Source organism: Cyclobacterium roseum (assembly GCF_010119225.1).
GTDB lineage: Bacteria > Bacteroidota > Bacteroidia > Cytophagales > Cyclobacteriaceae > Cyclobacterium > Cyclobacterium roseum.
On the sequence record NZ_WNKF01000004.1, the window covers coordinates 288,358 to 403,700 of the forward strand.

General features: G+C 45.2%; 107 protein-coding genes and 1 riboswitch (2 of these 108 only partly in view). Of the genes, 50 read left to right on the top strand and 57 right to left on the bottom strand.

The window, feature by feature from the left end; translation table 11 throughout:
- Positions 1–1,537, top strand: partial view of an arylsulfatase gene (locus GJQ68_RS08045; protein WP_162416784.1) — the 3' portion only. The gene continues 332 nt to the left of window position 1, outside the view; the window shows 1,537 of its 1,869 coding nt (coding positions 333–1,869); its start codon lies off the left edge, out of view; the stop codon is at positions 1,535–1,537.
- A gap of 378 nt (positions 1,538–1,915) precedes the next feature.
- Positions 1,916–3,052, top strand: coding sequence for a DUF4221 family protein (locus GJQ68_RS08050; protein WP_162416785.1), 1,137 nt, complete (start codon positions 1,916–1,918; stop codon positions 3,050–3,052).
- Between the two features lie 212 nt (positions 3,053–3,264).
- On the opposite strand, the gene GJQ68_RS08055 is transcribed toward GJQ68_RS08050, so the two are convergent.
- Positions 3,265–3,771 carry a hypothetical protein gene (locus tag GJQ68_RS08055; RefSeq protein ID WP_162416786.1) on the bottom strand — a complete coding sequence of 169 codons (507 nt, stop codon included), beginning with the start codon at positions 3,769–3,771 and terminating at the stop codon, positions 3,265–3,267.
- 662 nt (positions 3,772–4,433) lie between these two features.
- Here GJQ68_RS08055 and GJQ68_RS08060 point away from each other — a divergent pair.
- Positions 4,434–5,186 carry a CPBP family intramembrane glutamic endopeptidase gene (locus GJQ68_RS08060; RefSeq protein WP_162416787.1) on the top strand — a complete coding sequence of 251 codons (753 nt, stop codon included), beginning with the start codon at positions 4,434–4,436 and terminating at the stop codon, positions 5,184–5,186.
- Positions 5,187–5,518: 332 nt separating this feature from the next.
- Here the strand turns inward: GJQ68_RS08060 and GJQ68_RS08065 are convergent, their stop codons facing one another.
- Positions 5,519–6,469, bottom strand: coding sequence for a two-component regulator propeller domain-containing protein (locus GJQ68_RS08065; protein WP_162416788.1), 951 nt, complete (start codon positions 6,467–6,469; stop codon positions 5,519–5,521).
- Between the two features lie 99 nt (positions 6,470–6,568).
- Here GJQ68_RS08065 and GJQ68_RS08070 point away from each other — a divergent pair, with 99 nt between their 5' ends.
- Both GJQ68_RS08070 and rluF read left to right on the top strand, forming a co-directional pair.
- The gene (locus GJQ68_RS08070; RefSeq protein WP_162416789.1) at positions 6,569–7,558 is read left to right on the top strand and encodes a D-alanine--D-alanine ligase; all 990 of its coding nucleotides are present in this window, start codon (positions 6,569–6,571) and stop codon (positions 7,556–7,558) included.
- Entirely contained in the window at positions 7,559–8,290 is a 732-nt protein-coding gene (gene rluF / locus GJQ68_RS08075) for a 23S rRNA pseudouridine(2604) synthase RluF (protein ID WP_162416790.1), read from the top strand.
- A gap of 1,082 nt (positions 8,291–9,372) precedes the next feature.
- Here rluF and GJQ68_RS08080 read toward each other — a convergent pair.
- Positions 9,373–10,188 carry an HAD-IIA family hydrolase gene (locus GJQ68_RS08080; protein ID WP_162416791.1) on the bottom strand — a complete coding sequence of 272 codons (816 nt, stop codon included), beginning with the start codon at positions 10,186–10,188 and terminating at the stop codon, positions 9,373–9,375.
- 1,143 nt (positions 10,189–11,331) lie between these two features.
- A complete protein-coding gene (gene pelA / locus GJQ68_RS08085) occupies positions 11,332–12,429 on the bottom strand; it encodes a pectate lyase (protein ID WP_162416792.1) in 1,098 nt (365 codons plus the stop codon).
- A gap of 423 nt (positions 12,430–12,852) precedes the next feature.
- Between pelA and GJQ68_RS08090 the strand changes: the two genes are divergently transcribed.
- Positions 12,853–13,617: an SDR family NAD(P)-dependent oxidoreductase gene (locus GJQ68_RS08090; protein ID WP_162416793.1), complete on the top strand. Its 765-nt coding sequence runs from the start codon at positions 12,853–12,855 to the stop codon at positions 13,615–13,617.
- Positions 13,618–13,637: 20 nt separating this feature from the next.
- On the opposite strand, the gene GJQ68_RS08095 is transcribed toward GJQ68_RS08090, so the two are convergent.
- Complete coding sequence (locus GJQ68_RS08095; protein ID WP_162416794.1) at positions 13,638–14,474, bottom strand: ion transporter; 837 nt, start codon at positions 14,472–14,474, stop codon at positions 13,638–13,640.
- 630 nt (positions 14,475–15,104) lie between these two features.
- Here GJQ68_RS08095 and GJQ68_RS08100 point away from each other — a divergent pair.
- Together GJQ68_RS08100 and GJQ68_RS08105 are read left to right on the top strand one after the other, a co-directional pair.
- Complete coding sequence (locus tag GJQ68_RS08100) at positions 15,105–24,002, top strand: non-ribosomal peptide synthetase (protein WP_162416795.1); 8,898 nt, start codon at positions 15,105–15,107, stop codon at positions 24,000–24,002.
- A 23-nt stretch (positions 24,003–24,025) separates the two neighbouring features.
- Complete coding sequence (locus GJQ68_RS08105) at positions 24,026–25,018, top strand: hypothetical protein (protein WP_162416796.1); 993 nt, start codon at positions 24,026–24,028, stop codon at positions 25,016–25,018.
- 144 nt (positions 25,019–25,162) lie between these two features.
- Here GJQ68_RS08105 and GJQ68_RS08110 read toward each other — a convergent pair whose 3' ends face one another.
- Entirely contained in the window at positions 25,163–27,091 is a 1,929-nt protein-coding gene (locus GJQ68_RS08110; protein ID WP_162416797.1) for a DUF2207 domain-containing protein, read from the bottom strand.
- Position 27,092: 1 nt separating this feature from the next.
- Positions 27,093–27,641, bottom strand: coding sequence for a LemA family protein (locus tag GJQ68_RS08115; protein WP_162416798.1), 549 nt, complete (start codon positions 27,639–27,641; stop codon positions 27,093–27,095).
- 323 nt (positions 27,642–27,964) lie between these two features.
- On the opposite strand from GJQ68_RS08115, the gene GJQ68_RS08120 reads away from it, so the two are divergent.
- Genes GJQ68_RS08120 through GJQ68_RS08135 form a run of 4 tightly spaced genes read left to right on the top strand, consistent with a single transcriptional unit; the run spans position 27,965 to position 30,427 of the window.
- Positions 27,965–28,312 (top strand): hypothetical protein, encoded by a 348-nt coding sequence (locus GJQ68_RS08120; protein ID WP_162416799.1) that lies wholly within the window; start codon positions 27,965–27,967, stop codon positions 28,310–28,312.
- Positions 28,313–28,343: 31 nt separating this feature from the next.
- On the top strand, positions 28,344–29,021 hold the full coding sequence (locus tag GJQ68_RS08125; protein ID WP_162416800.1) for a hypothetical protein: 678 nt from the start codon (positions 28,344–28,346) through the stop codon (positions 29,019–29,021).
- Complete coding sequence (locus GJQ68_RS08130) at positions 29,011–29,781, top strand: sensor histidine kinase (RefSeq protein ID WP_162416801.1); 771 nt, start codon at positions 29,011–29,013, stop codon at positions 29,779–29,781. Before GJQ68_RS08125 ends, GJQ68_RS08130 begins: the two co-directional genes overlap by 11 nt.
- 1 nt (position 29,782) lies before the next feature.
- Positions 29,783–30,427: a response regulator transcription factor gene (locus GJQ68_RS08135; protein ID WP_162416910.1), complete on the top strand. Its 645-nt coding sequence runs from the start codon at positions 29,783–29,785 to the stop codon at positions 30,425–30,427.
- Between the two features lie 6 nt (positions 30,428–30,433).
- Here GJQ68_RS08135 and GJQ68_RS08140 read toward each other — a convergent pair whose 3' ends face one another.
- From GJQ68_RS08140 to GJQ68_RS08155, 4 genes are all read right to left on the bottom strand, one after another.
- On the bottom strand, positions 30,434–31,096 hold the full coding sequence (locus GJQ68_RS08140; protein ID WP_162416802.1) for a phosphatidylserine decarboxylase family protein: 663 nt from the start codon (positions 31,094–31,096) through the stop codon (positions 30,434–30,436).
- Positions 31,097–31,213: 117 nt separating this feature from the next.
- A complete protein-coding gene (locus GJQ68_RS08145) occupies positions 31,214–32,053 on the bottom strand; it encodes a phosphatidate cytidylyltransferase (protein WP_162416803.1) in 840 nt (279 codons plus the stop codon).
- Positions 32,037–32,243, bottom strand: a complete 207-nt coding sequence (locus GJQ68_RS08150) for a putative signal transducing protein (RefSeq protein WP_162344110.1) — start codon at positions 32,241–32,243, stop codon at positions 32,037–32,039. Before GJQ68_RS08150 ends, GJQ68_RS08145 begins: the two co-directional genes overlap by 17 nt.
- Positions 32,236–33,174 (bottom strand): CPBP family intramembrane glutamic endopeptidase, encoded by a 939-nt coding sequence (locus GJQ68_RS08155; protein ID WP_162416804.1) that lies wholly within the window; start codon positions 33,172–33,174, stop codon positions 32,236–32,238. The genes GJQ68_RS08150 and GJQ68_RS08155 overlap by 8 nt, the downstream gene beginning before the upstream one ends.
- A 148-nt stretch (positions 33,175–33,322) precedes the next feature.
- Here GJQ68_RS08155 and dusB point away from each other — a divergent pair, with 148 nt between their 5' ends.
- The 3 genes from dusB (at position 33,323) to GJQ68_RS08170 (ending at position 36,270) form a co-directional block, all read left to right on the top strand.
- A complete protein-coding gene (gene dusB / locus GJQ68_RS08160; RefSeq protein ID WP_162416805.1) occupies positions 33,323–34,312 on the top strand; it encodes a tRNA dihydrouridine synthase DusB in 990 nt (329 codons plus the stop codon).
- A gap of 96 nt (positions 34,313–34,408) precedes the next feature.
- Positions 34,409–35,281 (top strand): DMT family transporter, encoded by an 873-nt coding sequence (locus GJQ68_RS08165; protein ID WP_162416911.1) that lies wholly within the window; start codon positions 34,409–34,411, stop codon positions 35,279–35,281.
- A gap of 65 nt (positions 35,282–35,346) precedes the next feature.
- Positions 35,347–36,270: a mechanosensitive ion channel family protein gene (locus GJQ68_RS08170; protein WP_162416806.1), complete on the top strand. Its 924-nt coding sequence runs from the start codon at positions 35,347–35,349 to the stop codon at positions 36,268–36,270.
- 5 nt (positions 36,271–36,275) lie between these two features.
- On the opposite strand, the gene GJQ68_RS08175 is transcribed toward GJQ68_RS08170, so the two are convergent.
- Complete coding sequence (locus GJQ68_RS08175; RefSeq protein ID WP_162416807.1) at positions 36,276–37,265, bottom strand: YpdA family putative bacillithiol disulfide reductase; 990 nt, start codon at positions 37,263–37,265, stop codon at positions 36,276–36,278.
- A gap of 43 nt (positions 37,266–37,308) precedes the next feature.
- On the bottom strand, positions 37,309–38,061 hold the full coding sequence (locus tag GJQ68_RS08180; protein WP_162416808.1) for an NRDE family protein: 753 nt from the start codon (positions 38,059–38,061) through the stop codon (positions 37,309–37,311).
- Between the two features lie 142 nt (positions 38,062–38,203).
- Between GJQ68_RS08180 and GJQ68_RS08185 the strand changes: the two genes are divergently transcribed.
- Positions 38,204–38,575 carry a BlaI/MecI/CopY family transcriptional regulator gene (locus GJQ68_RS08185; protein ID WP_162416809.1) on the top strand — a complete coding sequence of 124 codons (372 nt, stop codon included), beginning with the start codon at positions 38,204–38,206 and terminating at the stop codon, positions 38,573–38,575.
- Positions 38,576–38,748: 173 nt separating this feature from the next.
- Entirely contained in the window at positions 38,749–40,305 is a 1,557-nt protein-coding gene (locus GJQ68_RS08190; protein WP_162416810.1) for a M56 family metallopeptidase, read from the top strand.
- A 50-nt stretch (positions 40,306–40,355) separates the two neighbouring features.
- On the opposite strand, the gene GJQ68_RS08195 is transcribed toward GJQ68_RS08190, so the two are convergent.
- The 3 genes from GJQ68_RS08195 to GJQ68_RS08205 all read right to left on the bottom strand — a co-directional run bounded on the left by GJQ68_RS08195 (position 40,356) and on the right by GJQ68_RS08205 (position 45,551).
- Positions 40,356–40,970: a hypothetical protein gene (locus GJQ68_RS08195; RefSeq protein WP_162416811.1), complete on the bottom strand. Its 615-nt coding sequence runs from the start codon at positions 40,968–40,970 to the stop codon at positions 40,356–40,358.
- A gap of 71 nt (positions 40,971–41,041) precedes the next feature.
- A complete protein-coding gene (locus GJQ68_RS08200) occupies positions 41,042–44,476 on the bottom strand; it encodes a ThuA domain-containing protein (RefSeq protein WP_162416812.1) in 3,435 nt (1,144 codons plus the stop codon).
- Positions 44,477–44,666: 190 nt separating this feature from the next.
- On the bottom strand, positions 44,667–45,551 hold the full coding sequence (locus tag GJQ68_RS08205; protein WP_162416813.1) for a UbiA family prenyltransferase: 885 nt from the start codon (positions 45,549–45,551) through the stop codon (positions 44,667–44,669).
- 87 nt (positions 45,552–45,638) lie between these two features.
- On the opposite strand from GJQ68_RS08205, the gene GJQ68_RS08210 reads away from it, so the two are divergent.
- From GJQ68_RS08210 to GJQ68_RS08220, 3 genes are read left to right on the top strand one after another with little or no spacing between them, the layout of a single operon-like run.
- The gene (locus GJQ68_RS08210; protein ID WP_162416814.1) at positions 45,639–46,718 is read left to right on the top strand and encodes a type III polyketide synthase; all 1,080 of its coding nucleotides are present in this window, start codon (positions 45,639–45,641) and stop codon (positions 46,716–46,718) included.
- Positions 46,715–47,422: a methyltransferase domain-containing protein gene (locus GJQ68_RS08215; protein WP_162416815.1), complete on the top strand. Its 708-nt coding sequence runs from the start codon at positions 46,715–46,717 to the stop codon at positions 47,420–47,422. The genes GJQ68_RS08210 and GJQ68_RS08215 overlap by 4 nt, the downstream gene beginning before the upstream one ends.
- A gap of 46 nt (positions 47,423–47,468) precedes the next feature.
- On the top strand, positions 47,469–48,320 hold the full coding sequence (locus GJQ68_RS08220) for a mechanosensitive ion channel family protein (RefSeq protein WP_162416816.1): 852 nt from the start codon (positions 47,469–47,471) through the stop codon (positions 48,318–48,320).
- A 141-nt stretch (positions 48,321–48,461) separates the two neighbouring features.
- Here GJQ68_RS08220 and GJQ68_RS08225 read toward each other — a convergent pair whose 3' ends face one another.
- Complete coding sequence (locus GJQ68_RS08225; RefSeq protein WP_162416817.1) at positions 48,462–49,262, bottom strand: hypothetical protein; 801 nt, start codon at positions 49,260–49,262, stop codon at positions 48,462–48,464.
- A gap of 475 nt (positions 49,263–49,737) precedes the next feature.
- On the opposite strand from GJQ68_RS08225, the gene GJQ68_RS08230 reads away from it, so the two are divergent.
- The 4 genes from GJQ68_RS08230 (at position 49,738) to purE (ending at position 53,519) form a co-directional block, all read left to right on the top strand.
- Positions 49,738–51,519: a MutS-related protein gene (locus tag GJQ68_RS08230; RefSeq protein WP_162416818.1), complete on the top strand. Its 1,782-nt coding sequence runs from the start codon at positions 49,738–49,740 to the stop codon at positions 51,517–51,519.
- A 67-nt stretch (positions 51,520–51,586) separates the two neighbouring features.
- Complete coding sequence (locus GJQ68_RS08235; protein ID WP_162416819.1) at positions 51,587–51,739, top strand: lmo0937 family membrane protein; 153 nt, start codon at positions 51,587–51,589, stop codon at positions 51,737–51,739.
- A 119-nt stretch (positions 51,740–51,858) separates the two neighbouring features.
- A complete protein-coding gene (locus GJQ68_RS08240) occupies positions 51,859–52,998 on the top strand; it encodes a 5-(carboxyamino)imidazole ribonucleotide synthase (protein ID WP_162416820.1) in 1,140 nt (379 codons plus the stop codon).
- Positions 52,995–53,519: a 5-(carboxyamino)imidazole ribonucleotide mutase gene (gene purE, locus GJQ68_RS08245; RefSeq protein WP_162416821.1), complete on the top strand. Its 525-nt coding sequence runs from the start codon at positions 52,995–52,997 to the stop codon at positions 53,517–53,519. The genes GJQ68_RS08240 and purE overlap by 4 nt, the downstream gene beginning before the upstream one ends.
- A 30-nt stretch (positions 53,520–53,549) precedes the next feature.
- Here the strand turns inward: purE and GJQ68_RS08250 are convergent, their stop codons facing one another.
- Positions 53,550–54,515, bottom strand: a complete 966-nt coding sequence (locus GJQ68_RS08250; RefSeq protein WP_162416822.1) for a YihY/virulence factor BrkB family protein — start codon at positions 54,513–54,515, stop codon at positions 53,550–53,552.
- A gap of 449 nt (positions 54,516–54,964) precedes the next feature.
- Between GJQ68_RS08250 and GJQ68_RS08255 the strand changes: the two genes are divergently transcribed.
- The 4 genes from GJQ68_RS08255 (at position 54,965) to GJQ68_RS08270 (ending at position 56,762) form a co-directional block, all read left to right on the top strand.
- Positions 54,965–55,621: a porin family protein gene (locus tag GJQ68_RS08255; protein WP_162416823.1), complete on the top strand. Its 657-nt coding sequence runs from the start codon at positions 54,965–54,967 to the stop codon at positions 55,619–55,621.
- A gap of 60 nt (positions 55,622–55,681) precedes the next feature.
- Positions 55,682–56,149 (top strand): hypothetical protein, encoded by a 468-nt coding sequence (locus tag GJQ68_RS08260; protein ID WP_162416824.1) that lies wholly within the window; start codon positions 55,682–55,684, stop codon positions 56,147–56,149.
- An 18-nt stretch (positions 56,150–56,167) separates the two neighbouring features.
- The gene (locus GJQ68_RS08265; protein ID WP_162416825.1) at positions 56,168–56,377 is read left to right on the top strand and encodes a hypothetical protein; all 210 of its coding nucleotides are present in this window, start codon (positions 56,168–56,170) and stop codon (positions 56,375–56,377) included.
- Positions 56,378–56,498: 121 nt separating this feature from the next.
- Positions 56,499–56,762 carry a DUF4136 domain-containing protein gene (locus tag GJQ68_RS08270; RefSeq protein WP_162416826.1) on the top strand — a complete coding sequence of 88 codons (264 nt, stop codon included), beginning with the start codon at positions 56,499–56,501 and terminating at the stop codon, positions 56,760–56,762.
- A 299-nt stretch (positions 56,763–57,061) separates the two neighbouring features.
- On the opposite strand, the gene GJQ68_RS08275 is transcribed toward GJQ68_RS08270, so the two are convergent.
- The 4 genes from GJQ68_RS08275 to GJQ68_RS08290 form a co-directional block, all read right to left on the bottom strand.
- Complete coding sequence (locus GJQ68_RS08275) at positions 57,062–58,456, bottom strand: vWA domain-containing protein (RefSeq protein WP_162416827.1); 1,395 nt, start codon at positions 58,454–58,456, stop codon at positions 57,062–57,064.
- 66 nt (positions 58,457–58,522) lie between these two features.
- A complete protein-coding gene (locus tag GJQ68_RS08280; RefSeq protein WP_162416828.1) occupies positions 58,523–59,194 on the bottom strand; it encodes a DUF1961 family protein in 672 nt (223 codons plus the stop codon).
- Between the two features lie 215 nt (positions 59,195–59,409).
- Entirely contained in the window at positions 59,410–60,429 is a 1,020-nt protein-coding gene (locus GJQ68_RS08285) for a DUF481 domain-containing protein (RefSeq protein ID WP_162416829.1), read from the bottom strand.
- A 129-nt stretch (positions 60,430–60,558) separates the two neighbouring features.
- Positions 60,559–61,917: a metal-dependent hydrolase family protein gene (locus GJQ68_RS08290; protein ID WP_162416830.1), complete on the bottom strand. Its 1,359-nt coding sequence runs from the start codon at positions 61,915–61,917 to the stop codon at positions 60,559–60,561.
- A gap of 245 nt (positions 61,918–62,162) precedes the next feature.
- Here GJQ68_RS08290 and GJQ68_RS08295 point away from each other — a divergent pair, with 245 nt between their 5' ends.
- On the top strand, positions 62,163–62,660 hold the full coding sequence (locus GJQ68_RS08295) for a hypothetical protein (RefSeq protein ID WP_162416831.1): 498 nt from the start codon (positions 62,163–62,165) through the stop codon (positions 62,658–62,660).
- Positions 62,661–62,805: 145 nt separating this feature from the next.
- Here GJQ68_RS08295 and GJQ68_RS08300 read toward each other — a convergent pair whose 3' ends face one another.
- The 5 genes from GJQ68_RS08300 to GJQ68_RS08320 all read right to left on the bottom strand — a co-directional run bounded on the left by GJQ68_RS08300 (position 62,806) and on the right by GJQ68_RS08320 (position 68,336).
- Positions 62,806–64,842 carry a glycoside hydrolase family 3 protein gene (locus GJQ68_RS08300; protein ID WP_162416832.1) on the bottom strand — a complete coding sequence of 679 codons (2,037 nt, stop codon included), beginning with the start codon at positions 64,840–64,842 and terminating at the stop codon, positions 62,806–62,808.
- Positions 64,839–65,156 carry a hypothetical protein gene (locus tag GJQ68_RS08305; RefSeq protein WP_162416833.1) on the bottom strand — a complete coding sequence of 106 codons (318 nt, stop codon included), beginning with the start codon at positions 65,154–65,156 and terminating at the stop codon, positions 64,839–64,841. Before GJQ68_RS08305 ends, GJQ68_RS08300 begins: the two co-directional genes overlap by 4 nt.
- Positions 65,157–65,422: 266 nt before the next feature.
- Complete coding sequence (locus GJQ68_RS08310; protein WP_162416834.1) at positions 65,423–65,791, bottom strand: DUF3127 domain-containing protein; 369 nt, start codon at positions 65,789–65,791, stop codon at positions 65,423–65,425.
- 293 nt (positions 65,792–66,084) lie between these two features.
- The gene (locus tag GJQ68_RS08315; RefSeq protein ID WP_162416835.1) at positions 66,085–67,785 is read right to left on the bottom strand and encodes a GMC oxidoreductase; all 1,701 of its coding nucleotides are present in this window, start codon (positions 67,783–67,785) and stop codon (positions 66,085–66,087) included.
- Positions 67,786–67,799: 14 nt separating this feature from the next.
- Positions 67,800–68,336 carry a gluconate 2-dehydrogenase subunit 3 family protein gene (locus GJQ68_RS08320; RefSeq protein WP_162416836.1) on the bottom strand — a complete coding sequence of 179 codons (537 nt, stop codon included), beginning with the start codon at positions 68,334–68,336 and terminating at the stop codon, positions 67,800–67,802.
- A gap of 147 nt (positions 68,337–68,483) precedes the next feature.
- Here GJQ68_RS08320 and GJQ68_RS08325 point away from each other — a divergent pair, with 147 nt between their 5' ends.
- The 5 genes from GJQ68_RS08325 (at position 68,484) to GJQ68_RS08345 (ending at position 75,799) form a co-directional block, all read left to right on the top strand.
- Positions 68,484–70,736, top strand: coding sequence for a TonB-dependent receptor domain-containing protein (locus GJQ68_RS08325; RefSeq protein ID WP_162416837.1), 2,253 nt, complete (start codon positions 68,484–68,486; stop codon positions 70,734–70,736).
- Positions 70,737–70,752: 16 nt separating this feature from the next.
- Positions 70,753–71,361 carry a nitroreductase family protein gene (locus GJQ68_RS08330; RefSeq protein WP_162416838.1) on the top strand — a complete coding sequence of 203 codons (609 nt, stop codon included), beginning with the start codon at positions 70,753–70,755 and terminating at the stop codon, positions 71,359–71,361.
- A gap of 20 nt (positions 71,362–71,381) precedes the next feature.
- Positions 71,382–71,966, top strand: a complete 585-nt coding sequence (gene gldD, locus GJQ68_RS08335; protein WP_162416912.1) for a gliding motility lipoprotein GldD — start codon at positions 71,382–71,384, stop codon at positions 71,964–71,966.
- A 131-nt stretch (positions 71,967–72,097) separates the two neighbouring features.
- Positions 72,098–73,165 carry a fatty acid desaturase family protein gene (locus tag GJQ68_RS08340; RefSeq protein ID WP_162416839.1) on the top strand — a complete coding sequence of 356 codons (1,068 nt, stop codon included), beginning with the start codon at positions 72,098–72,100 and terminating at the stop codon, positions 73,163–73,165.
- Positions 73,166–73,214: 49 nt separating this feature from the next.
- A riboswitch (TPP riboswitch) is annotated at positions 73,215–73,311 on the top strand.
- Between the two features lie 82 nt (positions 73,312–73,393).
- A complete protein-coding gene (locus GJQ68_RS08345; RefSeq protein ID WP_162416840.1) occupies positions 73,394–75,799 on the top strand; it encodes a TonB-dependent receptor in 2,406 nt (801 codons plus the stop codon).
- Positions 75,800–75,852: 53 nt separating this feature from the next.
- Here the strand turns inward: GJQ68_RS08345 and GJQ68_RS08350 are convergent, their stop codons facing one another.
- The gene (locus tag GJQ68_RS08350; RefSeq protein WP_162416841.1) at positions 75,853–76,971 is read right to left on the bottom strand and encodes an NAD(P)/FAD-dependent oxidoreductase; all 1,119 of its coding nucleotides are present in this window, start codon (positions 76,969–76,971) and stop codon (positions 75,853–75,855) included.
- A gap of 136 nt (positions 76,972–77,107) precedes the next feature.
- Between GJQ68_RS08350 and GJQ68_RS08355 the strand changes: the two genes are divergently transcribed.
- The gene (locus tag GJQ68_RS08355; RefSeq protein WP_162416842.1) at positions 77,108–79,624 is read left to right on the top strand and encodes a zinc-dependent metalloprotease; all 2,517 of its coding nucleotides are present in this window, start codon (positions 77,108–77,110) and stop codon (positions 79,622–79,624) included.
- A 78-nt stretch (positions 79,625–79,702) separates the two neighbouring features.
- On the opposite strand, the gene GJQ68_RS08360 is transcribed toward GJQ68_RS08355, so the two are convergent.
- The 5 genes from GJQ68_RS08360 to GJQ68_RS08380 all read right to left on the bottom strand — a co-directional run bounded on the left by GJQ68_RS08360 (position 79,703) and on the right by GJQ68_RS08380 (position 83,065).
- The gene (locus GJQ68_RS08360) at positions 79,703–79,912 is read right to left on the bottom strand and encodes a YgaP family membrane protein (protein ID WP_162416843.1); all 210 of its coding nucleotides are present in this window, start codon (positions 79,910–79,912) and stop codon (positions 79,703–79,705) included.
- Between the two features lie 160 nt (positions 79,913–80,072).
- Positions 80,073–81,287 (bottom strand): bifunctional alpha/beta hydrolase/OsmC family protein, encoded by a 1,215-nt coding sequence (locus GJQ68_RS08365; RefSeq protein ID WP_162416844.1) that lies wholly within the window; start codon positions 81,285–81,287, stop codon positions 80,073–80,075.
- Between the two features lie 179 nt (positions 81,288–81,466).
- Complete coding sequence (locus GJQ68_RS08370) at positions 81,467–81,907, bottom strand: hypothetical protein (RefSeq protein ID WP_235941197.1); 441 nt, start codon at positions 81,905–81,907, stop codon at positions 81,467–81,469.
- Positions 81,908–81,941: 34 nt separating this feature from the next.
- Positions 81,942–82,484 (bottom strand): carboxymuconolactone decarboxylase family protein, encoded by a 543-nt coding sequence (locus tag GJQ68_RS08375; RefSeq protein ID WP_162416845.1) that lies wholly within the window; start codon positions 82,482–82,484, stop codon positions 81,942–81,944.
- Between the two features lie 152 nt (positions 82,485–82,636).
- Positions 82,637–83,065: an alpha/beta hydrolase gene (locus GJQ68_RS08380; protein ID WP_162416846.1), complete on the bottom strand. Its 429-nt coding sequence runs from the start codon at positions 83,063–83,065 to the stop codon at positions 82,637–82,639.
- 54 nt (positions 83,066–83,119) lie between these two features.
- Between GJQ68_RS08380 and GJQ68_RS08385 the strand changes: the two genes are divergently transcribed.
- Positions 83,120–83,635: a DinB family protein gene (locus tag GJQ68_RS08385; protein WP_162416847.1), complete on the top strand. Its 516-nt coding sequence runs from the start codon at positions 83,120–83,122 to the stop codon at positions 83,633–83,635.
- A gap of 171 nt (positions 83,636–83,806) precedes the next feature.
- Complete coding sequence (locus tag GJQ68_RS08390) at positions 83,807–84,217, top strand: rhodanese-like domain-containing protein (protein WP_317174418.1); 411 nt, start codon at positions 83,807–83,809, stop codon at positions 84,215–84,217.
- Between the two features lie 78 nt (positions 84,218–84,295).
- Here GJQ68_RS08390 and GJQ68_RS08395 read toward each other — a convergent pair whose 3' ends face one another.
- Positions 84,296–84,526, bottom strand: a complete 231-nt coding sequence (locus GJQ68_RS08395) for a hypothetical protein (RefSeq protein WP_162416849.1) — start codon at positions 84,524–84,526, stop codon at positions 84,296–84,298.
- A 102-nt stretch (positions 84,527–84,628) separates the two neighbouring features.
- Between GJQ68_RS08395 and GJQ68_RS08400 the strand changes: the two genes are divergently transcribed.
- The 4 genes from GJQ68_RS08400 to GJQ68_RS08415 all read left to right on the top strand — a co-directional run bounded on the left by GJQ68_RS08400 (position 84,629) and on the right by GJQ68_RS08415 (position 90,031).
- Positions 84,629–85,315 (top strand): haloacid dehalogenase type II, encoded by a 687-nt coding sequence (locus GJQ68_RS08400; RefSeq protein WP_162416850.1) that lies wholly within the window; start codon positions 84,629–84,631, stop codon positions 85,313–85,315.
- A 154-nt stretch (positions 85,316–85,469) separates the two neighbouring features.
- Positions 85,470–86,225 (top strand): DUF547 domain-containing protein, encoded by a 756-nt coding sequence (locus GJQ68_RS08405; protein WP_162416851.1) that lies wholly within the window; start codon positions 85,470–85,472, stop codon positions 86,223–86,225.
- A gap of 252 nt (positions 86,226–86,477) precedes the next feature.
- Positions 86,478–88,859, top strand: a complete 2,382-nt coding sequence (locus GJQ68_RS08410; protein WP_162416852.1) for a TonB-dependent receptor — start codon at positions 86,478–86,480, stop codon at positions 88,857–88,859.
- Positions 88,859–90,031: a PepSY-associated TM helix domain-containing protein gene (locus GJQ68_RS08415; protein WP_162416853.1), complete on the top strand. Its 1,173-nt coding sequence runs from the start codon at positions 88,859–88,861 to the stop codon at positions 90,029–90,031. Before GJQ68_RS08410 ends, GJQ68_RS08415 begins: the two co-directional genes overlap by 1 nt.
- A gap of 85 nt (positions 90,032–90,116) precedes the next feature.
- Here the strand turns inward: GJQ68_RS08415 and GJQ68_RS08420 are convergent, their stop codons facing one another.
- From GJQ68_RS08420 to GJQ68_RS08475, 12 genes are all read right to left on the bottom strand, one after another.
- Entirely contained in the window at positions 90,117–90,974 is an 858-nt protein-coding gene (locus GJQ68_RS08420) for an AraC family transcriptional regulator (RefSeq protein WP_162416854.1), read from the bottom strand.
- A 9-nt stretch (positions 90,975–90,983) separates the two neighbouring features.
- Positions 90,984–91,547 carry a DUF3575 domain-containing protein gene (locus GJQ68_RS08425; protein WP_162416855.1) on the bottom strand — a complete coding sequence of 188 codons (564 nt, stop codon included), beginning with the start codon at positions 91,545–91,547 and terminating at the stop codon, positions 90,984–90,986.
- Between the two features lie 14 nt (positions 91,548–91,561).
- Positions 91,562–92,077: a hypothetical protein gene (locus GJQ68_RS08430; RefSeq protein ID WP_162416856.1), complete on the bottom strand. Its 516-nt coding sequence runs from the start codon at positions 92,075–92,077 to the stop codon at positions 91,562–91,564.
- A 4-nt stretch (positions 92,078–92,081) separates the two neighbouring features.
- Positions 92,082–92,588: a DUF4833 domain-containing protein gene (locus tag GJQ68_RS08435; protein WP_162416857.1), complete on the bottom strand. Its 507-nt coding sequence runs from the start codon at positions 92,586–92,588 to the stop codon at positions 92,082–92,084.
- Between the two features lie 71 nt (positions 92,589–92,659).
- Positions 92,660–93,691 (bottom strand): ATP-grasp domain-containing protein, encoded by a 1,032-nt coding sequence (locus GJQ68_RS08440; protein WP_162416858.1) that lies wholly within the window; start codon positions 93,689–93,691, stop codon positions 92,660–92,662.
- Positions 93,692–93,699: 8 nt separating this feature from the next.
- Entirely contained in the window at positions 93,700–94,812 is a 1,113-nt protein-coding gene (locus GJQ68_RS08445; protein ID WP_162416859.1) for a BamA/TamA family outer membrane protein, read from the bottom strand.
- Positions 94,813–94,976: 164 nt separating this feature from the next.
- On the bottom strand, positions 94,977–95,516 hold the full coding sequence (locus tag GJQ68_RS08455) for a YceI family protein (RefSeq protein WP_162416861.1): 540 nt from the start codon (positions 95,514–95,516) through the stop codon (positions 94,977–94,979).
- 113 nt (positions 95,517–95,629) lie between these two features.
- Entirely contained in the window at positions 95,630–96,325 is a 696-nt protein-coding gene (locus GJQ68_RS08460) for a hypothetical protein (protein WP_162416862.1), read from the bottom strand.
- Positions 96,326–96,340: 15 nt separating this feature from the next.
- A complete protein-coding gene (locus GJQ68_RS23185) occupies positions 96,341–96,502 on the bottom strand; it encodes a hypothetical protein (RefSeq protein WP_202927899.1) in 162 nt (53 codons plus the stop codon).
- A 19-nt stretch (positions 96,503–96,521) separates the two neighbouring features.
- The gene (locus GJQ68_RS08465; RefSeq protein ID WP_162416863.1) at positions 96,522–97,265 is read right to left on the bottom strand and encodes a flavodoxin family protein; all 744 of its coding nucleotides are present in this window, start codon (positions 97,263–97,265) and stop codon (positions 96,522–96,524) included.
- A gap of 168 nt (positions 97,266–97,433) precedes the next feature.
- Positions 97,434–97,706: a hypothetical protein gene (locus GJQ68_RS08470; RefSeq protein ID WP_162416864.1), complete on the bottom strand. Its 273-nt coding sequence runs from the start codon at positions 97,704–97,706 to the stop codon at positions 97,434–97,436.
- A 10-nt stretch (positions 97,707–97,716) separates the two neighbouring features.
- A complete protein-coding gene (locus GJQ68_RS08475; protein WP_162344125.1) occupies positions 97,717–98,301 on the bottom strand; it encodes a sigma-70 family RNA polymerase sigma factor in 585 nt (194 codons plus the stop codon).
- Between the two features lie 270 nt (positions 98,302–98,571).
- Between GJQ68_RS08475 and GJQ68_RS08480 the strand changes: the two genes are divergently transcribed.
- Positions 98,572–99,333 carry an SDR family NAD(P)-dependent oxidoreductase gene (locus GJQ68_RS08480; RefSeq protein WP_162416865.1) on the top strand — a complete coding sequence of 254 codons (762 nt, stop codon included), beginning with the start codon at positions 98,572–98,574 and terminating at the stop codon, positions 99,331–99,333.
- Here GJQ68_RS08480 and GJQ68_RS08485 read toward each other — a convergent pair.
- The 7 genes from GJQ68_RS08485 to GJQ68_RS08515 all read right to left on the bottom strand — a co-directional run bounded on the left by GJQ68_RS08485 (position 99,323) and on the right by GJQ68_RS08515 (position 103,888).
- Positions 99,323–100,099 carry an alpha/beta fold hydrolase gene (locus GJQ68_RS08485; protein WP_162416866.1) on the bottom strand — a complete coding sequence of 259 codons (777 nt, stop codon included), beginning with the start codon at positions 100,097–100,099 and terminating at the stop codon, positions 99,323–99,325. The genes GJQ68_RS08480 and GJQ68_RS08485 overlap by 11 nt on opposite strands.
- 77 nt (positions 100,100–100,176) lie before the next feature.
- Complete coding sequence (locus GJQ68_RS08490; protein WP_162416867.1) at positions 100,177–101,331, bottom strand: cellulase family glycosylhydrolase; 1,155 nt, start codon at positions 101,329–101,331, stop codon at positions 100,177–100,179.
- A 664-nt stretch (positions 101,332–101,995) separates the two neighbouring features.
- The gene (locus tag GJQ68_RS08495; protein ID WP_162416868.1) at positions 101,996–102,304 is read right to left on the bottom strand and encodes a nucleotidyltransferase domain-containing protein; all 309 of its coding nucleotides are present in this window, start codon (positions 102,302–102,304) and stop codon (positions 101,996–101,998) included.
- A 132-nt stretch (positions 102,305–102,436) separates the two neighbouring features.
- Complete coding sequence (locus GJQ68_RS23650; RefSeq protein WP_162416869.1) at positions 102,437–102,664, bottom strand: HEPN domain-containing protein; 228 nt, start codon at positions 102,662–102,664, stop codon at positions 102,437–102,439.
- 229 nt (positions 102,665–102,893) lie between these two features.
- Positions 102,894–103,049 (bottom strand): T9SS type A sorting domain-containing protein, encoded by a 156-nt coding sequence (locus GJQ68_RS08505; RefSeq protein WP_162416870.1) that lies wholly within the window; start codon positions 103,047–103,049, stop codon positions 102,894–102,896.
- The gene (locus tag GJQ68_RS08510) at positions 103,042–103,299 is read right to left on the bottom strand and encodes a hypothetical protein (RefSeq protein ID WP_162416871.1); all 258 of its coding nucleotides are present in this window, start codon (positions 103,297–103,299) and stop codon (positions 103,042–103,044) included. Before GJQ68_RS08510 ends, GJQ68_RS08505 begins: the two co-directional genes overlap by 8 nt.
- Positions 103,300–103,330: 31 nt before the next feature.
- Positions 103,331–103,888: a hypothetical protein gene (locus GJQ68_RS08515; RefSeq protein ID WP_162416872.1), complete on the bottom strand. Its 558-nt coding sequence runs from the start codon at positions 103,886–103,888 to the stop codon at positions 103,331–103,333.
- Between the two features lie 768 nt (positions 103,889–104,656).
- Between GJQ68_RS08515 and GJQ68_RS08520 the strand changes: the two genes are divergently transcribed.
- Both GJQ68_RS08520 and GJQ68_RS23655 read left to right on the top strand, forming a co-directional pair.
- Complete coding sequence (locus GJQ68_RS08520; RefSeq protein WP_162416873.1) at positions 104,657–104,881, top strand: hypothetical protein; 225 nt, start codon at positions 104,657–104,659, stop codon at positions 104,879–104,881.
- Entirely contained in the window at positions 104,875–105,195 is a 321-nt protein-coding gene (locus GJQ68_RS23655; protein ID WP_162416874.1) for a type II toxin-antitoxin system RelE/ParE family toxin, read from the top strand. Before GJQ68_RS08520 ends, GJQ68_RS23655 begins: the two co-directional genes overlap by 7 nt.
- A 194-nt stretch (positions 105,196–105,389) precedes the next feature.
- Here GJQ68_RS23655 and GJQ68_RS08530 read toward each other — a convergent pair whose 3' ends face one another.
- Positions 105,390–105,887: an META domain-containing protein gene (locus GJQ68_RS08530; protein ID WP_162416567.1), complete on the bottom strand. Its 498-nt coding sequence runs from the start codon at positions 105,885–105,887 to the stop codon at positions 105,390–105,392.
- A 782-nt stretch (positions 105,888–106,669) separates the two neighbouring features.
- Between GJQ68_RS08530 and GJQ68_RS08535 the strand changes: the two genes are divergently transcribed.
- Positions 106,670–107,269, top strand: coding sequence for a Uma2 family endonuclease (locus tag GJQ68_RS08535; RefSeq protein WP_162416875.1), 600 nt, complete (start codon positions 106,670–106,672; stop codon positions 107,267–107,269).
- Between the two features lie 284 nt (positions 107,270–107,553).
- Here the strand turns inward: GJQ68_RS08535 and dxs are convergent, their stop codons facing one another.
- Entirely contained in the window at positions 107,554–109,479 is a 1,926-nt protein-coding gene (gene dxs, locus GJQ68_RS08540) for a 1-deoxy-D-xylulose-5-phosphate synthase (RefSeq protein WP_162416876.1), read from the bottom strand.
- Between the two features lie 182 nt (positions 109,480–109,661).
- Here dxs and GJQ68_RS08545 point away from each other — a divergent pair, with 182 nt between their 5' ends.
- From GJQ68_RS08545 to GJQ68_RS08555, 3 genes are all read left to right on the top strand, one after another.
- A complete protein-coding gene (locus GJQ68_RS08545) occupies positions 109,662–110,417 on the top strand; it encodes a segregation and condensation protein A (protein ID WP_162416877.1) in 756 nt (251 codons plus the stop codon).
- The gene (locus tag GJQ68_RS08550; protein ID WP_162343488.1) at positions 110,414–111,472 is read left to right on the top strand and encodes a lysylphosphatidylglycerol synthase transmembrane domain-containing protein; all 1,059 of its coding nucleotides are present in this window, start codon (positions 110,414–110,416) and stop codon (positions 111,470–111,472) included. The genes GJQ68_RS08545 and GJQ68_RS08550 overlap by 4 nt, the downstream gene beginning before the upstream one ends.
- A 74-nt stretch (positions 111,473–111,546) precedes the next feature.
- Positions 111,547–111,786: a Kazal-type serine protease inhibitor domain-containing protein gene (locus GJQ68_RS08555; RefSeq protein ID WP_317174419.1), complete on the top strand. Its 240-nt coding sequence runs from the start codon at positions 111,547–111,549 to the stop codon at positions 111,784–111,786.
- Between the two features lie 56 nt (positions 111,787–111,842).
- Here the strand turns inward: GJQ68_RS08555 and GJQ68_RS08560 are convergent, their stop codons facing one another.
- Together GJQ68_RS08560 and GJQ68_RS08565 are read right to left on the bottom strand one after the other, a co-directional pair.
- On the bottom strand, positions 111,843–113,216 hold the full coding sequence (locus tag GJQ68_RS08560) for a glycoside hydrolase family 140 protein (RefSeq protein ID WP_162416878.1): 1,374 nt from the start codon (positions 113,214–113,216) through the stop codon (positions 111,843–111,845).
- A gap of 143 nt (positions 113,217–113,359) precedes the next feature.
- Positions 113,360–113,782 carry a nucleoside-diphosphate kinase gene (locus tag GJQ68_RS08565; RefSeq protein WP_162416879.1) on the bottom strand — a complete coding sequence of 141 codons (423 nt, stop codon included), beginning with the start codon at positions 113,780–113,782 and terminating at the stop codon, positions 113,360–113,362.
- Between the two features lie 179 nt (positions 113,783–113,961).
- Here GJQ68_RS08565 and GJQ68_RS08570 point away from each other — a divergent pair, with 179 nt between their 5' ends.
- Positions 113,962–115,011 carry a DHH family phosphoesterase gene (locus GJQ68_RS08570; RefSeq protein ID WP_162416880.1) on the top strand — a complete coding sequence of 350 codons (1,050 nt, stop codon included), beginning with the start codon at positions 113,962–113,964 and terminating at the stop codon, positions 115,009–115,011.
- Positions 114,995–115,343: the beginning of an FKBP-type peptidyl-prolyl cis-trans isomerase gene (locus GJQ68_RS08575; RefSeq protein WP_162416881.1), read on the top strand. The gene runs 581 nt beyond the window's last position; 349 of the gene's 930 nt are visible here — the first part of the coding sequence; its start codon is at positions 114,995–114,997; the stop codon falls past the right edge of the window. The genes GJQ68_RS08570 and GJQ68_RS08575 overlap by 17 nt, the downstream gene beginning before the upstream one ends.

Genomic DNA, 115,343 nt, shown 5'->3' on the forward strand with positions numbered 1-115,343 from the left:
CCTATTCCGAAACGCCGGCTATCAAACCGGGTATTTTGGCAAATGGCATTTGGGTGAAAATTATCCCTATCGCCCGATGGACAGGGGCTTCCAGGAAACGCTGGTTCACGGGGGTGGGGCATCTGCCATCCATCCCGATTATTGGGGAAATGATTATTTTGATGATGTGTACCGGCATAACGGCATATTCAAACAATATGAAGGCTATGCAAATACCGTATGGTTTGAGGAAGCCCTGACATTTATTGAAAAAAACCAGGACGAGCCCTTTTTTACCTACATTTCTTCCAATATTCCCCATGCCCCTTTACTGGTAGATGAAACATACTCTGCCCCTTATAAATCGGACTTGTCAGACCGGATTGCCAATTATTACGGCATGCTCGCAAAATTCGATGAGGATCTGGGTAGGTTTCTAGGAGAGATAGATCAGATGAAGTTGCGGGAAAATACCATTGTGATATTCATGACGGACAATGGCCCCGGCCCCTGGTTTGGAGGAATTATCCTCGATGAGGACCTATTTGTAAAGGAGGGCTTTAATGCGGGCATGCGCGGAGGTAAAATAAGGGGATACGAAGGGGCGCACCGGGTGCCATTCTTTATTCGCTGGCCTTCGGGAGGTATTGGGGGAGGCAGGGATGTGGATCAACTTACCGCACATATTGATATACTGCCAACCCTCATTGACCTGGCCGGCCTGGATGCGCCTGAAGAATTGGATTTTGATGGGCGGAGCCTGCGACCCTTGTTGACTGATTCGCAGAAAGAATGGAAGGATCGCACGCTCTTTGTTCACAATCAACGGTTGCAATACCCGGAAAAATACAAGGATTTCCAGGTGTTGACCGAGAAATGGAGGTTGGAAGGACGCGATAAAAAGGAACTGTATGACATCCAATCAGATCCGGGACAAAGACAGGATATTGCAGCTCCAAACAAAGAGTTGGTGGATTCGCTGACCAAAAAATACGAAGCCTGGTGGCAGCACATATCCACTGATTTTGACCGGTACAATCATATAATAATCGGTAATGAGCATGAAAACTCGTCCACCATCTATGCCCATGATGCCCTCAGGTCTGAGGAAGGATTGGTCTGGGCGCTTGATGTGGATCAGGAAGGGCTGTATGAATTCCATCTCTATCGCTGGCCCATCGAATCCGGCAGGAGAATCGTAGAAAATGAAGGAGCCACTTTTCGGCACAACCTTTCCCCTACATCCACTTTGGAGGACGACCGCTTTCGTATTGAAACCAAAGCCAATCCCATTTCAGCAGAGATCCGTACTGCCCATTTGATAATTGGCAATCAGGAGCGGCAGGCGGAAGTGAATCCTGATATGAGAGCTGCCAGCTTCCTCGTGTATTTAAAGCCAGGCCAAACGGCCTTAAAGGCATGGTTTTCCGGAGACAAAAACTACAGGGCCAATTACGTGCATATCCGAAGGATTGGACCGGCCGTTAGGCAAGATACCACCGGATATCAGGCAGTCCATGCCGATCAAATTTTAAGAAGGGAATTAGTAGTTGAGTGAAAATTATGTGCTGGGTGAAATTTGCCATTTCATCCCTGATACCCGCTCCTCGGAATTTGCAATTCCGTGGACAGATAAAAGGGGATTTGTAATCCCCGGATAGACATGAAGATCCTCCTAGGAAAACCCTATGCCAACAGTCCATTTGAAATCGCCAGGAATTAAGAACGAGAAATTTCATCTTACAATCAAACCACCACAATCAGCACATCCTATCATCAAACCATCAACACTATTGCTGGTCAATGGCCTCCTGATGCGTTTGTTTTACCCGTTCCGCCAGGGATTTGGGTTCCAGTTATTCTCTTGACCTTAACTTTTTTTAACCTCGCTTTCCCATAAAGTATTTTTAATTTACACCGTCCTAAGTTTTAGATTATGAAACAAATACCACTGCTCTTTTTGACAATGATCGGCTTTTCCTGTGGAAACAAGCCGGAAACCAGCACTACCGATAGTTTGAAAATTAAAATGGATACCCTGATGGTGGATGCAGGAGAGGAAATACTGTATCTGGAAGGAGGCGATTTTGCCCTTGCCCCAGACAGGAAATACCTGTATAACTTCAATAAGTATGACCATACGCTGGAAAAAATAGACCTGGAGGAACTTCGGCTACTGGAAAAGCTGCCCTTTGAAAAGGAGGGCCTAAACGGAACCGTAAGTCCTATTTATCATTTGAATATGCTGGACAAAGACCATGTCTACCTGTCGGATAAATGGAACCTGGGAAAATTTAATTTAAATGGGACCAGAACAGCTACCTATGACTTGCTAAACAATGGCCTGGAAGGGGAGGTACTTACCGAATTCGAGCGTTTGCACAGCAATATCATTATTCCCGGGCAACCTGAAACCGTGTTTGTCCTGGTTTCCAACTGGAAAGACAAGACCTATAATTTAAGAAAAATGGATTTCAGTCAAAACCGGATTAGTCAATATGAAATTGATGCGGAGGGTAAACTTCCAACGTTCTCATTTAAGGTGCCCGGCCTTTCCAAAGACCCTATTTTTAGACCGTATGTTTTTTTATCTTCGGAAAACGGCAAGCTGATTATTTCCACTAATATCACCAATGAAATCCATCTTTACGACCCCATTGGGGATTCGCTGATTTCCAAAAAGAACCAACTCCAATTGACGGCCAATGAAAAGACGGGGAATTACCGGGGAGAATATGCCTCGATGGATGAACTGATGGTGGATTATCAAAAAGTATTGGAACAAGTTAGTTTTTCACCATCGGTTTGGGATGATGAAAATGAGCGGTATTACCGATTTTCCTATAGGATTGAGTTTGCGGAAGAAAAAGAAGCCGGTGAACTGTTTCCTGAAGCTATCGATAGGAATATACATCTTTCGGTTTACGACAAAAACTTTGCGTTAGTGGCAGAAGCCCCTGTACCCCAACTGGTAACTAATCCGGTGCGGTACTTTGTCCGGGAGGGCGATATCTGGATTATTGCCAATATAGCCGATGAATTGGGCTTTATTCGCTTGGCGGCCACTTTTTAAGGAATGGTATTTTATAATTCAGCAGACCGGTAGTTTTCAGCGCTGGTTTGGTATTACCAGCAGAAGAACAATGGTAAATTTCACCCGCTCTCCGGAATTTGCCATTCCCTGGTACAGAAAGGGGATTTGCAATCCCCGGATATTCCCAAAGCTTTCCATTTGAAAACGCCTTGCTACCCTACCATAGACAATGGCAAAAAGAAAGCGGCTTTTTAAAAATGAATTCCTGATTGGCATTCTTCGGTTGGAATTTCAAAGGTGCCGCTCACATTTAAAACCTGGCTAGGGTCATTCGAATGTGACAAATTAATGTTTAGGCTGCCGGAAAGAATCTGGCAAGCATCATTCTCAAAAATATCATTGATGGAAATGGTGCCGCTTTCTGTGTAATATGTATCTGTCTGATTTCTGGAATAAAAGGCTGTGTTTTGGCTAGGGCTACTACCCTCAACCATGGTGTAGGTGGTGGATTCCACAGGAAATGGCAAATAAAATCCAAAGAAATTCACCAACCCTTCATCACCCGCACTTATCGCAATCCGGTTGCTATTGAGAATATTTAGGGCCTTTCGATCAACTGCAATGCGCATATTTTCAAATTCCGCACCATCTAAGGTTAAATGAAAATGAGCCTCTTGTAATGGATCATCCGGGTTATTATCTGCTGAACAAGATACAAATACGATAACGAGGCAATAGGCAAAGAAAAGATTTTTCATGGTTTTTTATTTATTAGAACATCGGGAACGAAGTAAAATGTCATCAAAAAAAAATTAATTGGTTAGCTATTCAGCAGGTAATCAAATCACCAAACCATCCTATCCTCAAACCCGCTCCTCGGAATTTGCAATTCCGTGGACAGATAAAAGGGGATTTGTAATCCCCGGATTCCGTCAAAAAAATAAATCGGGAGACCAATTGGGATCGGGTTATTTGCAATGGCCAGGCATTAGGAACCAGAAATGTCAATCGGGCTGGGTGAAATTTGCAAGTTCATCCCTGATACCCGCTCCTCGGAATTTGTAATTCCGTGGACAGATAAAAGGGGATTTGTAATCCCCGGATGCCCTGCTGGGTGAAATTTGCAATTTCTCCCTGGTTTTTTCGGAAATGTCATTTGAAAAAACAATTTCCACCAGGCCATTTGCAATGGCCATCCGAAAATGAGATTCAGTTTTAACTTAATCGTACCATCAAACCATCACATGATCAGACACTTCCTAAACCAATCGTTGGTGAAACCCTCTTTTTCCACTACATTGAAAGCAGCTTTTTGCGGTAAAGCAGAATATATAGCCCAGAAAAGGTGCCTGGATGACAGGGACAGCAGGAGTTTTACCATTTTCGGAAATGATATATTGAGTAACAAAAATGGATAGCAATGAAAAAAAAGAAGTTTTACCTCGCCCTTATCCTATTTGTCCTTGGCATGTTGGGCATGCTATCCATTTTGACCATGGATATCCCATTGCCGGAGGAGGTATTATCTGTATTGGAGGATCAGTTTACGCCAACCCAGATTAAGCTGTTGATATTGATTAACCCAACCATTATTTTGATAGTGGCCGTACTTGTGGGAACTTTACTTTACCAAAAAGTAAACCTCAGCGTTCCCATAATTGAGAAGTTTTTGGACATCAAACAAGATTCCATCCAACTTAGGGAAATACTTTTATTTGGGATCTCAGGGGGAATTCTCACAGGAATTATATTGAGCCTACTCGGACTTTTCAGGTTAATCTCCCCTTCGGAGTTTGACCTCCTCAGCGGTCAACTGCAACTTACACTTCCGGCAAGGTTTTTATATGGTGGCATAACGGAAGAAATCTTCATGCGTTTTGGTTTGATGACGCTGTTGGTTTGGTTGGGAGCCAAACTTTCAAAGGGAATCAAGTCCCAAATATATTGGATGGGTATTATCATTTCCTCCCTTATTTTTGCTATAGGCCATTTCCCCGTTGTCTTTCAAACTGTAGGAAATCCCAGTATCATTATGATAACCTACGTGCTTTTGGGCAACACTATTGGAGGGCTTGTTTTCGGATGGCTCTATTGGAAAAAAGGATTGGAAAGTGCCTTCCTCGCACATATTTTTGCTCATGTCGTCATGGTGCTAACGGAAAAAATATTTTGATGGATTCAGAGAAATTTTGAATACTTGGGAATTCTGAATAGTAGACGGAAATCTCCATTGGAATGATTACTACCTAATTTTTCCGAGATGGGATTTATATAATGGAAAAATAGATTCATTATACGCCACGTAACCACATTCGAGTAGGCAAAGGGTATCTACGAAAACACCCGCTCCTCGGAATTTGCAATTCCGTGGACAGATAAAAGGGGATTTGTAATCCCCGGATTCCTTCAAAAATATAAATCGGGAGACCATTTGGCATCGGCTTACTTGCAAAGGCCAGGCATCAAGAACGAGAAATGTCATCTTACCATCAAACCATCAAATCATCACATCATCAATAGGTAAACCCCATCCCCCGTCCCAATCCAAATGGCGCCATCCGGGGCTTGGGCTATGGCAAATACGCTGATCTCTTTAAAGGTTTCTTCGTCGTAGGTCCAGTTTTGGTTTTGGTACAGGGCATATCCTCCCGATCCCGCACACCATACCCGGTCGGAACGGTCTACGAAAATTTGATTGACGGACAAGGGTCGGTCGGATTGGATCTGCCGGCCTTCGCTTTCATTGAAGTTAAATAAGGGGGGGCTTCCGGGATCATAGGTGCTGGATAGGGAATAGTCAATGCCGCCAATTAACTCCCCGCGGCTATTTGCCTCAAGGTTGGAGATGGAATAAGGACTGAAACCCAGGTTTTCGGAATCGAAAAGGGTCCAGTCCTCTTCCAGGATTTTTGCCAGGTGCAGGTTGCCGACGCTGCTTTGGGCCGCGATCCATACTTCGTCGTTGCTTCCTACCTTCACCCCACTTACCCAGTGGGCCGGTAAGGGTGAATTGTCCGGAGTGTAAAATGACAGGTCTTCTCCATCCAGCATGCCCAGCCCTCCATGGTTAAATCCTCCCACCGCAAACCACACCCGGTCTTGTGAATCGATGTCCAGGGCTGTAACATGGCCTTCCATATCGTCATAGCGGGTAAAATCCTGCCCGTCAAATTTTACCAGGCCATCAGCAGCCAGAAAAACCTGGTTTTTGCTGTCCACTTTTATGTTCCTTATCATACCGGTGACTTCGGGATATATGGTTTCGTTTTGGCCGTCGAATTTGATTAAGCCCTGGTTTAGGGTGCCCAACCAGGCATTACCCAATCCGTCAAAGGCCATGGCCGTAATGTGGTAGCCTTTCAGCAAAGGTTGGGCAGCTGGTTCTTCCCTTAATTCTTCGCAAGCCATCGAAAATAGGGAGAGGGCAAATAGAGATAAAAAACGGGATATCTTCATGAATAACTTGCCATTAGGCATAAATAATTTTCTTACAATTTAATAATTTTTTCGATTTTAACTTAAAAATCCGGTAATTCGCATGTATAAGCTTTATCCATGACTAAGAAAAAAATCGCCCTGATCATGGGCGGCTATACGGGGGAGGCCGTGGTCTCCGAAAAAAGTGCTGCCGTGGTGGCCCAACACCTGGATCGGGACCGCTATGAAGTGTATCCCCTGCACATCTATCCGGGAAATTGGTACCTGGAAGACGAAGATGGAACCCAATGGCCGGTGGACAAAAATGCGTTTACCGTAGAAATTAAAGGAGCGAAAGTTGCCTTTGATGGCATTTTTAATATCATTCACGGCTCACCGGGGGAGGATGGGAAACTGGCCGGATATTTTGACATGCTAGGCATCCCCTATACCACTTGCGATGCGCTGACTTCTTCCATTACCATGAACAAGGGCTATACCAAAGCCATCCTGGAGGGGATACCCGATCTGTACATGGCCCGCTCCCTGCAGCTTTTTGCCAATGGGCCGGAAGCCGCCTCGAAAGTGCTGGCACAGTTGAAACTGCCTTATTTTGTAAAACCCAATAATGGGGGCAGTAGCATCGGGATGAGCAAGGTGAAGACGGCGGAGGAGCTGGAAGAAGCCTTGAACAAAGCCTTTCAGGAGGACAAACAAGTCCTGGTAGAGGAATTTGTGACGGGCAGGGAGTTTTCCATAGGAATATATAAGACCGATGGGAAAGTTACCGTACTTCCTTCTACAGAGATTATCAGCTCCAAAGAGTTTTTCGACTTTGAAGCCAAATACATACCGGGTGTATCGGAGGAAATCACCCCGGGCCGGATGGAGGAACGGGAAGTGGAAAGGGTAAAACAAATAGCCGAAACGGTATACCTCAAACTCAATTGCAAGGGATCGGTGCGTATGGATTATTTCCTGGAAATGGAGACCGGCAACTTTTACTTTATTGAGATCAATACCGTACCCGGACAGACGGAAACCAGCCTGATTTCCCAGCAGGTAAGGGCAACGGGAAAAACACTGAAGGAATTTTATACCGAGTTGATAGAGGAAATGTGGGCCTAAATGGAGGATAAAAATCGGGTACGGATCAACAAGTATTTGAGCGAGGTGGGCTACTGCTCCCGGCGGGCGGCGGATAAACTCATCGATGCCGGTCGGGTCACCATCAATGGGAAGGTTCCGGAGATGGGAACCAAAATCAGTTCCGGGGATGAGGTTAGGGTGGATGGTGCGTTGATAGCAGCACCAAAAGAAGCGCATGTGTACATTGCTTTTAACAAACCGGTGGGCATCGTGTGCACCACAGATACGGAAGGAGAAAAGGACAATATCATTGATTATATCAATCATCCGAAAAGGATTTTTCACATTGGGCGACTGGATAAACCCAGTGAGGGCCTGATCCTGCTTACCAGCGACGGGGATATTGTCAATAAAATCCTGAGGGCTGGCAATCAGCACGAAAAGGAATACCTGGTTCGTGTCAACAAGCGCATTGAGCCGGATTTTATAGAGAAGATGAGCAGTGGGGTACCCATATTGGGGGTGATGACCCGAAAGTGTCAGGTAAGGCAGTTGGGAAAAAATACCTTTAAAATCATCTTAACCCAGGGACTCAACCGGCAAATCCGGCGCATGTGCGAATACCTGGGCTATCAGGTGGTTTCCCTAAAGCGCATCCGCATCATGAATATCCATCTGGATTTGCCCACGGGTAAATGGCGGGACCTAACCCAATCAGAATTACAAGAAATCCAGCAGCTAGTGGCCCATTCTTCCAAAACGCAGCCCTGAAAAGGCGATTTAAAGCCCGTATAGCCATTTTTTACGACTTTCTTTGAAAGATAGTCAATTCCCTGTTCGATTTTCAAGCCTCATTTATAAAAACACTAATAAAAATGGTGTTAAAATAAAAATACTGTAAAATTTAGCTTAATTTGTTGCAATAGTTTTATTTTATGATTCGATCTATTACCTTTAAAATATCAAACAAAGACAAACGGTCTTGATCTGGTTAAAAAAAGCATACCGCAAAGAGCCAGAAGTTTTGACACAATACTGTAGGATGATGAAACCTGCCTTCGGCAGGCAAGTAAAAAGTGATATTGCTTTTTAATTTTCATCTCTATACAAATTAAGATCACACAATGTAGGGTGATGAAACTGGCAGACATGCCCCCCTGTCTCGGGGGTGGGGAGTACAGTATAAAGCAAATATCGAGCTCGTGTTTTGCCTAACTGCCCCGTGGAGGTTCGAATCCTTCTCCTACAGCAGGTTATTTTGGGTTTATTGTTAATTGACTAAAGCTATGGAACAGTGTTTCATGGCTTTTTTCTTGCATTGAAAAACTAAAATTTTGGTCAAATTATCATCAAATCACCACATCATCAAATCATCTCTCCGTGTCCTCTGTGACAAAAAAAACCCTACCTCCGCACACCCGACAATCGTCCTCAAATCTCCCTCTCCCTACGTCTCACGGTCCCTTCGTCTCCAAGTCTCTCAGTCTTAATCTAATGGTTAAGGGTTAATTGGCTCGGTTCGGATTAAGTTGTAGTCATGGGTAAATAGGCAGGGTAGGCGGTTTTGAATTCAGTCGGGTTGGTTAAGGGTTAATCAATTGTACCATCAAATTATCACCACATCATCAAATCATCCCTTCGATCCCTTCGTGCCTCCTCCGTGTCCTTTGTGACCAAAACCCCTACCTCCCCACGTAAGACAATCGTCTCCAATTCCCTCAGTCCCTTCGTCTCCCAGTCTCTAAGTCTCCCGATCCCTCCGCCTCACCATCCCTAAGTCTCCAGGTCTCTTAGTCTCCCAGTCCCTTCGTCTCTTTGTCACCAAGTCCCATTCTGATGAATCATCGGGTGGATTAACTTACCGGCACTAATTCCTGATCCATTATCTGTTCAAACCTGTCTGTGTCCAACAGGTCCTGAATGCTGTTAATGACATGGTCAGGAGAATAGGCAAAATTTTCTATTTCTTCCCTGCGAGTAGAGCCCGTAAGGGTAAGGACGGTTTTAAAGCCCATTTGTACGCCTCCCAGGATATCGGTTTCCATGGTATCGCCAATCATAATGGTCTGTGCCGACCGGGTTCCCAGTTCTGATTTTGCAATCCGCATCATGACGGGGCTGGGTTTTCCGGCACTGAAAGCCTTTTTTCCAGTGGCCATTTCGATCATTGATACAAAGGCGCCACAGCCCGAGCGAATGGAGTTATTGGAGCTTGGGCAGTAGGCGTCAAGGTTGGTAGCGATCAATTTGGAACCGTTCATGACCATGTTGATGGCTTTGTCCACTGATTCAAGCATGATGGTCCGTCCTTCACCGATCACCACGTAATCGGGTTCATCATCCACGATGGAATAGCCGTTTTGGTGCAGAGCGGTGAGCAACCCTCCCTCGCCGATCACGTAGGCCGTTCCGCCAGGTTTTTGGGAGGCCAGGTACCTTGCCGTGGCAATGGCACAGGTGAAGATGTGTTTTTCCGCTACCTTAATGCCCATTCGGCTTAGCTTGGCTACCACGTCCCGGCAGTTTCGCTGACTATTATTCGTTAAAAACAGAAAAGGATAGTCTTCCCTTAGTAGTTTTTGAATGAATTCCTTCGCACCGGGGATCAATTCACCTCCACGATAAATCACCCCATCCATATCGATCAAAAATCCTAGGTCCTTTTTCATAGTGTATTCCGTTTACTTGTCTGATACAAAAATACGGGTTATTTAATAAATACTAAATAAAAATGATAATAAACTAAATTTAATTATTAATAAGTAAGAATAATGTAATTAAAATGGATAAATAGTATTAAAATGAAAAACGAAAAAACCATGATTTCCCGGTTTTAATAACCACTTCTATCTTTTTTTAAAACGGATTGTTGCTGGTGCATTTGATCCTGAAAGCCTGGTCGACGAAATCTGTTGAGAATTCATTAATTTTCAGCTAATAACGAGCGACTCGTTTGCGAATAAATGCCTAAAAAAGGTTAAATATTAAATATAATGTAAAAATTTGCCATTTTCATTGCTGGGTTTTTAATTTAATGTTGCTTTTATTACCTTTGACATATCAAACAAAGACAAAAGGTCTTAAAAAAGTTTGAAATATTGTAGGGTGATGAAACCTGCCTACGGCAGGCAAGTAAAAAGTGATATTGCTTTTTAATTTTCATCTCTATACAAATTAAGATCACACAATGTAGGGTGATGAAACTGGCAGACATGCCCCCCTGTCTCGGGGGTGGGGAGTACAGTATAAAGCAAATATCGAGCTCGTGTTTTGCCTAACTGCCCCGTGGAGGTTCGAATCCTTCTCCTACAGCAGGTTATTTTGGGTTTATTGTTAATTGACTAAAGCTATGGAACAGTGTTTCATGGCTTTTTTCTTGCATTGAAAAACTAAAATTTTGGTCAAATTATCATCAAATCACCATATCATCCCTTCGTCTGCAAGTCTCTCAGTCTCTAAATCTAGTGGGTAAATCAAGGGGGCCCGGGGGGTGGTCCTAAAGTGCCCGGGCATTGGCGGAAAGCCGGCTTCTTTGTTGAGCAGCTGGATAGCCAATGCAGGAAGGGTCAGTTCCCCTATCCCCGGGCTGCGCCTCCCTTGTCGGCTTACCCGGGGTTAGTATCTTTTCACCCTTTCAGGGTTAGTTCACCACATCATCAAATCACCATATCATCAAATCATCACATCATCCCATCATCACATCATCCCATCATCACATCACCATATCATCCCTTCGTGTGTCCTTTGCGACCAATAACCCCTACCTCCCCACGTAAGACAATCGTCCTCAAATCACCCTCTCCCTACGTCTCTCAGTTCCCCATCCTCCTCTTCCACTCGGGATAGTCGCTTTCCAGCAGCTTTTTTGCATAGGGTCCCAGATAGCTATAACCCACCCGCCTTTCGTGTTCGATCTCGTGTAAGGCATACCGTACCACACTGTCCCTGCCCACAAACATAGGGCGGTTGGTTCCGATTTCGTAAAACCGGGCCCAAAGGGGATCGGCATCCGAATCCGGAACCACAACGAGATCGTAGCCTTTGGGCAAGTCGGGCTTTTCCACCCGGTCTAGTCGGATGTTTTCCAATTTTACTTCCTGAAACCAACTTACAGCGCCTTCAATCGCCTCGATTACAGCTGCATCCGGCTGCTCCAGCTGCATCAGGTATTGGATGATTCCCACACTTTCGGACCCACTAATGGAGGGCAGCTCGTAGGCCCTGGCCTGTACCGGACTCAAATCTTGTGCATCTACCTGGGCACACCAGGCGGTGAGTCGCCCGTTTACCCGAATCTGTGAGGCCAGAACTATTTCCAGGCCCTTATCAATGGCTTCCTGGGCTTTTTTCCTCCTTGATTTACCGGCAAAAGCATAAAGAGGGGCTTCATTGGCCACCTCCCGGAGCAGGTTCATGGCCTGAATCATGGCCCCATCGTTAAAGGTAATATGAGAATAATATCCTTCCCGCAGCGGATAGTATTGCGGCCAGCCCCCATTTTCATATTGGGCTTCCAGCAGGTAATCCAAGCCGGCAAGGGCGGCATTTTTATATCGGGGTTTGCCGGTCTCACGGTACACCTTGGCCAGGTATTCCATTTGAATAAATCCTGCATCGTTGTCCAGGGTGGTACCCATGCTATTCGATTTTTCTGCCATCAGGCTTTCTTTTTCGGTATCCGTCAATGCCTCTGACATGTCTATATTCTTATACCAGCCACCGTTTTCTTTCTGGTAAAGGAGAATGTTTTCGGCAATTTGACTTGCCTGGTCTGTCCCATACCAGGAAGCCTGCTGATCCAAAATTTCGTTCCAGGAAATGCCAACCTGCGACAGGCCTTTATTAGCGGGCCCATGAAGAAATAGGCTGAGAAGGAAAAGGGTTTTTACAAATAGGCATTTTGGTTGCATGCTTTTGATGGGTTTAAGGTTAAGACTCAGGACACAAGTTACTAAAATCTTATAATATTAGCGGGTGATCGAAATGCTTGGTTATTATCTAGAAAAGTTTGGATGCAGTAGTAATATAATCCAGAACGGGCTACTTAATCTGGATGGTTGATTTTTACTGTTTTTGCTTTAAAGGCTGGGAAGCCGGTGCCCAAAAGTTGCAGGAGCAGGGAGGACAGGGATAAATTATACGTTCACCTACCGGCACTCCTTTTCCAGGTAAAGGAATGGGGATATACATGGGATAGCCTTCTGGAACTACTTAGGGAAATACCCTGATCTTTCTCATGTTTTTAGATGAGATTCCAAAGGCATTATGTCCTGTAATTACCTTAAATTTAAGATAGTAAATAAAATCAACGTAGACCTTAAATTTTCTGTATCATGATGTTAAAAAATAAAGTTGCATTGATCACCGGTGGAGCAGGCGGAATTGGCCTGGCCACAGCGAAGCTCTTCTTGGAGGAAGGAGCGAAAGGCGTAGCCATTGTTGATTTTAGTGAAGAAAACCTGAAAATGGCAGAAGAAACCCTGGGATCAGAAAAGGTGCTGTACATACAGGCCGACGTGAGCAAGGGAGAAGAGGTTAAAAACTATACCAATAAGGTAAAGGCCGAGTTGGGTGGGATAGACGTGTTATTTCTGAATGCAGGTATGGAAGGTGTGGTGAAGCCGATGGAGCATTATCCCGAGGAGACGTTTGATCAGGTGATGGGCGTAAATGTGAAAGGGGTTTGGCTGGGCATGAAATATGCCTTCCCCATCATGAAATCGGACGGTGGGGGTTCGGTTATCATAACTTCTTCCGTTGCCGGATTGAGAGGTACGGCCCAGGTAAGTGCCTACGTGGCCAGCAAGCATGCCACCATCGGTTTGATGCGCGTAGGGGCTTTGGAAGGTGCTCCGGACAAGGTTCGGGTAAATTCCATCCATCCCTCGCCTGTGGATAACCGAATGATGCGTTCTCTGGAGGACGGGTTTGCTCCGGGTATGGGGGATACGGTAAAAGAAAATTTCACCAAAATGATTCCACTGGGCAGGTATGCAGCTAACGAAGATATTGCCGACCTGGCGTTGTTTTTAGCCTCAGACAAAAGCAAGTTCATCACCGGTGCTACTTATGTAATCGATGGCGGATTTACCGTATAATTAAAAGTACCCCTGGGGCCTTAGGGATTCAGGGGTGCTAATTTTGTTCCGCATTTCCTGCAGTATTCCGCATCGGCATTCTGAACATGAAGACCGCAATTGGGACAGAAGAATAATTCCTTTTGCTGGGTTTTTATTTGATCAAACCTGGCAGCCGTCATTTCAGAACTAACGATTCCGGTAGGAATGGCAATGATGGCATAGCCCAGAAGCATGATAAGTGCTGCCACAAATTGACCAAAGTCGCTGGTGGGAGCAATGTCTCCGTATCCCACCGTCGTTAAGGTGACAATGGCCCAATACATGGAACGTGGAATCGAGGTGAAACCGCTTTCAGGCCCCTCGATGATGTACATAACCGAGCCCATCACCAACACAATGGTAAGCACGGATCCCACAAAAACCTGAATTTTTGGTTGGCTGTGTTTTAAAGCATTTTTTAATGCCGAGGCTTCACTGATATAATGAGGAAGTTTTAAGATCCGGAGAATTCGCAAAAACCGTAAGGCCCTGATGACCGTCAGGTACTGGGTTTGAAACAAAAACAGACTGAGGTAAGAAGGCAAAATGGCCAAAAAATCCACCAAGCCATAAAATCCAAAAAGGTATCCGGGTTTATCATTGCTAAGCCAGATCCTGATAAAATATTCCACGGTAAACACCAGGGTGAAAGTCCATTCGAGCCCATATAAAAATCGCCCATAGTCCCTATGAATTTCTTCCACAGAGTCTAAAATTACCACTGTGACACTCATCAAGATAAGGATGAGCAACACCAAATCAAAGTTTTTAGAAGCCCGGTCATCGGATTCGTAAACAATATGCGCCAGTCTTTTTTTGGAAGGGAATGGATTCATAACTTCTGGTTGTAGCTGAGATTACACAAAGAGAACATTATTTTAAATTTAAGCACACTTTTTGTTTCAAAAAACATTCTAATATTCAGGATTTCGCATGAGGGTTCGGATACGAAAAGCTTAATTTCCCTAGAAGCTAGGAAAGAGCGGAATAAATTGCATATATTTGCATTTCATATCTATAAAAATGAATTATAGATAAAAAACTTACCTATTAACCTAATTGCTGGATACTTTCCTTTCATATGATTAGTTCATCATTTCTTGAATCCATTCTTCAGAATGCCACTCTCAAATTACGAGAAGTTGGCTTTGGCTACCTGTCACTCTCTCCGAACGCAATGGCAAACACACTCATCTGGAATAGAAACGCAAATCTTCCGATCCACTGGAAAGAATTGAAAACGGGTTTTTGGGAAAAGGTAATTTTTTTTCTATTTTACGAAAGCACCTTTTAACTCATTATCAGGCCGGTAAGGAGGTGTCGATAGGTATTGTTTCAGTGGTTTCTTTTAGAAATCCTGCTGAGGCACTAGCAAAAAGGATTCAAACGAAATTTATAATAAGTGACCTGCCTGCAAGAAATGGTGCACAAGATTGGAGAAGGAGTAAATGAAAACAAGGAAATTTTTGAGCGAAACCAACAGTGACACGGAGGTAGGATCCCAGACAGTCCTTGATTTATTGCGAGCGCAAGTCAAGACTTCGCCTCAAAATCAGGTGTTGACAGATGAAAGAGGGGGGTATACGTACGCCCAACTGGACACTTTTTCCCAAAAAATCGCTTGCTTTTTACAAGATCCTGAATTTGCCCACCTGACCCTGATTCCGGTGAGTATGGGTCGCTCCTTCCGCTACATTGCTACCATTCTGGGAATCCTAAAATCCGGTAAGGCCTTCGTCCCCTTAAACCCTGATTGGCCGGAAAAAAGAAAACGAACGATCCTGGAGCAGCTGGGTTCGGAGGTACTGCTTACCGATGAGAAAGAAATTCACTTCAGGTCAGGAGCTGAACCCATTACCGTCTATACCTACGAACATATTCTGGAGGTTGAAAAGGAGGAAATATTTCCAACATTGAAGGTCAATCCCGAAAGCCTGGCCTACATTCTCTATACTTCCGGAAGTACCGGAGAGCCAAAGGGAGTCATGGTGCGCCACCGACAGCTGTTCGAGGCTACCCGAAGCAGAATCGATTATTACGACTGCGTTCCCCATTTATTGCTGATTCCGCCGCTAACTTTTGATGCTTCGCTGGCAGCCATTTTTTGGCCATTGTGCACGGGAGGAAGTCTTGTCATCAGCTCTATCCGTTCCATTCAGGATGTCGATGTCCTTCCTGGCTTGCTGCAAGGAACCGACACCTTACTTTGTGTTCCGGCCTATTATCGCTTTCTCCTGGATCAGGACCTATTACAAAACCAGCAATTGGAACGGGTAATTCTGGGTGGGGAAAATTTGCCGGAAGACCTGGCAGCCAACCATTTTGGCAGCATGAAGCGGGTACGGCTGTACAATGAATACGGTCCGACAGAGGCGACCATATGGTCAACGGTAGAAGAACTCAAGCCGGATCGGGGTCCGATTGCCATCGGTAGTCCGGTTTTGGGTGTCCGGTGCTATGTTTTGGACCAAGACGGCAACAGGCTTCCCGAGGGAGCGACAGGAGAGCTGTTTATTGGAGGAGGGCAGGTGTCTCTGGGATATTGGAAAGACCCGGGCTTGACAGCAGCCCGATTTCTTCCGGATCCATTCAGTGAGGAAAGAGGAGCAAAGATGTTTGCAACGGGGGACCAGGTTCGCATGCTTCCGGGGGGCTCCTTCGTGTTTGAGGGAAGGAAGGACAGGCAGATTAAGTTGCAGGGCAACCGAATAGATCTTTCAGAAATTGAAAAAGTACTTTATGACACCGGGGAGGTAAAAGAAGCCCTTGCCCTGCTATCCAAATCAATGGCGGGCCCGGAGCAGATGGTCCTTTTTGTGGTACCCAAAGGAAAATTGGATCCGGAAACCTGCAAACAACGGTTAGCTCAGCACCTTCCCGCTTACATGCTCCCGGGTGAAATTCAAATCAGGGATCACTTTCCACTCACAGAAAATGGGAAGGTAGACCAGGCTGCACTGCTGGCTGGGATACCAGCCGATAGGAATAGCACTGAGGGTGGCGTATTCGCACCGGAACTACAGTATCTGAAAGAGGCTTTTGAACATGTTCTAGGGGTGGACCGTATAGATCCCTCGCGCAATTTTTTGGAGCTGGGAGGAAATTCCCTGGCAGCCATGCGGCTAGCCGCCCATTTGAAAAAGGAACATGGCTATAAAATTAGTGTTGCGGCTATTTTTGAATCCCCCACGATCTCTGAACTACACGGATTACTCCAGAAACGCGAGGTTGAAGCACCGGAAGCATTGGATGCTCCTGGTACTTCCGTTAAAGAACCGGTTTCCCCCGTTTCTTCAGCCCAAAAATCCCTTTGGCTGGTGGATCAGATGGAAGGATCGCTTGCCTATCACCTTCCAGTCGCCTACCTTTTAAACGGGAAACTGGATCCAATGGTGCTGGAAGAATCCATTCGGGCGGTGCTGAAAAAGCACGAAGCCCTCCGAACCTGTATAACAGGAATCGATCAGGTAACACGTAAATCTGAAAAGGACTGGCACTTGCTCATCATTGAGGAACCAGGAAAACAATTTTCCACCGCTCATTACCAGGAAAAATTCGCTCCTTTTTTTCAACGCCCATTTGATCTCAAAAGTGACTTTATGATCCGTGGCATGTTGGTTACAGATGGGAAAAATACCCATGCCCTTGGGCTGGTTTTTCATCACATTGCTTTTGATGATTATTCCATGAAGGTATTTCTTCGTGAGGTATTTGATCATTATCGCCATCTACTCAGCGGAAAGAAAATGGATAGGCAGGTTGCTGTTACGGACTATTCGAGCCTAATTCGGCAACAGGAGGATTTGATAAAGCAGCCCGAATTTAAAATTGGCATGGCTTACTGGAAAGCAGCACTGGCGGGAAGTGATACGCTGAAATTGCCTACACAAAACCAACAAGCAAGCTCAGATTTTCGGGAAGCGGGGATCATTCGCTTTGAAATGGAAAACGATGAATTCGGCCCCCTTGCCAAACTGGGTGAAAGAAATCAGGCGACCCTTTTCATGACCTTTTTGGCCGTATTTAAAGTGTTGCTTTACAGGTATAGTAACCAGCGAGATATATCTGTGGGCAGCCCCATACTAAACCGCGATTTGCCTGGCTCCGAAGAGATGATTGGTTATTTTATCAATACACTGCCTCTAAGATCGCGGATAGACCCTGAAGATGCTTTTAGTACCTTTTTGCAGCAGGTCAGGAAAGAGGTGTTGATGGCACTGAAATTCAGTCAGGTTCCATTGATCAAACTGGTGGAAGCATTTGCTGGGGGCGATCGGGAAAGGAAGCCTTTTTTTAACACCCTTTTTGTCATGCATCAAGGCACTGCGGATGCCGGAAACCTTCAGGTTCCCGGTGTCGAAGCCAGGAATCTGGAAACGGATCCGCTTGCCGCCAAATACGACCTAACCTTAACCCTTTCCGGAGACACCAACCGGCTTAGCGGAATCTTGGAATACGATAAGGGGTTATTTGCCCCGGAGAGTATGCGCCGAATGCTTGCTCATTTCAGACGGTTGGTAAAAGTTATCCCCGAACAGCCCCAGCTATCAATCAACCGGCAGCGGTTGCTATCCGGAAAGGAGATGGAAGAGCTTTCAGGCACCCATAAAGTTGATCCGAAGCGAATATACAGGAGCTTTTTCGACCGGTTTGAGGAGCAGGTTCGGGAGTCAGGAAATGCCACCGCCCTCATGTTGGGAAAGGATCGGCTTCCTTTCCGGGACTTGGACCAGCAAGCAAATCAAATGGCGACCTGGTTAATTGGAGAAGGAGTCTGCAAAGGAGATCACGTGGTGCTCTTGGTGCAAAGAGGAAAAGAAATGGTAGCGGCCATGCTGGCCATTTGGAAAGTAGGAGCTGTATATGTACCAGTGGATCCGGCTTACCCGAAAGAAAGGATAAACTTTATATTGGCGGATTGTGAGGCCAAATTCCTGCTGGCGGACGAGAAATCCGTTGGAGTAGCCGGCCTGGCGGAAAATAATGGGAAATTACTACTACTAGAGCACGCAAATCTTGGAAATCCGGAAAGGGATTTGGAGCGGATACCGTTATTTCCTGAACAAAGGGCCTACGTAATCTACACTTCCGGCAGCACGGGAAAACCCAAAGGAGTCGCGCTTACGCATGGCAACCTGGCTGCATTTCTCGACTGGTGTGGAAGCGAATTCAAGCCCGAAAGTTTCGGATTAATGTACGCGGCTACCTCCATGTGTTTTGACCTTTCGATTTTCGAATTGTTTTTTCCCCTGGCTTACGGAAAGCCCATCCGGATCCTCCAAAATGGACTTCAGATTCCCGAATTCCTAGCCCAAGACCAAAATGTGTTGATCAACACCGTCCCAAGCCTGGTTCAGAAGTTGGTGGAAGAAAGGGTGGACCTGTCGGCGGTCAAACTCTTAAATATGGCGGGCGAGCCGATTCCACAAGGGCTTATCGATCGGTTGGATCTGGAAAGAATTTCAGTACGAAACCTTTACGGTCCCACGGAAGACACCACTTACTCCACCTGTGAAAAAATTCAGGTTGGCGGGGCGCTTTCTATCGGAAGGCCGATCGCAGGCAGTTATGCCTATATTTTGAATCAGGATCTTCAGCCTTGCCCCGTAGGGGTTCCCGGGGAAATTTACCTTGGCGGTAGCGGATTGGCACAAGGCTACCTAAACCGGCCTAAATTAACGGCTGAAAAATTCATTCCTGATCCCATGGATACGGTGAGCGGAGCCCTGGTTTACAAAACAGGTGATAGGGGCGTGTGGCAGCAGGATGGTAAAATTCAATTCCTGGGCAGGTTGGATAATCAGGTAAAATTCAATGGCTACCGGATCGAATTGGATGAAGTAGCTTCCGCCTTGCAATCCATTGAAGGAGTAAAAAATGCATCAGTTGTCCTTCAGAGCAGCTCTTCGGGGGAGAAGGTTTTAACCGGGTTTTTTACAGGCGATAAGCAACTCGACACAAAAGAGCTGATAGAAAAGCTGAAAAAAGTATTGCCTTCCTACATGGTTCCATCCCGGATGCAGTTTTTGGAGAATTTTCCGCTTAGCCCGAATGGAAAGGTGGACCGGAAGCAACTTGAAAGCACCCCTGTGCGCCAAATCAAGGAAGATGATTTTGAAGCACCGGCTACCTTGCTGGAAAGCGACTTGCTGGAGCTGTGGCGAAAAGTACTTCAATCAGATACTCCGGGCATCAAAGATGACTTTTTCATGTCCGGAGGAAATTCCTTGTTAGCCATTCGGCTGATCGGGAGGATTAAGGAATCCCTGGAATTTGAATTGAGTATCAGTGCGTTATTTGCCCATCCTACGGTATCCAAACTGGCGAAGTTTATAAAAGAAAAGGAACACCAGGAAGTAGAGAACACCCGGATAACGCCATTCAGGCCCCGTCCGGATATCGTTCCCCTCTCCTTTGGACAGGAAAGTCTCTGGTTGACGGATAAGCTGGAAGGCTCCAACCAGTACCATATTCCTGTCCTTTTAAAACTAACCGGGGAAACCCGAAGGGAGGTGCTTCAGGAAGCGATCAAAAGCATTCTGGAGCGCCATGAAGTCTTGCGAACGGTTATTAAGGAACAAGGCGAGCATACCTGGCAGCAGGTGTTACCCGTCTTGGGATGGGAGCTGCTTGCGTCTGGGCAAAATCCGCCTGAGAATGCTTTCCAAATTCCAAACGAGGATATGGCTGAATTTTTGGAAAGGCCCTTTGATCTTGGGAAGGATTTTATGATTCGTGCCAAAATGTATTCCCTGAGCCCGGATGAATGTTTATTGTTTGTGGTTGTACACCATATTGCCTTTGACGGCTGGTCCATACCCGTGTTTATCAAAGAGCTTTTTGCGCTGGTCAACGCAGAAAAAACGGGCGAAAGTTTGTTTTTGCCCCATTTGAAAATTCAATATGCAGATTATGCCTTGTGGCAGCGGAACCGACTTAGTGGGCCAGGGTTTGAGCAGAAATTGCGCTACTGGAAAGAAAAGTTGAAAGGCGTGCAAGCCCTTAACCTGCTCGGTGGAGCTAAGCAGGTTCATCAACGAACCCACCAGGGAGATATACTGGATTTTTTCATTGCTGAAAACCAGAGAAAAGACATGTTGCGATTGGGCCAGACGCTTGGCGTTTCGCCATTTATGATTTTGCTGACTGTTTTTAAATCGCTTTTGGAACGGAGCAGTGGGCAGCAAGACCTATGTGTCGGTACGGCAATGGGAGGAAGGAAACAGGTGGAAGCCGAGCCCCTTATAGGGTATTTTGTCAATCCCTTACCCATTCGAAGTCATATCCATCCCGAGGAATCGTTTAGACAGATTCTTTTGGAAGTAAAACAAAACGCGCTGGAAGCCTTCGATCACCAGGAGGTTCCTTTTGAGAAGATCGTAGCTGCCACAGCCCAGCGCAGGCAATTTGGTGTCAACCCACTTTTTCAAGTTATGTTTGTCATGGAATATGGCAACGAGGACCTGAACAGGGTAGAAGGGTTTTCCATGGAAGTGATTCCCTACGCTCAAAACACCTCTAAATTTGACCTTACGTTTCTGGTCAAGGAAGAATCCGATGGCATTCGAGTCCGTATCGAATATTCCAAAGACCTATTTGATGCCGAAACGGTTAAAACCCTAGCCGCTCAATACAAGCAGATTCTGGGAGCAGGATTGGCTAATCCGGATCAAAAATTATCCCAGCTACTGCCCGGCCAGAAATTTCAGGGCCTGGGCAAAATAGAACCCCTTTCCGAAATACGTGGGCGGTATACTCCCATACAGCACCTTATGGAGGCGATGGTAAGGCAGCAGGGCGATAGGACAGCTGTGTTTTTTGGGGAACAGGAAATGTCTTTTGATGAACTTAATACCCGTGCGAATCAATTGGCGGGATATTTACTGGAAAAAGGGCTTCAAAAAGGGCAAATCGTAGGAATAGTGTTGGAAAGATCCCCGGAATTTCTGGTAAGTATTTTAGGTATTCTCAAGGCAGGAGCGGCGTATTTGCCCGTAGATACCGGGTATCCGGACCACCGAATAGATTACATGCTGGACGATTCCTGCACGTATTATATTACCGGAACGAACGTAGTTCGAAAGGCTAAAACGAAGGTTCAAAGGATTATTTGGGAGGATTTTATGGATCGGTGCGGGGAATACTCAAGCGAGAATCCGGAGTTCGTTTCTTTGCCTGAAGATGCTGCCTATATAATTTATACCTCCGGCACTACCGGCAGACCGAAGGGAGTGGTATTGGATCACCTTAACCTTTTCAATTTTGTTTCTGTTGTAGCATCGCATCCAGGCATTTCTCCCAAGGATAAAATGCTTTCCGTTAGCTCGGTTTCCTTTGATATTGCACTGCTGGAAAGTCTGGTTTCACTGGCATTTGGTGCACAGGTAGTGCTGGTAGATAACCATCAGCGAAAGGATCCCCGTTTCATCATCAATGAGTTGGAGAAAAGGGAAATCACTGTCCTATTTGCTACCCCATCACACTGGAAAATATTGCTGGAGGGGGGCTGGATCCGGAGTTTCGAAAACCTACGGATCATCAGCGGGGGAGAGCCCCTTGAAAGAAAACTGGCGGATCGCTTGTTACCACTTTGTGCCGAGCTGTGGAATGTATACGGTCCTACTGAAACCACGGTATATGCTACCATTAAGCGCATTCATAGGTCAGAGGAGGAGGTCACCGTTGGAAAGCCGGTACTTAATACCCAGATCTTGATAATGGATACGCATGGAAATCCGGTTCAAAAGGGAAGAAAAGGGGAAATATACATTGCGGGGCATGGTGTAGGGAAAGGTTACCTGAATCAGCCGGAACTTACCAAAGAAAAGTTTGCAGAAATGCCGATCGGAGACGCAATGCCCGTTCGGGTCTATAAATCCGGAGATTTGGGTTGGATCAATGCATTCGACGAATTGGTTGTCAGTGGCCGTTTGGATCATCAGGTCAAAATCAGGGGATACCGAATTGAATTGGCTGAAGTGGAAAGCGGAATCAGACAGCTGGCGGGGGTCACAGAGGCCATCGTTAAAGTTAGAAAAGACGGTCAGGGACAAGCGTTTTTGACCGCCTACCTTACCCTGGACCAGAAAGTGCCCTTTCAAAATCAGGAATGGCAATATCCCGACACCGGGTGGGTACGTAGCTGGAAAGACCAACTGGCGCAAACACTTTCCGATTACATGATTCCGACAGACTTCATTTGGATGAGGGCCTTTCCGCTGCTGGAAAATGGCAAGGTAAACCGGAATGCGCTACCCGACCCAGACAGACGGATCGTAATCCCTTCCAAAAGGAGTGAGGCAGGACTGGAACCAGAAGAAAAATTGGTGGCGGATATTTGGAAAACCGCTCTAGGGCTGTCATCCATTCACAAAACGGATAATTTTTTCGAAATTGGAGGCCACTCCCTGACAGCTGTAAAGGTGATGGTTCAGTTGGAGAAAGTCTATGGTATCCGATTGCCCTTGTCGGTACTATTTAAGTATCCTACCATCCAGAAATTATCCCAGGCCATCAAAAGGGGTATTCTTGGGGATAGTGAATGGAAAAGTCTGGTGGCCATCAAAAAGACCGGATCAAAGCCGTCTTTGTACATTGTACATGGGGGCGGATTGAATATTTTGCCTTTTTATGCCGTGGCCAGAGAAATGGACCGGGAGCAACCGGTATTTGGCATTCAAGCCAAAGGACTGGACGGCATTGAGCAACCCTTACATACAGTGGAAGAGATTGCCTCCCAATACCTTACAGAAATTTTGCAGCAAAATCCGGACGGACCGTACTTTTTGGCAGGATATTCGTTAGGAGGAATAATAGCTTTTGAAATGGCTACGCAGTTGAAGAAAATGGGGAAAAGTGTGGAAAAGCTGGTGTTTTTTGACACCTATGCCATTCAAAGCGATCATCATGAACGTTTTCAGACCCGCTGTTGGAACATAATCCGGCATTTTATAGGAAAGCGAAAATTTGATGTGGAATTAATGATCCGGCATCCGGAGATTTTTAAACGCATCAAAAAAGCCTCGTTTGAAAGGAAAATGAAAAAAATGCGGAAATGGTTTCGACCGGAACCGGAAAATGCAGAATCCTCCTTGCTTAAAACCTATAAGCGAGTAGAATTCGTTTATAAAGAAGCATGCCGGGATTACGAAATCAAGTACTACGATGGAACAGTGGACCTGATAAAGGCCAAAATAGCATCGGGGTACCTACCGGACAAGGAAGGTTTTGGATGGAAACCCCATACCCGGGAGTTACGGGTCTGGGAAGCCGAAGGCGAGCATATTACCCTGCTTTCTCCTCCAAATGACGCCTCGTTTGCGAAATTGTTACAACATATATTAGATCAGGAAAATAAAAAATAATACTACCTATTAATTTAAATCAAATGAAAAAGTTACTTCTTTACCCATTCTTGTTGATGGCATTCTCCATCGCCTGTACCGTTGATGACCCAGATCCGGATCCGGAACCTGAGAATCCCAGGGATCCGGATATTGTGGTGCCCATTGACGAGAACACCACCATTGTCTTTACTCCACAGGATGAAGCGGCCGAAAGGTTGGGTACCTCTGATACCTACACCCAGGCTCTTAGTAAGTTTGACCTGACTTCTAGAACACAAAACAAGGAAAGCACGGAAGAACAGGACTATCTAACCTTTGCTTCGCAACAAGCACAGGCTTGGACAGATGAGGAAAAGACCGTTTTGGAAGAACGTATCCTTGGTATAAAAGACAAGATAGATGCACTTGGACTACAACTTGAGTTCCCGGAAGAAATTCTGTTGATAAAATCAACCATGAACGAAGAGGGCGGCGCAACGAGCTATACGCGTGAAAATTACATTGTGGTGCGGGGCCAGGTAAATGAAAGTTTTCTGATCCATGAGTTATTTCATATCCTGACCCGGTTCAAGCCGGAAATTAGAACGGAGCTTTTCGAAACCATCCATTTTACCGAAAGTAACCGAATTGCCTACCCTGAAGGTATCCGTGATTTTGTGATTACGAATCCGGATGCCCCTTTCTTAGAGCATACCATTACCGTGGAAATTGATGGAGAATCAGAAGAAGTGGTATTCATCCTTATCTCAGAGGAAGAATGGGATGGAGGATCGTTTTTCACTTATCTGAAGCAACGCCTGATGTTTGTGGACGGAGCAGCAGATGCCAAGCAAGCTACCTTGGTAGACGATATGCCGGTGTTGAGAAACTTTGGTGCGGCTACGGACCTGAAGCAAAAAATTGGGACCAACACCGAATACACTCTTCATCCCGAGGAAATTCTTGCGGAGCATTTTGTGATGCTGGTACAGGAACAGGAAGTACCCGAACCTTCTTATATTGATGCCATGAAAGTGATTTTGCAGCAGCCATAAATACCATTAAAGGTAATATCTCAAATCCACTACCTTATCCTATATTCAACTGATAAATAAAGGATTAAACCTGACAGGTTTACGGATTTCAGGTAATAAGTAAAAGCCCCAGGGTTGGTTCCCCGGGGCTTTTTTTGTGGGGCATTACCAGCCGCCTCCGCCGCCGCCGCCACCTCCGCCTCCGGAGCTGCCGCCGCCACCGCTTCCGGATTTAGAGCCTGGAGGGCTGGCAGAATTGCTTAAAGCAGAACCAAAAGAATTACCCAGACCGGAAGAGAATCCTGCCAGCGAACCAGCCGCAAAACCGGTGCCTGCATACCAGGCCGGATGGTATCGGGTGGAACTACTTTGCTCCGCAGACAGGGATTCCAATTTCTTTTCCATGGCTTTTCCCCAGGCCTCTCCCACGTCCAGCGCAATGGCATAGGGTAGGAATTTCTCGAAGATTTCAGGGGTAACGCCCGGAGGATTATAGGTTTCCAACAAGGGCTTTTCTGCGGCATTCAGGTACATGCGAAAGCCTTCGATTTCATCCATTAACGCCCTGCCCTTTTCGGTAGGAGCCTTGATTAGGAAAACAAAAGCAACATTTATAAGCCCCAATAGCAAGGCCATTAGCAGAAAACCGTACGGTAAATTGGCACCAAAGTAGTATACCAATAAAAAAGGAAACCCAATAAGAAAAACAAGACTAAACAGTTCTCCTACAATTGTACTGATCTTTACATAGCCGTAATCCAGGTACTGCATCACCGTCAAAAAAACCTTTCTGAGAAATGTTAGCAGGAAAATGGAAAAAATAAGGCCCATGATCAAAAAGATGTTTTCTTCTTCCAGAGACTGGTCAATGGTGTATTTTACCCCCGCAATTAAACTAATTATAGAAATGAGTATTCCCGGAATCAACCATTGGTAGTTATTTTTAAAGTGAGAACTATGGAATCGGCCGTACAAGTCTTTTTGTAGCCCTTTTAACGCTCCACCGATTTTTTTGTGCTCTTTCTGATTCAACGAGATCATTTGATTTCCACCGGTAAACAAACTGGACATGATCTTCTGATAACCGCTGTTGGTGTTTTCTGGAAAATCTAACTTTTCCAGAACGTATTTCTTCCTTTTTTCTTCAATTATTTTTAAATACCCTCCGGTTGCCAGTTCTACAATGGCCGCTACGTAAGCTTTGGTGTCGAATCCCATTTTATAAAGATACCTGACCGCTGCGGCATCCAATCCTTCGGGAATATCGAAAATGGGATAAATCCCCCCCTTATGGGGATCCTTGCCAACTTTAGTCCAGGCATAGTAATAATATCCGAAGCAGAGAAGGATTCCCAGTAACAGGGATAGCATACCAGCATTATCGCTTAGAAAACTTTGGGCCTTTTCTGCCGCGCCCGGAGGTTCTATCAGACCCTTTTGCCAGGAAACGGCAACAGTCAACGGCTCCCGCTGGTTGAGAGGTTCTGTAACGGCTACATATAATTTTCTATCGGATTCTTTCCGGATATCACAGGGACAGCTTTCGCTGCCAACCGGTCCTGCATAGGCCGCATACTGGCCTATTTCTCCCCCTTCCGGTAAGGTAATCCGGGCAGAAGCCTGTAGGATTCTGAAATCCCACTGATCTCCAATGGCATTCCAATAAAGCTCGTCGTAGGTTTCAAAAAAGCCAATTTGCCGGTTAGTGGTATATCGAATGGAATAGGTGTAAACTCCGGGGTCTAGAAAGGTTTTTTCATCTCCGATCCGAATCACCTCATAGTCTCCCTGTCGGATTACCTGATAGGGCTCCTCCTCACCATCTTTTGTTACCTCTAGGACATCAAAGCCGACCTTTACCTGATTATTATAGCGATCCCGGTAGCGGACAGGGAAGCTTCGGAAAATACCTCTTTTAATTACATCTCCGGTACTTCTTACTTGTATTTCTTCGGTGACATCCAGGGATCCATCCAGTTGGATCGTAATTTCACTGTGGTAGGAAAGGATTTCTTCTCGTTCCTGGGCCTGTAAGGAACAATTACCTGAAAAGAAAACAATCAGGTAAATGAGCCATCGTATTCGTTTTAGCATATCAACTTAGGTTAATTTCGGGGACCATCCGATCGGAGTCGTCAGTCAGCGCAAAGAATTCAAATTTTTCAAAGCTAAAAATGCCAGCGATTAGATTCGAGGGAAACGATTCTATTTTAATATTGAGTTCCCTCACGGTGCCGTTGTAGTACCTTCTTGATTTTTGTAGCGTGTTTTCAATTTCTGAAAGCTGTTCTTGCAACTTCAGGAAATTTTTATCCGCTTTTAAATCCGGGTAAGCTTCTGCTACCACCATCAATCGTTTCAAAGACCGCCCCAATTCATCGGCAGTTTTGGCTTGATCAGGAATGGACTGACCGGCAATGCTTTCGCTGCGAAGCTTGGTAATATCTTCCAGCAATTGTTTTTCGTGGTTGGCATAACCCTTTACCGTTGTCACTAGATTGGGAACCAGATCGGCTCTCCTTTTTAACTGTACATCGATGCCACTCCAGCCTTCCCGGGCGTTGTTTCTCAATCGAATGAGTTTGTTGTAAATCTGTATGGTCGTTAAAACAAGGAGACCAAGGACCACTAAGGTAATAATCATATCAGCAATTTATTAAATGTCTTTTCATAATGCAAAAAAGTAAAAGAGGTAAAATTGGTAACAAATGTGAAACCCTAACAAATGGTAGCGGAGGGCTTCCTGATAGATACTTTATTTTCGTTAGATAGGCCTCTAACACAGGACATTATTTTCTATTGAAAACAGTTCATTTCAGTGTAAATAGTACTGAAAAACAGAATAGAGGGACCAGTTTTCGGAAAGAGACAGAAATTAAATAAGGGGATTTTTTTTTCGACGGCGATTGATTAACCGGAAGATTTGTTAATTTTGATCAGATTCAAATCACCTAAAATGAACCATCAATGGATTTAAAGAAATTTAATACCCTGAAGCGTAATTACGATACGTTTATTAAGGAAGCGGAAGCGGCCATCAATCAAAAATCGGCCAAGGAGCAAACCCGCTCGGTTTGGTTTGACCGGCAGACAATTGAAAAGCTTTTGGATCAGACAGATGCTAAGACTGGGGGCATTAAAATTTATTTGGGCATGTACGATGAAGACACCTTGTCTGAAAGAGAAGATCCCGAAAGAGCGAAAGAATACATCGGAAAGTTGACGGTTATTCTTTCTGCCTCTAATGATAATCAGGATCCGGATCAGGAAAAGATGATTGTAAATGGAGGCAAGGTTTGCCCTCCGGATTGCTGATCTGCCCCGCAGACATAAAACCACCTGAATCATGACTCCTCCTGTTTACCTTTCCTGTATTGGGCTTGGGTTGCTGTGTTCCCTTGTTTATTTTTATCTAAGGAAGCCACAAAGAGAAGAGAAACGAGCGCATGAGTACATTTTTTTTCTCATTTTCTATGTGTTGGCCTTTGAGCTGTATGCCTTTTATCTCGTGCAGAACGGCCAAAAAAATGTACTGGTCTATAATATCTTCTTTGTCTGCGGAGAAACACTGCTGATTTTAATTTATTTGAAATCATTGGTTGACTTGGAAACGGTGAAAAAGCGAATAGACCAATTCATGCTGTTTTTCACTGTATGGGCTATCGTAAACAGCATCTTTTTTCAGAAGCCAACCGATCTATTCCAGCAATACACCCATCTGTTGGGTAGTTTTGGGATTGTGGTTGTAAGCTGCTACCTCCTATATCGGGTTTTTCTGGAAGAAGGGTTCTGGGATCAGCCTTTACTCAGAGTGCCCCACTTTTGGAATGTTGCGGCTATCTTGCTGTTTTACTGCCCTAATTTTATTTATTTTGGCGCATTAAATATTCTTTGGGATATAGACAAATGGTACCTGACGATATTGGCTTCTATGAACAGGGTTTTCGCAGCGCTTTTGTACCTTATTTTTGGGCTTTCTTTTTATTCTTCCTACATTTTTTCTACGGACAGGTATGGAAGGTAATTCATTACCTACGTTTCTCGCCATCCTCACGGGGGTGGTGTTAATGGTGATCATGGCCGTGTTTATAATTGCCATTGTGATCATCCACAAACAGCGACAAATAAAAAACCGGCATCGAATTCAACTTCTTAAAGCCGACTATGAAAATACGATTTTGAATGCGGAAAAGGAAATTCGCGAGCAAACGCTTCTTTTTGTAAGTCAGGAATTGCACGACAATATCGGCCAATTGCTTTCCTTGACCAAATTGGTTCTGAATAATCCGGATGGCTCCGGCGTGTACGAAGGAAAAAAACTGATTAATCAGATTATTAGGGAAGTGAGAAGTTTGTCCAGGTCTATCAACAAAGATTACCTCAATTCCCTGGCATTCGAAGATTTCCTGGCCGGGGAATTGGAAAAGATTGAAAAAAGTGGTTTTTGTGCCACGACTTTTGAAAAATCCGGGAACCCCTTTGAGGACTTGGAAGGGGACAAGAAATTGGTTTTGATCCGGATGGTTCAGGAATGCCTCAACAATGCCATCAAGCATGCCTCTCCCACGTTGATTTCAATAAATATGTATCAAGAAGCGGGGATTCCCACCTTGCTGATCCGGGATGATGGGGTGGGATTTGATCCTGAATCCGCGTCTTCCGGGTTAGGGATTAAAAATCTAAAGTCAAGAATCAAAGCCATCAATGGCCGGGTCGAGGTAGTTTCGGGTATTGATGAAGGAACGGAAATAAAAATTCAATTTGAAAACCCAGCTGGGAGTTAAAATGGCAGCGAAGACCCGGATTATCTTAGCAGACGACCACAAGCTTTTTGCTGCAGGCATCGAAAACCTGCTGTCAAGAGAAGCGGACTTTGAAGTAGGTGGAGTCTATCATAACGGCAAGGAAGCCTTAGAGGCCCTGGAAAACGAAAAAGCGGATCTGATTATTACAGATATGAACATGCCTGGCATAAACGGATTGGATATTCTGCAACACATCAAAAAGCGCCGATGGAAGATAAAGACCATCGTACTTTCCATGTATGATGAAGAGGCTATTTTTCATAAATGCATTCGGCAGGGTGTGGATGCTTACATTCTGAAGAACGCAGATCCGGATGAATTGATTTTTACCATCCGGGAAGTGATGGAGGACCGATACATTGCTAATTTTGAACAGGTGTTGAAACAGGCCGAAGAGGATGAATTTGACCAATACGACCACTTCAAAGCGGCCTTGAAATTATCCAAGAGAGAACTGGAAATCCTTAAGTGGATCGCGCAGGGCAAGAGCAATAAAGAGATCGCCGATGGGCTTCACCTAAGTGTCTTTACCGTAGAAACCCACCGAAAGCACCTGCATCGCAAACTGGAAGTTTCTTCTATGGCGGAGCTGGTAAAAAAAGCGCTGGACATGGGGCTGGGATGAGTACCATTAAGACTTCAACCGGGCAAGCGGGGTGATACCGGCTTTTGTGGTTTGATTCATTTCCACCAATATTTCAGCATCAAGGGGGATAAATACGTCCACCCGGGAACCAAATTTAATGAATCCAAATTCGTGTCCCTGGACCAGGGGGTCTCCCTCCTTTACATAGCATTTGATTCTCCTGGCCATGGCTCCTGCTATCTGGCGGACCATTAGTAATAATCCGCTGGGATGTTCCAGCACCAGGGAGGTGCGTTCATTTTCCGTGCTGGACTTTGGATGCCAGGCCACCAGGTATTTCCCGGGATGGTATTTGAAAAATTTCAATACACCAGTCATAGGGGAGCGGTTTACATGTACATTGATCGGGGACATAAAGACCGAAACCTGGATGCGCTCTTCCTGGAGGTATTCATCTTCCAGGGTTTTTTCAATGACGACTACTTTTCCATCTGCAGGAGCATAAATTATTTCCGGATCATCGGGAATAGGAATGGATGGATTTCTAAAAAACTGCAATACGGCCAGGTAGGCAATAATGCTTCCAATAAGTAACAGGTTTAGGAGCAGTTCTTTTTCCGGGCTTACCTGGTGCAGGACTATGTTAATGCCAGCTAGGATAAAAAGCATCCAAAATAACAACGACTTTCCTTCTTTATGAATGGTCATAAGGTTACAGCTTTAATTCAGGTTTCACGCTTTCGGTGAGGGATTTATTCCCTCTACCTGACCGGGAGTGAAACGATTGGTTCTGGATGACAAAATTAGTATTTTTTAAGGTATAAGTTAAAATATTTTTAAAAATGCGACGATAAAGGGTGTCGATAAAAGTAGACCATCAAACCGATCCATAAAACCTCCATGTCCCGGAAGGCCCTTACCGGAGTCTTTGATGGCAATGCTTCTTTTGAAGAGCGATTCGATTAAGTCCCCATAGGTTCCGGCGATAATTATAATGGTCATGATACAAAACCACTGCCATTCCGGCAATACCGTGAAATTTTTGGATATGAAATAGGTGACAACAATGGCGGTAAACGCTCCTCCCAGGCTACCTTCCCAGGATTTCTTAGGCGATACGCGTTCAAAAAGTTTGGTTTTACCAAACTTGGTTCCTGCGAAAAAGGCACCAGAATCGCTTGCCCACAAAATAAACAAGGACCCGATGACGATTTCATAATGAAAGGTATTGTCCACCGAAAAAGCTGCTACCGTCAAAAGGGAAAAGGGAATGGCCACATAAAATATGCCCAATATGGTATAAGCGATCCCGGTAAAGGGCTTCTTATCTGATTTTCGATAAAGCTTGATAAAGAAAATCATAGAGACGAGTGGGAACACCAGAAAATAATAGGCGATGGGCATGATTTTCATTTCTTCCAAAAAAGTAAAACTAAAGATCAGCAAGCCTACAAATGTTCCAAAGCTCTTTAAGGGCAACATACCATCCAATCCTGAAAGCTTGTAAAATTCCATTTGGGTGAATCCGAGGATGATCACGAAAATAACAAAGTAAGCCCACTCGCTGTAAAGCGCGCCCCCGATAATGACCAGGGCTCCAATGAGTGCCGTTATTACCCGCTGCGCAAGATTACTGTAATTACTTATACTAAAACGAGATTTCATTTTCTATTATATTAATAGCCCCGATGGCCTCTTCCCTGGAAACCATCACTTCGATGTTTCCATGAATCCGGTATACCGGATCTTTTTTATTCAAAATAACCGCGGTAATCCCTTTTTCTTCCAGGACACCCTTGACTATTTCCGCCCGAATGGGTGAATCGGATTCGAATACTTTCTGCCACTTACTCATTCGATAGGGGGTTATGTCGCATTAGAAACCATTTCCAGGAGATCAGAAAAACAACCAGTCCCATCAGGACGTATTCCCAGTGAAGATCGGTGGCATTTTCCATGTCATATTCGATCAATTCCAATTTGTTGAAATAGACCAAAAACAACGTAAAGGTATTGTTCAGTATATGGGCCAGAATGGGAAATATCAAAGTGCCGGAATAGAGGTAAAGGTAACCAAATAAAGCTCCCAGCATCAGCCTTGGTAAAAATCCATAAAATTGAAAGTGGATGGCGGAAAAAATAAATGCAGTGATCCACACCCCGGCATGGGCATTTTGGGTGTAATGATGCAATTTTGGCTGCAAGATTCCTCTGAAAAGATACTCTTCTCCTATGCCAGCCAGAACGCCAATGACAAGAATCCCCATCAGCAACTCTCCCGTACCGGAAAAATCCGTCAGGTATAAGGTCAATTCCATCAACTGATCTTCTTTTTCCCGGAGGAGGGTTTCCAATCCGCTCATGGATTCGGGAAACTCCAGGTTCATGTTCAGGTAGACCCACAAAGAGTTGAAAAGTACGAACCCAATTAGAATGGGGAGCACCAGCCAGACCCCATCTAGCTTTTCGGGGCTGAATTGACGGGAAAGTTGCAGGGACTTTTTGTCAACCAACCGGAGAAACATCCAGCCACCCAGCCAAAATGCCGATCCTCCTCCCAGCCCCTGAATGAACAGAAATGCCAATCTCCCGTTGGGATGATCCAGGCTTGCTGTTAACAGGGAGGGAAGCTGCTCAAAACTAATTCCAAATAAAATGGGGATCAGGCCTACGGCGATGGTTTGAAGAATGGCTAAGGTGCCAAACACGATTAAGACCAATACCGTTAAGGAAAGTAACCAATGTTGGTTTACCTGATGTCCGGGCCGATGTTCATAAATTTCCATATACGACCTAAATTTACATGAATTAGCCTGTACCACAAGCCAGTTTATTGAATAGGATTTAAATATCCGGGAAAGAAAATTTCCAGATTACCAGCAATGGCATTGATATTCAAGGAAAAACCTTCATTTTTGCTAAAAATTTTAAACAGTGATTAAAATCGGAGATTTGAGTTTGGGGGAATTCCCCTTGTTGCTAGCCCCAATGGAGGATGTGAGCGATCCACCCTTTCGAGCCGTATGCAAGGCTAATGGGGCTGATTTGATGTACACGGAGTTTATAAGCTCTGAAGGATTGATCAGGGATGCTGCCAAATCCGTTCAGAAGCTAGACATATACGAATACGAAAGGCCGGTTGGCATTCAGATTTTCGGGAATGAAATTGCTTCCATGAGGGAAGCCGCAGCCATAGCCGAAGCAGCTGGTCCCGACATCCTGGATATCAATTACGGGTGTCCGGTAAATAAAGTGGCCTGTAAGGGTGCAGGGGCGGGCATATTGTTAGATATTGATAAAATGGTTTCCATGACGGCAGAAATCGTAAAGGCCGTTTCCATTCCCGTTACCGTCAAAACCAGGCTCGGCTGGGATGAGCATACGATCCGCATAGAAGAAGTTACGGAGCGACTACAGGATGTGGGGATTCAGGCCATCAGCATTCACGCCCGTACCCGTAAGCAAATGTACAAGGGAGAGGCTAACTGGGACTACCTGGCAGCCGTCAAGAGAAATCCCCGGATTACCATTCCGGTTTTTGGCAATGGAGATGTGGATAGCCCTCAAAAAGCTAAACTTTACAAAGAAAAATATGGAGTGGATGGAATTATGATCGGAAGAGCGGCCATTGGCTATCCCTGGATTTTTAACGAGATCAACCATTTTCTGAAGACGGGGGAGTTGCTGGAGGGACCGGATCTGGAAGAACGGGTAAAAGTAGCCAAAAGGCATTTGGACTTTTCAGTAGAATGGAAAGGGGAAAAATTGGGGCTTCTGGAAATGAGAAGGCACTATACCAATTATTTCAGGGGGCTTCCTCATTTTAAGCCGTACCGAACCGCCCTGGTTACCACAGATGATTACCAATCTGTTTGTGAGATTCTGGACGAAGTTTCCAGGGTCTTTGCCGGTGCCGAATTTTAGAATCGTATCCTTTCCGAAATCTTTACCCAATTATGAACCCTATTTCGATCTCAAATGCCTGAATCACATCCGGATACATTTCCAAAACACTGGGGCATGTTGGTTTTGTTGGCGTTGATTTGGGGGAGTTCTTTCATTTTGATCAAAAAAGCCCTGCTGATTTTCTCAGCCGGAGAAGTGGGGGCCTTTCGGATTGTAACAGCAGGCATGGTTTTGCTTCCCCTCGCCATGCCCCAATTAAAACGGCTGCAAAATAAACAGCTAGGATACCTGTTGACGATTGGCTTTGTAGGTAGTTTTATTCCAGCCTTTCTTTTTGCCACTGCGCAGACTAATCTTTCCAGTTCCCTGGCAGGAGTGATCAATGCCCTTACCCCACTCATGGTAGTGACGGTGGGGGCCTTCTTTTTTGGATCGCGGATTACCAGCCGAAATGCCCTGGGATTGCTCATCGCATTTGTGGGCGTGGGGATTTTGGTAATGGCCGGCTCAGAGGGTAAGGGTTGGGCCGTTTTTTCAAGTATTAACCTCTATGGACTACTGGTAGTGGGGGCCACCATTTGTTACGGACTAAATGTAAATATCATCAAATTTCGGGTGCAGGAGATTGAAGCGAAAGTCATCACCTCGGTTTCCCTGATGATGGTGCTGCCATTGGCAGCCGTTTACCTTTGGGGATTTACCGATTTTTCGTTCAAACTCCTTCATATGGACGGTGCCTGGAGAGCGGCCGGATACATCACTGCATTGGGTGTGGTAGGTACGGCCGCTGCCTTGATACTCTTTAATGCGATGGTAAAGTTAGTGACACCTGTGTTTGCCAGTTCGGTTACTTACCTGGTGCCGATGGTTGCCCTGTTTTGGGGAGTTTTGGATGGAGAGTCGTTGTTTTTTTTCCATTATTTGGGAATTTTTGCAGTGATCCTGGGGGTATGGCTGGGAAACCGAAAAACCAAACTTCCAAAATAATTCCTTCCACAGCATTGAATTATTAAAATATATTTGCCTAGTTTAAATTTCCTTAGTGAAAAACCATGTTTGATAATTTCCTGAACTTTGACCTTGACATCGCATTAAGAAACAGGATCCTACAGACCCTCCTGATTATCTTTATCATGTGGCTGATCAATAAAATATCTGTAAGACTCATTTACAGGGGAGAGGCCGCGGAACTCAGGAAGCAGTATCACTGGAGAAAGGTGATTGAATACACATCCTTTATTGTGGGTATTCTGATCATCGGTAATCTTTGGATTAACAATTTCCAATCCGTTACCACTTTTTTAGGCTTGTTATCCGCAGGTATTGCCATCGCGTTGAAAGATATTTTTGTCAATATTGCCGGATGGGCGTTTATTTATTTACGTAAGCCTTTTGATGTGGGAGACCGGATTCAGATCGGCGAAGTTCAGGGAGATGTAATCGATTTGCGCCTTTTTCAGTTCTCCCTGCTGGAAATCGGAAATTGGGTGGAAGCAGACCAAAGTACCGGCAGGGTGGTTCACGTGCCCAACGGAAAGATTTTTATGGATGCTCAGGCCAATTACTCCATCGGCTTTAACTACATCTGGAACGAGCAAAAAATATACATCACGCTACGAAGCGACTTCAAAAGAGCCAAGGCCATTTTATTGGAAATACTGAATACACATCTGAAGGATGATCTTCGATTGGCTGAAAAAGTATTTAAGAAAGCCAAACAGGAACACCTTATCGTTTACAAGCAATTTACCCCTATGATTTTTACCAAAATCACCGAAAGGGGAATTCAACTATCCATGCGGTACCTCTGCGACCCCAAGAAACGAAGAATGTTCGAACATGCGATTACTGAAAGTATCCTCGAAAAACTGGGGCCCGAGGACAACATCCGGATCGCCTACCCTACTTCTACCGTTTTACTTCATCAGGACAAAGTACATCCCGACACCCATCCGGATTCGAAAAGAAAAGGGTGAGCGGATTATTTCTCCAAACCGGAGGGAACCGTTTTCTTTTTTACAATATCTTCGATAATGGAACGGGCATGGACGATGGTGTTTTCAATAAAAAACTCACGGGTATTTAATCCCCCGCAAACCACGCCGGCCAGATACAAGCCGGGTATGTTGGATTCCTGGCTTTGATCATCGTAGCAGGGCTGCCGTTTCTCATCCAGGCTAAGTTCTACTCCCAATTGGTCCAAAAGGGCAAAGTTGGGTTTGTATCCGGTCATGGCCAGCACAAAATCATTTTCCAGCGACACCACTCCCTCCGGTGTCTGTAAGAGAACTTCTTTATCCCTGATTTCTTTGATGGTCGTATTGAAATAGCCCTTGATAGAGCCCTCTTTGATGCGATTTTCGATATCGGGCAAGACCCAGTATTTTACCGTTTGATCGATTTCAGGTTTCATAACCACCATGGTTACCTCTGCCCCTTTACGCCAGGTTTCAAGGGCCACATCCACTGCCGAGTTACCGCCGCCGACTACGATTATCTTCTGTCCAATGTACGGCCAGGGTTCTTTATAATAGTGAGTTACTTTTGGAAGGTCCTCTCCGGGTACATTCATTGTGTTTGGCAAATCATAAAAACCAGTGGCCATCACTAGTTTTTCCGCCAGGTAAACGCCCTTGGAAGTATGAACCAAAAAACCGCCCCCTTCTTTTTCCAATGTCTGGACTTCTTCGTACAAACTGATGCGAAGTTGGTAATGCCGGACGATTCTTCTATAATACTCCAACGCCTCCGGCCGGGTGGGTTTGTTGGCAATGGACATGAACGGAATATCGCCCATCTCCAGTTTTTCGGATGTAGAGAAAAAGGTCATGTTAACCGGATAATTAAAAATGGAATTGGTCAATACTCCCTTTTCTACGATCAGGTAATTAAGGTTTTTCTTCTGGGCTTCAATGCCACAAGCCAATCCAATAGGTCCGGCACCAATAATCAATAACTCCAGCTTTTTCATATGTTTATTAACATGAAATTTTCGGCATAGTTCCTGTTTACGGCTAATTTACCCGAAAAGCACAATCGCTGACCTGTCGTTCGGGAATGGTCCGGACCTCCCGAAGGTGTACCTCGCCATCTTTGTCCCAAAGCAAGGCCGTGGTATTGACCGTGCCATAATAATCATCCACCCGGATAAACTGGGCGGAGACCTCCCTCTCCAATTCCTTGCTTAGCCCGGTGGCCGGCAATTGATCGTCGGGGGCCCGGTCCGTAGACTGTAGCAGTTGGTGTAAATCTTCCATTTCGGGTGCCTTGTGTCTTAATAGATCACCAAACTGCTGCCGGGCTAGGTTCACTTTGGGCCAGGGGCTATTTAAAAATGCATTTGAGATGGCATGAACTCCGGAGCCTACCTCCTGAATCCCCTGTCCGAAATTGGATAATATATAAAGCTTGTTCTTATCCGCGACCAGAAGATTGAACCCATTGTATTCGTTTTTATAGGGTTCCACACCCTGCAAGTAGCTCAGGGGATCCACCTTGCTCTCCAGAAAACCGGAAACCAGCTCCCCACGGGAACGTTCACGCGGAGCTTCCCTGCTCATATCACGGAAGTTGGTCAGGGCTGCAAAGCGGCCGCTGGGATGAAAACCCAGCCAGGTGCCACCTGCTTTTAGATCCTTTCCGGCATAAATCCCGCTCTCCCATTGATGCAGAGATTGACTGGGCCTCTTGAAATATTCGTCCCGGTTGGCCACCAGGATCAGCTTGTACTTGGGATGCTGGTTCCAGCTAAAAGTTATCAAACACATGGTGCAAAATAAGGAAGCCCTCCTTTAAGGTAAAATCAAATGGAGAATTATTTTAACAAAATTTAATACGATTAGAATCGTATATATTTGTAATTACGATATTTGTCGTATAAATTGCCTACGAAATAAATCGTATAATGTCATGCAAGAGAAACCTACGGCAGCAGAACTGGAAATTTTGGCCATCCTATGGGAACTGAAAGCGGCCAGTGTTCGGCAAGTGCACGAAAAGTTGGCTCAGGACAAAGAAACAGGTTATACCACTACCCTGAAAATCATGCAGAATATGCACGGAAAAGGATTGGTTAGCCGCGACGAAAAGAAGAGAAGTCATGTATACGCTGCGGCAGTTTCCCAACAGGACACCCAGGAATCTCTGGTAAAAACTTTCATTCGGAAGGCATTCGGAGGTTCTACCAATAAACTCGTTATGCAAGCTTTAGGTCAAAGCGAGCCCTCGAAAGAGGAAATTGAAGAAATACGTGCGTTTCTAGATAAAATGGAAAATAAGTAGTCATGAATATCGATTGGTTTCTCCTGGCAATTCCCTAAATTTTGGGCTGGTCGCTGTTACACTCCCTATGGCAATTTCTAATTCTGGCAGGCATTTATTGGTTATTGCTTCATATGCAGGCTTTTCGGATGCCTAGCTATCGGTATCAAGCAGGGTTACTGATCTTGTTTCTCATGGCGCTGTCTTTTTCGGCCACCTTATGGTATGAATACGGTATCTGGGGAAAGGCTACCGGTGCAGCTTCGGTTGCCATAGAGCCGACCTTGTTACCGGTTTTGGAAGATCAAGCCCGATCGGAACGGGGGCTTTGGGAAATGGCGTTTAGCCATTTTGAAAAAGTGTTGCCTTATCTGGTAAATGTTTGGTTGATTGGAGTGGCATTCTACATGATGCGCCTGGTTGGCAATTTTGCTGCTTTGCAACAGATAAAGCGGCGATCTTATTTGGATTTACCGAATTGGATCCAAGAAAAAGCCCATGTATTCCGGCACAAAATGCAAATCAAAGTTCCCGTTTTAATACGGGTAAGTCAGGAAATTGAGGTGCCCATGGTTTTTGGAATAGTGAAGCCGATTGTATTGATACCAACAAGCCTGGTGTGCGGTATGCCTCCTGCACAGTTGGAGGCTATCCTGGCCCATGAACTGGCCCATATTAAACGACAGGACTTTACCCTTAATCTATGTCAGTCCTTTTTGGAGATGATTTTTTTCTACCATCCCGCCTTCTGGTGGATAAATGAATCCGTAAGGGAAGCACGGGAACAAGCTACAGACGACCTGGCAATTAAAACCGGGGCAAATTCTTGGGAATTGGCGCATGCCCTTGCTTACATTGTAAATCAAGCTTCCGGGAATTCCCCGGAACTGGCCATGGCTGCTCAAAAATCGACTTTTCCCACCCTTTTGCGAATCCAGCGGATGATGGGAAAACAACCTTCAAAAATTACTCACTCACCATTAATCAGTAAAACCATGATGATTACCAGTATGCTTAGTTTTATCCTGCTGCTTGGAATAGCGCAGCAGGAAGATCCTCGTCAAGAGCGATGGCTGGAGACTAATCTTATCGATGCAATGAATCCGCTGCCCCTTCCGTTGCCAACATCTCCCTCAATGACAGACATGAACCCGGACAGCCTACCGGCATCTTCTTCCTGGTCTCAACAAGTGGATATGGAAATGGAAATGGACACTGCGTGGAATTTGAATACCGTTGTTGAACTCGATAGTCTGCCGGAGATGCTGGAATGGAACATCCCTTCGCCGCCAGTCCTTACCGGGGTTCCGCCATTTCCGGACGCTACTCTTTTTGTCCCCAATGGTTTTATGGATGATTTTGGCGATAGCATTCGGATGTATACTTCGAAAATCATTCAATTTCACATGGATTCCACTCCTGATGGATTAGCCCAAAAGGAAAAGTTTGAGCAAAAAATGCAGGAATTCCAGCAAAAAATGACCGCTTCCCAAAAGGTTTTTCAGGAAAAAATGCAGGAATGGGAAGCAGATTTTAAGCCAAAGATGAAGGAGTTTGAGGCCAAAATGGAAGCCTGGAGCAAGCAAAACGAGCCGAAAATCAAGGAGTTTGAAGCAAAGATGGAGGAATGGGGTAGAAAGCATGAGGCCAAACTCAAAGCAATGGAAGAAAAAATGCGCGAAAGGGAGAAAGCCATGGAGAAGATCCGGGAAGAAAAGGAAGCCCGGGAAAACACCCGCCCTGATCGGTAAATTTCAGCTTCTTTATTTGGTTGGCTGGAATTAGTATGTTTCTTCCGGAGTCATATCCGGTATTGCCTTAGTATCCAGGCCGGATAGGCATAAGAATTTTCCAAATGCAGGTAGCCCTTAACTGGTAAAATATCCGTTATTTTTTCCAAGTGTGAAGGAGTGGTATCTCCGAATACCTCCAGGCAAAAAGTATAAGAGGTATCCCTTCCCTTTTTCAGTTCGGCATATTCGACCTGTATGCCCTGTGCAAGTTTTTCTTCGTATGGAAAGGCGGTGTAATCTTCTTCTGATTGGCTGTTGAATTTCAATACCCACCTTTTTTTTCGGATAGGACAAGGGACTGTGCCGTGTAAATCAGGTAAAGGACTATTGAGAATCCATTTGTCCCAATACTCTAAATAGCCGGCCAGGTGCCTTTGGAAAGAAAAGGGAACACCCGGTTTCCTCCTTTTTTTGATCTCCTGGCTACCCTCGCGAATTTTAAATCCCAGGTCCTTCCGGTCGATAATGGGATAATAGGTATCCGTTCGTATCTCAGGTTCGGGCTTTACATTGAAATTTCGCTGTACAAAATGTTTCAGCTCCGGAATGTTTTCCGGGAAAAACCACCGAATTTCCATGCTGGAATAATCGGGGTTCTGGCTTGTAAATCGATCTATCTGCATGTTTAGAATGGAAAAAGGGTTGTTCCATCTACTGAAACAACCCTTTTCTGGTCCTGTTAATTCCGGTAGGCCTATTCGCTTTTCATTTCCATGGAAAGGAAAGCCAGATTTACACTTTCATCTTCACTAAGGGCTTCTGTGACGATGTACAGGTCCTGGAGTCCCTGTTCCGCAACTTCATTAAACGTTAGCTGAAAAGTATATTGCGATCTTCCTTCGCCTGGTTTTTTACGGAGAACCGACTGTCCAATGACCGGTCCATCCGGTGCTCCGATACGGGCTTCTACCTGGTAGCCATATTCAAGGGGATTTTGGGATCCGGCTGTGAAGTCAATGCCTGCCAGGTCGGTAAGGTCGATGTCCTTGAGGGCAAAATATCCCGGCCCGGTAGGGGCTAGCAGCATGTTCTGCCCATTCATTTCAAAGGAGTTATAGCCCGAAGTTTCGCTTACTTCTGCAAAGTTAATTTTACTATTTCGCAGGTAGGCAGTGGTGGATGAACTGAGTGGTTTGATATTAACACCGCCGCGGTCGGTAAAGCTGGCATTAAGTATCATCACGCCATCATCCGAAATTGTTTTCCCTTGAAGCGGATCGATTTCGCCGGAAAGTGGCAAGCTCTCTTGCAGGTTTTCCAATTCTCCTAGAGAGAGAATCCATGCCACAATTTTTCGGGCATCTGCTACTTTTAGATCCGGATTCGCCGGCATCATGGTCTCTCCCCAGACACCCGAACCGCCATTGATGATTTTGTTGATAAGGTGATCCGTCGCCTCTGGGTCATCGGCGTATTTCTTAGACACCTCGGTGTAGGCAGGTCCTACGGAAAGCTCGTCTACCTGGTGACAGGTTTTACAGGTTAGTGATTCCATGATACTTTTTCCGGCCATGGCTTCTGACATCACCTGATGCCCCATGGCTGCCTCCGCTCTGTCAAAGCCCTCAATGTAATCCGCTGAAACATACAAGCTAGATAAATCCTCCGCTGCTTCCGGGTCGTCCGGGTCGGTCACGTTTACCTGATATTCAATGGGTTTTCCAGGAAAATAAAAGCTGGAATTTCCTACAAATTCAATGGAGATTTCCGGTGCCACATTTCCCGCGTAGACGTTCACGGTATTGCTTTTTACCGCTTCATTTCCAGTGTCCTTTACAGTGACTGAAATGTCATAGTCACCGATGGCTTCGTAGGTATAGGTCAACTCAGGCTCGGTAGTCTCGATTGATTCCCCATTTCCAAGGTCCCAGGTATAGGTCAGCGCATCCTGTTCAGGGTCACTGGCATCAACTTTCAGGTGTACCTCCAAGGGCAAGGAGCCGGATGTTTTATCAGAAGCTATTCCTGCGATTACCGGTGCCCTGTTGCCCGGGTTGTAGTTGATTACCGAGAGCGCTGCGTCGTCATTGGCACTAAACCAACCGTTTCCGTATTCCAATAGATAGAGTTTGCCATCAGGTCCCATTTCCAAATCGATGAGGGCATTGTGGCGGATCCCTTCCATAAATGGCTCCATTTTCAGGTAGTCTCCATTTTCATCCATGGTGACTACTTTAATCCATCCCCGGATCCATTCGTAAATAAATAGTTTGCCGTCATAATAGTCCGGAAGCCCGCCGCCATTAGGGTACAGGTCTGAATAGTAGACAGGCCCTGCCATGGCATTTCTTCCGCCGGTCCCGACTTGAGGAAATTCGGCTGACTGGTCATAGGGGTAATAGATAAACGCTGGTTGGGCTGGGGGCAATTCTGTTAATCCGGTATTATTCCGGGAAATATTTACGGGAGATAGTGGGTCAAATTGGATTCCCGGTTCACCCGTATTAAAATTATAGGCATTGTAGGGGTAGTTGTCACCCACAAAGAAAGGCCAGCCAAAAAAACCGGCTTCCTTGGCTTGATTGACCTCGTCATACCCTCTGGGCCCTCGTACTCCCAGGCTGTCTGCTCTGGCATCAGGGCCGACTTCACCCCAGTACAAATAACCGGTTTTTTGATCCACGCTGATTCGATAAGGGTTTCGGTTGCCCTGCACGTAGATTTCGGGTTTGGTGCCTTCCATTCCCTCCGGATACAGGTTACCTTCGGGAATGCTGTAGGATCCGTCTTCATTCACTTTTATCCGGATGATTTTTCCGCGAAGGTCATTGGTGTTGCCGGATGACCGGCCAGCATCATATTGCTCAAATCCGGGTCTGTCGTCCAAAGGTGCATACCCTTTCAGGGTATAGGGTTGGTTTGGTTGATTAAACGGCGTGGAGTTATCTCCGGCAGATACGTAAAGCAATCCCTCGCTATCAAAAGCGATGGAGCCGCCCGTATGGCAGCAAATATCTCGCTGGGAATAAAATTCGAGGATGACCTGCTCGGTATCCATTTTCCATTCATCTGACTCAAATTTAAATCTGGAAAGCCTGTTTACCGATTCACCTGTGGGGCTGTAGAAAACATAGATCCAATGATTGTTTTCAAAATCGGGATCCGCTTTTATTCCCATAAGTCCTTCTTCGGCATTGACTCCAGGGGTATCCGTCTTCCAGTACACATCCAGCTGCGCCACCTGACGGGTGGTGGAACCCCCCTCTTTATACAACAGAATTTCGCCTCTACGTTGAGAAACAAGTATATCCAGGTTGGGTAAAATGGTCATTTCAGTGGGTTCGGTAAATTCACCGGTTACCATGCTCACTTTTTCAAACCGATCGGCTTCCGGCACCCTTTTGCTACTGGCTTTGGAATAGTCCAGTTTTCTGTTTTCACCGATGGCATAGCGTATCCCTTCAAGGAGGTGCCGTAAAAACAATTCTTCCTCGAAGGAAGCGGTGGTATGTCCCCCACCCGTATAAAATGCCCTTCCGCCATCATAATCATGGTACCAGGCAATGGGGTGTTCGCCCATATCTTCTCCGCCCTGGTAACTGTTTTCATCCAGAGTCATCAAGACGTTTACGTTTTCGTTAAAGTCTTTGTAGCTATACCATTCATCGGTGCGGGTCCATTTTTCCGGTAAAAAAGAAGTGCTGCTGTGGGATGGGTCTACCACATCGATTACTCCTTCCTGCACGTTTGGATGGGGATCATTGATTCCCGGGTGGTCTGAAAAATACCCGCCGGTCATTTTGCCGTACCAGGACCAATCGTATTCCGTATCCGCCGCCGCGTGTATTCCTACAAATCCTCCTCCAGCCTGGATGTACCGCTCAAAATCTGCCTGCTGGTAATGATCCAGCACATCACCCGTTGTGCTTAGAAAAATCACCGCGCTGTATTGTTCTAAAATACTCTCTGTAAAAAGCTCCGCATTGGTGGTGGTGTCTACCAAAAAGCCGTTTTCCTGGCCCATTTTGATAAGCGCCTTTACTCCGTCTGGAATAGACTCATGATAATAGCCCGAGGTTTTGGAGAAAACCAAGACTTTGGGGTCACCCGAACGGGTGGAACAAGCTCCCAGAAGAATGCCTGCAAACAAAAGAGCGATAAAGCCCTTTGTGATCCTGTTAATATACATACCTAAATTCTAATTTTGCGGCAATATAAAGAATATCTTTTTTTTGGCAGCCACCTTCATCAAAATTGTAGTTGAATGGTACCTTCAGGCCAGGGACTGCAGGAAAAGGCTTCATTGTTCCGTGAATCGTATGCCTTGAGGAAAATATTAAGTATGGAAGCGTAGCCTAATTAGCGGCACCTATTCAGAGCTAGGCCACCGAAGTCTGTGCCTGCCAGACCAGATAAATGAAAAAAGCATTCAGGGCGGTGGCAGAAATCTTGTTCATCCACATGCTCATCCGGTGAGATACATAGCTTTCCGGATCCTTTCGGGCCAAAATAAACCATAGGGAAAAATAAATTACTACCGGAAACATGGCTAGCAAAAAAAGCCAAACCGCCCAGGGCTTATCAATACTGACAAAGTATCCCGCAAACGCCAGGCCGCCCAAAAGCAACCAGATGGCGGAAAAGCCAAAGGTACCAAAAATACCCAGCTTTATGCTCAGGGTTAGATCTCCTCGTTTGAGGTCTTCCTCATGCTGATAAATTTGCGTGAGTGGATAGGAGCCAAGTAATAGCAAGCTGGTTAACAGGGCCGGCATCCAATGCTCCCAGGACAGGGGCCAAACCAATCCGGAATCGCTTATTCCTGCAATACACATCCAGAAGGTGAAGGCACCCTGGAAAAACCCGGCCGTGAGCCAACTGAGATAGGGGTATTTTTTAAGCCGCACGGAGGGGTGACTGTATGCCATGGACACCAGACCGTATACCAGTACCATCCAAAAAAAGAGAGCATCTACGGTTAGGGAAATTACCAATGCGATCAAAAAGAACGTCAGGGATAGGTAATAAAGACCTTTGGTCACCTTCTTTGGGTTCTTCAATCCTCCAATACTTTTTTCATCTTTGTCAAAATAGCTATTGTACCCATTGCTGGAAGGATATAATAACAAGTGTAATACCAACCATACCGCCAAAGCGCGAAGGGCATTCAGCTCCGGAACGCTTGCCAGGGCAAACCAATATACCGGCATCAAGTAATAAGAAAAGGGAATTCTTAGGTGTTCCCAGTTTGATTTTTTGAACATATCTATAAACCTTGATAACTTTTCGTTGCGGCAACTGTTTTTTACTTATCTTGAAAAGTACAATAAATAAAATCTAAAATAAAATCCATGAATAGCCAAATAGTCAGCATAGGACTGGCCAATCCGGGAATACCAATACCGCAGGACAAGATCAGTCGATTCATGCAAATGGCTCATGGGTTGGACGCGCAGGAGTGTAGGAAATTGGGCTTTATTTATCGGAAGTCTGGAATTAGGGAGCGCTACAGTGCGCTGAACGATTTTCATCACGAGGATCCCTTACGATTTGATTTTTTTCCGAAAAACAATAGTCTGGAGCCCTTTCCCGGGACGGCTAGTAGGATGCAGGTGTTTCGTAAGGTAGCTCCTGTGCTGGCAACCACAGCCATTCGGCATTGCCTGCAAGACGCTGACACGGGTCCTGAAAAGATAAGCCACCTGATCTTAGTAAGCTGCACCGGAATGTACGCCCCTGGGGTCGAATTGGACATTATTCAGCAAATGGGTTTTCAAAATACCATTGAGCGCTATGCGATTCACTTTATGGGTTGTTATGCAGCGTTTAACGCCATCAAACTGGCCGACAGGATTTGCAGCAGTGAGCCCGATGCCCAGGTGATTATCGTAGGCGTGGAGTTGTGTACCATTCATTTTCAAAAAGAATACAATGAGGACAATGTGATCGCCAATGCGCTTTTCGGAGATGGGGCCGCTGCGGTATTGGTGAAAAATGCCGAACAGGGCCTTTCTATACGAAAATACCAGAGTAATATCCTTATAGAAGGTGAAACCGATATGGCATGGACCATCGGTGATTTTGGTTTTGAAATGAGGCTCAGTAAATACATTCCGGACCTACTGAATCGTGGTATTCATGAACTAAGGAAAAACCTAGAGAAGAAGTTCGACATTGCACAGATCAATCATTTTGCCATCCATCCGGGAGGAAAACAGATTTTAAAAAAAATAGAAGCGGCTTTTGGCATCGGAGAAGAGCAGAACCTGCATGCGCATCAAATCCTGGAAAGGTTTGGAAACATGTCTTCGGTAACCATTTTATATGTCCTATCTGCGATTATGAAAGATGCCACCATGGAAGGAAATGTTTTGGCCATGGGTTTTGGTCCTGGCCTTACCCTGGAAACCTTACTACTTCATAAGTCATGAGCAGGTTTTCCAAAAGATCCTACACGAAGGAATTGATGGACGACCTGCATTGCAGCGGCAGGGAGCTGGAACAAACCCTGCGAGAGCTTAAGACCATCAATCGCCTGCTGGGGGGAAATGAAGTGACCACTTCCGGGATTCGGACATTGGTTGGAAAAAATGCCGCCCGCCCCTACAGCGTAGCTGATCTGGGATGTGGAGGAGGCGACATGACCCTGGTAATGAAAGACTGGAGTATTCGAAATGGATACGTGCTGCGAATCATCGGCATAGATGCCAATCCGAATATTATTTCCCTGGCAAAAGAAAACGTTCTGCTCAACTATCCTGATATTGAATTCAGGCAAGGAAACGTGTTTGATGCGGATTATTTGACGGAAGACGTGGACATTCAGACCTGCACCTTATTTATGCATCATTTTACAGATGAGGAATTGGTTCGGATGCTAATCAACCTCAGGAAGCGTACCAGGATCGGATTGGTGATTAATGATCTCCACCGTCATTTTTTAGCTTATCATAGCATTAAATGGCTGACAGCAGCCTTTTCTCATTCTCAAATGGTAAAAAATGATGCTCCACTTTCGGTTTTGAGGGCATTTTCAAGAGGGGATTGGGAGCGATTATTGAACGCTGCTGGCATTGAAAAATATAAAATTTCCTGGCATTGGGCATTTAGGTGGCAAGTTATTTGCTGGGTGTGAATATTATTTTGTAATTTAAATTTTAACCTAAAATCATAATTAACCTATGGATATGGATACTATAGATTACGAAGGAGTGTTCGCGAGTGCCCTCCCGTTTATTTTAGATGCTATAACAAGCATTCTCATTGCTGTAATTGTCTATTTTGTCGGTAAATGGGTAATCAATTTTACCTTGAAGGCACTCAATAAGATCTTCGCTAAATACGATATTGATCCATCCTTAACTTCTTTTTTGAATAGCTTTCTGAAAGGGTTTTTGTATGTGGTATTGATTTTAATCATCCTGTCCACGGTGGGCGTAGAGGTTACTGCATTTATTGCCGTACTAGGTGCTGCTGGTTTGGCCGTGGGTTTGGCACTGCAAGGCTCCCTGGCAAATTTTGCCGGAGGAATTCTTATTTTGGTTTTCAAGCCTTTTAAGGTAGGCGAGACCATTGAGGCGCAGGGAACCTTGGGCTCGGTCGAAAACATCGCCATTCTATATACCACCGTCAGAAATTTTGATAATCGAGTCGTCACCATACCTAACGGTGCCCTTGCAAATAATAGCATTGTTAATTTATCTATTAAACCCACGCGCCGGGTTGAGATGGCGGTGGGAGTAGCCTATGGCACTGATCTGAAAAAAACCCGTCAGGTCATTCTGGACACCCTGAAAAAGGACGATCGAATACTTACGGAGCCGGCACCCGCCGTTTATTTTACCAATTTTGGAGATAATTCTCTGGATTTATCGGTACGATGCTGGGCGAATGCAGACGACTTATGGCCCGTGTTTTGGGACAATATGGAAACCATTAAAGAATCGCTGGAGGCAAATGATATTGAAGTTCCCTTTCCTCAGCGTGATTTGCATCACTTTTTTCCCGAGGGAAAACCTGAAATCAAAGGGTAAAAAAAGCCGGAGCCTCTGTTACTACCAAGTTAAGAGGCTCCGGGCAAACCCTACATTAAAAAATAACCAACTACCAAAATTCAACCAACTTCACTTCCTACTTCACTCGTAATTAATCTTCAAAAAAATAAACTCTTTCTTTCAAGGGTTGGGGGTACAACCCTCCGAATCAAATGTGATTAACACCTGTAAATCTTTTTCACCTTTAAGCTGCACACTTCCTTTCGAAGGAATGGACAGGCCTGAGTTCATACATTCCTGCAAATAGACTACCGGATGGATGATCTCGAATGATGTCTTCTGATCGTCCGATGAGGATAAGTTGCCATACCCCTCCAGGTAAATCCGAAACCCTTTCTTATCCGTTGATAAATGTAAATTTCTAATGTAATCCAAATTTAAATTGAAGGTCTTCCCTGTACGGGATGTCATTTGAAAATCACTCGTCACTGATGAAATCCGAAGACTTCGGCTGTTTACCTCAAACCCTAGATTTTCCAGCGATCGGCTGCCTTTCAATTGATGCCCGTTTAAGTAAAAATCTTCGAACGCAATGGTTACTTTACTTCCTTTTATCAGAAATTCATCGGTATAATCGATGATTACAATTCCTTTTTTTTCAATTCCACGGCTAGAAACGCAACCATCCCCAAAATCTATCCGTATTCTTTTGTTTTTCTCGTCACGTCGGAAAATCGAGCCTGGGCAACTGGAAACTTCCACTAAGGGACTGATTTTTTGTTGGGTTAAGTCTTGTTGCAAGGCCGATAAAGCCAACAGATCTACCTCTTCCATAAGCCCCATTGTATGAGCCACTTCTTCGGAAGAAATCATTTCCATTTTGGGAGCCGGATCTTCCAAATCAGGCTCCATGCAGGAAAAGACCATCAGTGGGAAGGCTACTACAAACCAGTTAACCAAACGTAAATTCGAAGTTCCCATCGTATGCTAAAGTCAATGACCTTGTTGTTTGTATACGAAATGTAGAATAGAATACGTTGTTTTACTAATAATAAACCAACTATTTTACTTCAAAAATGAACAAAACATATAATTGATTTTGAAAAGCAAAAATCAACATGCGCCTGCCGATATAGCTTTAAAACTGCCTTTTTTTTTCAAAAAAATGTAGTTGATAGTGGTCCAGGCCTCCCGTTTTGGTTTTTAGGCTTGATTTCAAACAGTATAATGAAATTAAAAATAAAATAAATAATATTTATTCATTGAACAGCCAAGATGTAATTATTTGGACGGCTGATCTTCTGAATGTTACCTGTCAAAGACCTCCCCGTTTTTTCTCAGAAATTCCGCATGTTCGGGCCGGGTATCCTGTCTTTCCTTGTCCGGCTTTAGGTAAGAGGGGTACCCAGCAAAATTCTTTTTATCTTTGTCCCTTTATTCGCCAATTCCAATCCATATGAATACCAATTTTGACCTTGCCGACCCGAAAAAATCAGTGGAAGATGCCAGGAAAAAGGCTTTGATGCTGTCAGTGGCTCGGTTAGTCTTGTTTTTTTTGCTGGGGATTGTTTTAATCGTGGGGATTTCCGAGTCGCACTGGTCCGCATTGCTGTTTTTTCCCTTAAGTGGGGTATTTGTGGTTTTGATATTAAAGTTTAACACCCAAAAGGACCGGGAACGTTTTTACGAATCGCTTCTGGACATCCATCGGATGGGGGATCAGCGGCAGGAAAGGAAATTGGCCGGTTTCGATCCGGGAACCGATTTTATCGATCCTACCCATCCCTTTTCAAGTGACCTGGATTTGTTTGGAAAACATTCGCTTTTCCAATTACTTAACCATACGGTCAGCAAAGGGGGACGAGAGAAGTTAGCTGGATGGATCCGAAATCCGCTTCAGCCGAAGGCCGCCGAAGAAAAGCGAGAGGCATTACTGGAACTGAGCAGAAAAAAAGATTTTTTATTCATATTTGAATCACTCGGTAGGGCTTTTTTAAAACAAGAAAAGTCAAAGGTCGCTTTCTACCGCTGGTTGGAAAAGACCTTATATTGGAGTCCGCTATTCCTATTCCCCATGATTATCGGTCCTTCTCTGGGCCTGCTGGTATTGCTGGGGGTGTTATTGGGCTGGTTTCCGACGGTGTACCTAAGTGTTTTTATAGGACTTGGCCTGCTTTTGCTTGGATTTGTCTTTAAGCCCCTCCTGGAGGCGATGAAGGCCCTGCCAAACGACAGCGACCTAAAAACCCTGCAAGCCTGGGCAAATTTGCTCGAAAGGCAGGAGTTTGAGCATCCCTTATTAAAAGGATTCCAGCAACCCGTAAAAAACCATGGTTTTCTGGCATCCAAGGCCTTGGATCAATTGGAAAGGCTGACCTTTTTGCTCCAGAACAGGACGAATCTCATGTACCTGATTTTTAACGTCTTTTTCTGGACAGATTTTTATGTGCTTTACCGATTGGTGCGCTGGCACAGAAGGGTGGGAAGCTATATCCGGCAATGGGAAGAAACGTTCGAAAATTGGGAGGCGTTGGTTTCGTTGGCCGCTTTTATTAGGGAGGAAAATCTATCGGCTCCCGTTCGTTGGTCCGCAGCAGATGACCTGAAAATGACGGCGGTCAAACATCCCTTGATAAAACCGGAGGACTGCGTGGCGAATGATTTTAAAATGGGTGCGGAGGATCAGGTCATTCTCCTTACCGGTTCCAATATGTCTGGGAAAACGACTTTTATGCGGACAGTAGGCATCAACCTGGTTTTGGCGGGTATGGGAGTTCCTCCTTTTGCCGCAGCCCTTAGCTGTGGTCATTTTCAATTATACACTAGCATGAGAAATACCGATAGCCTGGGAGAAAGTATCAGTTCATTTTATGCTGAGCTGGCCCGGATCAAAGGATTGCTGGATCTGGCGAAGGAAGGTAGGCCGATTTTTTACCTCTTGGATGAAATACTGAAAGGGACCAATACGGCGGACCGGATAATGGGTAGTGAGGCCCTGATCCGACAACTGGCTGGAAGCTCGTCCAAAGGCATTATTTCCACCCATGATATCGAATTGAGTGAGTTGGAAAGTAGTCTTCCTTCAATGTCCAACTACAGTTTTCATCATGATATACAGAAGGACGAAATCGTGTTTGACTACAAGATAAAGCCCGGCCCCTGCCCTAATTTTAATGCGAAAATCCTGATGGAACTGATGGGGATAAACCTCTCTAAAACAGGTACTGATAATGATTAAATTTTGTTTGGCATAAATATTGGTACTATTCAAATAAAATTTATAATCATCATTAACCAACACCACTATGAGTTCTTTATTGTATTTGATAGCGATCATCCTGGTCATCGGATGGATTGTAGGAGCATTTGTTTATAGCGTAGGTGGACTGATTCATATTTTATTGGTCTTAGCTATAATCGCCATACTATTCCGCGTTATAGGCGGCAGGACGGTATAGCCAGCTAATTATTACTGTAAATTAAATAAATGAAAACCGCCCGGAATGGCGGTTTTTTTGTTTCCATTCGGTATTTATGCCTATTTTTGGGTTTGCAAACCATGTAAAACAGCCAGATTGTGCAGAAAAATTACCAGCAACAGACTTTAGGCATCTTAGGAGGTGGACAACTGGGCCGCATGCTCATTCAATCTGCCATCAATTATAACCTGGACATCCATATTCTGGATCCGGATGCGGAGGCCCCTTGTAAAGACCTTTGCAGCCGCTTCGTTCAGGGCAATCTTACGGATTTTAACACGGTGTATGAATTTGGGAAAGCATGCGATGTGATTTCCATAGAGATTGAGCACGTGAATACCCAGGCTCTTTACCAACTTGAAAAGGAGGGTAGGAAAATATTTCCCCAACCGCATATTATTGAATTGATCCAGGACAAGCGCAAGCAAAAACAATTTTACCTGGATAAGGGCATCCCTACCTCCCCTTTTGTGCTGACGGAAACCAAAGCAGATGTCAAGCAACACCTGGATTTTCTGCCTGCCGTGCATAAATTGGGAAAAGAAGGTTACGATGGACGCGGGGTGCAACTCATTCGGGAGGCGCAGGATATTGACAAAGCATTTGACGCGCCAGGGTTGCTTGAGAGATTTGTTGATTTCGATAAGGAACTTGCCGTCATTGTCGCCAGAAATGAACAAGGGGAGGTTAAGACCTTTCCATCGGTGGAATGCGCTTTTCATCCGGAACACAATCTAGTGGAGTTTTTGTTTTCCCCGGCGGCCATTTCTTTGGAAACAGATCAGCTGGCACAAGCGCTGGCGGTGGAGGTGATCGAAAAGTTGGATATGGTGGGCTTGCTGGCAGTGGAGTTATTTGTCACCAGGACCGGGGAAATCCTGGTGAATGAGATTGCCCCCAGGCCCCATAACAGCGGTCACCATACCATAGAAGCTAATTTTACCTCTCAGTTTGAACAGCATCTCCGGGCCGTAATGGGCATGCCGCTGGGAGATACGGGTATTCGTAGTGCCGCGGCAATGGTTAATTTGCTGGGGGAAGCCGGATATACGGGAGAGGCACTGGTAGAAGGACTGGATGAAGCGATAAACATGAAGGGCGTGTACTTGCATCTTTACGGGAAAAAATTGACCAAGCCTTTTCGAAAAATGGGGCACGTGACGGTATTGGAAGCGGATGTGGATCGGCTCAAAGAAAAAGCACAGCGAATCAAAGAATTAATCAAAATAAAAGCATGAGCAAGGTTCAGGTAGGTATCATAATGGGCAGTCAGTCTGATTTGCCAGTCATGGCAGAGGCGGCCCAATTTTTAGAAGAAATGGAAGTCGGTTACGAGCTCACGATCGTTTCGGCGCATCGAACGCCCCTTCGAATGATTGATTACGCAGAAAATGCCAAGGCAAGGGGCATAAAGGTGATCATCGCCGGGGCAGGGGGCGCTGCCCACTTGCCGGGAATGGTGGCCTCCCTGACCACTTTGCCGGTCATTGGTGTCCCGGTCAAATCCTCCAATTCCATTGATGGCTGGGACAGCATCCTTTCTATTTTGCAAATGCCTTCCGGTATCCCCGTCGCCACGGTGGCATTGAATGGGGCAAAGAATGCCGGGATCCTGGCCGCTTCTATTGTAGGTGCCTTTGAGGAAGAGACTGGGGCCAAAATGGCAATATTCAAAAAATCACTCAAAGAAAAAGTAGAAAATACCGCTGAAGAGATAGAAAGTAAGGGCTGGAAAACGGTACTTGGAAAAAAAGGGTGATTAATGATACCTTTCTTATCCGGTTAAACGTTAGTTTCCTAATTTTTTACTCCCCTTTTCAATGATAACTTCTTTGTTTTCCACCCTAATGGCGAAATCCTCAGGGTGAAGCCTTGGTCCGTACCGTTCGGCATATACCCGGGTAAAGGCGGCTCCAAAAAACAAGATCAAACAGGAGTAGGACACCCATAATAAGACCAGGACCACAGATCCCGCCGCACCATAAGTAGAGCCAGGTTCGGCGATACCAAAATAAAGGCTCAATAAAATTTTGCCCAGATTAAATAAAAAAGCGGTAATAAATCCACCGAGCCAAACAGAACGCCAATGAACCTTCATGTCAGGCATAAATTTAAATATCAAAACAAACAAACATCCTAACACAGCTGTGGAAAATAGAAACTCCAGTACCTGGGCAATTTCCACATAGCCAGGTTCCCACAAGCGCGCCAGGTAAGTACTGACCAGGGTCAGGGCAGTGGAAACTACAAAACTAATAATCAATAAAAACGCAATGGCCATGACAAATGCCAGGCTCAAGGCCCTGTCCTTGATGATTTTCCAGTATCCGGCTTTGGGATCAATTTTTACACCCCAAATTTCATTCATGGAAATCTGGAGTTGGTAAAAAACACCTGTCGCTCCAAAAATTAAGATGGCGATGCCAAGAATGGTTGCAAAAATGGTCCTGCCGTCTTTTTGGGTGTTTTCTATAATGGCAATCACTGCCTGGGCGGCATCTGGCCCTATGGCTTCCGAAATTTCACCCGTGATCTGCCCCTGTACGATTTCCGTGCCCCAAATGGCTCCCACCGTGTTGATAATAATAATCAGCAAGCCGGGAAGTGATAATACTGCATAGTAGGCGACTACTGCGCCTAGTCGCCAGGGATTGTTGTCATTCCAGATCTTCGCCGCTTTCCAAAAAAGCCCGGGTAAATGCGCGATTCTAAATTTCCCCTTCCTCCTCACGGACACACTTTTCTTTCGTATCATTTCAATAAAAATTAACTTTTATCCGGCCATCAGATAATCAATCCGTACAGCATTAACCATGCCCTTATTATGGTTGGAATTTCTAGTTAAGCTTTTGGATGCGAAACCAGCATTAATGTAACTAATTAAATTACAGCCAGCTAAAAAATTTGTCGGGGAAATAATTCAATCCATTACCTATTCTTTTCATTATTCGACTGATTCCAACGATACAGAAATTTTCAGGCAGCGTCAACCTGATCGGTGTTGGTTAAATATTAAAATTAAACCAATAATAAACATTATATATGTTTAATAGTTGATCTTTAAAATATATTATCTTTTTATCCATGAAAGGTTGAATTCGAAATGGAACACACTTTATTTTCTAATTTAAAAAGTTGTTGGAGGTAGAGGGGCACAAAACGGTATTTACCGATTTTATGGAAATCAGAAACGGCAGATCTACTATGAAAAAAATCTTACTAATTTCTTTTTTGATAGGGCTTAGCCAGATCGGGTTCAGCCAGGAAATACGGTTGAATACCTATGGAGGGTATGTATTCAAAGACCGGGTAGACTCCTATTATTCTCGTACTTCTTATTTTGAAGGTCAGATACAGGATGGGGGCCGATGGGGAGGAGGCATAGAATACCTTATCCCTGATCGGAGCGGATTGGAAATAAAGTACCTCCGGCAAAACACCAATGCACCAACGGTATACCAGGATGGCACCAATTCAGGGGGACAGGTTCAGCAAACTGATTTTGATTTGAGGCTGAATTGGTTGATGGTAGATGGTACCCGTTATTTCCCGGTAAACCAACTTATTGAACCTTTCGCCGGACTTGGAGTAGGAATGGGGATTTTCTCTTTGACCAATCCGGATACGAATAACCAACGATCTACTACCAAACTGGCCTTGAGTGTAAGGGGAGGAATCAATTTATGGCTGGTGGATAACCTGGCTTTTCGGGCCCAAGCGTCCCTAATGTCCGCCGTGCAATCCATCGGAGGAGGCTTTTTTTTCGGGACGGGTGGCTCAAGTGCCGGATTGAGTACTTATTCCAGCATGTACCAATTTGGATTCGATGGTGGTTTGGTATTCCGAATACCTCAAAATTAAAGTCTTAAAAAGTTAAAATAATTTACATTAACCTACTGATTTAAATAAAACCTCAACATCATGAAAAAATTCATCCTGTTCTTTCTAATCACCATTTCATGTGGCCAACTGTGCTTTGCCCAAGACATCAATGATGAAATCACCCTTATCCAGGCTGAATTTGGAATGGGTAAAAAACAAGTGGTAGAGGCGATTATGGACCTCCCTGAATCGTTGACTTCAGGATTTTGGATGGTTTACCAACAGTACGAAGGAGAAAGGCGATTGCTTTCAAGGGAACGTATTTTATTGATCAATGAATACCTCAACAAATACGATGAAATCGACAATGAAACGGCAGATCATCTTTCCAAAAGCCTGTTAAAAAATTCCACTTCCCGGGCCAAATTACACCAGAAGTATTATAAAAGATTCAAAAAGGCCACCACCCCAAGGTACGCAGCAAAATTTTTCCAGCTTGACACCTATATCCACAGTACTATCCGAAATTTGACGCTACAGGAACTCCCCTTTATTGATGAAATATAAGTGACAATCCAATGAATCATGAGTAAAATCATCCGAGTACTGTCATTTTGCCTACTCCTGGCATGTTTACAATGTGCCAGGAGTCCGGTTTTGGTAGATTCGGATAGGTATGGAACCGTTGACTTAAGTAAGTACCAATCCTTTGATTTTGTCCAAATTGATGCCGATAAAACCGGATCCCCAGCGTTTGAACAAAACATCCGGTACCTGCCACAAGCCATCGCCTAAAAAAATCGAGGAGAATGGACTGCGCCAGTCTTCCACCAGTCCGGTTCTCCAGCTAAACTTTGGTACAGTCATATAGGATAAAGTTCAAACCCGGGACACCAACCGGGCAACAGAGATCTTTATGAATATTGGTCAGGGTACTTATATCTGGAAACTAAAGGAAGTTCCCATGGTCACCTACAAGGAAGGCAGCCTTAGGTTGCACCTGATCGAAAATCAGTCCAATGAGGCCGTCTGGGCGGGGACCATTCGTAGGACCTTGCCTAAAAAAACGGAAAATGCGCCGGAAACGATCGGCCATGTCGTAGAAAAACGGTTTAAAGGAATGACCAAAAAATTACTTTTCGGCCCGTGCATATATCTTATTGATTGCCGTGGAAGGTAAGGCTGGCATAGGCGACGTCCTCATGAAAGGGTTTTTCAAAATTGGACACAAAAAAGCCCATTCCGGTGATTTCATTTTCGGCGGTGTGGTTTGCGCGCGGGTTTTCGTTAGGTGATTTTGAAGATATAAGCTTCTCAATAGGATCAGTGGAATTAGCTGGGGCTATCGGTTTTGCCTATAGGTCTTACTTTTTTCCCCCTTGACCTTGTCCCGCTGCACAAAACTGGTGGGGAGTAATACCATAACCCTGGAGCATACAGGCCAACAGGGCCCAATTTCCCATCACCATTCTTTAAGGGTTAGAAATGAATGGTTTTCATTATTTTCTCTGCTTTTTTTACCTCCAAGGTAAAAGTCTGTGCATTCCTGTCCTTATAGTCACCTAGTGGAGTAACTTTTACCTTATACATGCCAGGGTTTAATAGAAATTCCTTTCCTCGATCATAGGTACGGCCTCCGGCTACGTTTTTGCCAGAGGACTCTTCTGTTAAGGTAACCATACTGTCAATGGATCTGTCCGCTACCCGTGCGTCAATATGTACAGTCCCTGTTTGGAAATCAAACATAACAGGAGTAGTTCCGCCTGCCTTAATGGTAATATTTTCAATTTCCGCATAGGTGTCCATACCGTTCATGGCGAGTGCCTGAATGGTGATTTTATACGTACCTGGGTTAACCTCTACTTCTTTGGGTGCATTATAGGATCGAAGAGAAGCAACCACATTTTCATTTTGGTCAATCACTTTTACCATCGCATCCCAAAAGTCCCCATTATTTAAGATCGAAATCCCGAATTTCCCGCCGTCAAAACTAATCTCCTGATGCACCAGGCTGTCTTCCCTACTTTCTATGTCGGTAACAGTGACCATTTTCACATCACTGCCTTCGAGCGGGCTTGCTTCAAAATTGTATGTGCTAGGTGGCAAATAAAAAAAGGCCGTGTCCCGGTAAGTGCGTACACTTATTGGCTCTCTTTTTCCAACGACATCATAAGCCTTAACCATGGCATCAATGGGCTTCCCGTTCTTTACGGCATATACCGAAGCGTTGCTTTTGGGTTTGTCTATGGTAGCCGTAGTAACTTCATTCAGGACCGCTCCCAGGTCCAGGGCATCTTTTGCGGGGAAGTACCGACCCTCACCGGCCATCGCAGCGCATTTTAATGGCTCGGTATCTTCATCGACTAAGCCAAAACCGATGATGTGCAAGCGAAAATCAATTCCTTCTTTTTTGGCTTTCCTCACTACCTCACATATGTTTCCGTCGCAGGACTCAATCCCATCGGTTACCAAAATGATGGTTGCCTTGGCTTCTGATTTGCTTAAACGATCTATCACTAGCGCGGCGGCATAGGCAAGCGGGGTCATGCCTAGGGGTTTGATTGCGTGCAATTCGGAAATGAACTCCGGTTTCGTTCCCTCGCTGACATCCACCAAAAATTCAACATCTCTGCAATCACCTTTATTCCGGTGTCCATAAGCGACCAATCCGATTTGTTGATTATCCGGAAGGCCGTTGATCGAGTTGGTCAACACCTCAGCCGCAATTTCCATTTTGGTTCTCCCGTCTATTTGTCCCCACATGGAGCCGCTGGCATCGTAAATAAATACAATCGGGGACAGGGAATCATATTGTTGCGCTGACCCTGAATAGGATGACAAAACGACCAAAAAAAAGATGGTGAGGAATCTCATAAGGAGCAAGTGTTCAGGGATGTATAATAAATATAAACAAAATTTTCATTTATTGCCTGATTCCCTTCAGTCCAGTTGCCTAACCACCAAATTGTCCCACCATAGGGAGGTTCTGTAGGTTCGAAATCCTATTATTACCTTTTTATGTTGCCGCGATGCCTCCAGTTCCTGGTCAATGATCAATTTACCATCGGTCCAGTATTGAATTTTTTGATCCTTTTTCACCAACTTGATCCGATAGGTGGTGCCTATTCTACACTCGTCTCCATTCCACTCCTCCAACAGCGTAAATCCGGGATTGTACCTGAACCGAAACCGTGCTAGGGACTCCCTGCCATTGGCCAGGTGGGTGAAAATATAGCCGTTCAGTTTATGGTACCTTGCATAGTTACCATCCTTTCGCTCCTTTTTTGTTTCCCGAAAGTTCCTGCCTTCCGGATCAGCATACATAAAGAAAAAATTAAGGTTATTGGCTAACTCCTGGGAGGAGACCACATGAACATCAAACTCCACCTGAAGGTTGTCAGAAAACTCCCAGTCTAAGCATGCCGTGGCTACCCTTGGTTTCAGGGTATCTTCACCAACAAAAAGCCGTCTATTTTGAATGGATGCGGGGACTCCTTCGCTCCGCCAATCTGCAGGCAGCGCTCCATCCGGATAGTTGAATTTTTCCTCGAATACGATTTCACCCGGCACTGTATCCAGCTTTTGAACCCAAAGACTGGTAATGCCGCCCAAGAGTTAAGAAAATAGAAAAGTTATTTTTATCATCTAGAGGAATTTGTTTATGACCATTTTCCTTTCTCCGAATTATAGTTTCATTTAAAAACGTTTACAACCCTTGGCTGATAGCACTTACATCGTCAATTTTTTTATAATCCTAATCAAACTATCGGTTTATCCCAAATTTCAATTGAAGGTTTGGTTTCAATTCTTAGTATCCGTTTTGCCTGCTACCAACTCCATCCAAATGTGGTTTGCAGGATGTAATCCAGGGAACGGTTAGATTGAAAAGGCTGGTTGTCATAGTTTACAGTCACACCCGTCTTGATGTAAAAATCCAGGGGCAGGTCATAAGTAAGGTCCAATCTGTAATCCACCCTTACCCGGTCCTTTTCAGTCAAACTGGGGTAAACGAAGATATTGGAAAGCAGGCTCAAATCACCCATGTCAAAAAGATTTATTTCGGAGGCAATCCAGGCTTCTGCACTTGCCCGGTCCATTGTTTCCCCAACGAAATCCTCATTGTTATAGGCCGCTCCTCCAAAAATCCTCCAATACATCGCATTTGATTTAATTACATCTCTTCCACCGCCCAGCAGGGTATTCACTCGCAAGTTTAAGGATTGCTCAGTATTGTATAGGTATTCCATCCTGGCCAGTGTAAACCAACCTTGTCGTAAAAAATGAATACCCTGCAGGTTTCCATCTCCCCTGCTAATTTTTTCGGCCTCATTCTGGGCAGTAACCAGTTTATTAAAAGCAGCATCAAAAGACCACCTTTCTGTGATGTAGCCAATATGACTTCGGGTAGAAAATTGTCGTTGATTCCTTGCCCTGGTCAGGGTAAATCCCAAATCGATACTGGCACTTATCCGATCAAGAAACCCCTTGTCTACGGATTTGATATATAAAATATCTTCCACGGGAAAGGTAATTTCATCTCCTTGAAGAGAAGTGATTTTTAATAAACCTACCTCGGGGCTACTGATTTTTCCATACATTCTGCTTGTGGACTTGGTGGAAGTGATAAACAGGGATTCGGAATAGATGGCCTTTATTTCACCCCATTTTACCCTAAAATCAGATTTGCTATAAGGGGTTTTGATTACCAAAACCCCTCTTTCCATCGATTTAATCTCTCCAAGCAGGAAGTGATCGCTTTTTACAACCACTGAATCGCTTTGCGCCAGACCTTTGGTAATACAGAATGTCATGATGATGGTCAAGAAAAGCGCAGCTGGAATTCTCATCCTATTGAAATTTGATTCTTAGAAATGTCAATGAGAAGGGTACCATGTACCACATTATTTTAGGTAATAAGACCCCTAAAATATTGCCTAAATCAGAGTCCTTAACAATTGGAAATCAAAAAGGGGCTTTTATTCCCCCAGCAGGTTTTTATAGATCACCCCGTCTTTCATAATCAACAGAAAGTTGGCATCCGGGTCTTCTATCAATTTTATGTTTTCGATCGGGTTTCCATCCACAACAATCAAATCCGCATATGCCCCTTCAGCTATTTCGCCTAACCTACCTTCCCGATAGGGACTTCTATTTCCACTCATTCGCAATAATTCCGCATTGGTGGAAGTGGCCATTTTAAGGATTTCAAAAGAGGTAAACCAGCGTGTTAGTTTTGATAATTGTCTTCCCTGCCTTGAAGCAAGGGAAGCATCAAACAAACAGTCTGTTCCCCAAGCCGTTTTAATACCATATTTTTTTGCAAGTCTATAGGCGTTGTCTGTTCCATTGGTGACCATCAATTGTTTTCGCCTGTTTTCAGAACCTTCCGGATGGGGATTGGCATTTTCATCATCCAAAAAAGGTTGTAAACTCCACCATATGTCCTTTTCTGCCATAAGTTTTGCGGTTGCTTCATCGGCCAATTGTCCGTGATCAATGCACTTTACGCCCGCATTGATGGCTGCCTGAATGGCTGCAGGCGTGTACGCATGCACCGTGACGTAGGTTCCCCAGTTTTCTGCAGCTGATACGGCAGCCTCAAATTCGGCCTCGCTGTATTGCATCACATCAATCGGGTCATAGTTGGAGGATACCCCACCACCGGCCATCAATTTTAGTTGTGTGGCACCTTGCCTTAATTGTTCACGGGAGCGCAATAAAACCTGATCCACCCCATCTGCCAGGGCCGCCATACCATTCTGCTCAGCGTAAGACATTTCCCCGATATCCCTCGGAACATCAGTAGGAAGGCCAAAATCTCCATGCCCACCCGTTTGCGAAATAAAAGCTCCGGAAGGAAAAATCCTGGGTCCCACTGCCAAACCTTCATCAATTGCTTTTTGCAAAACAATGGCACCCCCACCCAAATCCCGGACCGTGGTAAAACCCCTTAATAGCTGCTTTTCCGCCGCTTGCGCAGCAAATAAAGCAATATAAGCGTAGGATGATGTCATGGCCTTTACCTTGGGAATACTTTCAAACATCATATGGGAATGGGCATCGATTAAACCTGGAATCACATATTTCCCTTCTCCATTAACGATTTGGGTGGTTGCGCTTCTGTCTACAGGAATGGGGTTCGAAGAAATTTGTTTGATTAGATTACCTTCAATTAATAGGTTACCCTTTAAAAGGGTAGCTTCCTTTCCATTAAAGATATAAACATCGGTAATAAGCGTTCTACTTGTCGGTGTCGGTGTTGGTGATTGGCCATTGGCCAAAAAAACAGAACTAAAAAATAATAATGCAAATAATACAGGCATGGATTGATTCATGGATGATTTAATTTAAGGTTGATATTTCTAACAAAAAGGGCATGCCACATGAAATTGTTGCCTGGCTTTTCTTCTATTGGAGCGATGAATCCTTTGAAAATGATAAGAATAAATAGGGGTATGAATTAATGTTTCTTAGCAGGTTTTCCTTTTAAAGTCTATAAAACCACGTTACGCAAGATATTTAAATCAACTATAAACAGCTAATAATGTTCTTTAAAATATAAGAATACAATGTTTTTTCTATGAAATTTAAAAAGGTGTATTCCTTAGCTGTTGTCTTCCTTTTTTCATGTACCGATACGGAAACCCCGATATTCCCTGTGGAGCTTGTGGGTACCTGGAAGATGGTTGAATACGAGGAAAACCAGGATATGGACCGGGTGGAATGGTTTACTTATTATGAAAATGGTACTTATGCGCAATTGATCGGGTATCGGGAGGCTGGATCGGGAGCGTTTTTGGGCTACCGGTCCTTTGCTGAGGGAACCTACACGTTGGAAGGAAACCGTGTGCTGTTTCAGGAAAGCAATCGCCTGATACATCTGGGCGGTACCATTTACGGAGAACGGGATCAACTGAGTCCTATCAACCCCAACCCGGACGTTTGGGCAGAGCTGTCGATAAGGGAAAACGGATCCGTTCCGAACATGCACCTACCCTGCAACCCCGTTTCCTCGGCAGGCTGCATCCCCGATAAAAGTTATAACAAACCGGTAGCTTTCTACGGTGACCTGCTTTGATGCGGATTTTTCAATACCTGGGTCGCAAAATAATACCTGACTGGATCAAAGTCAGGGTGAAAAATAGCACCTTCCGCTGATCTCACCCCCTTCTGGTCAGTCCGAACGTGGCCTGCGGTAAATTTAGTTTCCCGAAGTATCAATCTCAGTAGGTCAATCCAAAACCAAAGGGAAACAGTGTATCTTCTTCGGGATATCCCGGTGCATCAGGGGCCTGGTCCACGATCGCCTCCGGTTTGTTGGCCAGGGTAAAAGGAAGTTTTCCGGTAGGCTTGAATTTTCCAGTGAGGATGTCCAAAAGGGCCCCATCCGTAACGCCAAATGTAGCCAAAATGGCTCCGGCATTCAGAATTCCCGAATTTTTATCCAAAACATAAGGTTGCCTGAAATCGATGGCCAACACCGTATTTTCAGGTCCTACCTTTTCCATGATGGTTTTTATGTCTTTTAAAGAGGGGGTAATTTCCCAGGATGTTGAGCCCTCCATTACTGAAAAGGCGAGTAAATCCAGTTCTTTGGGGTCCGCCGCACCAAACATCCGTCCGCTTTCTCTTCCGCCACTATTGGATACATTTACACGGATGATCGCCAGTTCAGTACCCTCACTGATGGGGGCAAGGGTTTCTTCCTCGCCGGAATGTTGATCTCCTGCCACTGCCTTGATGCCAGCCCAGGACCGGTCCTCAAATACTTTCGGGTTTACGCCCATGGTATAGACCATCAGGGAGTCACCTTCTTCCGGAAGGGCAATGGGAAGGTTCATTTTATTTTGAAGCAATACGATGGATTTTCGCTGGGCGATATCCGCTTTTCGTTGGTGGGCCGGATTACCCAGCAGGTAAGCTGCCCGGTTGGGATCCACATAGGGGTTTTCAAACAAGCCCAGTTCGAATTGTTCCCTTAATAGCCTTTCCACGGAAAGGTCCACCCGGCTTTCTGAAAGTTTCCCCGATTGAACCAAGGAAAGTAGCTGCTTATTGTCATTAAAACCGGACAATACATCAGTCCCCGCCTCGATGGCGATGAGAATTTGTTCCTCTGTGCTTTTATCTTCCAAGCCCCATGCCCGGTCTCCGATAATGCCGGTATCCGAATTGATATACCCCTTAAATCCCAGCTTATTCCGTAATAAATCGGTGAGAATTCCCTTTGAAAAAGCCATTCCTACATTGTTGGGCATGTATGCTTGCCCCACCGGAATGCCATAGTAGGCCATGATGGAAGAGGCTCCTGCATCAATGGCCGCCTGAAATGGCGCCAGGTGGTAATCAAAATTATTGGAAGGATACACCTGATTTTTACCATAATCGTAATGGGGGTCTCCGCCACCTTCCTGCGGCCCACCACCAGGAAAATGTTTGATGGTCAGGGCGACACTTTTGGCATTCAGGGATTCACCTTGAAGATTTTTGACAAGGGTGGAAATGATATCGGAGGCCAGTTCGCTGTCTTCGGTAAAGGTTTCATGCACCCTGTACCAGCGGGGTTCGGTAGAAAGATCGGCCATGTACCCATACATTCCACGGATGCCAACCGATGTCCACTCTTTGGCCATTATTTTGGCAAAATCTGCAATCAACGCCATGTCACGGGTTGCGGCCAGACCGCTTTCCTTGGGCCAGGCCGAGAATGAACCTGAGGAAACATTAATGCCTGCTCTGGCATCAAAGTCTACATGGTTTCGGGCATTGGACTTAAATACCACGGGTATGCCAAGTCGGGTAGTTTCAGCCAATTCCTGGATGGAATTGGTAAACTGGGCCGCTTCAAAGGGGCTGATCTGTGCCCCGCCAAAAGAATTGGTCGATTCAGACCGCTCAGGGTTATTTTTAAGCACATTTCTAAATACAAACCGGGTCATCTTTTCATCCTCAATGAATTGGACCGCACGGTCTGTCATATGGCCATACTCCCCGGCATTAAGCGTATTAATCAGTAGCATACCCACCTTTTCCTCTAAAGTCATCTGACCGAGCAGGTTTCCTATCCGCTGCTCCACCGGCAGCCGCCAATCCTCATAGGCATCCAAACGATTGTTTTTGTTGAGGTCTTTGAAGGTCAATTGCCCTTCATGCAGAAGGTCAACAGCCCGGGATTCAATCGCCGGTTGGTGGGTATAAGTACCTTGTGCATGGCCCTGAATGCACAAAAACAACATGGACAGTCGGAATAGGTTTTTCATACTTGCTTTAATTTCCAAAGTTCTTTTGATTCATTTCCATCTTTTGTGTTCAATCGAATTTTATCCGAATGACTGCAAATAAAACGGATCCTATCTTCCGATAAATTGTTATGACTTGCTATGGCTCTGGTAGAACGCCATACCTCCGAATGCTTAGGTTTTGTATTTTCTTTCAGCCATTTCAACACCCGCTTGGTATGGCTTTTTTTCAAGTAATGCTGACGTGACAGTTCAGCCAGCCAAATGACCAATCCTGCGATGGCACCGCCAACAGCACCAATAATAATTCCTTGCCACATTTCCACTTCGTCCATGGGAAAGCAATATACCCAATAATCAATTACAGTGATAGGTCTATAGAAATTATCTCTATTCGGAAATACCAGGTAAAAAATACAGGGGATAAAGATCCAGCATTCGGTTGGGAGAAATGATACCAGCAAATTATCCCTTTGCCAACCTAAAAAAGGAACGATTATAGTTTTTTAACGATTCGCTTCAATTACCATGGATGACATGATTTCGGAAATTGACGTTTTTAAATCCAAAGCTGCCCTGCAGTTTACGCAAATATTGCGGATTAAAAAGGCAAGATATCTCCTTCGCTGTCATCGCTGAAGGTACTGACATCAGGCTGGTCCTGCTTTTGGTTTCCGGAAGCCGCTCCGCCACCTCCGTTACCGGTATCCTGGCTGTTTACCCGCCAGACTTTCACATCGGTATACCAGCGTCCATTGTATTCCCTGCTTTCTACTTCTATACTGGCAGTAAGATCAGCACCTTCCTGAATGTTGAATTGGTCGATTTTATCTCCCCATACGGTGAGGCAAACTTTTTTGGGATACTGCCCGGGGGTTTCCATAATATAGTCCCTTTTTCGCCAGGTACCGTTTCTACCGTTACCTGATTGTTCTTCCAGTGCCTGAATGATTTTTCCAGTTAGTTCCATGGGTTGTCGGTTGATTGTTGAAAAAACGAAGGTAATTAAAAGGGCCGGGATTTAAAATAGCTGTCTCGGTACCTGTCCCATTTTAAACCCTTATCGGAGGATTCGAAGCGGCCATTTGTTGGCCCTGAACCCATACCGTGATGCTGGGTTCGAAGAAGATAAAATTTCCTTAGCGGAATGAAAACCAGTATTCCTAGAATCGATGGATGGGACGATCCGCGTTCGGTTTAAACCTAAAAAACCGGCCAATCCCTATTGATCAGCCAGTTTTTGGTTTCGATTAAATGTAATTGTCAGCCCATATTTTTCACGGCATGGTCTACCGCTCTGGCGGCAAAGGCCATGTAGGTCAGGGACGGGTTTTGCGTGCTGGTGGAGGTCATGCAGGCCCCGTCGGTCACGTATACATTGGGGCAACTGTGAATCTGGTTCCATTTGTTGAGTACCGAGGTTTCCGGATCTTTCCCCATTCGGGCTCCTCCCATTTCATGGATATCCAGGCCGGGGGCACGTTTGTCATCCCGGGTACGGATATTGGTGAATCCTGCCGCTTCAAACATCTCGGTCATCTGCTCCAGGTAATCCTTGATCATGGCTTCGTCATTGGCATCGTAGTCCATGGCAATCTGTAACTGCGGAATGCCCCAGGCATCTTTTTTAACCGGGTCCAGGCTTACCTGGCTTTCTTCTTTCGGGATGGTTTCGCCCATCATGTGCGAACCCACCCGCCAGGGTCCGTATTCCTCCCGGGTCAGCGCCTGTTCCAGTTCTTCTCCAATGCCGGAATAGTCCGTAATCATGCTTCGACTAGCACTGAATCCGGCCGCATATCCCCTCAGAAAATCGGTTTCCTGTTTGTAAACATTCCGGAAGCGCGGGAAGTACCCGGAAGTGGGCCGTCTTCCCTCAGTGGTATATTCCTTTAAGCCATCGTATTCTCCGGAAATACCTGCCCGGTAGTTATGGAAGGCCACGTATTTCCCCAGAACGCCGCTGTCATTGCCCAAACCATTGGGGAAACGGTTGGAGGTGGAATTCAGCAAAATCAGATTGCTGTTGAGGGCACTGGCATTCAAAAAGATTACCTTGGCATAATATTCTGTGGTTTCCCCGGTATTGGCATCAATCACCCGAACGCCCGTGGCTTTGCCTTTGGCCTCGTCGTAGATGATGGAATGAACCACGGCATGGTGTTGCATGCTGAGGTTGCCGGTGTTGGCAGCCCAGGGCAAGGTGGAGGAGTTGCTACTGAAATAGCCCCCGAAAGGGCAGCCACGCTGGCAAAGCGTCCGGTTTTGACAAAGGGCCCGGCCCTGTTTGGCATAAAATTCCTTGTTGCCGGTAATGTGGGCACAGCGCGCCACGACTATTTCCCTTTCGGGGTAGTTTTTACGTAGGAAGTCCTTGAAGTACAACTCACCGGCTGTCAGTTCGAAAGGGGGTAAAAACTCCCCATCGGGAAGGTTGTCCCTGCCATCCTTATTGCCAGAAACGCCAATAAATTTCTCCACATGGCTGTACCAGGGAGCGATGTCCTGATACCGAATGGGCCAATCCACCGCAAATCCATCCCGGGCAGGCCCTTCAAAGTCGAAATCACTCCAGCGCTGCACCTGTCGGGCCCAAAGCAGCGATTTGCCACCCGTTTGGTAGCCTCTGATCCAGTCAAAAGGTTTTTCTTGTACATAAGGATGCTCCTGGTCTTTTACAAAAAAATGCTGGGCATCCTCCCGAAAGGCGTAACAACGACTCACTACGGGGTTTTCCTTTTTGATTTCTTCGGGAATGGCCCCCCGGTGTTCAAATTCCCAGGGCATCTTGTTGGTGGTAGGGTAATCCTGAACGTGCTTCACTTCCCTTCCTCGTTCAAGTACCAGGGTTTTGAGGCCTTTTTCGCAAAGCTCTTTGGCTGCCCAACCGCCGCTCATGCCTGAGCCGATGACGATGGCATCGTAGCTGTTTTCTTTTTTACTATTAATATTCAAATTCGCCATGGCGTACGTTTCTTTTATGCGTTTTCAATCTTTTTGCTTCCGTAAAAGCGTGCGGGAACCAATTCATAGGGTTTGATTTCCGTCATGAAGTATTCGGAATTCAGGTAGCCCTGCAAGGCAAACCGTTTAGTCGTGCTTATAAAAGCCCTTGCCGTATCTGCTTCCTTCTCTCCATCCATAACCAGGGTTTTTCGAAGGCTGTTTTCTGCCTGTGTGGCATCCATTTGGGAAAATTCCGTTCCAAAATGGGTTTTGGAAAACAGTTCCCATTGCCGGAGGCCGGTTAGAAAGGTTTCCTGCTGGGTATCATTCAGACAATCGTTGCACATCACCAGCACAAAATCGGGAAGCTGCAGCGCTTCCCCGGATTTGAGCACGTTTCCTGGAAATATGGTATGGATGATACGGGTCAGTAATTCTTTTTCAGAAGCGGTGATCTTTAGGTTTTCATAGGCTTCCAAGATGGATTCCTCGCTGAAGTCGCAGGCCGGAATCAAAACCACCCCTCCGGTAAGCAGTGCCAATTGCTTCATGGCAGATCTTCTATCCATAATCGTAGGTATATTTAATGATAATTGTCAAACAAGGTATTGATTTTTTGATTACCTGCCACAGGTTTTTTTTATTGGTGGTATATTACGAGCGAAATGATTTAATTTTGTAAGCGTAACTACATTCTCATCGTATTCCTCCAATCCATGTTCAAAAGTTTACTATTATTAATACTTACCTTATTGCCCTTGACGCTCTTGGCGCAAACCAGAATCTTGGTGCTGGATGCACAGTCTGGCGATCCCATACCTTATGTTTCCCTGAAAGCAAATAATCTGCCTGCTTACGTAGTCGATGAAGAGGGACAAGTAAGCTTTTCATTGGAAGAAGCCACCGAGATGCGATTTTCGCACGTAGCCTATGAGAGCAAGACCCAAACGGTACCCGTCTCAGGCACCTTGACGGTTTCCCTGCAGCGGGCTGAAAACGCCCTTTCGGAAGTGGTGGTCAGTTCTTTTGATACGGAAAGGCCCCTTTTGGAGCAGGCAGCGGGCATTTCCAGGGTTTCTGAAGCGGATTTGTTTCGGTTCAATGAAACCTCGGTGGTCCATGCCTTTAATACCAAACCGGGCATACGGGTGGAGCAGAGAGCGCCCGCCAGCTACCGTATTTCGATTCGGGGTAGCTCCTTGCGTGCACCTTTTGGAGTAAGAAATGTAAAAGTCTACTGGAATGGAATCCCTTTTACGGCTGCAGACGGCACCACTCCGCTCAACATGCTGGATCTTTCTAATCTGGAGAACACCGAGATTATCAAGGGACCGGCGGGAAGCATCTATGGTGCCGGAAACGGAGGCGTGATTAATTTTAGCAGTAGTACGGACATCAATGAAAACAGGATTAGCTCGGATCTTATCTTTGGCGACTTTGGGATGACCCGGTACCGCTTTGGCTTGTCTCAAGAAATGGAAGAAGGAGGCATTAAGGTCTCCTACGTGAAACAGAAAGCCGACGGCTACCGGGACCATACCGCCATGGATCGGGAAGTAATCCAACTTAGCGGACATTTCCGGCCCTCTGAAAAGCAACGGCTGACCACGCAACTGTTGTATTCCGATCTTTTTTACGAATTGCCCGGGGCACTGACTGCCAGCCAGGTGGAGGAAAATCCCCGTCAGGCCCGGCCGGGATCTGCGGCCCAAAACGCATCCATTGACCAGCAGTCGATGTATGGAGTTGTTTCTCACGATTACCAGTTCCATCCCAATTTAAGTAACAAGACCTCGATTTATATTAATACCGTGGATTTCGAAAACCCCTTCAACCTAGACTATAAGAAGGAGACACAGTTTAGTTACGGGGGAAGAACCAGTTTTACCTATGATGCGATTTGGGGTTCCGTGCCGATACGTTTAATCGGCGGGGGGGAATACCAGTTTTCAAAGACGGCGGCCCAAAACTTTGGCAACCGGGCCGGTCAGGCAGATACCATCCGGTTTAGTGATGAATTGCAATCTACTACTGCCTTTCTCTTCCAGCAAGTGGAGGCGGAATTATCAGAGCGATTTTTACTTACGCTGGGTTTGAGTGAGAATTTTTCCAATTTGGATATAGCCAGAAACATTGATGCCATCCGGGGAATGCCCTCGCAGGCCCGTCGCACATTTGATCCGGTGATTGTTCCCAGAGTCGCATTGGTTGCCAAATTGAACCCCACCGCGGCGATTCACGGGAGCATAAGTTCCGGTTTTTCACCTCCCACTATTGACGAAGTACGGACCAATGAAGGCACGATTAATTTGAATTTGGAGGCAGAGAAGGGAATCAACTACGAGCTGGGGTACCGGTCCAGTTTTAATCAGGGAAGGGTGAATGTGGATGTTTCCGCTTTCTATTTTAAACTAGACGAGACCATCACCACCTTTACCAATGAGCAGGGAGTGGTGCTGTTTCGCAATGCCGGGGCAACGGACCAAAAAGGAGTGGAAGCCCTGGTGGATTATGCCTTGATCCGCAATCAACTGACTTTTATTCAAGAGCTTAAACTGACCCATACCTTTACCGGTCATTATTTTACCTTTGCCGATTTTGTAAAGGGTGAAAATGATTATTCCGGAAATGACCTCACCGGAGTGGCACCTCATACCCTGGTTAATCAATTGGATATCCGTACCAAACCTGGTTTTTACCTTAATTTTACTCACCAATTTGTAGATGATATTCCCCTGAACGATGCCAATACGGTTTACCAGGATGCCTATCACCTGCTAAATGCCCGCGCAGGCTGGAGGGGAAGTATCGGTACCACCTTGGATCTGGAAGTTTTTGCGGGAGTGGAAAACCTGTCCGATTCCAACTATAGCCTGGGTAATGACTTGAACCCATTCGGAGGCAGGTACTTCCAACCCGCCGCTCCAAGAAACTTTTATGGTGGGATAAAGGTTAGATTGAAATACTAGTAACAATAGCACACTTATGAATAACCGACCCGTATTTAATATAGAAGAAGTCAATAAAATCATCCGAAACCGAAGGTCTCAATTTGTAGCTCAGTTTAAGGAGGACGATCCGGTGGATGATCGGATCATTATGGAGATGCTTGAAAATGCCAATTGGGCCCCAACACACAAGCTGACGGAGCCCTGGCGTTTTGTAGTGTTTTCGGGAGAGGGACTTCAGCGGCTGGCTGAATTTCAATCCGGATTATACAAGGAACGAAGTGAAAAGGCCGGGAAATTTATAGAAGCCACCTATACTAAATTCAAGGAGAACCCACTCAAAGCTTCTCATATCATTGCGATCGGGATGAAGCGAGATCTTCGGGCCAACCTTCCGGAGATGGAGGAAATAGCGGCGGTTTCCATGGCGGTACAGAACATGTACCTGACGGCCAGTGCCCACGGTTTGGCGGCCTATTGGGGGACCGGCGGACCTACATTTTGGCCGGAAGCCAAATCCTTTTTTGGGCTGGAAGAAGAAGACATGCTGATGGGCTTTTTTTATGTGGCCAAACCGGCTACCGATCGCTGGCCGGAGGGAAGAAGGAAGCCAATTTCAGATAAAGTGACCTGGGTAAGAGAATGAGGAATAGTAAAAAGCAAGGCATGGATTGTTCATCGGGATGTATAGGATGGAGCCTGCTGCTGTTGCTGTTTATCAGTTCCTGCGGAGAAGATTACTTGCCCAAGCCGATGGGATATAATCGCATTGACCTGCCGGAAAGGGGGTTTGAGTCCCTATCAATGGACCTTCCCTATTCCTTTCAGCATTCCAGGCACCTGCAGGTCGAGCCGGATTCCTTTAACATGGCTGAAAAAACCTGGATCAATCTACACTATACGGCACTGGGAGCAAGGGTGCACCTTACCTATAAGCCTATTGAAGGGAGTAAAGAAAACCTGAGAACCTACCTGGATGACGCACTCAATCTGACTTTTAAACATCAAATCAAGGCTTATGGCATTGACGAGAATGTCGTCCGAACGCCTAAGGGCTATACCGGATTGGTAGCCGAGTTAAGCGGAGAAGTACCGACGCAGTTCCAATTCTTTGTGACCGATTCCACCGCTCATTTTCTGAGAGGGGCGCTTTATTTCAATACCGCAGTTAAGAACGATTCACTGGCCCCGATCATTGAATATGTTAAGGCAGATATGATGCATTTAATTAATACAGTGGAATTTAATTGATTGATGTGATTATATGTCGTACCTTGCTTACTGGTATTTTAGATGCCATCCCTCACCCGGCTGATTTCAGAAATACGAAGCCACCTTCGATCTACAATTACCTTTTGCTATTCACCTATTAAAAAATCAGTATGGCTACGCCAAAATTTTCTAAACCTACCCTAAATTTTCATCAGGATATCAAAAAAAGGGTGGCTGACTATTTCCGGGAAAAAAACCTAACCCGGTCCGGAAACCGCCCACTTTATTTGAAAGCAGGTATTATTGTCTTGTCTTTTATTTTCCTATACGTTCACCTTGTTTTCTTTACCCCTCACTGGGCCGTTGCCTTGTTGGAATGCCTGCTTCTTGGTGCCATGACGGCTTTTATTGGCTTTAATGTCATGCATGATGGGGCACATGGTAGTTTCAGTGACCGACCTTGGGTCAATAAGTTGGCTGGCCTTTCGATCAATTTTCTGGGAGCCAATGTCTTTATGTGGAAAACCAAACACAACGTGGTCCATCATTCCTTTACCAATGTAGAGGGAGTAGACGACGACTTGAACGCTGGCCATTTTTTGAGGCTTTCCCCAACCCAGAAAAAGTTTAAATTTCATCAGTTTCAACATTACTACTTTATTTTTACCTATTCCCTGCTATACCTTTATTGGGTATTTTTCACGGATTATAAAAAATACGTGACCAAAAAAGTCGGCCAGGTTCCCATAACGAAGATGAAGTTATCAGATCATATCAGTTTCTGGTCTTTTAAGGCCATTCATCTGGTCTTATTCCTGGCCATACCCATTTATATGGTAGGCTTTAGTCAATGGCTGCTGGGTTTTGCTGTTTTCAGTTTGTTTGCAGGACTATTACTGACCCTGGTATTTCAATTGGCACATAGCCTGGAGGAAACAGCTTTCCCGATACCTTCCCCGGTCACCAACAGCCTGGAGGACGAATGGATGATTCACCAAATCCGGACCACTGCCAACTTTGCGACCAGCAACAAACTGCTGACCTGGTTTTTGGGTGGCTTGAACTTCCAGGTGGAGCATCATTTGTTTCCAAAAATTTCGCACATTCACTATCCTGCTATCAGCAAGATAATCAAGCAAGCATGTCAGGAGTATAACATCACGTATCTGGAGCATCAGAAATTGCGTCGTGCTTTCCTTTCTCATTTCCGACATTTAAGAGTGTTGGGAACCGCTTAAGCCATGGGGTAGTATTTGGCATTCCCATTTCTACCACTTACATTTGCATCAAGATCATTAGGGGTGCCCCAATATACCGGGCTGAGATCATACCCATATTACCTGATCCGGGTAGTGCCGGCGAAGGGAAATGAGAAATAGCTAATCGTACGTACTGCTATTGGGTAAACTACGAAAAAAGGAATACCCCTTTATTCCTTTTATGTTTAACCGAATTCGTTAATAATTATGATTCGCATGTATCTGGTAGCAGCAGCAATGCTGTTTACCCAATGGGCAATGGCCCAAAATCGCATTCAGGGAGAAATCAGGGATGCCGAAAACGATGTTGCCCTTCCGGGGGCTACCATTGTCCTTGAAGATTCGGACCAAGGTACCGTCTCGAACAGAAACGGAAGCTTTGAGCTGAGTGGAATGGTGCAGGGAGAATGGGAATTACGCATATCCTTTGTGGGATATGAAACCAACTGGGTTACCGTCCGGGTTCCGCAGGATTCACCGCTTCTGATTGAGCTGAATCCGATCACCATCTCTACAGAGGAGTTTATCGTCTCCGGAACCAGGGCTTCGGCCACCACCCCCACCACCTTTCAGGTGATAGACAAATCGGACCTTTCCAAGAATAACCTGGGACAGGACCTGCCCTTGTTGCTTAACTATACCCCGTCCATGGTCACCCACTCCGATGCCGGAGCAGGTGTAGGCTATACAGGTTTGAGAATCAGGGGAACCGACCAGACCCGGATTAACGTGACGGTGAATGGGATTCCGCTGAACGACGCCGAATCACACGGCGTTTTTTGGGTAAACATGCCGGATTTTGCTTCTTCGGTAGAAAATATCCAAATCCAGAGAGGCGTAGGCACTTCGACCAATGGAGCGGCCACCTTTGGTGCCAGCCTGAATATCCAAACGGATACCAAAAAGGAAGAAGCGTATGCGGAAACCGATCACTCGGTGGGCTCTTTTGCTACCCGGAAGCACACCATAAAGGCAGGTACAGGTCTGATTGACGACCGCTGGGCAGTAGATGCCCGACTTTCCAGGATTTCTTCCGATGGCTACATCGATCGGGCTTTTTCAGACCTGAAATCCTATTTCGTTTCCGGAGGCTATTTTGGCGATGACCATGTGGTAAAGGTCAATATCTTTTCGGGATCTGAACAGACGTATCAGGCTTGGAACGGCGTACCTGAAAACCTACTGGAAACCGATCGTACCTATAACGGCTATACGTATGAAAACGAAACCGATAACTACCAGCAGGATCATTACCAGTTTATTTATGCCGGTACCTGGGGCAATTATCTGAAAGCCAATTTTGCATTACATTATACGCAGGGGCAGGGATATTACGAGCAATTCAGACCGGATGACAACCTGCCGGATAATTATGGGATTGACCCCATCCTGATCGGAGATGAGGAAATTGCCGAAACCGATATTATTCGTAGAAGGTGGCTGGACAATGATTTTTATGGGGCGGTTTATTCTCTGAAATACGTGTCTAAAAATGGTAAAGTGGATGCCATTTTAGGAGGAGGTGCCAATCGCTATGATGGGGACCACTTTGGGGAAATCATCTGGATGGGTGTGAGCGGTGACACCGATATTCGAGACCGCTACTATGACAATGTGGCGGTGAAGGATGACCGAAATATTTACCTCAAATCAACCTACGAAGTACGGGAAAGGCTGTATTTGTTTGGTGATTTTCAGTGGAGAAATATATACTATCGCTTTGAGGGAATCAACAGCGACCTAAGGACGATTACCGGTAGCCAGAATTATGACTTCTTTAACCCTAAAGTCGGCTTGTCTTATGAAACGACCAATGGAAAGACCTGGTATGCCTCCTACGCCGTGGCCAACCGGGAGCCGGTACGGGCCGATTTCACGGATTCTCCGCTCGCAGAAACCCCCAGGCCGGAGACCTTGAATAATGTGGAAGCGGGCGTTCGCGTCAGTCGCAATCGCTATCAATACAGTGCGAACTTGTATTACATGGGGTATCAGGATCAATTAGTGCTCACCGGTCAGCTCAACGATGTAGGGGCCTATATCCGTGAAAATGTTGCCAGTAGCTACCGGGCAGGCATAGAACTGGATGGGGCCGTGCAGCTTAACTCTCAATGGACGGTTGGAGGAAACATTGCATTTAGTAGAAATAAGATTGACACGTTTACGGAATATAATGATGTGTATGACGAAAATTGGGGATTTGCCGGCCAGGAAAGCACCACCTATCAGGATACGGATATTGCCTTTTCCCCCAATCTGGTAGGCAGTGCCCTCATCGATTTCCGTCCGGTAAAAAACCTGGAGCTTAGCCTGCTCAATAAGTATGTTGGGAGACAGTACCTGGACAATACCCAGCAGGAAAACCGTAGCCTGGATCCCTTCTGGACGACCGATCTACGGTTCTCTTACAGCTGGAATCCGGGATTCGTAGAGGAAATGGCGTTTTCTGTAAAAGTAAATAACCTTTTCAACGAAATGTACGAACCCAATGGCTATACCTTTAGCTATTTCGTGCCCTCTGAAGGGAACAGCGGTCGGGAATTGGTGACTGAAAATTATTATTATCCCATGGCCGGGACCAACTACCTGGCGGGCCTGTCCATTCGCTTTTAAGAAAAAGCTGTCAAGCCACCCCATGGCGTTTTCGAATGCTATTTGGGGTGGTTTTATTGGATAGGAGTGCCGTGGGTCTGTCGAATAAGTTGTCGGGAAAGAAAGGAAGAGCTTTGTAGCAATTTTACCGCCAGGGAAGATACCAGTGGGGCGCCAAATAGCTGTTGTATTTTCCTTCCCAGCATGAGCCGTTTCCGAAAAAATCGATTCCAATCTTTTTGATAGGCCTCCTGAATTTCAGCCAGGCCTTGTTTTTCCTTAAAGGCTTCGGCGGCCAGGATTGCCGTATGGATTGCAATGGCCATCCCGTTTCCGCAGAGAGGGGTGATCATGCCAGCCGCATCGCCTAACATCAGGATCTGATTCTCCACAGGCTGTTTTGTGGCAAAGCTGATCTCGTTGATCACTTCCGGTCTGTCCCATAAAAACAGGGCATTTTCAAAAATATGATGAATATGAGGATTTTTGTACAGGTAGGTTTCTTCCATGGCAGCAATACTTCCGGAAGTTTTGAGCTGTTCCCTGCTTCCGAGGTAGCACAAATTAAAATGTCCGTTTTCTACCTTATTGATGCCCAGGTAGCCACCATTGTAGTTATGTAAAGCCACCATCTGGTCCTCCAACCCATCCATCTGTATGTGGTATTTTATGCCGACATAGGGACTTCTTTTTTGTATAAAGGACCGCGCTAATTTTTTATCAATTTTGGATCTCTTGCCATAAGCACCCAAGACAAATTCCGCGGGCAGGACGGTACCGTCATTGGTTTCAACTAAAAAGCCATGCTTTTCGGATTCGTAGTGGACATTGGTAACCTGGGTTTTTTGCAAAAACTGCACCCCTTGCTCCATGCATTTTTGATAAATATGGTGGTCCAGTACGTAGCGGCTTATCCCAAAACCGCCTAAATCCAACGGAAAATCTGCGTGATTTCCATTGACGGCACTTAACCTAAATTGATTGATGGAAGGAGGATTGTGTTCAAAGGGAAACAAACCTTCCCGAATCAAAAAATCTTTTACCTCATTGGACACGTATTCTCCACAGACCCGATGAAAGGGATAGGTTTTCTTTTCGATAACCAGCACTTTTCTACCTTGCCGGGCTAATAGATAGGCAGCTGTTAGTCCGGATAAGCCACCTCCAATAATAATAATTTCATTTTCAAACATGCGTGGTTTTTTAACTATTCCTATCCGGGATGGTTTGGAAAACGAGAAAGATATTTCAACAGGTGATTTCCATTCCGGATAACAAACAGATTTAAAAATAATCCTTTAATTTCGTCTTTCCACTAAATCATTGAAAATGAAAAAATACAAGCATCGGTCGAAGTCAGGCATACTCCTTACGCTTTTGGTAAGTTTTTGCTTTATCCTGGTTTTTACCGAAGAAGCCGACGCCCAGCGTAAAAACAAGAAAAACAAAAAGGAGGACGAAAAACAAGAAGAAAAGGCCTCGGATGAAAAGGAAGAATCCAAAGGGGGCTTAAAGCCCTACAAAAAGGTCATTACAGAGGAGGCACAAAGCCGGGAAGGGCTTTTTGACGTTCACCTGGTGGATGGGTCTTATTTTTATGAGATACCGGAGGAAATGCTGGGTAGGGAAATGTTAATGGTCACCACCATCGCCAAAACGGCTTCTGGAATAGGCTACGGAGGCGAGCGGACCAATACACAGATGCTACGCTGGGATAAAAAGGATAAAAACCTGCTGCTTCGGGTCGTTTCTTATTCCAATACGGCCTCCGATTCGCTGCCTATTTACCAAGCCGTAAGAAATTCCAATCTGGAACCCATTCTTTATCGTTTCGACATCAAGTCTAAAGGTAAGGACGAAACAGGCTGGGTGATAGACGTGACGGACCTATTTTCAAAGGACATACAGGCCCTGGGCTTGCAGAAAAACCGCCGCACCCAATACAAGGTTTCCCGATTGGATACGGATCGATCCTATGTAGATAGCATTCGCACCTACCCCACCAATATTGAAGCCCGATACGTGCTTACCTATGCTGCTGCCGAGCCACCATCCAATTCCAGTACGGGCTTGATCACGGTAGAAATGAACAGTAGCATGGTTTTGCTTCCAGAAGAACCCATGATGCAGCGCCTGGCGGACCGCAGGGTGGGCTGGTTTAGCACCCGGGTGACCGATTACGGTCTGGATGCGCAAAAGGCCAGCAAGCGGACTTACCTGGATCGCTGGCGATTGGAAGTGAAGGAAGAAGACCTGGAAAAATTCAAGGCAGGAGAATTGGTAGAGCCAAAAAAACAAATCGTATACTATATTGACCCCGCTACACCGAAGAAATGGGTGCCCTATCTGAAAGCGGGTGTTGAAGATTGGAATGTGGCCTTTGAGGAAGCGGGATTTAAAAACGCCATTGTCGCAAAAGATGCCCCTACGCCCGAGGAAGACCCGAATTGGCATCCCGAGGACGCGCGCTATTCGGTGATTCGATATTTTGCTTCCGACATACAAAATGCCTATGGCCCACATGTTTCCGATCCCCGATCTGGTGAAATCATAGAGTCCGATATTGGTTGGTACCATAATGTCATGAACCTGCTGCGCAATTGGTTTTTTGTCCAAACGGCGGCTATCAATCCGGAATCCCGGGGGATTGAATTTCAGGATGAAGTGATGGGCAGGTTAATTCGGTTCGTCTCTGCGCACGAAGTTGGCCATACCCTGGGCTTGCCGCACAATTTTGCCTCCTCTTTTGCCTATCCGGTGGATTCCCTGCGTTCAGCTACTTTCACCCGTGAATTCGGTACGGCTCCCTCTATTATGGATTATGCCCGGTTCAATTACATTGCACAACCTGAGGATGAAGGAGTACACCTGTATCCAGAGGTGGGGCCTTATGACAAATTTGCTGTTGGATGGGGGTATCGGCCCATTCCGGAAGCCAGTACTCCGGAAGAAGAGCAGGCCATCCTGGACCAATGGATATTGGAAAAACAGGGAGATCCGGTTTACCGGTACGGGCGACAGGGAAACCCCTACGATCCCAGTACCCAAAGCGAAGACCTGGGTAATGATGCGATGAAGGCTTCAGACTATGGCATCCAAAACCTGCGACGGATCGTACCAAACCTGATCGAATGGACGGCAGAGGAAGACAAACCCTATAAGGATTACAGTGACCTGGAGGAATTGTACGGACAGGTTTTGGCCCAGTATAACCGATACATGGGACATGTACGAACCAATATAGGCGGGGTCTACGAAATTTATAAAGCCACAGGTCAGGAAGAGGAAGCCGTCTACACCCACGTAGCCAAAGCCACCCAAAAAGAAGCCATGGCATTTTTGGTCAATGAGTTATTTGCTACCCAGGACTGGCTGACCAATGAGGCCATTACCCGGCGAATCGAAGATTTTGGAATGCTTGACCGGGTGCGAAAGCTTCAGGTAACCACGCTGAATGCCATATTGGAATGGGGTAGATTGGGAAGGGTCATTGAAAACCAGGCCCTGAACGGGGCATCTGCTTATGGTTTGCTGGAGATGATGGATGACCTCAGCGAGGGGATATGGTCCGAGCTTCCTCAGGGAAAAACCATCGATGTCAACCGCAGAAGCCTGCAACGTGCGCATATAGAGCGGCTGGAACTCCTGCTTAGCGAAGATGAAAGCGGTAGGTCGGCTTCCTCCTTAGATGCTTCCCAGTCGGACATCCGGCCAGCCGCCCGGGCAGGTCTTAAAACCCTTCAAGGGCAAATTCAAAGGGCCATCCCCAGAACCGGGGACCGGATGAGTAAAATCCATCTAGAGGATTGTCTGGAACGTATCAAAGAGATTCTGGATCCTGCCTAACGACCGGTTTCCAGGTAAAAGTTTAAAGGCTGATTTCCGTGAGGAGTCAGCCTTTAATTTCTTAATACGGTGTCTACGTTAATTTTCTTTAGACCGGCAAGTCTTTATTCCAACCAACGTATAAAGGGGACAGAAACTCACCAGGCTTGTCAGCAGAAAAATAGCTGCCACTGCGATAAATACCAAGCCTAGGGTTGCCGATACGGCTCCTGTAAAGTAAAGATAAAGGGCGACCATAGCGATAATAGTCCGCACCACGCGATCAATAGTACCCATATTTTTTTTCATGATAAGTTGTGTTTTGGTTTTTATATGTGAGCGTCAGGATCAAATAAATTGACCCTCAGAACGGTACGATCTAAAGGTAGTCACTGTGGAGAAAACAACATGTGATTTCTGTCACCGACTCCCCTTTTATCATTAGACTTTCGCTATGTATCGGGAAATTCTATTCGCTTTTAAACCTTGTTTCGATACTGATTTGCTCTTGCAGGGTACGGTGGACCGGACATTTATTGGCGATTTCCAATAGTCCTTTCCGTTGGGTTTCGTCGAGATCTCCGGTTATTTCCAGGCTTCGGGTAAAACGACTAACCTTGGCATTCTTATCGTCCACATTGTCGCCGTCCTTTTGGTGAACTTTATCATGGTCCAGGTAGACATTGATTTCCTCCAGTTTCCATTTTTTACGCTGAGCATACATTTGCAGGGTCATGGCAGTACAGGTGCCCAGTGCTGCCATGAGTAGGTCATAAGGTGTGGGGCCCAGATTATCGCCTCCCACCTCTTCCGGTTCATCTGCCAGCAGGTGATGGAAGGGCGTCTTCACTTCGGAGGTGTAGCCGTTCCCGGCCAGCCGAATCTTTACTGCGTGTCCTTTGGTATCGTTAGGCACGGTAGGAGCGGGTATGTATTTTCTGGACCAGGAACTGATCATTTCTCCCACGTATTGGCTGTCAGCCGGGTTGGATAACAGGTGGTCCGCACCATCCAGGGAAACAAAACTCTTGGGATGGTAGGCTTTTTCATACAACTCGGCTGCATGCCGAATATCCACGACGAGATCCTGTGGGGAGTGTAAAATCAGGATGGGTTTCCTGAGTTTAGACAGGCAGAAACCCAGGTCTTTTTGGCGAAGATCCTGAATAAAGGCTTGGTTGATTTCAAAGCCCCTACCACCGATATGAACCGTGGAAGATCCCTTTGATTCAATAGATTCCAGGTGATCCTCAAACAAATGGGAGATGTGTTGGGGATCCGAAGGGCTTCCAATGGTGACCAGTGCTTCAATATGCGGCAGGGTTTGGGAGGCAAAAATGGCAGCAGCACCACCAAAAGAATGTCCGATCAGCAGGGAAGGGGCCTGGTAATGTTTGGTCAAAAATTCCGATGCGTCTATCAGATCACTGATATTGGAAGAAAAGTTGGTGTTTTCAAACTCCCCTTTACTATTTCCCAGACCCGTAAAATCAAGGCTCATAACCGCAACTCCCATTTGAGAAAGGGTATTGCAAATGTTTTGAATGGCCTTCAGGTTCTTGCTGCAGGTGAAACAATGGGCAAACAGGGCGAAAAACCGGGGATGCTGGTCAAGCGGATGATAGATGTTGGCAGAGAGATCGATTCCCTGGCGGTTTTTAAAACGAACGGTTTCCTTTTTCATGCTTTCAGCGATTTAGTTATTTCCTAAAATCCGTAAACCTGACAGGTTTACCCCTTTATTTATCAGTTGAATATAGGATTAGGCAGCGGATTTGAGATATTTTTAAAATACAATAAAAAACGAAATTTCGGACAAAAACCCTGTTTCTGTCCGGAATTTCCAGTGAGTCCCGTTTATTTTCAGGTAAGGCTGAGGTTGTCCTCTTGATCGTAAAACAGTTTCTTGTTTATAATGAAAATGAACGGAATGACAAATACCCAGTGCCGCAATAGAGATCCAATGGCCATCATGGGTCCGGCATTGCTTCCTGCTACTCCGGCACCCATTAAGGGGAACATAAAGAACCAAACCAGAGCGATAGTCTGGGCGGTGATGAAAATAAAAGGCCTTACCCAATGGGGACCCCAAAGGGAGGGAGCGATGGCCGCATAGAGTATGGCTAATAAGATGCCATTACTGTAATGGCCAAACACCCCATATACCAGGCCAAGACCGGTCTTTTCGCCCAACAGGGCGGGTAGATCCCACCACTCGCCGGACATTACCAGACCAAATACATCAAACAATACCGTACCGATGATCCCCGCGACGATTGCGATTTTCCAATTAATTGATTGCATAATTAATAAAATTTCAGTGATATTGGTATTGGACTTAATTTAACGGAGCTACTTCCGGGAAATCTACCGGAACTTTGGTCACGTTATGAAGCATATTGGTAATCGTCTTTTCGCCAATGGCCACGATGGTATCTACCAGATTTTCTTTACCATAACCGGCTTCAAAGAAATTTTCCAGAACAGCGTCATCTATTTTTCCGGCATTTTCCATGACCGATTTGGCGAGTTTTGCCAAGGCATCGAATTTCGGATGAAATGTGGCCGCGCCTTTTCGTATTTCCAGGATTTCCTCCTCGGAGAAACCGTTCATTTTACCAATGGCGGTGTGAGCGGCGAGGCAATAGGTGCACCCATTGATTTGGCTGACTACCAGATTGACCACTTCTTTTTCCTTGTTGTTCAGGCTGGTTTTGCCATTGGCAAAGGCGGTATATCTGGCCAGTGCATTCTTCGAAAGGGCATAGGTGGCATAAATGTTAGGGATAAACCCTACGCCGCCTTCGATCTTTTCTAAGATAGCCTTATTTTCTTCGCTTACCGATGATTTAGTTGGTACGTCAATTTTAATGTTACGCATAGCTTTTTTGTTTTTGTTTTAATGATGTTACAAAGTTGCCATGCAGGACAGTCATAGAAAATGGCAATACAACCCTATTCCTTGTCAATTATTCCCGAATGATGGAATTATGAGAAAGAAGAAGGCTTTTGGTGAATTAAGATATGAAAAAGTCATTGGCTAGCAGGTGTTTCCAGGCTGGAAACGAAACGGATGATTTCCTTTACCATGGTTTCGCGTTCTGTAAAAGGGATCAGGTGTCCTTTATTTTCGAAGGTTTTTATTTCAAGCCAATTTTCGGGGATGTTGTTTTTGGAGAAGGCTACATTCCCATAGGGAACTAGTCTATCGTCATCTCCGTGTAAATGGAGTACCGGTTTACGAATTTGGTCCCAGTCCGCGATAAACGTTTTGAGTTCATCTTCATGGCTGTACTTTTCATCCGCAGCCACCCGCAGGGACCGGGGGGCCAGCCATCGGGTACTTTTGTAAAGGGTCAACTTGCCAAACCATAAGTACTTTTCCTGCTCCGGATCAATGGCCGGAGCAATCATAATGGTTCCCTTCAACCAATCGGGATTCTGAATTTCCTGACAGGCCAAATTGCTTTTTTACCGAAAGTTCAGTTTATTGCATGGTTACGAAAAGGAAGATATATGGTGGTTCGATGGATTGCACTCCTAATGATTATGGCCGGAACGAATCTACATGCGCAGGAATATTTTGAAAAACAGTATGCTGGAGTCTGGCAACGAAACCTAAACTATTCGAAAGCCGTGGCGGAAGCCATGCCGGAGGCTGGCTATGATTTTAGACCTACGGATGAAGCCATGTCTTTTCAGGAGCAATGGCTTCACGTGGCGGATAATATCAGCATGCTGACCTCTCGCATTACCGGTGATCGGAAAAATTTTTACCGCAAGGAAGATGCGACCGGCTTCAAAAAAGCAGATGTAATGGCCATTCTGGATCGGGCCAATGCCTATGTGCTGGATTTGATCCAAAATGCCTCCGGATCTCAGCTAAATGAGGAGATTGAATTTGGGGGCGTTTCCATGACCAAGGAAAATATTTTTTACCTGCTGCGTGATCATCAGGCCCATCACCGAGCCCAATGCCTGGTATACCTTCGAATGAAGGGGGTATCGGCTCCCGGCTACGTCGGCTGGTAGAAAACCCGCTAAAAAATGCTCCTTTGGTAATATTTCATTGCTTTTCGGAAATTATTGCCTGGAAAGGCGTGTTATCCAGAAATGAGCGCATTCTTTCCACGATTAATTTGTTTCATTGCCTGGACCTTTTTTGCAGTACCGGCGTTTTCGCAAAGCCTGCCGTTTAAAACCTTGTTAAAAACTACCTATGACAAGGACTTTCCACTGGTCTATCCCGTGCAGAAGGACTTGCTGGAGGAGGCCGTGATATTGGATACCCGTGAACGGGAGGAATTTTCGGTTAGCCATCTTGAGTCAGCCCAATGGGTAGGGTACGAAACCTTTTCCATGGAGTCGGTGTCCGAAATTTCAAAGGAAGAGACCATTGTGGTTTATTGCTCCATTGGGGCCCGAAGTCAGGAAATTGGCAAACAATTGAAAGCTGCCGGTTTCCAGAATGTATACAACCTGTATGGAGGCATTTTTCATTGGGTGAACGAGGACAACCCCGTCTTTACAGCCGATTCCATTCAGACGGATCGGGTGCATGCCTACAATAAAATGTGGGGCGTGTGGCTGAATAAAGGAGAAAAGGTGTACTAATTATTCCTTCGGTTAACGATTCATTCCGATACTAAGCTTTCCAGCCGGGAAGGCACCAATTCTGAGACAGTTGGAAACCTAACCGCTGTTTTTCTGAAAATGATTGTAGCATACAGTGTCCGGTAATGCCCAAGGCACCGAGCCATCCCCTCCAAACTGCCGACTTGTATCAATGGCCATTTTATGACGCGCCTTGGCGGACCAATTATCACTGATTTGAATCGTATTCCCGTCAAGGGGCTGGTAATTAAAGTGAAATTGGAGCGGTCCATTTGCATTCCACCCTTGCAAGCCACCATGTGCCGCCATCGCCTTCCGGATTTTTTGTCGGCTATCCGACAGATACCCAAATATTATCTAAATGTGATCCCTTATCCTCTATAAACCAGTTCTTTTCACTATTTTTAATTAATGAAATCAAAAGCCGCACTTCTCGAAAAACCTCAGTTACTGATCTTTGATGTGAATGAAACCTTATTGGATTTGAGTCCGGTAAAAAAAAGGGTGAATGATCTAAGGGGTGATGCGCATGCCTTTAAGGAATGGTTTTCCCTGCTGTTGCATTACTCCTGTGTGGAATCACTAAGCGGAAATTACCTTGAATTCAGCTCCATAGGCAAGGCAACACTGAAAATGGTTTTTCAGGAATACCAGAAAGACATTCAGGAAAAGGAGATAGAGGAGGTGTTAGGTTTGATGGGTACACTTCCTGCCCACAAGGAGGTTCCCGAAGCCTTGGAAATGTTACGCCACGCGGGGTATACGCTGGTGGCACTGAGCAATGGCAGCCTGGATATGGTTCAAAAGCAACTGGATCATGCAGGACTTTCCCCATTTTTTGAACGGATTTTCAGTGTTGATGTCACCGGAAAATTTAAACCCGACCCGGCTACTTATACGCATGTATTGGATCAAATGCAGATCCAAGCCAACAAAGGAATGCTCCTTGCGGCCCATGCCTGGGATATTCTCGGAGCCCAGCGAGTGGGAATGCAAACGGCATTTGTCTCCCGCCCTGGTAAGGTGTTTTATCCAGAAGCAGCTCCTCCGGAATACACCGGGAATTCTTTAATGGAAATTGTTGTACAAATGAACTAATAGTTTGACGGTTGGAATCAATTGAGCCTCCATTTACTTAATAGAAGTACACCTTTCATTTGGTATCATCAACTATAGTAGGAACAGAATTATGGAAAAAAATATTGAAAGGCTATAACGAGCTAAAGATTCACAACAAAACGTAAAAACATCCATGAAAATCCTTACACTTTTTGTTCTTTTTCTGTTTAACGTATCTTGTGGGGATTCGTCATTGGGAGGGGAAGATACCGAGCCGCCGTCTCATGACATTTTTGATTCCTTGCTATCGCGACATGTAGACAAGGAGGGGTTTGTGGATTACAAGGGTTTTATCGCTGACAAAGAGGAGCTCGATGATTACCTGCAATTGCTAAGTCAAAATCCACCCGATAGAAATACCTGGTCCAGGGAGCAGCAACTGGCCTATTGGATCAATGCCTACAATGCCTTTACCATCAAGTTGATCATCGATCACTATCCGGTAGAAAGTATCCGGGATATCGGGCCATTATTGGATATCCCCTTGGTAAATACGGTCTGGCACCTGGAGTTTTTTGAAATCGGTGGGCAACCGGCCAGCCTCGATGAAATAGAGCACAAGATTCTCCGAAAAGAGTTCGACGAGCCCCGCATTCATTTTGCCATTAACTGCGCTTCGGTTTCTTGCCCCAAGCTATTGAATCGTGCTTTTATGGCAGAAAAGATGGAAGCCCAGTTGGAAAAGGTTAGCAGGGAATTTATCAACGATCCCAGCCGGAATGAACTGGGTACTGATAGGGCCGAAATTTCCAGTATCTTCTCCTGGTTTGAAGCGGATTTTACAAAAAATGGCAGTCTGATTGATTTCTTAAATCAGTACGCTGAAACTCCGCTTAAGCCTGGCAGCAAAATCAGTTACTTGGATTACGATTGGAGTTTGAACGAATAAAAGGAACATGCGAGCCCGTTTTGTCCTGCCAAGGATGGCCTTCTGGAGTTAATCGAGTGACTTTTGGTGATTTTTCTACCGATCCCGGCTTGCCAATAACGGTATTTTTTAACAACGGCATTCCTTTATCCTCCATCACTGAATGGTCTCCATTTAAGCAATTTACAATTTTTATTAAAATTAATTCCAAATAGCGTTGTTTAGATTTAGTCTAATTAATAGCTTTGTCAAATCATTCAATTAGTAACCAATATGAAGCTTAAATCCATTTGTCTGATTCTTTTTATCCTGGGGTTCGGATTTGCCGCCTGGGCACAAAATGCCCGTATTAAAGGCACCGTCACCTCCGCCGATGAGTTACCGCTGGAGTTTGTCAATGTGGGCATTCAAGGCTTATCCAAAGGGGCCACTACGGATCGTTTTGGAACCTATGAAATCAAAAACATACCTCCGGGCACCTATGAAATCTTTGCCTCGCTGGTGGGAGCAGAAAGGCAAACAAAAACCATCCAATTGCAGCCCGGACAAATAGTGGAGGTACCTTTTCGCCTCCAGGAATCTTCCACGCAACTAGCGGAAGTGGTGGTTTCGGATCAATTTTCAAACCGCTTTTATGAGGACAGTACGTTTACCGTTGCCAAGTTGCCACTCAAAGACCTGGAAAATCCTCAGGTGTATCAATCCATCAGTTCCAAACTGCTAAAGGAGCAAGTGGTGACCAATATGAACGATGCCATGAAAAATGCAACCGGAGTCACCAGACTTTGGGAATCAACCGGCCGGGGAGGCGATGGTGCCGAATATTATTCCATGAGAGGTTTTTCCGTCCAACCCACCATGGTAAATGGGTTACCCAGTGTCAATAACGGCGCGCTGGACCCGGCAAATATCGAAAGCATTGACGTTATCAAAGGCCCTTCGGGAACATTGTTCGGTAGCCCGCTGATTTCGTATGGAGGTTTGATTAACGTCTCCACGAAAAGACCTATGAATATTTTGAAAGGGGAACTTGGATTCATTACAGGAAGTTTTGGTCTGAACCGGGTCACCGGGGACATTAACCTGCCGCTTTCGGATCAGGCGTTTATGAGAGTCAACACCGCCTACCAATCGCAAAACACGTTTCAGGATGCCGGCAATCGAAAATCGTTTTACATTGCGCCTTCTTTTAAGTTGAAGGCCAGCGATCGGTTAACCTTTCTGATCAATACCGAATTTTTGGATTCAGAGGCAGCCAATGCGCCCATGATCTTTCTTAATCGAAATGCGCCCTTGAGTTTTAACAATATCGATCTGTTTGAAGATAACTATTTCCGTTCGTTCACCAGTAATGAATTGACCATGCGAAACAGTACCTTCGCCATACAGGCACAGGCATTGTACGAAATTTCGGACTCCTGGACCTCCCAAACCGCTCTTTCCAGAAGTGCTACCAAGTCCGCCGGGTACTATCATTACCTCTGGGATCAGTCCAACGGCGATGAATTTGTTCGGTTTATTTCCAATCGTAACGGACAAACCCTCACCACGGACATCCAACAAAATTTTATTGGTGAGTTTTCTCTCGGCGAATTCGAAAACAAAATGGTCGTCGGACTGGACTTTTACGAATCGGGTTTATCTGATGGAAGTTCCGGATGGCTCGCCAACGGTACGGTATCGCTACAGGAAGGTACCGATACCGGAGACCTGACACGTGCGGGTGTGGATGATATTCTAAAAGGGACCTTTGTCGGAAATTCCATGGCCAAATCCCAGGTGGTAAGTGCTTACGTATCCGATGTCATTGCCTTTACACCAAAATTATCTGCCATGGCTAGTTTGCGGGTGGACCGGTTCAGTGATCAGTCAGAAAACCTTTCAGAGGAAGAGCGGAATGAACAAGTAGCCTTGTCGCCAAAATTCGGCCTGGTCTACCAGCCGATAAAAGGCAAAGTCTCTCTATTTGGAAATTATATGAATGGGTTCGTAAACGTGGCACCACGGCAGGTAAGCAACGCCGACGGCTCCAATCCACGGGTCGAATCCTTTTCTCCCGAGCAAGCCAACCAATGGGAGCTCGGAGTAAAGACAAGCCTGTACAAGGATAAATTGGCAGCTACCCTAAGTTACTATTCCATCGGCATCGATAACCGTATCATGGCAGATCCGGCTAACATTAACAACTTCATCCAGGGCGGAAGCGTGGAAAGCAAAGGGTTGGAATTTAGCCTGGTAGCCAATCCCATCAATGGCCTGAATATCGTTGCCGGTTACTCCAAAAACACCTCGGAGGTGACCGGGGATAATCCGGAAAACGGTTACCTGGGCATGCGTCCGGAAGAAGCCGGACCGGATCGCCTGATCAATTTCTGGGCAAGTTACACGGCTCCTCAGGGACCCCTTAAAGGGGTTGGACTGGGATTTGGAGGAAACGCAGCCAGCGAGCACCTTACCTTAAACAGAAGTACCACGGGCACGTTTGCCTTGCCAGCGTATGAGGTGTTTAATGCTTCGCTTTCCTACTCAGGACCGCAATACCTGTTGGCGCTTAAGATCAATAACCTGACAGATGAGTTGTACTACTCCGGATGGTCTACCGTCACTCCGCAGAATACGCGAAACATTAGTCTGGCATTAAATTACCGATTCTAATGCGATTGAAGAATTACATCAGAAAAATGCACCTCTGGCTCGGATTATCTTCCGGGCTGGTGGTATTTATCGTCGCTGTTACAGGCTGTTTGTATGCCTTTCAGTCTGAAATACAGGACCTGCTCCAGCCTTATCGCTTCGTGACTCCTCAGGAAACGGCAGTCCTCCCGCCGAGTAAAATTTGGGAAGCGGCAGACGAAGCACTGCCCGACAAACACCTGCATGCGGTGCTCTACCCTAAAGCGGAGCGGGCAGCCATGGCGATCTATTACAGCTTTGAAGAACATTATTATTATTTCGTCTATGTCAATCCCTACACGGGCATGGTGCAAAAGGTAAAGGATGAATACGCTGATTTTTTCAGGATTATTCTGGATGGTCATTTTTACCTTTGGCTTCCTCCGGAAATCGGGCAGCCGGTAGTAGCTAGCTTTACCCTTATTTTTTTGGTGATGGTAGTATCCGGCCTGGTACTTTGGTGGCCCAAAAAGAAGGTTAATCTGAAGCAAGCCCTTAAAATCCGCTGGAATGCGCGATGGAGACGAAGAAACTTCGATCTGCACCGGGTTCTTGGGTTTTATGTGATGGTATTCGCCTTGATATTTGCGCTGACGGGATTAGTATGGGGTTTTTCCTGGTTTCGGGATGCCGTTTTTTACACGACTACCGGAGGAAAATCCTTTATCGAGTACTACACCCCGCTTTCTGATTCCACCCAGGTATCGGAAGCTAACACTCCAGCCATAGACCGGGTTTGGGCCAAAATGAACCGTCTTTACCCCGATGCTGACTGGATTGAGGTCCATCCTGCCGAAAGCGAACACGGAGCCATCGCGGCCAATGCCAATCCGGATGCGGACACCTATTGGAAAATGGATTACCGTTATTTCGATCAATACAGCCTGGAAGAAATTCCGGTAGACCATGTTTGGGGCCGATTTCTGGAGGCTGGCTTTGGGGAAAAACTAAACCGGATGAACTACGATATTCATGTAGGAGCCATTGCGGGTTTGCCGGGTAAATTCCTGGCATTTTGCCTGAGTGCCCTCATTGCATCGTTGCCAATTACCGGATTTATGATTTGGTGGGGGAGAAGGAAAAAACCCGTCAAGGCTGGAAAAGAAACAAAGGCACTTAACAGGAAGCCAAGCAAAACCCTGGTGGAGGCTTAATAGTAATATACTGCTTCAAGCGATCGTTTATTCGGATACCATCCGAATGCTACCGTTGGTTAGGAGTTAGTAAGATAGCATCTCCTTATTTGAAAACATGGGTGGAAAACCGCTCCCGAAACTCCCTGGGAGGAAGATCGGTTTGCCTTTTAAAGAAGCGATTGAACTGAGAAGGGTCCTCAAAACCCAAGTCCCAGCCAATTTCTTTAGAGGGTTTATCGGTATAGAGCAGCAGCCGTTTGGCTTCCAATGCTATTCGATCGTGGATTATTTCCAGCGGACTTTTCTCTCCCTGCAAGGCAAAGATATTGGCGATGGTTTTGGGTGATCGGTGCATTAGGTCGGCATAGTCCGCTACTTGCCGGTACTTTTTGAAATGTTCTTCTACCAAGACATTAAACTGCCGTATCAATTCCAGTTCTTTTTCCGGTAATTTCCGGTTGAGGAGTTGCTTGCGTGCCAGGCGTGATACGCGGATGATGAACCTTTTTAAAAGTAAGCGAAGCATTTCCTCCTGATTTTGGTCCCGTGTATCGAATTCTTCCTGAAGGACACTTATCAGGGTGCGTAGCCTTCCGTTTTCTGCATCATCCAATTTGACCACGGGGGTGTAGTTGGAACCAAAAAAGAGGAATCCATTGCAGGAAACTTCGGAATCATGGGTGTGAATGCAGTAAAACCCCCGGTTAAAGGCCAATAATAGCACCTCAGGATGGGGATGCTCATGGAGTACGTCTATTTTTTGAAGGTAGGTACAACTTAGCAAATGGTTGGATTCTAACGTTACCTCTTGTTGATCTACCCGTAGCTTTAGAGGTACTCCACCGTAATTCCAAAAAAACTTGAGGTGGTTTGCTGTTTTCGTAAGTGTCTGCTCGAAATCATTTCCATCGGCCAAATGGAAACTACCGTCAACGGTTGCTATTTCAAAGGTTTTGTGCATGGCTCCTCCTTAAAAACCGAATCCTACGGTTAGTCCAATTCTCAGATCATTTTCATAATTCTCATTGAGTTCATGAGTGGCACCGGGGGGACGGGTAGACTCAGTTGACCAAAGAGGAAGTCCATAACCTAAAAATGCGGATAGTGCCAATCTCTTGTAATTGTATCGATATCCGGCGTTCAATCCTGAAAATACGGCCTGGTATTCATGTTGTATGCTGCTGCCACTTACTGTATTTTCCTCGCCCCAGCGGTACTTGGAATAGACACCGGCAAAAAGACCTTCGGCCCGTTTATCTTCAGCAAAAAAATAATACCGGTATTCCAAAGCCAGGGAATTGACTTGTTGGTCTTTATCGTCCGATAGTTGATTGAGGCGGTGCTCCAATCCCATCCAAAGCCCATTTTTCCTAAAACTGTGTTCATAGCTCAGTACCAGGTTTTCGGCCGGCAGTCCCAGCGCATTGATTCCGACCCTGTTTTTATAGGATGGAGCCTCTTGAGCAAAAGAAGAAAACCCGTTAAGATAAACCAGAACCAGGGATAAAAATAGAAGAGTAGCGTTACGTTTCATTAGAAAGAGATGGTTTAGGATGACTCCGGACTGCTTTGCATTCGGAATTTAATGGTAGAGGGGGCTACCCCAAAATGGGCATCGATGAGACCGGACAATCCCTGTTCAAAAAGCCCTATTTTTATTAAGGCCTGATGGTGGATACTATGCTCCAGGCAGTAAGCCAACTCCCGCTGAAAGGAGGAGGGGATGGTACAGGTTTGTTCTGTGGACACCGCATAGGAAGCAACCAGGTAAACCGGTCCTACCATTTTCTCTGAATCCAGCCAATGGATCATTTGACGAATCATCTTTGCCGCTTCTGAAGGTTCTTTTTCCAGTAGCATGGCCCGCTTTCGGTTGTCGTAATTTACGGCTCCTCCTTCTCCGTAGGCCTGCGACAAGCAGGTGTAGAATTCAAGGATGTGCCGAATGTGTTGACCTATGGAGGAACCGGACAGGTAAGAGGAGGGAAATTGGTATTGTTCTGCATTCAACTTATCTAGTAGCGAAGCGATGCTTTTAAGATTTTCCTGACATTCAGCTTGCATGGATTTAGGGGTTAAAGGTTTCTTTCACACGGGTATTGGCCAATTCATGAAATCCCATGACAGCTACTTCTGTGATATTGGGTTTCCAAAACGAACCCCCATCTATTTCCAGGTAAATATGTCTGATTTTCATCATGTGATTATTAATTTTGGCGAATACACCATAGTTGCCGAAAAGGTCTTTTTTTAAGGTGAATATTTTTTTGTCGTAAGAAACAAATTGAAAGGTTACCTGATCGCCCTTATGGGAAAGGATATCAATTCCGTAACCAAATTTCTTTTTGATCCAGTTTACTGGGATCAATTCGCCCGTTTTTTCATTGTCCAGCCATTTCAGGCTTATTGGAGCTTCTTTTTCAGGCTTGCCATTTTTATCCAAATGCAGAAAATAAACAATCTGATCTTCATTCAGACTGCGTTCTATCGTAAACAAAACTTGCTGATCTTGCGCCGAAACCTGTGTTAGAAACAGCACTCCAATTAGGATTAAAAGGCCGCCAAAACGACTCATGATGATAATATTTTTCTGATTCGTGCTAATAGACGTAAAGCGTATGGAAACCTGACAAAAAAATAAATTAATTATTTCTGGTTTTTCCATTCTTTAAAATGCCTCCAGGCGGCATCAAAAGAAGCGGGTTTGAATCCCCTTTTTTTATTTTCCATACTGATCGTATAAATGACTTTCCAGTGATGTAATAGGGTTCGGACTCCCTTCCAAAATTTCGCATTTGGATCATAAATATGGGCGGGCTCGGCATTGACACCGTTTACTTCCAGTATTTTGATGCCCCAACCCTTCTTAAAATCTTCTTCGGAGGCTGCCTTGAGGTCAAACCTACCATAGTAGAAGTTTGGGATTTGGTAACTTAAGGCATCAAAAAAATAGATCAGATCCTCATTGCAGAGGTGATTACCATCCATGAATTTTGTTCCACGGTTGTGGTTGCCAATGGGCTCTAACAGTTTTTCGATTCCGCCAGGTAAAATTTCGTCCGGGTTTATCCCTTCTTGGGCCAGCAATTTAGTAGCGATTAGTCGGGCTCTTGGCTTTTGTAGTATGAGTTCCTTAACGGTAGAATAGCCATCACCTCTAATAGTCAGAAATGATTTTACAACCAGGGAGGGAATCGTGCCAGTGCTTTGGCCCGGTATCCGATAATAAAAAACGCCGGCCTCAAAGGGGCTGTCTATATACTCCTGTATCAAAAAGTCAACCCGGGTTTGGCGCAGGTATTTTTTGAGTTGTTTATAGCTATGCAGCAACGATACACCTACGCCGCGCTCTCCCCGGTCCGGTTTGGCAATCAGCGGGAAATTTAGGTTCAAACTTGAAAGACGGATAAGAACTTCTTGAATCTGCGTATTTGGTTTAACGTACAGCGTTCGTGGCTTAAAAGCCGAACGGATTTTTTTGAGTTGTTTGTTTTTGCTGCAATTATACAAACCTCCCATTTCCATTTCGGGATTGGCCATGGAAAAGAAAAAGAAGTTCCTGGCTTTTAGCGAAAGGAGCAGGTAGTAAAGAAAGACCGGATAATAAATGATCCATGTCGGCCAGTATTCCCAGTGGAATAGCTTGGTGTAGAAGGTAGAGCGATTTCTTCTGCGCATGACTGACATTAAAAGGACTCGGCAAAATAAATATAAAACCCGGTTGAGTCCGGCGTAATACTGTAATCAAAGCGAACATTGGTGCGGTCCTTTTTGCTGACGCGTACGCGGATTCCAGCCCCTGTAGCCAGGTGGATATGTTGGACCAATTCGGTTCGTATATCCGGATAGACCCTTCCCATCGATCCGAAGACTACCAATCCAAACCTACCTTTGACATGCTGGCGAAATTCCGACTGCAATATCATCAGGTGCTTGTCCCGAAACCGACCCTGGTAGTAACCCCTATGCAAAAAGGGCCCACCAAGGGTAGGCAATGTCCGGTAAGGAACCGTTCCCATCGAAAACTGGGCGACAAACTGATTCGCCCAGGTAGCCTTTTCTCCCAATTTCCAATAGTCCCGAATATCCAGGGTAGCCAACCCAAAGTAGATCGGATTTTCATCGGCTTGCCCCATCCCAAACACCGGGGTAAATTCTAAGAAACTGCCATCGGAAGGTGACAGGATGTGATCTCTTTTGTCCCACATAAAGGAGGGGCCCAGGCTCAGGTAGGAATAGCCCTTTTCCCCAATTTCGGCAGCAATGTCATTAAAAATAACTTCGTTTTCAGGAAATTCCGGCGTAAGCCACTGTCCCTGCAGGGAGACCCCCATGTAGGTATCATTTTCCAGTTTACTATAACTTTTGCTGCTTAATGTAAACGCAGAAAACTCATAAAGTGCCCGATTGGCTTCCTGGGTGTCATTCCCTATTCCATAATAGTATTCCGGAAATTTTCGATAGTCCAGGCTACCGTTTAGAAAATACCGGTCATCAGCCGTGTAGATTTGCCAGGGAATGGTCAATAGATACTGCCGGTTTTGGGTGTAGGTGGCAAAAAGGCGGATATTGGATTTCCTCCGGCTGCCTTCCGAATAGTAGCTGTAAAAGGCAAAAGCTTCAAATGCAATACGTGTTTCCGGGGTGTAGTAGGCCAGGGGCAGGGCCTTGAAAATGGTGCTGTCGTTTTCGTCTTCCTGGGCCAGGGCCCACTGAGTGCTCAGCATCAACAGTAAAACCGTGATGGTAAAGGAAAGAGGTTTCGGTATGTTTACTGCTGGGTGCAAGTCGTTGGTCAAATTTTCTTTTAGTTATACCTGATCAGTGCGCTTTCCAGAGATACGCCCGGTCCGAAGGCAGCGGCATAAATCATTTTCGTGCTCCCATTTATAATGCCTGGATCTTTTAGAATCCGATCCCATACAATTAGTATGGTGACCGAAGACATATTCCCATATTGAGGTTAGTTTTCGACATAGAGATCTAAATACACATCATCAGACATGACCCAACTGCTACCGCCAACCCCAAAATCCCGGCGATCCAATTCACCTGAGATGGTAAAAGCAGTCTTGCCTCCGGATTCAGAAATGGTTACGTCCAATTCAATAGGTAGTGTTTTTCCTTTGATGGTTAAATCCCCCTTTACCTTTAGTTGATTGGAGCCCGGACTGCTTACCTCTGTAGACTGAAAGGTGATGGTCGGATATTTTTCTACATGAAAAAACTCTTCCTGCTTCAGGTGATTGTCTCGTTTGTTGATGCCGGTATTGATGGAGTTTACTAGTATTTTTGCTGAAAAACGACTGCTTGAAGGCTGATTTTTATTATAATCGACTTCGGTCGTAAAGGAATCGAACACCCCTTCTACGTTTATTCCCAGGTTCCGAATGTTAAATTTGATAGACGATTCTTCCTGAGTTCCTTCCCATTTGGCATGGGTATCTCCGTGTTGAGGATTGATAATCCAGAACCAAAGTACTACTAAGAACGATAGTTTCATATGATTATAATTTGCTTTTTAAGGGCCATATGGAATCTCGCATGATTGATAGTCATCTCTCTATATGACGTTCTGGTCATGCTCGATTTCATGTTAAGTAGGTTTGAAAGGTGTTAGTGAAAGGGATTGTAAGAGACTGCCAGAAAAACGAGTACAGGCTTGTACCTGAAGCGATCGTTGGCGTTGGTAAGTTCCTGGCTGGTGGTGTATTCGGTAAAGGTCATGTCCACCCCCCCTCTTAGCCAGGTTTTTTCAGACAGGGCATAGGCGATGTAAAATTCCGATTTGAGCTGACCCAGATCGTTGTCTCCGCCTAGCAGCAAGTTAAAGGAAGATGGCCTGGATTCGAGCGTTTGGGGATACTGTCCGGTGTTTTCGGAAGAGATAAACCTGGAGTCATCGGTGCTTCCAAATCCTACCCCAATCACATCAATGTTAAAACCAAGTTTGAATTTGGAACTGAACTGGTACTGCAAATTTATCAGGGCACTCAAGCCCATGGTGTGGGGACTGTTCACCAGCAGGGTATCGATGGTGGCATCGTCTCCGGTAAGGTCCGCAGGGGCCGTGATGTAGTTCAGGTCACTTCCCGTAAATCCCGAAAACCGCAGGCCGTATCCTAGCCGAAATTTATTGGTGGAAAACATCCCGTAGCTGGTGTTCCAGGACAGTGCGTAGGAGAAGCTGCTGTTTTCGCCCATGCCCAAGGCCAGGTCAATGTTGGATTCCTTTTTTGGCAGGGCCGTATCTTGGGCCTGCGCACAGTTGACTGCTAGAAAAAACGCAGTTAGGAACAGATAGAATTTCATTAAATTTTTCATAGCTTATTTATCAAAGTTTTTGTTTTGATCTTCTTTAAAAAAGATAAATGCAATGGCCAGAAAGCCTATTCCTGTCAATGCGGGTGGAATCATAAAATTCCCGATGCCCATCACAATTAATGCGATAGCAAGAAGGGTTAAGACAATGGCGACTCGTTTTTTCATGGTTTTAATGGTTTTTAATTTATCTATATTCAGGGTTGGGGTGGTCTTTACTTTTTCGATCGTCCCAGGCGGTTCGTTGATTTCCGTATGCAGGGATGCCGGTGGTTTTGAGTAGCCGTGCCTGGTGCATGAGGTTCCAGGTCATAAAGGTGGTATTGCGGTTGGTAAACTCGTTTTCAGGTCCGCCGGATCCCTTATCCAGGTACGAAGGCCCGGGCCCTGCCTCTCCGATCCATCCGGCATCTGCTTGTGGCGGAATGGAATAACCCAGATGTTGCAGGGCATATAAGACACTCATGGCGCAATGCTTTACGCCGTCCTCGTTGCCGGTCACCAGGCAGCCCCCAACTTTCCCGTAATAGGCATATTGGCCCTCTTGGTTCAATTCCCCGGAAAACCCATAGAGGCGTTCTACAGCTAAAGAGGCGATGGAGGATTTTTCTCCCAGCCAAATGGGCGTTCCCAATACCAATATATCGGCGTTCATGATCTTTTTCTGAATGGGTGGCCAATCATCTGCATCCCAACCTTTGGTGGTCATGTCGGGATAGACACCAAAAGCAATCCGGTGATCCACCGGCCGGATTATTTCTGTCCGAATCCCATTGGCTTCCATGATGGCCTGACTCATTCGAATCAACCCTTCGGTATGGGATTGCTCCGGAGATTTTTTTAAGGTGCAGTTGAGAAAAATGGCACTTAACCCCGAAAAATCATAGGGATTTTCCTGATTTAGTTTTTGTTGAAAGGTATTCAGTTTCATGATTGATTGATTCAAGTCATCATCCTGAAACTGAGAGGAAAATTTTAAAAGGGGGACTGTCAAAAAGGCAACGGTCTGTTCACTAAATTTCCATCAGCCAGGATAATTGTTCGTTATCTTAATTGCTGATAGAGTAGTCGGAAGGCCAGGTGTTTCCTGACAAAAAATTTAATCTTCTTTTATTTTTTCAATAATCCGTTCTTTCGTTTTAGGAGGCAGTAGGTCTCCGGTAGCTCCTTCCGTGTTGATCCATTTGGAAAGGGCTCGCTCAATCGTTTTACTTTGGTGCCGGTAAAGGTTGCAAACCACACACATCTTTACATGAATATACAGCCGGCACTTTTCTTTAAAAGTAAGGGGGAAGACGGATTTTTTTTCAATAAGACAAGTAGCTTCCTTACAGGAAAGAAGCATAATGTTCATGATTTTTTCTAAATTCATAATAGTTGGATCAGTTAGCGCCAAACCAATTTACTTCCAGGCATTTTTTCAGCAGCAGTTTGGCCCGGTGTAATACCTGCCAATAATTAGTCTTACTGATTTCCAGTTCCTGACAGATTTCCAGGGTTTCTTTATCAAAAATATATTTGGAGATCACGGCCAGCCGCCAGCGTGGAGGGAGATCTTCCATGCAAACGTTCATTACATCGTTAAAGGCAGGGTCATCCAATAAGTGCGTATCGTTAGACCAGGCCTCTTCCAAACCATTGGCTTTCCAGTTGCCATTGGCATTAAAAAGTGTTTCCGTAAACTGAAACGCCTGATCGTCCAAATGAAGGGTTTTTTTGGCGGCCTTCCGGTAGTGGTCGATTATTTTATGATTTAGGATTTTGAGAAGCCAGGTTTTGGGACTGCTTTTTTCCTGAAATCCCTCAAAGTTCTTTACAGCGGCTAGAAAGACCTCTTGCACCAGGTCTTCAGCAACTTCCCGGTTACCGGTTTTATGATAGGCCCAACTGAATAGATAGTCTCCGTGGTCTTTAACCCACTCACTGACGGTGGCCTGTCTGGACGCCTGTTTGGATTGGTTTTTCATGGACACACCTGGGGTGAATTGATTGATTGATAAGTTCTTAAAGAAAAATAAAAATTTCCACTTATCAATTTTTTTCACCTTTTAATTCGTCATTTTTGCCGAATAAACAGGAGTCTACCTAAACAAAAACGTGTAGGAAATGCGGTAAAAATCAGATCTATAGCTCAATAAACAGGATATATGAAAAATTGAGAAAAAAAATGAGTAGGTTCCGGACATTTGGCAGTACTTTCTTAATTTTAGACAATCGATAACCGAAAAATAAAGTGGATGGACAGTAAAAAACGATACGCCGACCAGGTAGCAGTTATTACCGGCGCTGCCGATGGCATTGGCAAGGCAATCGCCCAACGCATGGCCGCTGAAGGAGCCAGCATTGCACTGTGGGATATCAAGGAGGAGAAATTAAAAGCCCTGGAAAGCGAATGGCAGGCAAAAGGAATCCCGGTAGAGGCCAGGGTTGTGGATGTTTCTGACGAAAGGGCTGTGGAAAGGGCCTTTCGGGAAACAATTGAAGCCTTCGGCCGATTGGATATTTTGGTCAATTCTGCCGGTATCGTGGGTCCTACGCAAACAAAAATCACCGATTACCCCACCGCAGCCTTTGATGAAATTTATCAGGTAAACTTACGAGGTTCCTTTCTAACCAGTAAATACGCATTAACCTGGATGGAAAAGGGCGGAAAAGGCCGGATTCTGCTGATCGCTTCCATTGCCGGAAAAGAAGGGAACCCCAATATGGTCGGGTATTCGGCTACCAAAGCCGGGGTCATTGGTTTGGTCAAGGCGCTAGGTAAGGAATATGCCGCTACAGGTATTACCGTCAATGGCCTGGCACCGGCCGTTATTCGTACGCCGATGAATGCCGATACGGCACCGGAGCAATTGGAATACATGGCCTCTAAAATTCCCATGCAACGGCTGGGTACCGTGGAAGAAGTTACCGCCATGGCTTGTTGGATCTGTTCGGACGAAGCCAGCTTTACCACTGGGTTTATCTATGATTTATCCGGAGGCAGGGCTACTTATTGACAGAAAGGGGTTGCAGAAAATTTTTTAGGATGGTTTGGGATTCGTTTTGTTTTTCAAACATGCCCATGTGACCGCAATTTTCCAGGATATTGAAATCCGTCACCGCCTGCTGGTGTTTCAGGCTGGCATCTAGTGGAACCGCCGGGTCTTTGTCCCCGCATATCATTAATCTCGGACGGGAAAATTTCTTTAAGGTGTCCAGGTGTTCGTTTCGGTCTCGCATGGCCCGGGTATATCCGATCAGGCTTTCTTTCGGATGGAGCAGCCCCCTGGCAACCAGGTTTTCGATGGCTAGCCCACAGGCTTCTCGGTTTTCTGCCGCAAACAGGGGAGGCACAAAGGAACGAATAAAAGGGGCTACCCCGTGCTTTTCCAGAAAGGCAACCGTCTGGTCTCGACTTTCTTTTTTCGTGGGCGTGTCGGCAAAGGCTGTGGAATGAAACAAGCCAATGGCCGATAGCGAAAGGTCCGGCAAAGCAGCCATTTCCAATACCAGGTAGCCTCCCAGCGAATGGCCTAGCAGGCAAGCGTTTGGGATGCCCTGCTTCAGCAGCCATTGCCTCAGGATTTGTGCTACGGAATGGAGGGAAAAACCGGCTTCCGCTGCCATACTTTCTCCAAAGCCGGGTAGGTCCGGACACCAGACTTCATAGCGGTCCGTCAGCGGCCTGGCAAAATCGGCCCACATTTCTTTGGTTTCGCCAAATCCTGGGAGCAATACCAGCGGTAGTCCTTTTCCGTATTTCAAATAGGCGATATCAGGCATATTTCATGTGTTTATAATTGTTTTTCAGTTGCCACATGGAATCTCGCATGGTTGATAGTCATCCCAGTGTGTGACGGCTACGTCATGCTCGATTTCATCAATAAGTTTAGCAGTTTACGGTCCAGTTTTTCCCCGTACCAATCTTCGTAGTCCACGTCTTCTCTGCCGGAGTTTAACACCCCAAAAGTACCCGAAAACTCCCAAAGACCAAAACCTATCCCATGGGCATACTGAATATCCAGTATATCCTCAAACCAGGAAAGAAACACATGGTGGGGCGTTTTATTATAGCAACCCAACTCGCCGCAGTGTACGCCGACACCCTGCTTGAGCAAGGAAATCCAGGGTGCATAGTGTTTTTCCAAATCCTCCCGGCTGTAATATTTTTCGTTATGCATGCCGGGCCAAACCGGATCTTTCAGGCTATCCGGATCCTTGAATACCCAGGAGGCCTTGTGATGGGAAATGTGCATGGGGAAATAGCCGCGGCAACTCTGGTGCAGGTCCAGGTCTGCCAGTTCGGGTACGGCCATGCCACCGCCGCCATTTCCATCGGCAATGACGAGTCGGGTTTTTTTGACGGACTTGATGGTATCCAGGGCTGCTTGAGCCACCTTCCGGTATTCTGCTACCGGTACCGGCCCTCCGGGAGAGTGCTGATCGTTTGGATTTTCCCGTTTAAAGGGCTCATTGACCAGGTCAAAACTCAATTTTTTGGAGGAGATATTTTTATAACGCCTGGACCACATTTCCCAATGGGCGCAGAAGGCATCCAAAGCCTCTTGGTCCTCCCATAGATTGTAAGGTTCCTGAAAGCCGGCATTGATGCAGAAGCCCGGTGCACGGTGTAGGTTCAGGCTGACGTGCAAATCTTGCGCATGGCACTTATCGATCAAGGAGTCAATTTCCTCAAGGCGTCGTTCGTCAAATTGCATCACCTCTTCCGGGGTAATGGGCTTGCTACGGTCAAATTCCAGGTAACTGGGATAGGATATGGGAATGCGGACAAAATCAAAACCCCAGTCGGCCATCCATTTGAAATAGTCGTCTTTGCTTTTGCGTCCCTTATCCGGGTCCGGATTAAAAAAATCCAGCAAATTAAACCCCCGCCAGCGTGGCAATTGATTTTTGGCTGCTGCGAAGCTGCTTTGCTGAAGGGAGAGTCCTATCCCAGCGGTGAGTAGCGTGGACTTTTTGAGAAAATCTCTTCTTGAATTGGATGGGAATGACATGGGTTTAACAGGTTATTTGGTTTAAATTAGGCATTGAATTACCAGGGGCCAAAGTAAAAAAATAAATGCCAAATATCCAGTTATCCGTTTTAGTAACCTGAGTTCAATTCTAGATAGGGTTTATAGAAATGTAAACCAAGAAAGAAAGAAAAAAACCAAGACTGCACAAAATCCCACCGCCCCGGCGCTGGGATTTTGTTTTTTGTAGAAACAACAGGTACGTTCCTGGTTTTGAAATTATCCGCTCCGCGGAATTTGCAATTCCGTGGTTCAGATAAAGGGGATTTGCAATCCCCAAAACTGTCTCTGGGAGTTTGCAACTACATCCCAGGTATCCGATGAGTTACACTATCGAGGCATTTGTAATGCCGGAAAACAAAGAACAAGCCTAAAAAAATCGGTTTTTAAAATGCACAGGATTAGCCATTACAAATGACTTTTAGACGCGTCCAATCTGTTAACAAATCGAAAATAGCAGGATGATTGGCATACATCACCCTGTACTGAGCGATCATATGTTTCAACTTCGCCTTATGGCGTGAGCAGCGTCGGGCTTCGACAGGATCAGCCCAAAATGGATTTCCGAGATAATGCCTTTGGAAGGGAGGTGAAAATTTGAGATGATAGTAGGTCTTAATTGCAAACTAGGCCTTGAGGAGGTTCTTTAGGCTATTTGTAATCCTGTACGTTTAATTAATTCGATCAAAGGAGAATCCACCTTATCATAAAATCTTGCCTTTGCTATATGATAAGGTTCAATTTTTGAATTTACTTTTTTTGTCAGATTCCAAATTTTGCCACTAAGGTAATCATCTTCGGTTTCTGTTACGATCATTATGTCAATATCGCTATCTTCATTGGCTGTATTAGATAAATAACTACCAAACAAATAAGCTCTATCAACGGCTATGCCCTCCGAGCGTAGTAGGAAGACGTATTTCTTTAGAAGTTCTACAATTTCTCTTTTAGCCACCTTAATAACCCTTTAGTTTTTACCAAGTATTCGTTTACATTCAAAATATCAGGCACCACGGGGTTGTAATCCGGATAGCGACCCTGAAGCTGATATTTCATCAGAATCCCCAAGAATATTTCCGTCTCCTCATCAAATTTTAATTCTATTTTTTCTGATAGATAAATTTAAGTTATGTGTCCTTGGGGCAAAATCCTTTGTTGTACTAACTACGTGTGCTTTTATGGCCTTCTCAACTACTAAATGACAGAAAAAAAGGCCATGCAAAATCCGCCTTTCTCGAATTAGCAATTCAGCAGTCAATAAATCATCCTCTGCCCCCTTAATCCAATAATCAATTTGATTCTTTAAATTTACCATAATCAGCTGCTTAAAATCATCGTCATATAATAGGGCAGTGGAAGATCCTAAACATGTTTCTTATTGCAATTTATATCAAATATGGTATTTTCTGCTTAAAAGAACGACTTTTTGCAGGCTTTAAAGTGGGTTTGCATAGTTATTTTGGTGCGTTATGGAAATCAGGTAGGGTAAGTTTGTCCCGATGACTCCCCAACTATCGGCTGGGGAGAATTTCTATATCCTGAGTTTAGTCAATCCTAAGCTGTCGGGTGACGGTGCCATTGCGGTGGTCCAGGTGGACGACATAGACACCGGGCTGGAGGTGGCTGATGTCCAGCTCATAGCTGTTGTCCGCAGGAGGGTCTTCCACACAGATCCTTTCCGCCCCCGTCAGATCAAACACCATCTTTTAAGCCAATCCCCATTTCATGCCCCTTTCCAAATTTAAATGGGCCCCTAAATATTTCCCCGTTATTTTCCTCCTGCAACGAAGTATAATCGTATGATGGTAAGCGCATTTCCGGAGCTTCAATTGATAAGGTCAACTTTTGTTTTTCCCACTTCGCTAATTCATCTATACTTTTTACGACAACCTGAGCTTGGGTAAACGCTGTAATTATTAGAAACGGAATTAATAGATAAAATTTCCTCATGACGATTTTAGGGTTATTCAACAAACAATATTCAATTAACTTCAAAATCTAAAAGAACCTGCACCTTGAAATTCTCAAATTTTGGAGTTTCAAGCATATGCTCAAATTCCACAATATACTCTCCTTTAGGCAATGGCAAATTCTTTGGATAGCTTAGCCCTCCCCAGGAAACTTCGGTTTTTTCCAAATCTCCTAACCATGTAACCTTAATGACAACCCTCTCACCAGGCATAAGGATTCGGCCCAGGTTTAAATCAAAACCGATTAATTTTGGATCATATACTGAACCTACTAAGGAATTATCAGTTTTATTAAAAATCTGAAATACAGGATATAGGGGGATAGATCCACCATTGGTGCCTTCCCATGAAACAACCTTGTTTCCAGAATTTACTATTTGGTAATCAAATATTATATCTTCTCCTTCTCTAAATGAATTAGTAGGATTACCTGATACATCAAGAAGTTGGAATTGCGCGTTAAGAGGAGGTAAAGACATATTTTCAACGCAACCTGTCACAATTAGAATAGAATGAATCATAATTAAAAAAGCTATCCACTTTCTTTTAAAAACCACTATTTTTTTCATCTTAATCGAATTTTAATTGATATCCCCATTCAGGCAAAAAGAAAGGATTAAAAACACTACTAAAAATACAGGTTTTTATTTTTAATTTCCTAATCCTTTCGCCTTTTTCTTTTAAGACGAAAAAGAACTGCAAAACGCTACAGGAATGAGATGGCCTGGGACCAAAGCTTGTTATTCGTTTACTGCAGTGGCGTTTTCAGTACGAAGATAAATAAACCACATAGACCACATAGCGCACATAGTTTATTGCGGCCAAAGCAGAATTTGCTGAGGGGTTCTAATTCTAAGGGAAGCCCTCTAGTCCTAATTCTGAAGGAAGCCCTCTATGTGGACTATGCAACTATGTGGTTAAAAAAAATACCATGGAGATACCTCGAAGGCATATCCATTATTCATAAATTTCGAGCACCCGAACTGGGTGAGTTGGCAACTACATCCCAGGTGTCTGATTGGTTACGGAAACGAGGCATTTGTAATACCGGAAACCAAAGGCAAACCCTAAAATAGATCGTTTTTTTAAAATACACCCGATTAACCAATACCAATGAATTTTTGACGCGTCCAATCTGTTAACAAATCGAAAATAGCAGGTTGATTGGCATACATCACCCGGTACTGAGCAATCATATGTTTCAACTTCGCCTTATGGCGTGAGCAGCGTCGGGCTTCGGCAAGCTCAGCCCAAAAGGCATTCCTCGATTCAGTGGTTCGGTTGCTTTGATCAGATTGATTTTGAGAGAAATATCATTATATTTACTAAAAAAAGGTATGAGCATAGCGGAATTAAAATTAAGGCTACATCAGACCATTGATTCCATCAATGACCGAGCTAAACTTGAGGTCCTGTATGCATTATTAAAGGACACTAAGTCTAGGTATTCCCCGATGGATTTAAAGGAGTATGTCAATTCCATTGACGAAGCCATCCTTCAAGTGAAGGCAGGAAAGTTCTCAACAGTAGATGACTTGGAGAAAGAATCCGAGCGTTGGTAAAAATTCCGCAACATAAACCTGTTGTATGGTCTGATAAAGCCAAGATGGCTCTAAAAGATCATTATGATTGGATAAAATTAGACTCCAAAAGTGCTGCCGATATCGTAAGACGAGAAATCATACGATCTACCAAAGAGCTGGTCCTGAACCCAGAAAAACATCAGCTAGATGAATTTTACCCAAACAATCCAGGCAACATCCGGAGGTTTTTCAGATGGAGTTATCGGATCATTTTTCAAGTTCAAGAGGATTATATAGCAATTTTAAATGTGATCCACACTAGCCAAGAACCAAATAAAACCAATGATAGCTAAAACCTTCCTGTTAAACCGGGTTGTAGATAGAAATATGTTTTGGCTTCTACTCCAAGTGGGGGAGCCTTGCGAACGACGGGTTCACTTGTGATCAGTTGAATTTTTTTCCAAAGAAAGACCTAAGAGCAACAAACTAAATATTTTTTCATGATTATTGGGGTTAAAACGATTGGTTAGACAATTAAAACTACCACTTATTGTGGTTGGAAAAGCATGGATTTTTCGGAATCAAAGTAGAGTGTCAACCCTTTTGGTGATAGAGCGAACGAAAAAACATCGTTCAAGGAAGCTATATAATAGCCACCGTCAAATAGCTCATTAAGCTCGGTAGTATTGGTAAATGTTAGAATTTCCAAGAGGCCATCACTGCCCAGAAGATACCGACCATAGGCCGAGTTAGTAGATGTCCGTCCACTTATTTCACCATTGCCATTAAATTTTAGCAAATAGGTGCTTTCCCCATCAGGTTCTGGTAGTTTCACCCTATTCCGCCCTTCATCCACAAACCCGATAAGTTTCCATGTGGTGCCTATCAAGGGAAGAGACGTATAGTCAGGGTTGTCAGGAATTTGGCTTAAGCGGATCTCGCCCTCCGGTAATTCCTCTTCCCGGCATCCGCCGAGAACCGGTAAAAGAAAAACCATGCCTACCAAAACCATCCATCTATTTTTAAAACTTACTACTTTCTTCATCTTAATCGAATTTTGATTGATAACCCCACCCAGGTAAAAAGAAAGGATTAAAAAACTACTAAAAATACAGGTTTTTTTTTATTTCCTAATCCGTTGGCCTTTTTCTTTTAAGACGAAAAAGGACTGCAAAACGCTACAGGAATGAGATGGCCTGGGACCAAAGCTGTTGTTCATTAATGGCAATGGCGTGTTCAGTACGAAGATAAATAAACCACATAGCCCACATAGCGCACATAGTTTATTGCGGCCAAAGCAGCATTTGCTAATTCTAAGGGAAGCACTCTATGTGAACGATGCAACTATGTGGTTAAATAAATACTGAAGATTCATCGAAGGGATGTCCAATCTTCCTGAATTTCCAGCACCCTCTCAGGGTGAGTTGGCAACTACATCCCAGGTGTCTGATTGGTTACGGAAATGATCCATTGGTAATGCCGGAAACCAAAGACAAACCCTAAAAAGTCCGTTTCTTAAAATGCACCCGATTAGCCATTACAAATGGCTTGTTGGCGGGTATTTTCTGTTTATGATTCCGAAAATAGTTGGGTGAAGTAGCATACTTCACCCAGTACTGGCTATTTCCTATTGAAGATGTTTTAGTATTGATTTATTAGCTGACAGCCTGGTTCAATAAATTTAAATGATCGGAAAATCCCCCTTTGTCCCCCTTTGGAAAGGGGGAATTGTGTACGTTCGAATAGGTGGTAATCAAGAGTTTACAATTTTGGTGGATTTGCCCAAATCTTATTACCTTTAGTAATCATTTTTGGTTTGCAAAATATATGGAAAAGCCACAAGATAAAGTCAAAGAACCGTTTTCCGCCTATGGACGCTATTCCTATGCGGATTACCTTTCCTGGCAACTGGAGGAGATGGTGGAGCTGATCAGGGGAAAAGTATTCCGGCAGGTAGCTGCTCCTCGTAGAATCCACGAGGAGCTTACGGTAGCCTTGGTTACGAGAATTCACGGATTTTTAAAAGGAGGAAGCTGTAAAGTGTATACCGCCCCCTTTGATGTGCGCCTTCCGGTTTCTTCCAGAAAGCATACCGACATCGATACTGTGGTGCAACCGGACCTCTGTGTGGTATGCGATCCGGAGAAGCTGGATGAGCTGGGCTGCGTAGGTGCTCCGGACCTGATCGTGGAAATCCTGTCGCCGGGAAATAATAAGAAAGAGCTGCAATTGAAATATGAGGTGTACGAAGCCTCGGGTGTAAAGGAATATTGGGTGGTGCATCCCGACGAGCGTACCTTGCTGATTTATACCTTGGAAGGAGGAAAATACCGGCCGTCCAGACTATTCACTTTCGGAGATCGGGTGAGGTCGCAGGCTATTCCTGGTTTTGAATTGGATTTGGAGGAGGTGTTTGGGGAGGTGTAGGCGCAGGTCTTCAGCATTGCTACTTTGATCATGTGAAGGTTTGTGATAGGATGGCATTAGCGTTAGGCAGGCATGCAATTTCAATGTTCTTAGAACCTATGATTTTTTGTCACAGAGGACTCAAAGAACCACAAAGGTACAGAGGATTTTTTAATACTACTTCGTGTTCTTAGTGCAGCCTTTGTGCGCTTTGTGACTCCCCATTTTTGTTCGTTCACGTTCTCTTCGTCCCGATCTCATTCCGTCGTCCAATGAGTTGCAAAAATCACATCATCATCCAGCCTTTAGTACTTCAAATTTTCCGAAACGGTCGTTCCGAGCATTTCTTTTGCGGCGGCAATAATGCCATCGGGGTCAAACCCACATTCGCGATGCAATTCAATTTGCTCTCCGTGCTCAATGACATCATCAGGTATTCCCAGTCTTTTTACGCTGGCCTGGTAGCCGTGGTCCACCATCCATTCCAGGACGGCGCTGCCAAATCCCCCCATCAAACAGCCGTCTTCGATGGTAATCACCTTGTCGAATTTACTGAAAACCTCATGAAGCAGGGCCTCGTCCAAAGGCTTTACAAATCGCATATCGTAATGCGCCATGTCGATGCCTTTGGTTTGAAGTTTTGCTGCCGCCTCAACGGCGTAATTGCCTACGTGGCCAATGCTCAATAAGGCCAGGTCTTTTCCTTCCTTTACAATTCTTCCTTGCCCGGTAGGTATTTTTTGAAGCGGCTGTTTCCAGTCGGGCATCACGCCCTGGCCCCTTGGATACCGGATGGAATAGGGGCCGTTGTGCTCGGTGGCTGAAAACATGAGGTTTCGGAGCTCCTCTTCGTTCATGGGCGCACTGACTACCAGATTGGGCAAACACCTGAAAAAAGCCAAATCATAGGCACCATGGTGCGTAGGGCCATCGGCTCCGGCAAAACCGGCCCGGTCCAGGCAAAAGACTACCGGCAAATTCTGAAGGCATACGTCATGGATGACCTGATCATAGGCCCGTTGCATAAACGTGCTGTAAATATTGCAAAAAGGCGTAAGCCCCTGGGTTGCCAAGCCGGCTGAAAAGGTAACGGCGTGTTGTTCGGCGATGCCTACGTCAAAAGATCGTTCCGGAAAGGCCTTCATCATAATGTTCATGGACGATCCGGAAGGCATGGCTGGGGTTACGCCTACAATTTTTTCATTTTGTCCGGCTAGTTCTACCAGGGTATGCCCAAAAACATCCTGGTACTTGGGCGCTTGCGGACTGGTGGGGATTTTTTTGGAAATTTCCCCGGTGATTTTATCAAATTTTCCGGGTGCATGCCACTTGGTTTGGTCTTTTTCTGCCGGAGCAAAACCCTTCCCTTTCACGGTAATGCAATGCAGAATTTTTGGTCCGGGTATGTCTTTCAGATCATTCAGAATTTCTACCAGATGATTAACATCATGACCGTCTACCGGTCCGAAATACCGAAGGTTCAGGGACTCAAATAAATTGCTTTGTTGGAGCAGTGTGGATTTAATGGCTCCTTCCACTTTGGAGACCACGTCCTGTGCACTGAAACCGAATTTGCTGATTTTACCCAGCAGACTCCACACTTCATCCCGGACCTTATTATAGGTATGGGAGGTAGTAATATCGGTCAGGTAATCTTTTAATGCCCCGACGTTGGGGTCTATGGACATGCAATTGTCATTCAGAATGATGAGCAGGTTGGTATCCGATACACCGGCATGATTCATGGCTTCGAAGGCCATTCCTCCGGTCATGGCACCGTCACCAATAACGGCAACATGTTGTCTTTTGTCCTCCCCTTTGTATTTGGAGGCCATGGCCATTCCCAAGGCTGCCGAGATGGAGGTGCTGGAGTGACCTACGCCAAACGCATCATAGGGACTTTCTTTACGTTTTGGAAAACCGGAAAGGCCTTTATAAAGCCTGTTGGTATGAAATTCATCCCTTCTGCCGGTAAGAATTTTGTGGCCGTAGGCCTGATGTCCTACATCCCATACCAGCTGATCATCGGGAGTATTTAATACGTAATGCAAGGCGACGGTCATTTCCACTACCCCCAAACCTGCACCGAAATGTCCTCCATACACGGAAACATGATCGATGATAAATTGCCTCAACTCATCACAGATTTGAACCAATTGGTCTTTACTGAGGTTTTTTAGGTCTTCCGGATTATGGATTTCCCTGAGTAATTTTCCAGGTTCTATTTGCATATGCCGCTTTTCTTTATAAAAATTTATAACCCCGGTGGCAGTAGATTGTTTAATATTACCAATAATTATTCAGGCCACCATGCCATGAGGGAAATTATTCAGATGCCTATTGAATTAGAAAGATATATGATACCTTTGAACTCAATAAGAAGTGCAAAAATAACAAAAAATAATCGTATCCAGTGAGTTTTGAAATCAAATTACCTTTATTTGAGGGACCGTTTGACCTGATGCTCTTTTTTATCGAAAGGGATGAGCTGGACGTTTACGATATTCCCATTTCCAAAATCACCCGTGATTTTTTGGATTACATCCACCAACTGGAGAAAATGGAGATCGAAGTCGCCAGCGAATTCATCCTTTTCGCAGCCACATTGATGAAAATAAAATCCAAAATGCTGCTGCCCAGGCCGGAGTTCAATGAAGACGGGGAGGAAATCGATCCTCGGGAGGAGCTAATCAGGCATTTATTGGAGTACAAAAAGTACAAATCCGTGATCGGCGAACTGGCGACGATGGAAGAACAACGCATGAGCCGTTTTGACAGAGGCAATGTCGTTTCCGAATTGAAGCAGCTAACAAAAACAGACCAGGTAGATGCCGAATTACAGGACCTTGACCTGTACCGACTATTAAAGGTATATCAAAAAGTGCTCACAAAATATGCGCACAGAAGCGATGAAACCAAGCATACCGTGATCCAATATCCCTATACCATTGAGCAACAGAAAACCCTGGTGCTGGATAAACTAAATGAAAAGCCGCGAATTCCATTTTCTGACTTTATTAATTACAAGCCGGATAAGATTTTTGTGATTTACACCTTTTTAGCCATTCTTGAATTGCTTCAGCTTGCCTTGGTGACGATAAAAATCGGCGAGGGATTTAATAATTTTTGGGTTGAAAAACTGGAAGCCATACCTGTAGAAGACTTATGAAATTAGACAATAGGGAAATTTTTAAAACCTTAAATCCAAATAAGGTTTGGGTTCCTGTATTGATTGGGATAGGGATTGTGTTTCTTATGTTTTACATGGATCCGACTGTCAATGCCCAAACCCTGAGGGGTGTATTTGACGCTTCCTTTTGGTCAATAATGCTGGCACTGGTGTTTATTTTTCTTCGAGATGCGGGCTACGTATTCCGGATACGCGAAATTACCAATAAGCACCTTAGCTGGAGTCGGGCCATTTATGTGATCATCCTTTGGGAATTTGCCTCGGCCGTAACTCCTTCGATCGTAGGCGGTACTGCAGTGGCGGTATTTATTCTTCACAAAGAAGGCATTCCGCTGGGCAAGGCCCTGGCCTTTACCATGCTGACCGCCATTATGGACAACCTGTTCTTTGTGCTGGGCGCGCCGATAATCCTTTTTCTGGCGCAGGGGTATATCTTTCCAGATAGCAGGGTGCTTGAAATGCGCCTGGGAAATAGTCTGGAGTACCTTTTCTGGGTGAGTTATTCGCTTTATACCCTGTATTCCCTGTTGATGGCACTGGCATTGTTTTACCGGCCACGGGTGTTTAAATGGATATTATTGAAATTATTCTCCATTCGCTGGTTGAAAAAGTGGAAATACGAAGCGAACAATTACGGAGACCAAATCATTGAAGCCAGCAAAGAATTTAGAGGGAAAAACCTGAAGTATTGGCTGCTCATCATCGTAACCACGATTTTCATCTGGTCCTCGCGTTATTTTATGCTCAATGCATTAATATCGGCCTACGAAAGTCTCAGCATGTTTGAGCATGTGGTCATTTTCGCCCGGCAAATTATTATGTGGATCGTGATGATGATCAGTCCGACCCCCGGGAGCAGTGGCACGGCAGAATTTTTCTTTGCCCAGTTCTTCAATGAATTTCTGACCGGCTACACCTTTGTTACCAGCATTCTCTGGCGGGTGTTTTCGTATTATCCCTACCTGCTTTTAGGGGCAATATTTTTGCCCCGCTGGATCCGGCAGGTGTTTTTCAAAAAGAAGACCAATGAATAAAATGGCTTCTCTTTGTGGCGTTTTGATGATTTATTCCGTCTCAGCATTAAGTTAGTGGCGTATAAAAAAAATAAATGATGAAAAAGGCGGTCTTCGCACTTGGATTGATTTTAGCAATGGGGTTTCAATGTGAGGAAGTACAACCTAGCGGAGTTGTGGAAACAAGCTGCATCGATCCTGATAAAATCAATCCTGAAGGAATTTGCACCATGGAGTACAACCCTGTATGTGGTTGTGATGGAAAGACCTATGGGAATGCCTGCTCTGCAGGGCAGGCAGGGCTGAAAAGCTGGTCAAAGGGTAATTGTGACTAAACAGAAATTTCGTTTGTTGGTGAATTTTTCACTGACTGATTGGTGTATTCAGAAACCTATTCGGCATCCAAAATAAGTACCCAATCGTGTCCTTTTCCTCCAGAGGTAGGAGGTGAAATCTCCATTTTACCTGACTTCTCTATCGCTGCACCCAAATAGGAATTACCTGTTCTTGGGTCATACCAAGTGATTTGCAAGAGGTTTCCGGATAACTTTCCTGAATTCAAGGTAACTGTTTTTCCAGTTGGAAAATAAATCATGGCATAGCTTCCCTCATTGTCACGGGTAGCGATGACAAAATGTTCGTTGTCTTCCTGAGTACTGGTAATCATCTCCTGTGCCGGGATGCGGGTCAGGAACGGCCTGCTGAGCATCAGGTTTTTCAAGTGTTTTACCTGATTGGCCATGGGCAGGTCCAAGGCTTCTTTCCAGGGTCTCAATGGGCCATTTATTCCCTCTCTTCCGGTGGTATACATCTGCCAGACATCGTGACAGCCGTAGGATTGCCCGAAGGCACCTGCAAATACATTCCAGTACATGATCCGGCGGATATCCTCTGCAACACTGTAACCGAGTTCTTTGGCGTTGAAGCAATTGGGATGGTCTTCATAAAGGGGTTCGCCATCCAGGGTAGGTTTTACCGGCAGCAATGCATAATCGTGAGCGATTTTCTTGTAGGTAGCTTGGTTGGCACAATGGCCCGTTTGGTGCATGTTGAAATCCAGCCATTCGTCATTATGAAACCAGTTACTGGAGCCTCCTGGTCCTGTGGGTTGGGGGTGAAAGGTCATCAAGGCCTTGTCCAGGCCTCCTATTCCTTCACTAATTCCAGCGGCAAGCGCTCGCCAGATGGCCACATCAGCGCTTTTGGCTCGTGGATTACGGTCGCCTCCTATGACCCAGATGATGTGGGATTGATCTTTGTACCGGTTGCCGATCCAATAACCAAAAGCCTTGGCATTTTCCTCGGTAAAGACTTCCGGCCCTTTTCCCCAGGAATTAGTAAATACCTTATCCCCCCAGGTAGGCAACAGAGCGACATAGATGCCCTGCTCCGCAGCCATTTGTACGATGGCATCCACATGTGAAAAATAAGCCGGATTGGGCTGGGAGGGATCGTTATCGATCAAGGGAGTTTCCCCATACGGGTTGGGACTATTGAGGCCGTCAATTTCCGCAAGGGCTACAGCCTGTAACACGTTGAATCCCTGTTCAGCCCGCTTTTTCAAGTAATGGGCGGCCTCTTCCCGATCACAGCGGTGGAAGAGTTCCCAGGCCGTATCCGCCATCCAGAAAAAGGGATCACCATTCTCGGTGACCAGAAACCGTTTATTTTCTGCTACCTTCAATCGGGGCAAAGAAGCCTGTCCGTAGGTGGCATACATCGAAAAAAAAGCAAGCAGGAATACCAGGATGGGTTTTGAAGTCATTGCGGGGAGGAAATAGATACCAGGCAAGATAAAAAGATCCAGGCGAATCTGAACAATAAAGCACCCCATTTGGGAATAATGTTAAAAAATCATAAAATTTCTCCCTTCCTTAGCTGGGGTTTCCAGTAGGAAGGGAGAAAGATTTAGGCCTGATGTTCGAAGGCATTAAAAAAGAAATTGCCTTCAATAAGGGCATTTTCATCCGAATCAGAGCCGTGAATGGCATTCGCTTCTATGGAGGTAGCAAAGCGTTTCCGGATGGTTCCCTCAGCAGCGTTTTCGGGGTTGGTGGCACCGATAAGGGATCTGAAATCTGCCACCGCATTGTTTTTTTCCAAAATGGCCGCAATGATGGGGCCTGAGGACATGTACCGGCATAAATCCGCATAAAAGGGGCGCTCCTTGTGTACCAGGTAGAATTCAGCGGCAAGTGCTTCGGTGAGTCGGGTGGCTTTTAGCGCGATAATTTGAAAACCGGCGGCTTCAATCATCTCTAAAATTGCACCGGAATTTCCTGCGCCAAAAGCATCCGGTTTGATCATGGTAAAGGTTCTGTTGGTAGCCATAAACGAGTAAAATTATTTGATTCGCTGGCGAAATTACGTCTTTTCTCTGAAAGACCGAAGGAAAGGATCCATTTCCCGATAAACTACCTGAGCCCGTGGAATTCCCATTGGGAATTTCAGAAAATTATACAGAACTTTGTCGTCCGTGTTTTTAAAAATACGGTAGTTAAAAATTACACATGCAGAAATTAGATCTATTTAAAGAACAGATTTCATCCGCTTCGTCCAAAAGAATCATTATCACCACCCATCATAAACCTGACGCAGATGCCCTTGGCTCTTCATTGGCCCTGGCCTTGTACCTGAAAAAGAAAAAGCATCAGGTCACTGTGGTCTCCCCCTCCGATTATCCTTCTTTCCTTCATTGGATGAAAGGAAACGACGAGGTCATTAATTTTGAGGACAAGCAACAGGTGGATGAAGCCAGGAATCTGATCGGGAAAGCGGATATCCTTTTTTGTCTGGATTTTTCCAATCTCGGTCGTTTGCAGGGAATGGAAGAGGCAGTAAAGGCTTCCGATGCCTATAAGGTCAATATTGATCATCACCAGGACCCGGAGGATTTTGCTGACTTTAGCTTTTCCAGCACCAAAGCCGCTGCCACCTGCGAGTTGTTGTACGATTTAATCGTCAAAGTAGGCGACAAGGAGTTGATCGATCAGGATATGGCAGAATGCCTGTACTCGGGAATCATGACCGACACCGGTGGATTCCGGCACCCCAATACCACCAAGAATGTTCACTTGGTTACGGCAGAACTTATTGGTTTGGGGGCCGATAATTCCAAAATTTCCCGGCTGATTTACGACACCTATTCCGTCAACCGGCTTAAATTTCTGGGTTTTGCATTGACCAGGCGGTTGACCATTTTGCCGGAGCTAAACACAGCCTACTTTGGGATCAGTAAAAAAGACTTGCGAAAATACCAATCGCAGACCGGGGATACGGAGGGCTTGGTTAATTACGCACTCTCCCTGGATGGAATTAAAATTGCAGCTTTGTTTACCGAAAGGAAAGACGGCGTCAAAATCTCCTTTCGTTCTACGGAAGAAGTGGCCATCAATAAGTTTGCAGCCACCTATTTTGATGGAGGAGGGCATAAGAATGCCTCGGGGGGAATTTCCAGCCTGTCGCTGGAAGATACCCAGAAGCGATTCGAAAAATTAGTGAAAGAAAATAAACAAATCTTATTTAATCAATTAGCATTAGTCGATGAAAAAAATCAATAATTTAGTTTTAGGTGCCATGGTGCTTGCGGGCAGCACCCTGTTGTATTCTTGTGAGACGACAGAAACCACCTCGGATGGAATCGAATATACCTACGTAGAACAAGGTGACGATAAGACTCAGGACGGCGAATTTGTGGTTTATCACTTTACTGCAAAAACAGGAAGCGACTCTCTGTTTATCTCCAGTTATGACCAGCCGGTTCCTCCCTATTTGCAACATTTGGACTCCGCGGAAGCCAAATCAGGAATCGATGAAATATTCCTCAACCTGAATAATGGAGATAGTATTATCATTACGGCTACTGCAGAACAAATATTTGCTGCCGGTGGAG

Excerpts from the sequence above, each read along its gene's own strand:
- GJQ68_RS08200 (WP_162416812.1), bottom strand. The coding sequence starts at position 44,476 with ATGTATATTAACAGGATCACAAAGGGCTTTATCGCTCTTTTGTTTGCA.
- GJQ68_RS08395 (WP_162416849.1), bottom strand. The coding sequence starts at position 84,526 with ATGGCGGCACATGGTGGCTTGCAAGGGTGGAATGCAAATGGACCGCTC.
- GJQ68_RS08175 (WP_162416807.1), bottom strand. The coding sequence starts at position 37,265 with ATGAAAAAGCTGGAGTTATTGATTATTGGTGCCGGACCTATTGGATTG.
- GJQ68_RS08420 (WP_162416854.1), bottom strand. The coding sequence starts at position 90,974 with ATGCACAAAACCTTTGAAATAGCAACCGTTGACGGTAGTTTCCATTTG.
- GJQ68_RS08300 (WP_162416832.1), bottom strand. The coding sequence starts at position 64,842 with ATGAAAAACCTATTCCGACTGTCCATGTTGTTTTTGTGCATTCAGGGC.
- GJQ68_RS08125 (WP_162416800.1), top strand. The coding sequence starts at position 28,344 with ATGACTCCTCCTGTTTACCTTTCCTGTATTGGGCTTGGGTTGCTGTGT.
- GJQ68_RS08565 (WP_162416879.1), bottom strand. The coding sequence starts at position 113,782 with ATGGCTACCAACAGAACCTTTACCATGATCAAACCGGATGCTTTTGGC.
- GJQ68_RS08290 (WP_162416830.1), bottom strand. The coding sequence starts at position 61,917 with ATGAATCAATCCATGCCTGTATTATTTGCATTATTATTTTTTAGTTCT.
- GJQ68_RS08555 (WP_317174419.1), top strand. The coding sequence starts at position 111,547 with ATGATGAAAAAGGCGGTCTTCGCACTTGGATTGATTTTAGCAATGGGG.
- GJQ68_RS08460 (WP_162416862.1), bottom strand. The coding sequence starts at position 96,325 with ATGAAATTCTATCTGTTCCTAACTGCGTTTTTTCTAGCAGTCAACTGT.
- GJQ68_RS08225 (WP_162416817.1), bottom strand. The coding sequence starts at position 49,262 with ATGGGAACTTCGAATTTACGTTTGGTTAACTGGTTTGTAGTAGCCTTC.
- GJQ68_RS08425 (WP_162416855.1), bottom strand. The coding sequence starts at position 91,547 with ATGAAACGTAACGCTACTCTTCTATTTTTATCCCTGGTTCTGGTTTAT.
- GJQ68_RS08130 (WP_162416801.1), top strand. The coding sequence starts at position 29,011 with ATGGAAGGTAATTCATTACCTACGTTTCTCGCCATCCTCACGGGGGTG.
- GJQ68_RS08400 (WP_162416850.1), top strand. The coding sequence starts at position 84,629 with ATGAAATCAAAAGCCGCACTTCTCGAAAAACCTCAGTTACTGATCTTT.
- GJQ68_RS08325 (WP_162416837.1), top strand. The coding sequence starts at position 68,484 with ATGTTCAAAAGTTTACTATTATTAATACTTACCTTATTGCCCTTGACG.
- GJQ68_RS08305 (WP_162416833.1), bottom strand. The coding sequence starts at position 65,156 with ATGGACGAAGTGGAAATGTGGCAAGGAATTATTATTGGTGCTGTTGGC.
- GJQ68_RS08345 (WP_162416840.1), top strand. The coding sequence starts at position 73,394 with ATGATTCGCATGTATCTGGTAGCAGCAGCAATGCTGTTTACCCAATGG.
- GJQ68_RS08215 (WP_162416815.1), top strand. The coding sequence starts at position 46,715 with ATGAGCAGGTTTTCCAAAAGATCCTACACGAAGGAATTGATGGACGAC.
- pelA (WP_162416792.1), bottom strand. The coding sequence starts at position 12,429 with ATGCAACCAAAATGCCTATTTGTAAAAACCCTTTTCCTTCTCAGCCTA.
- GJQ68_RS08320 (WP_162416836.1), bottom strand. The coding sequence starts at position 68,336 with ATGGATAGAAGATCTGCCATGAAGCAATTGGCACTGCTTACCGGAGGG.
- GJQ68_RS08480 (WP_162416865.1), top strand. The coding sequence starts at position 98,572 with ATGGACAGTAAAAAACGATACGCCGACCAGGTAGCAGTTATTACCGGC.
- GJQ68_RS08185 (WP_162416809.1), top strand. The coding sequence starts at position 38,204 with ATGCAAGAGAAACCTACGGCAGCAGAACTGGAAATTTTGGCCATCCTA.
- GJQ68_RS08080 (WP_162416791.1), bottom strand. The coding sequence starts at position 10,188 with ATGAAAAAGGACCTAGGATTTTTGATCGATATGGATGGGGTGATTTAT.
- GJQ68_RS08490 (WP_162416867.1), bottom strand. The coding sequence starts at position 101,331 with ATGTCATTCCCATCCAATTCAAGAAGAGATTTTCTCAAAAAGTCCACG.
- GJQ68_RS08235 (WP_162416819.1), top strand. The coding sequence starts at position 51,587 with ATGAGTTCTTTATTGTATTTGATAGCGATCATCCTGGTCATCGGATGG.
- GJQ68_RS08255 (WP_162416823.1), top strand. The coding sequence starts at position 54,965 with ATGAAAAAAATCTTACTAATTTCTTTTTTGATAGGGCTTAGCCAGATC.
- GJQ68_RS08315 (WP_162416835.1), bottom strand. The coding sequence starts at position 67,785 with ATGGCGAATTTGAATATTAATAGTAAAAAAGAAAACAGCTACGATGCC.
- GJQ68_RS08285 (WP_162416829.1), bottom strand. The coding sequence starts at position 60,429 with ATGAGAATTCCAGCTGCGCTTTTCTTGACCATCATCATGACATTCTGT.
- GJQ68_RS08535 (WP_162416875.1), top strand. The coding sequence starts at position 106,670 with ATGGAAAAGCCACAAGATAAAGTCAAAGAACCGTTTTCCGCCTATGGA.
- GJQ68_RS08355 (WP_162416842.1), top strand. The coding sequence starts at position 77,108 with ATGAAAAAATACAAGCATCGGTCGAAGTCAGGCATACTCCTTACGCTT.
- GJQ68_RS08470 (WP_162416864.1), bottom strand. The coding sequence starts at position 97,706 with ATGAATTTAGAAAAAATCATGAACATTATGCTTCTTTCCTGTAAGGAA.
- GJQ68_RS08250 (WP_162416822.1), bottom strand. The coding sequence starts at position 54,515 with ATGATACGAAAGAAAAGTGTGTCCGTGAGGAGGAAGGGGAAATTTAGA.
- purE (WP_162416821.1), top strand. The coding sequence starts at position 52,995 with ATGAGCAAGGTTCAGGTAGGTATCATAATGGGCAGTCAGTCTGATTTG.
- GJQ68_RS08055 (WP_162416786.1), bottom strand. The coding sequence starts at position 3,771 with ATGAAAAATCTTTTCTTTGCCTATTGCCTCGTTATCGTATTTGTATCT.
- GJQ68_RS08570 (WP_162416880.1), top strand. The coding sequence starts at position 113,962 with ATGCAGAAATTAGATCTATTTAAAGAACAGATTTCATCCGCTTCGTCC.
- GJQ68_RS08475 (WP_162344125.1), bottom strand. The coding sequence starts at position 98,301 with ATGAAAAACCAATCCAAACAGGCGTCCAGACAGGCCACCGTCAGTGAG.
- GJQ68_RS08220 (WP_162416816.1), top strand. The coding sequence starts at position 47,469 with ATGGATATGGATACTATAGATTACGAAGGAGTGTTCGCGAGTGCCCTC.
- GJQ68_RS08060 (WP_162416787.1), top strand. The coding sequence starts at position 4,434 with ATGAAAAAAAAGAAGTTTTACCTCGCCCTTATCCTATTTGTCCTTGGC.
- GJQ68_RS08365 (WP_162416844.1), bottom strand. The coding sequence starts at position 81,287 with ATGAAAAAGGAAACCGTTCGTTTTAAAAACCGCCAGGGAATCGATCTC.
- gldD (WP_162416912.1), top strand. The coding sequence starts at position 71,382 with ATGGATTGTTCATCGGGATGTATAGGATGGAGCCTGCTGCTGTTGCTG.
- GJQ68_RS08155 (WP_162416804.1), bottom strand. The coding sequence starts at position 33,174 with ATGGAAATTTATGAACATCGGCCCGGACATCAGGTAAACCAACATTGG.
- GJQ68_RS08515 (WP_162416872.1), bottom strand. The coding sequence starts at position 103,888 with ATGAAAAAAATAGTGGTTTTTAAAAGAAAGTGGATAGCTTTTTTAATT.
- GJQ68_RS08265 (WP_162416825.1), top strand. The coding sequence starts at position 56,168 with ATGAGTAAAATCATCCGAGTACTGTCATTTTGCCTACTCCTGGCATGT.
- GJQ68_RS08140 (WP_162416802.1), bottom strand. The coding sequence starts at position 31,096 with ATGACCATTCATAAAGAAGGAAAGTCGTTGTTATTTTGGATGCTTTTT.
- GJQ68_RS08260 (WP_162416824.1), top strand. The coding sequence starts at position 55,682 with ATGAAAAAATTCATCCTGTTCTTTCTAATCACCATTTCATGTGGCCAA.
- GJQ68_RS08120 (WP_162416799.1), top strand. The coding sequence starts at position 27,965 with ATGGATTTAAAGAAATTTAATACCCTGAAGCGTAATTACGATACGTTT.
- GJQ68_RS08485 (WP_162416866.1), bottom strand. The coding sequence starts at position 100,099 with ATGCCTGATATCGCCTATTTGAAATACGGAAAAGGACTACCGCTGGTA.
- GJQ68_RS08440 (WP_162416858.1), bottom strand. The coding sequence starts at position 93,691 with ATGCGCAGAAGAAATCGCTCTACCTTCTACACCAAGCTATTCCACTGG.
- GJQ68_RS08520 (WP_162416873.1), top strand. The coding sequence starts at position 104,657 with ATGAGCATAGCGGAATTAAAATTAAGGCTACATCAGACCATTGATTCC.
- GJQ68_RS08190 (WP_162416810.1), top strand. The coding sequence starts at position 38,749 with ATGGCGCTGTCTTTTTCGGCCACCTTATGGTATGAATACGGTATCTGG.
- GJQ68_RS08350 (WP_162416841.1), bottom strand. The coding sequence starts at position 76,971 with ATGTTTGAAAATGAAATTATTATTATTGGAGGTGGCTTATCCGGACTA.
- GJQ68_RS08230 (WP_162416818.1), top strand. The coding sequence starts at position 49,738 with ATGAATACCAATTTTGACCTTGCCGACCCGAAAAAATCAGTGGAAGAT.
- GJQ68_RS08135 (WP_162416910.1), top strand. The coding sequence starts at position 29,783 with ATGGCAGCGAAGACCCGGATTATCTTAGCAGACGACCACAAGCTTTTT.
- dxs (WP_162416876.1), bottom strand. The coding sequence starts at position 109,479 with ATGCAAATAGAACCTGGAAAATTACTCAGGGAAATCCATAATCCGGAA.
- GJQ68_RS08165 (WP_162416911.1), top strand. The coding sequence starts at position 34,409 with ATGTTGGTTTTGTTGGCGTTGATTTGGGGGAGTTCTTTCATTTTGATC.
- GJQ68_RS08090 (WP_162416793.1), top strand. The coding sequence starts at position 12,853 with ATGATGTTAAAAAATAAAGTTGCATTGATCACCGGTGGAGCAGGCGGA.
- GJQ68_RS08405 (WP_162416851.1), top strand. The coding sequence starts at position 85,470 with ATGAAAATCCTTACACTTTTTGTTCTTTTTCTGTTTAACGTATCTTGT.
- GJQ68_RS08065 (WP_162416788.1), bottom strand. The coding sequence starts at position 6,469 with ATGAAGATATCCCGTTTTTTATCTCTATTTGCCCTCTCCCTATTTTCG.
- GJQ68_RS08340 (WP_162416839.1), top strand. The coding sequence starts at position 72,098 with ATGGCTACGCCAAAATTTTCTAAACCTACCCTAAATTTTCATCAGGAT.
- GJQ68_RS08330 (WP_162416838.1), top strand. The coding sequence starts at position 70,753 with ATGAATAACCGACCCGTATTTAATATAGAAGAAGTCAATAAAATCATC.
- GJQ68_RS08550 (WP_162343488.1), top strand. The coding sequence starts at position 110,414 with ATGAAATTAGACAATAGGGAAATTTTTAAAACCTTAAATCCAAATAAG.
- GJQ68_RS08415 (WP_162416853.1), top strand. The coding sequence starts at position 88,859 with ATGCGATTGAAGAATTACATCAGAAAAATGCACCTCTGGCTCGGATTA.
- GJQ68_RS23185 (WP_202927899.1), bottom strand. The coding sequence starts at position 96,502 with ATGAAAAAACGAGTCGCCATTGTCTTAACCCTTCTTGCTATCGCATTA.
- GJQ68_RS08385 (WP_162416847.1), top strand. The coding sequence starts at position 83,120 with ATGGTGGTTCGATGGATTGCACTCCTAATGATTATGGCCGGAACGAAT.
- GJQ68_RS23650 (WP_162416869.1), bottom strand. The coding sequence starts at position 102,664 with ATGGTAAATTTAAAGAATCAAATTGATTATTGGATTAAGGGGGCAGAG.
- GJQ68_RS08310 (WP_162416834.1), bottom strand. The coding sequence starts at position 65,791 with ATGGAACTAACTGGAAAAATCATTCAGGCACTGGAAGAACAATCAGGT.
- GJQ68_RS08465 (WP_162416863.1), bottom strand. The coding sequence starts at position 97,265 with ATGAAACTGAATACCTTTCAACAAAAACTAAATCAGGAAAATCCCTAT.
- GJQ68_RS08205 (WP_162416813.1), bottom strand. The coding sequence starts at position 45,551 with ATGTTCAAAAAATCAAACTGGGAACACCTAAGAATTCCCTTTTCTTAT.
- GJQ68_RS08270 (WP_162416826.1), top strand. The coding sequence starts at position 56,499 with ATGAATATTGGTCAGGGTACTTATATCTGGAAACTAAAGGAAGTTCCC.
- GJQ68_RS08070 (WP_162416789.1), top strand. The coding sequence starts at position 6,569 with ATGACTAAGAAAAAAATCGCCCTGATCATGGGCGGCTATACGGGGGAG.
- rluF (WP_162416790.1), top strand. The coding sequence starts at position 7,559 with ATGGAGGATAAAAATCGGGTACGGATCAACAAGTATTTGAGCGAGGTG.
- GJQ68_RS08115 (WP_162416798.1), bottom strand. The coding sequence starts at position 27,641 with ATGATTATTACCTTAGTGGTCCTTGGTCTCCTTGTTTTAACGACCATA.
- GJQ68_RS08455 (WP_162416861.1), bottom strand. The coding sequence starts at position 95,516 with ATGAAACTATCGTTCTTAGTAGTACTTTGGTTCTGGATTATCAATCCT.
- GJQ68_RS08560 (WP_162416878.1), bottom strand. The coding sequence starts at position 113,216 with ATGACTTCAAAACCCATCCTGGTATTCCTGCTTGCTTTTTTTTCGATG.
- GJQ68_RS08370 (WP_235941197.1), bottom strand. The coding sequence starts at position 81,907 with ATGCAATCAATTAATTGGAAAATCGCAATCGTCGCGGGGATCATCGGT.
- GJQ68_RS08430 (WP_162416856.1), bottom strand. The coding sequence starts at position 92,077 with ATGCAAGCTGAATGTCAGGAAAATCTTAAAAGCATCGCTTCGCTACTA.
- GJQ68_RS08195 (WP_162416811.1), bottom strand. The coding sequence starts at position 40,970 with ATGCAGATAGATCGATTTACAAGCCAGAACCCCGATTATTCCAGCATG.
- GJQ68_RS08150 (WP_162344110.1), bottom strand. The coding sequence starts at position 32,243 with ATGAGTAAGTGGCAGAAAGTATTCGAATCCGATTCACCCATTCGGGCG.
- GJQ68_RS08295 (WP_162416831.1), top strand. The coding sequence starts at position 62,163 with ATGAAATTTAAAAAGGTGTATTCCTTAGCTGTTGTCTTCCTTTTTTCA.
- GJQ68_RS08530 (WP_162416567.1), bottom strand. The coding sequence starts at position 105,887 with ATGAAGAAAGTAGTAAGTTTTAAAAATAGATGGATGGTTTTGGTAGGC.
- GJQ68_RS08095 (WP_162416794.1), bottom strand. The coding sequence starts at position 14,474 with ATGAATCCATTCCCTTCCAAAAAAAGACTGGCGCATATTGTTTACGAA.
- GJQ68_RS08510 (WP_162416871.1), bottom strand. The coding sequence starts at position 103,299 with ATGAGGAAATTTTATCTATTAATTCCGTTTCTAATAATTACAGCGTTT.
- GJQ68_RS08210 (WP_162416814.1), top strand. The coding sequence starts at position 45,639 with ATGAATAGCCAAATAGTCAGCATAGGACTGGCCAATCCGGGAATACCA.
- GJQ68_RS08145 (WP_162416803.1), bottom strand. The coding sequence starts at position 32,053 with ATGAAATCTCGTTTTAGTATAAGTAATTACAGTAATCTTGCGCAGCGG.
- GJQ68_RS08110 (WP_162416797.1), bottom strand. The coding sequence starts at position 27,091 with ATGCTAAAACGAATACGATGGCTCATTTACCTGATTGTTTTCTTTTCA.
- GJQ68_RS08105 (WP_162416796.1), top strand. The coding sequence starts at position 24,026 with ATGAAAAAGTTACTTCTTTACCCATTCTTGTTGATGGCATTCTCCATC.
- GJQ68_RS08275 (WP_162416827.1), bottom strand. The coding sequence starts at position 58,456 with ATGAGATTCCTCACCATCTTTTTTTTGGTCGTTTTGTCATCCTATTCA.
- GJQ68_RS08435 (WP_162416857.1), bottom strand. The coding sequence starts at position 92,588 with ATGAGTCGTTTTGGCGGCCTTTTAATCCTAATTGGAGTGCTGTTTCTA.
- GJQ68_RS08050 (WP_162416785.1), top strand. The coding sequence starts at position 1,916 with ATGAAACAAATACCACTGCTCTTTTTGACAATGATCGGCTTTTCCTGT.
- GJQ68_RS08410 (WP_162416852.1), top strand. The coding sequence starts at position 86,478 with ATGAAGCTTAAATCCATTTGTCTGATTCTTTTTATCCTGGGGTTCGGA.
- GJQ68_RS08180 (WP_162416808.1), bottom strand. The coding sequence starts at position 38,061 with ATGTGTTTGATAACTTTTAGCTGGAACCAGCATCCCAAGTACAAGCTG.
- GJQ68_RS08170 (WP_162416806.1), top strand. The coding sequence starts at position 35,347 with ATGTTTGATAATTTCCTGAACTTTGACCTTGACATCGCATTAAGAAAC.
- GJQ68_RS08360 (WP_162416843.1), bottom strand. The coding sequence starts at position 79,912 with ATGAAAAAAAATATGGGTACTATTGATCGCGTGGTGCGGACTATTATC.
- GJQ68_RS08375 (WP_162416845.1), bottom strand. The coding sequence starts at position 82,484 with ATGCGTAACATTAAAATTGACGTACCAACTAAATCATCGGTAAGCGAA.